The 115,343-nt window shown below is 42.6% G+C and carries 106 protein-coding genes, 1 tRNA gene and 4 pseudogenes (2 of these 111 only partly in view); 98 read left to right on the forward strand and 13 right to left on the reverse strand.

Annotated features, from left to right (window positions below; all coding sequences use genetic code 11):
* From J1C81_RS01525 to J1C81_RS01585, 13 genes are all read left to right on the forward strand, one after another.
* Positions 1-407 carry the 3' portion of a PTS sugar transporter subunit IIA gene (locus tag J1C81_RS01525; protein ID WP_032909924.1) on the forward strand. Its footprint begins 79 nt before the window's first position, so 407 of the gene's 486 nt are visible here — the last part of the coding sequence; the start codon falls outside the window, past its left edge; the stop codon is at positions 405-407.
* A 53-nt stretch (positions 408-460) separates the two neighbouring features.
* Positions 461-1,126, forward strand: coding sequence for a 3-keto-L-gulonate-6-phosphate decarboxylase UlaD (locus J1C81_RS01530; RefSeq protein ID WP_032909969.1), 666 nt, complete (start codon positions 461-463; stop codon positions 1,124-1,126).
* A gap of 3 nt (positions 1,127-1,129) precedes the next feature.
* Positions 1,130-1,993 (forward strand): L-ribulose-5-phosphate 3-epimerase, encoded by an 864-nt coding sequence (locus J1C81_RS01535; protein WP_002916530.1) that lies wholly within the window; start codon positions 1,130-1,132, stop codon positions 1,991-1,993.
* Positions 1,993-2,694 carry an L-ribulose-5-phosphate 4-epimerase gene (locus J1C81_RS01540; protein WP_002916529.1) on the forward strand — a complete coding sequence of 234 codons (702 nt, stop codon included), beginning with the start codon at positions 1,993-1,995 and terminating at the stop codon, positions 2,692-2,694. The genes J1C81_RS01535 and J1C81_RS01540 overlap by 1 nt, the downstream gene beginning before the upstream one ends.
* Before the next feature lie 172 nt (positions 2,695-2,866).
* Positions 2,867-4,558, forward strand: a complete 1,692-nt coding sequence (locus J1C81_RS01545; protein WP_002916527.1) for a BglG family transcription antiterminator — start codon at positions 2,867-2,869, stop codon at positions 4,556-4,558.
* A 182-nt stretch (positions 4,559-4,740) separates the two neighbouring features.
* Positions 4,741-5,832 carry an L-ascorbate 6-phosphate lactonase gene (ulaG, locus tag J1C81_RS01550; RefSeq protein ID WP_002899062.1) on the forward strand — a complete coding sequence of 364 codons (1,092 nt, stop codon included), beginning with the start codon at positions 4,741-4,743 and terminating at the stop codon, positions 5,830-5,832.
* Between the two features lie 298 nt (positions 5,833-6,130).
* On the forward strand, positions 6,131-8,107 hold the full coding sequence (gene tkt / locus J1C81_RS01555) for a transketolase (protein WP_002916525.1): 1,977 nt from the start codon (positions 6,131-6,133) through the stop codon (positions 8,105-8,107).
* Between the two features lie 177 nt (positions 8,108-8,284).
* Positions 8,285-8,620 (forward strand): preprotein translocase subunit YajC, encoded by a 336-nt coding sequence (yajC, locus tag J1C81_RS01560; RefSeq protein WP_002893835.1) that lies wholly within the window; start codon positions 8,285-8,287, stop codon positions 8,618-8,620.
* 228 nt (positions 8,621-8,848) lie between these two features.
* On the forward strand, positions 8,849-9,598 hold the full coding sequence (locus tag J1C81_RS01565) for an isoprenyl transferase (RefSeq protein WP_002917758.1): 750 nt from the start codon (positions 8,849-8,851) through the stop codon (positions 9,596-9,598).
* A gap of 20 nt (positions 9,599-9,618) precedes the next feature.
* Entirely contained in the window at positions 9,619-10,422 is an 804-nt protein-coding gene (locus J1C81_RS01570; protein ID WP_002916523.1) for a phosphatidate cytidylyltransferase, read from the forward strand.
* Between the two features lie 226 nt (positions 10,423-10,648).
* On the forward strand, positions 10,649-11,905 hold the full coding sequence (gene rseP, locus J1C81_RS01575) for an RIP metalloprotease RseP (RefSeq protein WP_002916522.1): 1,257 nt from the start codon (positions 10,649-10,651) through the stop codon (positions 11,903-11,905).
* A gap of 65 nt (positions 11,906-11,970) precedes the next feature.
* Positions 11,971-13,821 carry a proline--tRNA ligase gene (locus J1C81_RS01580; protein WP_002916520.1) on the forward strand — a complete coding sequence of 617 codons (1,851 nt, stop codon included), beginning with the start codon at positions 11,971-11,973 and terminating at the stop codon, positions 13,819-13,821.
* 90 nt (positions 13,822-13,911) lie between these two features.
* Complete coding sequence (locus J1C81_RS01585) at positions 13,912-14,292, forward strand: PH domain-containing protein (RefSeq protein ID WP_032905620.1); 381 nt, start codon at positions 13,912-13,914, stop codon at positions 14,290-14,292.
* A gap of 55 nt (positions 14,293-14,347) precedes the next feature.
* On the opposite strand, the gene J1C81_RS01590 is transcribed toward J1C81_RS01585, so the two are convergent.
* Positions 14,348-14,890: a hypothetical protein gene (locus J1C81_RS01590; protein ID WP_002911644.1), complete on the reverse strand. Its 543-nt coding sequence runs from the start codon at positions 14,888-14,890 to the stop codon at positions 14,348-14,350.
* Positions 14,891-15,055: 165 nt separating this feature from the next.
* Here J1C81_RS01590 and J1C81_RS01595 point away from each other — a divergent pair, with 165 nt between their 5' ends.
* From J1C81_RS01595 to J1C81_RS01645, 11 genes are all read left to right on the forward strand, one after another.
* The gene (locus tag J1C81_RS01595; RefSeq protein WP_002916516.1) at positions 15,056-19,444 is read left to right on the forward strand and encodes a PolC-type DNA polymerase III; all 4,389 of its coding nucleotides are present in this window, start codon (positions 15,056-15,058) and stop codon (positions 19,442-19,444) included.
* Positions 19,445-19,531: 87 nt separating this feature from the next.
* On the forward strand, positions 19,532-21,430 hold the full coding sequence (locus J1C81_RS01600; protein ID WP_235787749.1) for an AAA family ATPase: 1,899 nt from the start codon (positions 19,532-19,534) through the stop codon (positions 21,428-21,430).
* A 37-nt stretch (positions 21,431-21,467) separates the two neighbouring features.
* A complete protein-coding gene (locus J1C81_RS01605; protein ID WP_002893826.1) occupies positions 21,468-22,415 on the forward strand; it encodes a helix-turn-helix transcriptional regulator in 948 nt (315 codons plus the stop codon).
* 86 nt (positions 22,416-22,501) lie between these two features.
* Positions 22,502-22,624: a hypothetical protein gene (locus J1C81_RS01610; RefSeq protein ID WP_002893824.1), complete on the forward strand. Its 123-nt coding sequence runs from the start codon at positions 22,502-22,504 to the stop codon at positions 22,622-22,624.
* A 40-nt stretch (positions 22,625-22,664) separates the two neighbouring features.
* The gene (locus J1C81_RS01615) at positions 22,665-23,993 is read left to right on the forward strand and encodes a DUF262 domain-containing protein (protein WP_002916510.1); all 1,329 of its coding nucleotides are present in this window, start codon (positions 22,665-22,667) and stop codon (positions 23,991-23,993) included.
* A complete protein-coding gene (locus tag J1C81_RS01620) occupies positions 23,987-25,843 on the forward strand; it encodes a DUF262 domain-containing protein (RefSeq protein WP_002916509.1) in 1,857 nt (618 codons plus the stop codon). Before J1C81_RS01615 ends, J1C81_RS01620 begins: the two co-directional genes overlap by 7 nt.
* A 108-nt stretch (positions 25,844-25,951) precedes the next feature.
* Positions 25,952-26,215: a type II toxin-antitoxin system RelB/DinJ family antitoxin gene (locus J1C81_RS01625; RefSeq protein WP_002908676.1), complete on the forward strand. Its 264-nt coding sequence runs from the start codon at positions 25,952-25,954 to the stop codon at positions 26,213-26,215.
* Positions 26,208-26,486: a type II toxin-antitoxin system YafQ family toxin gene (locus J1C81_RS01630; protein ID WP_002916507.1), complete on the forward strand. Its 279-nt coding sequence runs from the start codon at positions 26,208-26,210 to the stop codon at positions 26,484-26,486. Before J1C81_RS01625 ends, J1C81_RS01630 begins: the two co-directional genes overlap by 8 nt.
* Positions 26,487-26,573: 87 nt before the next feature.
* Positions 26,574-26,726 (forward strand): hypothetical protein, encoded by a 153-nt coding sequence (locus J1C81_RS01635; RefSeq protein WP_002893811.1) that lies wholly within the window; start codon positions 26,574-26,576, stop codon positions 26,724-26,726.
* A 21-nt stretch (positions 26,727-26,747) separates the two neighbouring features.
* Positions 26,748-27,989, forward strand: coding sequence for an aminopeptidase (locus J1C81_RS01640; RefSeq protein ID WP_002916506.1), 1,242 nt, complete (start codon positions 26,748-26,750; stop codon positions 27,987-27,989).
* Between the two features lie 94 nt (positions 27,990-28,083).
* On the forward strand, positions 28,084-28,314 hold the full coding sequence (locus J1C81_RS01645) for a GlsB/YeaQ/YmgE family stress response membrane protein (RefSeq protein ID WP_002893807.1): 231 nt from the start codon (positions 28,084-28,086) through the stop codon (positions 28,312-28,314).
* A 61-nt stretch (positions 28,315-28,375) separates the two neighbouring features.
* On the opposite strand, the gene def is transcribed toward J1C81_RS01645, so the two are convergent.
* A complete protein-coding gene (gene def / locus J1C81_RS01650) occupies positions 28,376-29,008 on the reverse strand; it encodes a peptide deformylase (RefSeq protein WP_002899043.1) in 633 nt (210 codons plus the stop codon).
* A 193-nt stretch (positions 29,009-29,201) separates the two neighbouring features.
* Between def and J1C81_RS01655 the strand changes: the two genes are divergently transcribed.
* From J1C81_RS01655 to rpsO, 8 genes are all read left to right on the forward strand, one after another.
* Positions 29,202-30,371, forward strand: coding sequence for an MFS transporter (locus tag J1C81_RS01655; RefSeq protein WP_002899041.1), 1,170 nt, complete (start codon positions 29,202-29,204; stop codon positions 30,369-30,371).
* A gap of 11 nt (positions 30,372-30,382) precedes the next feature.
* Positions 30,383-31,111: a pseudouridine synthase gene (locus J1C81_RS01660; protein ID WP_002916503.1), complete on the forward strand. Its 729-nt coding sequence runs from the start codon at positions 30,383-30,385 to the stop codon at positions 31,109-31,111.
* 179 nt (positions 31,112-31,290) lie between these two features.
* Complete coding sequence (locus J1C81_RS01665; RefSeq protein WP_032909918.1) at positions 31,291-33,342, forward strand: BglG family transcription antiterminator; 2,052 nt, start codon at positions 31,291-31,293, stop codon at positions 33,340-33,342.
* Entirely contained in the window at positions 33,335-33,616 is a 282-nt protein-coding gene (locus tag J1C81_RS01670; protein WP_032908242.1) for a PTS sugar transporter subunit IIB, read from the forward strand. The genes J1C81_RS01665 and J1C81_RS01670 overlap by 8 nt, the downstream gene beginning before the upstream one ends.
* Before the next feature lie 23 nt (positions 33,617-33,639).
* The gene (locus J1C81_RS01675) at positions 33,640-35,022 is read left to right on the forward strand and encodes a PTS ascorbate transporter subunit IIC (RefSeq protein ID WP_002916500.1); all 1,383 of its coding nucleotides are present in this window, start codon (positions 33,640-33,642) and stop codon (positions 35,020-35,022) included.
* An 8-nt stretch (positions 35,023-35,030) separates the two neighbouring features.
* Positions 35,031-35,753, forward strand: coding sequence for a transaldolase (locus tag J1C81_RS01680; protein WP_002899036.1), 723 nt, complete (start codon positions 35,031-35,033; stop codon positions 35,751-35,753).
* Between the two features lie 320 nt (positions 35,754-36,073).
* Positions 36,074-37,069, forward strand: a complete 996-nt coding sequence (locus J1C81_RS01685) for a hypothetical protein (protein ID WP_002916496.1) — start codon at positions 36,074-36,076, stop codon at positions 37,067-37,069.
* 275 nt (positions 37,070-37,344) lie between these two features.
* On the forward strand, positions 37,345-37,614 hold the full coding sequence (rpsO, locus tag J1C81_RS01690; RefSeq protein ID WP_004193424.1) for a 30S ribosomal protein S15: 270 nt from the start codon (positions 37,345-37,347) through the stop codon (positions 37,612-37,614).
* Positions 37,615-38,087: 473 nt separating this feature from the next.
* Here the strand turns inward: rpsO and J1C81_RS01695 are convergent, their stop codons facing one another.
* Complete coding sequence (locus J1C81_RS01695) at positions 38,088-39,014, reverse strand: alpha/beta hydrolase family protein (RefSeq protein WP_002916494.1); 927 nt, start codon at positions 39,012-39,014, stop codon at positions 38,088-38,090.
* 289 nt (positions 39,015-39,303) lie between these two features.
* Here J1C81_RS01695 and J1C81_RS01700 point away from each other — a divergent pair, with 289 nt between their 5' ends.
* The 4 genes from J1C81_RS01700 to J1C81_RS01715 all read left to right on the forward strand — a co-directional run bounded on the left by J1C81_RS01700 (position 39,304) and on the right by J1C81_RS01715 (position 41,028).
* Positions 39,304-39,717 carry a YjdF family protein gene (locus J1C81_RS01700; protein ID WP_002916492.1) on the forward strand — a complete coding sequence of 138 codons (414 nt, stop codon included), beginning with the start codon at positions 39,304-39,306 and terminating at the stop codon, positions 39,715-39,717.
* Positions 39,718-39,905: 188 nt separating this feature from the next.
* Complete coding sequence (locus tag J1C81_RS01705) at positions 39,906-40,127, forward strand: DUF4649 family protein (protein ID WP_002899027.1); 222 nt, start codon at positions 39,906-39,908, stop codon at positions 40,125-40,127.
* A gap of 18 nt (positions 40,128-40,145) precedes the next feature.
* Positions 40,146-40,460, forward strand: a complete 315-nt coding sequence (trxA, locus tag J1C81_RS01710; protein WP_002916491.1) for a thioredoxin — start codon at positions 40,146-40,148, stop codon at positions 40,458-40,460.
* A gap of 157 nt (positions 40,461-40,617) precedes the next feature.
* Positions 40,618-41,028 (forward strand): hypothetical protein, encoded by a 411-nt coding sequence (locus J1C81_RS01715; RefSeq protein ID WP_002902270.1) that lies wholly within the window; start codon positions 40,618-40,620, stop codon positions 41,026-41,028.
* A gap of 52 nt (positions 41,029-41,080) precedes the next feature.
* Here the strand turns inward: J1C81_RS01715 and pepF are convergent, their stop codons facing one another.
* Both pepF and J1C81_RS01725 read right to left on the reverse strand, forming a co-directional pair.
* Positions 41,081-42,877 (reverse strand): oligoendopeptidase F, encoded by a 1,797-nt coding sequence (gene pepF / locus J1C81_RS01720; RefSeq protein WP_002916489.1) that lies wholly within the window; start codon positions 42,875-42,877, stop codon positions 41,081-41,083.
* A gap of 115 nt (positions 42,878-42,992) precedes the next feature.
* A complete protein-coding gene (locus tag J1C81_RS01725) occupies positions 42,993-44,354 on the reverse strand; it encodes an MFS transporter (RefSeq protein WP_002916487.1) in 1,362 nt (453 codons plus the stop codon).
* 521 nt (positions 44,355-44,875) lie between these two features.
* On the opposite strand from J1C81_RS01725, the gene pnp reads away from it, so the two are divergent.
* The 12 genes and pseudogenes from pnp to J1C81_RS01785 all read left to right on the forward strand — a co-directional run bounded on the left by pnp (position 44,876) and on the right by J1C81_RS01785 (position 55,393).
* Positions 44,876-47,077 carry a polyribonucleotide nucleotidyltransferase gene (gene pnp, locus J1C81_RS01730; RefSeq protein WP_002916485.1) on the forward strand — a complete coding sequence of 734 codons (2,202 nt, stop codon included), beginning with the start codon at positions 44,876-44,878 and terminating at the stop codon, positions 47,075-47,077.
* Positions 47,078-47,168: 91 nt separating this feature from the next.
* Positions 47,169-47,786, forward strand: a complete 618-nt coding sequence (cysE, locus tag J1C81_RS01735) for a serine O-acetyltransferase (RefSeq protein ID WP_002911670.1) — start codon at positions 47,169-47,171, stop codon at positions 47,784-47,786.
* A gap of 30 nt (positions 47,787-47,816) precedes the next feature.
* Entirely contained in the window at positions 47,817-48,035 is a 219-nt protein-coding gene (locus tag J1C81_RS01740; protein ID WP_002911671.1) for a YdeI/OmpD-associated family protein, read from the forward strand.
* 13 nt (positions 48,036-48,048) lie between these two features.
* A complete protein-coding gene (locus tag J1C81_RS01745; protein ID WP_002911672.1) occupies positions 48,049-48,813 on the forward strand; it encodes a nucleoside phosphorylase in 765 nt (254 codons plus the stop codon).
* Positions 48,814-48,821: 8 nt separating this feature from the next.
* Complete coding sequence (locus J1C81_RS01750) at positions 48,822-49,343, forward strand: dihydrofolate reductase family protein (RefSeq protein ID WP_000301974.1); 522 nt, start codon at positions 48,822-48,824, stop codon at positions 49,341-49,343.
* 17 nt (positions 49,344-49,360) lie between these two features.
* Positions 49,361-50,704 carry a cysteine--tRNA ligase gene (cysS, locus tag J1C81_RS01755; protein WP_002916477.1) on the forward strand — a complete coding sequence of 448 codons (1,344 nt, stop codon included), beginning with the start codon at positions 49,361-49,363 and terminating at the stop codon, positions 50,702-50,704.
* A complete protein-coding gene (locus J1C81_RS01760; RefSeq protein ID WP_002916476.1) occupies positions 50,697-51,089 on the forward strand; it encodes a Mini-ribonuclease 3 in 393 nt (130 codons plus the stop codon). The genes cysS and J1C81_RS01760 overlap by 8 nt, the downstream gene beginning before the upstream one ends.
* Positions 51,090-51,108: 19 nt before the next feature.
* A pseudogene (locus J1C81_RS01765) lies at positions 51,109-51,540 on the forward strand (DUF6892 domain-containing protein).
* A gap of 138 nt (positions 51,541-51,678) precedes the next feature.
* Complete coding sequence (locus J1C81_RS01770) at positions 51,679-52,272, forward strand: hypothetical protein (RefSeq protein ID WP_002916471.1); 594 nt, start codon at positions 51,679-51,681, stop codon at positions 52,270-52,272.
* 13 nt (positions 52,273-52,285) lie between these two features.
* The gene (locus J1C81_RS01775) at positions 52,286-52,618 is read left to right on the forward strand and encodes a hypothetical protein (protein WP_002916470.1); all 333 of its coding nucleotides are present in this window, start codon (positions 52,286-52,288) and stop codon (positions 52,616-52,618) included.
* Positions 52,619-52,642: 24 nt separating this feature from the next.
* The gene (locus J1C81_RS01780) at positions 52,643-53,020 is read left to right on the forward strand and encodes a protein-export chaperone SecB (RefSeq protein ID WP_223323578.1); all 378 of its coding nucleotides are present in this window, start codon (positions 52,643-52,645) and stop codon (positions 53,018-53,020) included.
* 525 nt (positions 53,021-53,545) lie between these two features.
* The gene (locus J1C81_RS01785) at positions 53,546-55,393 is read left to right on the forward strand and encodes an APC family permease (protein WP_032909914.1); all 1,848 of its coding nucleotides are present in this window, start codon (positions 53,546-53,548) and stop codon (positions 55,391-55,393) included.
* A 78-nt stretch (positions 55,394-55,471) separates the two neighbouring features.
* On the opposite strand, the gene J1C81_RS01790 is transcribed toward J1C81_RS01785, so the two are convergent.
* The gene (locus J1C81_RS01790; RefSeq protein ID WP_002916465.1) at positions 55,472-56,437 is read right to left on the reverse strand and encodes an aromatic acid exporter family protein; all 966 of its coding nucleotides are present in this window, start codon (positions 56,435-56,437) and stop codon (positions 55,472-55,474) included.
* A gap of 152 nt (positions 56,438-56,589) precedes the next feature.
* Here J1C81_RS01790 and rlmB point away from each other — a divergent pair, with 152 nt between their 5' ends.
* From rlmB to rpsI, 5 genes are all read left to right on the forward strand, one after another.
* Entirely contained in the window at positions 56,590-57,318 is a 729-nt protein-coding gene (rlmB, locus tag J1C81_RS01795) for a 23S rRNA (guanosine(2251)-2'-O)-methyltransferase RlmB (protein ID WP_002916464.1), read from the forward strand.
* Complete coding sequence (locus J1C81_RS01800; RefSeq protein WP_002916463.1) at positions 57,315-57,836, forward strand: NYN domain-containing protein; 522 nt, start codon at positions 57,315-57,317, stop codon at positions 57,834-57,836. Before rlmB ends, J1C81_RS01800 begins: the two co-directional genes overlap by 4 nt.
* Entirely contained in the window at positions 57,826-58,689 is an 864-nt protein-coding gene (locus tag J1C81_RS01805) for a DegV family protein (RefSeq protein WP_002916462.1), read from the forward strand. Before J1C81_RS01800 ends, J1C81_RS01805 begins: the two co-directional genes overlap by 11 nt.
* Before the next feature lie 180 nt (positions 58,690-58,869).
* Positions 58,870-59,316, forward strand: a complete 447-nt coding sequence (gene rplM, locus J1C81_RS01810) for a 50S ribosomal protein L13 (RefSeq protein WP_002893769.1) — start codon at positions 58,870-58,872, stop codon at positions 59,314-59,316.
* An 18-nt stretch (positions 59,317-59,334) separates the two neighbouring features.
* Positions 59,335-59,727 carry a 30S ribosomal protein S9 gene (gene rpsI / locus J1C81_RS01815; RefSeq protein WP_002893764.1) on the forward strand — a complete coding sequence of 131 codons (393 nt, stop codon included), beginning with the start codon at positions 59,335-59,337 and terminating at the stop codon, positions 59,725-59,727.
* A gap of 109 nt (positions 59,728-59,836) precedes the next feature.
* Here the strand turns inward: rpsI and J1C81_RS01820 are convergent, their stop codons facing one another.
* The 3 genes from J1C81_RS01820 to J1C81_RS01830 all read right to left on the reverse strand — a co-directional run bounded on the left by J1C81_RS01820 (position 59,837) and on the right by J1C81_RS01830 (position 61,268).
* Positions 59,837-60,058: a tyrosine-type recombinase/integrase gene (locus tag J1C81_RS01820; RefSeq protein WP_002893762.1), complete on the reverse strand. Its 222-nt coding sequence runs from the start codon at positions 60,056-60,058 to the stop codon at positions 59,837-59,839.
* Between the two features lie 244 nt (positions 60,059-60,302).
* Positions 60,303-60,911: a DUF1269 domain-containing protein gene (locus J1C81_RS01825; protein WP_002893760.1), complete on the reverse strand. Its 609-nt coding sequence runs from the start codon at positions 60,909-60,911 to the stop codon at positions 60,303-60,305.
* Between the two features lie 66 nt (positions 60,912-60,977).
* Positions 60,978-61,268, reverse strand: coding sequence for a hypothetical protein (locus J1C81_RS01830; RefSeq protein ID WP_037614148.1), 291 nt, complete (start codon positions 61,266-61,268; stop codon positions 60,978-60,980).
* Between J1C81_RS01830 and J1C81_RS01835 the strand changes: the two are divergent.
* From J1C81_RS01835 to J1C81_RS01890, 12 genes and pseudogenes are all read left to right on the forward strand, one after another.
* Positions 61,262-61,405, forward strand: a pseudogene (locus tag J1C81_RS01835) (IS982 family transposase); the annotation flags it as partial. The gene J1C81_RS01830 and the pseudogene J1C81_RS01835 overlap by 7 nt on opposite strands.
* Positions 61,406-61,408: 3 nt before the next feature.
* Positions 61,409-61,742: pseudogene (locus tag J1C81_RS01840) on the forward strand (diacylglycerol/lipid kinase family protein); the annotation flags it as partial.
* A gap of 148 nt (positions 61,743-61,890) precedes the next feature.
* A pseudogene (locus J1C81_RS01845) lies at positions 61,891-62,481 on the forward strand (IS256 family transposase); the annotation flags it as partial.
* Positions 62,482-62,661: 180 nt separating this feature from the next.
* On the forward strand, positions 62,662-62,940 hold the full coding sequence (locus J1C81_RS01850; RefSeq protein WP_002893755.1) for a DUF6110 family protein: 279 nt from the start codon (positions 62,662-62,664) through the stop codon (positions 62,938-62,940).
* 1 nt (position 62,941) lies between these two features.
* Complete coding sequence (locus J1C81_RS01855; protein WP_002893754.1) at positions 62,942-65,005, forward strand: heavy metal translocating P-type ATPase; 2,064 nt, start codon at positions 62,942-62,944, stop codon at positions 65,003-65,005.
* 299 nt (positions 65,006-65,304) lie between these two features.
* Positions 65,305-65,919 carry a CadD family cadmium resistance transporter gene (locus J1C81_RS01860; protein WP_002908712.1) on the forward strand — a complete coding sequence of 205 codons (615 nt, stop codon included), beginning with the start codon at positions 65,305-65,307 and terminating at the stop codon, positions 65,917-65,919.
* A gap of 11 nt (positions 65,920-65,930) precedes the next feature.
* Positions 65,931-66,269: a Cd(II)/Zn(II)-sensing metalloregulatory transcriptional regulator CadX gene (gene cadX, locus J1C81_RS01865; RefSeq protein WP_002908713.1), complete on the forward strand. Its 339-nt coding sequence runs from the start codon at positions 65,931-65,933 to the stop codon at positions 66,267-66,269.
* A 449-nt stretch (positions 66,270-66,718) separates the two neighbouring features.
* Entirely contained in the window at positions 66,719-66,970 is a 252-nt protein-coding gene (locus tag J1C81_RS01870) for a TMEM175 family protein (protein ID WP_231082612.1), read from the forward strand.
* The gene (locus J1C81_RS01875) at positions 66,895-67,254 is read left to right on the forward strand and encodes a hypothetical protein (protein WP_000397555.1); all 360 of its coding nucleotides are present in this window, start codon (positions 66,895-66,897) and stop codon (positions 67,252-67,254) included. Before J1C81_RS01870 ends, J1C81_RS01875 begins: the two co-directional genes overlap by 76 nt.
* Positions 67,251-67,574 (forward strand): potassium channel family protein, encoded by a 324-nt coding sequence (locus J1C81_RS01880; RefSeq protein WP_000825751.1) that lies wholly within the window; start codon positions 67,251-67,253, stop codon positions 67,572-67,574. The genes J1C81_RS01875 and J1C81_RS01880 overlap by 4 nt, the downstream gene beginning before the upstream one ends.
* Positions 67,571-68,620: a DUF389 domain-containing protein gene (locus tag J1C81_RS01885; protein ID WP_000126416.1), complete on the forward strand. Its 1,050-nt coding sequence runs from the start codon at positions 67,571-67,573 to the stop codon at positions 68,618-68,620. The genes J1C81_RS01880 and J1C81_RS01885 overlap by 4 nt, the downstream gene beginning before the upstream one ends.
* A 623-nt stretch (positions 68,621-69,243) precedes the next feature.
* Positions 69,244-69,756 carry a GNAT family N-acetyltransferase gene (locus J1C81_RS01890; RefSeq protein WP_002916458.1) on the forward strand — a complete coding sequence of 171 codons (513 nt, stop codon included), beginning with the start codon at positions 69,244-69,246 and terminating at the stop codon, positions 69,754-69,756.
* A gap of 140 nt (positions 69,757-69,896) precedes the next feature.
* Here J1C81_RS01890 and J1C81_RS01895 read toward each other — a convergent pair whose 3' ends face one another.
* Together J1C81_RS01895 and J1C81_RS01900 are read right to left on the reverse strand one after the other, a co-directional pair.
* Entirely contained in the window at positions 69,897-71,033 is a 1,137-nt protein-coding gene (locus tag J1C81_RS01895) for a YcjF family protein (RefSeq protein WP_002920214.1), read from the reverse strand.
* Positions 71,033-71,260 (reverse strand): hypothetical protein, encoded by a 228-nt coding sequence (locus J1C81_RS01900; RefSeq protein ID WP_002916454.1) that lies wholly within the window; start codon positions 71,258-71,260, stop codon positions 71,033-71,035. The genes J1C81_RS01895 and J1C81_RS01900 overlap by 1 nt, the downstream gene beginning before the upstream one ends.
* A 459-nt stretch (positions 71,261-71,719) precedes the next feature.
* On the opposite strand from J1C81_RS01900, the gene J1C81_RS01905 reads away from it, so the two are divergent.
* The 4 genes from J1C81_RS01905 to J1C81_RS01920 all read left to right on the forward strand — a co-directional run bounded on the left by J1C81_RS01905 (position 71,720) and on the right by J1C81_RS01920 (position 79,179).
* Positions 71,720-72,163, forward strand: a complete 444-nt coding sequence (locus J1C81_RS01905) for a hypothetical protein (RefSeq protein WP_002916453.1) — start codon at positions 71,720-71,722, stop codon at positions 72,161-72,163.
* Positions 72,164-72,470: 307 nt separating this feature from the next.
* Complete coding sequence (locus J1C81_RS01910) at positions 72,471-73,721, forward strand: dicarboxylate/amino acid:cation symporter (RefSeq protein WP_002916452.1); 1,251 nt, start codon at positions 72,471-72,473, stop codon at positions 73,719-73,721.
* Positions 73,722-73,735: 14 nt separating this feature from the next.
* Positions 73,736-74,674 (forward strand): ATP-grasp domain-containing protein, encoded by a 939-nt coding sequence (locus J1C81_RS01915; protein WP_002916451.1) that lies wholly within the window; start codon positions 73,736-73,738, stop codon positions 74,672-74,674.
* A gap of 278 nt (positions 74,675-74,952) precedes the next feature.
* Positions 74,953-79,179: a GH32 C-terminal domain-containing protein gene (locus tag J1C81_RS01920; protein WP_002916450.1), complete on the forward strand. Its 4,227-nt coding sequence runs from the start codon at positions 74,953-74,955 to the stop codon at positions 79,177-79,179.
* Between the two features lie 148 nt (positions 79,180-79,327).
* Here J1C81_RS01920 and J1C81_RS01925 read toward each other — a convergent pair whose 3' ends face one another.
* Complete coding sequence (locus tag J1C81_RS01925; protein ID WP_002916449.1) at positions 79,328-80,164, reverse strand: MerR family transcriptional regulator; 837 nt, start codon at positions 80,162-80,164, stop codon at positions 79,328-79,330.
* A gap of 86 nt (positions 80,165-80,250) precedes the next feature.
* On the opposite strand from J1C81_RS01925, the gene J1C81_RS01930 reads away from it, so the two are divergent.
* Positions 80,251-81,285 carry an NAD(P)H-dependent amine dehydrogenase family protein gene (locus J1C81_RS01930; RefSeq protein ID WP_032909911.1) on the forward strand — a complete coding sequence of 345 codons (1,035 nt, stop codon included), beginning with the start codon at positions 80,251-80,253 and terminating at the stop codon, positions 81,283-81,285.
* Between the two features lie 58 nt (positions 81,286-81,343).
* Here J1C81_RS01930 and J1C81_RS01935 read toward each other — a convergent pair whose 3' ends face one another.
* Positions 81,344-84,442 (reverse strand): LPXTG-anchored zinc carboxypeptidase, encoded by a 3,099-nt coding sequence (locus tag J1C81_RS01935; RefSeq protein WP_002916447.1) that lies wholly within the window; start codon positions 84,440-84,442, stop codon positions 81,344-81,346.
* Positions 84,443-84,696: 254 nt separating this feature from the next.
* Between J1C81_RS01935 and J1C81_RS01940 the strand changes: the two genes are divergently transcribed.
* From J1C81_RS01940 to J1C81_RS02075, 28 genes are all read left to right on the forward strand, one after another.
* The gene (locus J1C81_RS01940) at positions 84,697-84,963 is read left to right on the forward strand and encodes an ACT domain-containing protein (protein ID WP_002911697.1); all 267 of its coding nucleotides are present in this window, start codon (positions 84,697-84,699) and stop codon (positions 84,961-84,963) included.
* A 10-nt stretch (positions 84,964-84,973) separates the two neighbouring features.
* The gene (locus J1C81_RS01945; protein WP_002916446.1) at positions 84,974-86,311 is read left to right on the forward strand and encodes a PFL family protein; all 1,338 of its coding nucleotides are present in this window, start codon (positions 84,974-84,976) and stop codon (positions 86,309-86,311) included.
* A 132-nt stretch (positions 86,312-86,443) separates the two neighbouring features.
* The gene (locus tag J1C81_RS01950; protein ID WP_002916445.1) at positions 86,444-87,340 is read left to right on the forward strand and encodes a hypothetical protein; all 897 of its coding nucleotides are present in this window, start codon (positions 86,444-86,446) and stop codon (positions 87,338-87,340) included.
* A gap of 136 nt (positions 87,341-87,476) precedes the next feature.
* On the forward strand, positions 87,477-88,178 hold the full coding sequence (locus J1C81_RS01955; protein WP_002916443.1) for a histidine phosphatase family protein: 702 nt from the start codon (positions 87,477-87,479) through the stop codon (positions 88,176-88,178).
* Positions 88,179-88,277: 99 nt separating this feature from the next.
* Entirely contained in the window at positions 88,278-88,976 is a 699-nt protein-coding gene (locus J1C81_RS01960; protein ID WP_002916442.1) for a histidine phosphatase family protein, read from the forward strand.
* A complete protein-coding gene (locus J1C81_RS01965) occupies positions 88,963-89,751 on the forward strand; it encodes a M15 family metallopeptidase (RefSeq protein WP_002916441.1) in 789 nt (262 codons plus the stop codon). Before J1C81_RS01960 ends, J1C81_RS01965 begins: the two co-directional genes overlap by 14 nt.
* 218 nt (positions 89,752-89,969) lie before the next feature.
* Positions 89,970-90,293 (forward strand): PadR family transcriptional regulator, encoded by a 324-nt coding sequence (locus J1C81_RS01970; protein ID WP_002916440.1) that lies wholly within the window; start codon positions 89,970-89,972, stop codon positions 90,291-90,293.
* Positions 90,293-90,865 carry a DUF2812 domain-containing protein gene (locus tag J1C81_RS01975; RefSeq protein ID WP_002916439.1) on the forward strand — a complete coding sequence of 191 codons (573 nt, stop codon included), beginning with the start codon at positions 90,293-90,295 and terminating at the stop codon, positions 90,863-90,865. The genes J1C81_RS01970 and J1C81_RS01975 overlap by 1 nt, the downstream gene beginning before the upstream one ends.
* 23 nt (positions 90,866-90,888) lie before the next feature.
* Positions 90,889-91,746, forward strand: a complete 858-nt coding sequence (locus J1C81_RS01980; RefSeq protein WP_032909908.1) for an ABC transporter ATP-binding protein — start codon at positions 90,889-90,891, stop codon at positions 91,744-91,746.
* Positions 91,739-92,467, forward strand: a complete 729-nt coding sequence (locus tag J1C81_RS01985) for an ABC transporter permease (RefSeq protein ID WP_002916437.1) — start codon at positions 91,739-91,741, stop codon at positions 92,465-92,467. The genes J1C81_RS01980 and J1C81_RS01985 overlap by 8 nt, the downstream gene beginning before the upstream one ends.
* Positions 92,468-92,630: 163 nt before the next feature.
* A complete protein-coding gene (hrcA, locus tag J1C81_RS01990; RefSeq protein WP_011837494.1) occupies positions 92,631-93,665 on the forward strand; it encodes a heat-inducible transcriptional repressor HrcA in 1,035 nt (344 codons plus the stop codon).
* 35 nt (positions 93,666-93,700) lie between these two features.
* On the forward strand, positions 93,701-94,237 hold the full coding sequence (gene grpE, locus J1C81_RS01995) for a nucleotide exchange factor GrpE (protein WP_002916436.1): 537 nt from the start codon (positions 93,701-93,703) through the stop codon (positions 94,235-94,237).
* 147 nt (positions 94,238-94,384) lie between these two features.
* On the forward strand, positions 94,385-96,214 hold the full coding sequence (gene dnaK, locus J1C81_RS02000; RefSeq protein ID WP_002905346.1) for a molecular chaperone DnaK: 1,830 nt from the start codon (positions 94,385-94,387) through the stop codon (positions 96,212-96,214).
* A 227-nt stretch (positions 96,215-96,441) separates the two neighbouring features.
* The gene (locus J1C81_RS02005) at positions 96,442-97,074 is read left to right on the forward strand and encodes a DJ-1/PfpI family protein (protein ID WP_002916435.1); all 633 of its coding nucleotides are present in this window, start codon (positions 96,442-96,444) and stop codon (positions 97,072-97,074) included.
* Positions 97,075-97,272: 198 nt separating this feature from the next.
* Positions 97,273-98,406, forward strand: coding sequence for a molecular chaperone DnaJ (gene dnaJ, locus J1C81_RS02010; protein WP_002916434.1), 1,134 nt, complete (start codon positions 97,273-97,275; stop codon positions 98,404-98,406).
* A 317-nt stretch (positions 98,407-98,723) separates the two neighbouring features.
* Positions 98,724-104,426, forward strand: coding sequence for a ZmpA/ZmpB/ZmpC family metallo-endopeptidase (locus J1C81_RS02015; RefSeq protein ID WP_032909906.1), 5,703 nt, complete (start codon positions 98,724-98,726; stop codon positions 104,424-104,426).
* A 255-nt stretch (positions 104,427-104,681) separates the two neighbouring features.
* Positions 104,682-105,431, forward strand: a complete 750-nt coding sequence (gene truA / locus J1C81_RS02020) for a tRNA pseudouridine(38-40) synthase TruA (protein WP_002916432.1) — start codon at positions 104,682-104,684, stop codon at positions 105,429-105,431.
* Positions 105,421-106,182, forward strand: a complete 762-nt coding sequence (locus J1C81_RS02025; RefSeq protein ID WP_002916431.1) for a bifunctional hydroxymethylpyrimidine kinase/phosphomethylpyrimidine kinase — start codon at positions 105,421-105,423, stop codon at positions 106,180-106,182. The genes truA and J1C81_RS02025 overlap by 11 nt, the downstream gene beginning before the upstream one ends.
* Entirely contained in the window at positions 106,172-106,654 is a 483-nt protein-coding gene (locus tag J1C81_RS02030) for an ECF transporter S component (protein WP_032909904.1), read from the forward strand. The genes J1C81_RS02025 and J1C81_RS02030 overlap by 11 nt, the downstream gene beginning before the upstream one ends.
* A 12-nt stretch (positions 106,655-106,666) precedes the next feature.
* Positions 106,667-107,230, forward strand: a complete 564-nt coding sequence (locus tag J1C81_RS02035; RefSeq protein WP_032909903.1) for a TIGR01440 family protein — start codon at positions 106,667-106,669, stop codon at positions 107,228-107,230.
* Between the two features lie 79 nt (positions 107,231-107,309).
* Positions 107,310-108,593, forward strand: a complete 1,284-nt coding sequence (gene tig / locus J1C81_RS02040; RefSeq protein ID WP_002916428.1) for a trigger factor — start codon at positions 107,310-107,312, stop codon at positions 108,591-108,593.
* Positions 108,594-108,779: 186 nt separating this feature from the next.
* The gene (gene rpoE, locus J1C81_RS02045; protein WP_002898937.1) at positions 108,780-109,370 is read left to right on the forward strand and encodes a DNA-directed RNA polymerase subunit delta; all 591 of its coding nucleotides are present in this window, start codon (positions 108,780-108,782) and stop codon (positions 109,368-109,370) included.
* A 120-nt stretch (positions 109,371-109,490) separates the two neighbouring features.
* Entirely contained in the window at positions 109,491-110,177 is a 687-nt protein-coding gene (locus J1C81_RS02050; protein ID WP_002916427.1) for a B3/B4 domain-containing protein, read from the forward strand.
* A gap of 197 nt (positions 110,178-110,374) precedes the next feature.
* Entirely contained in the window at positions 110,375-111,988 is a 1,614-nt protein-coding gene (locus J1C81_RS02055) for a CTP synthase (protein ID WP_002916425.1), read from the forward strand.
* Between the two features lie 70 nt (positions 111,989-112,058).
* Positions 112,059-112,469 carry a GyrI-like domain-containing protein gene (locus J1C81_RS02060; RefSeq protein ID WP_002916424.1) on the forward strand — a complete coding sequence of 137 codons (411 nt, stop codon included), beginning with the start codon at positions 112,059-112,061 and terminating at the stop codon, positions 112,467-112,469.
* Between the two features lie 144 nt (positions 112,470-112,613).
* Positions 112,614-112,699: transfer RNA gene (locus J1C81_RS02065), tRNA-Leu, on the forward strand.
* Positions 112,700-112,876: 177 nt separating this feature from the next.
* Positions 112,877-113,758, forward strand: coding sequence for a class II fructose-bisphosphate aldolase (locus J1C81_RS02070; protein WP_002902377.1), 882 nt, complete (start codon positions 112,877-112,879; stop codon positions 113,756-113,758).
* A 318-nt stretch (positions 113,759-114,076) separates the two neighbouring features.
* A protein-coding gene (locus J1C81_RS02075) for a pneumococcal-type histidine triad protein (protein WP_002916421.1) crosses the window boundary here: on the forward strand, positions 114,077-115,343 show its 5' portion. Its footprint extends 1,166 nt past the window's final position; only the first 1,267 of its 2,433 coding nucleotides appear in the window; its start codon is at positions 114,077-114,079; its stop codon lies off the right edge, out of view.

The following is a 115,343-nucleotide window of genomic DNA, read 5'->3' on the forward strand; positions in this document are numbered from 1 at the left end:
AACTGGCTGTAGATCCCTTGATTGAGAGCGGTGCTGTTCAGCCTCAGTACTACGATGCCATCGTCGAGTCGACAGAAGAATATGGCCCCTATTACATTCTCATGCCGGGCATGGCGATGCCTCATGCCAGACCAGAAGCTGGGGTTAATCGCGACGCTTTCTCCCTGATTACGCTGACAGAACCAGTCACTTTTTCAGATGGTAAGGAGGTCAGTGTTCTGCTTTCTTTGGCGGCTACCAGCTCCAAGATTCATACCAGCGTAGCCATTCCGCAGATTATTGCACTTTTTGAGCTGGAAAATTCCATTGAGCGGATTAAGGCTTGCAAGAGTGACGAAGAAGTGCTGGCTCTGATAGAGGAATCAAAGGACAGTCCTTACTTGCAGGGCTTGGATCTGGATTCCTGATGGATGCTTAGAAAGATTAGAATATGATTGAAACTAAGAAGAGAGGTAAAAAGATGTCAAAACAGATTCCAAATTTACAGGTAGCATTGGATCATTCGGACTTGCAGGGAGCCATCAAGGCGACTGTCTCTGTCGGCCATGAAGTAGATGTCATTGAGGCAGGAACGGTCTGTCTCTTGCAGGTGGGAAGCGAGCTTGTTGAAGTGCTCCGCAGCCTTTTCCCAGAGAAAATCATCGTGGCTGATACCAAGTGTGCGGATGCCGGCGGAACCGTAGCTAAAAACAATGCAGTGCGTGGTGCAGACTGGATGACCTGTATTTGCTCAGCCACCATTCCAACCATGAAGGCAGCCTTGAAAGCTATTCAGGAAGAGCGCGGCCAACGTGGGGAAATTCAGGTTGAACTCTACGGAGACTGGACTTATGAACAGGCTCAGACTTGGCTGGATGCAGGTATTTCTCAGGCTATTTACCACCAATCCCGTGATGCTCTTTTGGCTGGGGAAACTTGGGGAGAAAAGGATCTTAATAAGGTCAAGAAGCTGATTGAAATGGGCTTCCGTGTATCAGTGACAGGCGGTCTGAATATTGATACGCTCAAACTCTTTGAAGGAGTTGATGTCTTCACCTTCATTGCTGGACGCGGTATTACTGAGGCTGAAGATCCGGCTGCTGCTGCGCGGGCCTTTAAAGATGAAATCAAGCGAATTTGGGGGTAAGCCATGGCACGTCCAATTGGAATTTATGAAAAGGCGACACCCAAGCATTTTTCCTGGCCTGAGCGTTTAGCTTTTGCCAAAGAACTAGGCTTTGACTTTGTCGAAATGTCGGTGGATGAGTCGGACGAACGTCTAGCTCGCCTTTCCTGGTCTAAGGAGCAGAGGCTGGAGTTAGTAAAGGCCATTTATGAAAGCAGCGTCCGCATTCCGACCATATGCTTTAGCGGCCATCGCCGCTACCCGCTGGGCTCCAATGATCCAGAGCTGGAAGCTAAGTCACTGGAAACTATGAAGCAGTGTATCGAGCTAGCTCAGGACTTGGGAGTACGGGTCATTCAGCTAGCAGGCTACGATGTTTATTATGAGGAGAAATCTCCTGAAACTCGTGCTCGTTTCCTGAAAAATCTCCGCCAGGCTTGTGATTGGGCGGAGCAGACTCAGGTCATGCTGGCGATTGAGATTATGGATGATCCTTTTATCAACAGCATTGAGAAATATCTGGCTGTCGCGAAAGAAATCAATTCGCCTTATCTCTTTGTCTATCCGGATACAGGCAATGTCTCTGCCTGGCACAATGACCTTTACAGTGAGTTTCTGCTGGGGCATCAAGCTATTGCAGCCCTGCATTTGAAAGATACCTATGCCGTGACCGAGCAGTCCAAAGGCCAGTTTCGAGATGTGCCTTTTGGCAAGGGTTGCGTTGACTGGGAAGAAATGTTTGCTGTCCTCAAGCAGACCAACTATCAGGGGCCATTCCTTATTGAAATGTGGTCTGAAAACTGCGAGACAGTAGAAGAAACCAAAGCAGCCATTCAGGAAGCCAAAGACTTCCTCTATCCACTCATTGAGAAAGCGGGGTTGATGTAATGCTCTTACCAGAATTGAGAAAACGTGTCTATGATGCCAATGTAGCCTTGCCCCAGCACGGTTTGGTCAAATTTACCTGGGGCAATGTCTCTGCAATTGACCGAGAGGTTGGCTACATCGTGATTAAACCTAGCGGAGTCCCTTATGAAAAGCTGTCGCCAGAAAATATGGTAGTTACAGATCTGGACGGCCGGTTTGTAGAAGGAGAGCTCAATCCTTCCTCTGATCTTCCAACCCATGTGGAACTCTATAAGGCCTTCCCTAAGATTGGCGGTGTTGTTCATACGCACTCGACAGAGGCTGTTGGCTGGGCTCAGGCTGGTCGGGATATTCCTTTCTACGGGACGACTCATGCAGACTATTTCTATGGTCCCATTCCAGCAGCTCGTTCTCTGACTGAGGATGAAATCAACCGCGCCTATGAGTTGGAAACAGGCAGTGTGATTATTGAGACCTTCCGCGAGCGTGACATTGATCCAATGGCAGTACCTGGCGTCACCGTGCGCAACCACGGTCCTTTCACTTGGGGTAAGTCGCCGGAAGAAGCAGTCTATCATAGCGTTGTGCTGGAAGAAGTGGCTAAGATGGCGCGCTTTACAGAGCAGATTAATCCACGCGTCAAGCCAGCACCTAAATATCTGATGGACAAGCACTATTTGCGCAAACACGGTCCTAACGCCTATTATGGACAGAGAGGTTAAGCAAAGTTTACTAGAAATGCTTTGCAAGTTGGAGAGACAGATGCTCTCTCCTTTTGTCGTTTGAGCAGTAGGTCGGCTGGGAAGGGATTAGGAGTTGTCGTCACGTCTCGTTCATCATATTGTAATATCCTAATGTTATAATGTCCTGTAAATATTTTTTAAAGGAGGAATCATGATTTTATTGGATAAAACAAGTTGTGAACTCTTGCGCTACCTGATTGGGCTGCAAGAAGCAGCTACTATTATGACTATTTCCCGAGAGCTGGGCCAATCGCGCAGAAAAGTTTATTATCATTTGGAAAAAATCAATGATGCTCTGGCGGACTATGAAGAAGAGATTGTTAGCCAGCCGCGGGTGGGGATTTTACTGACAGAGCAGCAGAAGAATTTGTGCCGAGAGTTGTTGCTTCATGTGGATACCCACAGCTACATCCTGAGTGCAAATGAGCGCATGCAGCTCGTATCCCTCTATATCTGTACGGCCAAGGAGCGGGTGACCATCGAAAAGCTGATGGATTTGACAGATGTCTCGCGCAATACCGTGCTTAATGACCTAAACGATATCCGCAATCAACTGACGACAGAGCAGTATTTAGTTAACTTATATTCTACCAAGGCCAGAGGCTATTATCTGGACTGCCATCCTCTTAATAAGATTCAATATGTGCACTCCCTGCTCTATCATATTTTTATTGAGGGCAGCCAAGCTTTCGTAGATGTTTTGGTGAAGAAGTTCAAGGAACTCTTTGATGGAGAAGTGCTCCTATCTCATCAACTACAGAGCTTTCTCAGTCAGCAAGTTCCCTTAGTAGAGCAGGACTTGGGCAAAAAAATCAACAGTCATGAGATTGGCTTTATGCTGGAAGTACTGCCTTATCTGCTACTCAGCTGTCGCAATATGGAGCTGGAAGCGAAAGAAGAGAACAGTATCTCTCAGGAATTTAGTCTCATTCGCAAGCGGATCGAGTATCGGGTGGCCAAGCTCTTGAGTGAGCGCATGGAGCATGAGCTAGACATTCGACTGAATGATATTGAAATCTCGCTTCTGGCCGTGCTTTTACTGTCTTATCGTAAGGATAAGGATATTCATGCGACTAGTCAGGATTTTGCCCAACTGCAGGAGGCTCTGGAGGCCTTTCTCTGGCGTTTTGAAGCTTCTTCCTATGAGATTGAGAATAGGGATGACTTGCTGCGTAATCTCCTAACCCACTGTAAGGCGCTGCTCTTTCGCAAGACCTACGGCATTATGTCCAAAAATCCGCTCACGCGTCTCATAAAGTCCAAGTATGCTGATTTATTTACTTTTACAAAATCCTCTGCTGTGATTTTAGAAGAAGCGTGGTTTGTGGCGCTGACAGATGACGATATTGCTTATCTGACTATCCATATCGGAGGCTCTTTGAAAAATAGTCAAGCAGAGCAGCAGGATAATCGACAAATCTATCTGGTCTGTGATGAAGGAGTGGGCCTTTCAAAGCTACTGCTGAAACAATGCCGTTATTACTTGCCTAATGAGCGTTTGGAAGCTGTCTTTACAACCGAGCAGTTCAAAAGTGTCGAAGATGTGCTCACTGCTGATCTGTTAATCACTACCAATGAAGATTTGGAGACAGATCTGCCAGTCATTCAGGTTCATCCGATTTTGGATCATGAGGATATTCTCAATATCAGTCATTTTGTCATGACTCAGAGTCCTGAACAGGCCAACACTTTTAATCATGATTTGGAAAAACTGCTATCATGCTATGTAAAAGATGTCAGCCGCACTCAGGAATTAAAAGAAAAAATTCAAAAATTAGTCCACGAGAAACTGCTGACTGGCTCCGCTGAAGACACAGAAGACTGGATGAAAAATATTAGCTAGGAAATAGTTCCTAGCTTTTTAGCTGAAAAAGGAGTATTTTCTTAAAAAAGGGATAAGAGCAAGTCTTGCTTCATAGTCCAGCTTTGAACACAGACCTGTGTTTTATTTGGTCTTTTTTTATCCCCTGAAGCAGACTATACTAGAAGCATAGAAATCAATCATTTTTTGAGGAGGAATGGACTATGCCAAACGTGAAAGACATTACCAGAGAATCTTGGATTTTGTCAACTTTTCCAGAATGGGGCACTTGGCTCAATGAAGAAATTGAAGAAGAAGTGGTGCCAGAAGGCAACTTTGCTATGTGGTGGCTGGGCAACTGCGGTGTATGGATTAAGACGCCGGGCGGTGCTAATGTAGTCATGGACCTGTGGTCTAATCGCGGAAAATCAACCAAAAAGGTCAAAGATATGGTCAGAGGGCACCAAATGGCTAATATGGCCGGTGTTCGCAAGCTGCAGCCGAATCTGCGTGTGCAGCCTATGGTGATTGACCCTTTTGCTATTAATGAACTGGATTATTATTTGGTTTCTCATTTCCATAGCGATCACATTGACATCAATACCGCAGCGGCTATTGTCAACAATCCTAACTTGGACCATGTTAAGTTTGTCGGACCTTATGAGTGTGGCGAAATTTGGAAAAAATGGGGTGTGCCTGAAGAACGCATCATGGTAATCAAGCCAGGTGAAAGCTTTGAGTTTAAGGACATCAAGGTGACAGCTGTTGAATCATTTGACCGTACCTGTCTGGTGACTCTGCCAGTCGAAGGTGCTGAAGCTCAAGATGGGGAACTGGCGGGACTGGCTGTGACCGATGAAGAAATGGCACGCAAGGCAGTTAACTATGTCTTTGAAACACCAGGCGGAACCATCTATCACGGTGCAGACTCTCACTTCTCTAACTACTTTGCCAAGCACGGTAAGGACTTCCAGATTGATGTAGCTATCAATAACTATGGTGACAATCCTGTCGGTATTCAGGACAAGATGACGTCTATCGACTTACTGCGTATGGCTGAAAACCTGCGGGCCAAGGTCATCATCCCAGTTCACTATGATATCTGGTCCAACTTTATGGCTTCAACGGATGAGATTTTAGCCTTGTGGAAGATGCGCAAAGAGCGCCTTCAATATCAGTTCCATCCATTCATCTGGGAAGTGGGCGGCAAGTATACCTATCCTCTGGACAAAGATAGAATCGAATACCACCATCCTCGTGGCTTTGATGACTGTTTCGAGCAAGAGTCCAATATTCAATTTAAAGCCCTCCTTTAATATTCTTTGAAAATCTTTAAACCTTGTCAGCCCTGCCATGCTGTTTTCAAATTCAGTCCTTGGCTAGCTTTCAAGTTTGCCCTTAGATTTTCATTGATTATAAAATGTTTTTCTACTTGATGAAGCAAAAGTTCAAATGGATAAAGGCTTCAGAAAGTATCCGATGAGATTATCCCTATCTTGCGATATAGGGATAATTTTCTTATAATAGATATGAGACAATTTTTATCGTTTCTACGACCATTGTTTATCCTGTTCTGATGTCAGGACAGATTTTAGTAAAAATAAGGAGAATCCAATGTCACAATTATCAGTTAATGCCATTCGCTTTTTAGGGATTGACGCGATTGAAAAGTCTAAGTCAGGTCACCCTGGCGTAGTCATGGGTGCTGCACCGATGGCTTATGACTTGTTTACTAAACAACTTCGTATCAATCCAGAACAGCCAAACTGGATTAACCGCGATCGCTTCGTCCTATCTGCAGGACATGGCTCTATGTTGCTTTATGCCTTGCTTCATCTGTCTGGCTTTAAAGATGTCAGCATGGAGGAAATCAAAAACTTCCGCCAATGGGGTTCTAAGACACCAGGTCACCCAGAGTTTGGCCACACAGCTGGTGTCGATGCCACTACTGGTCCACTGGGACAGGGTATTTCTACAGCTACTGGATTTGCTCAGGCAGAACGTTTCTTAGCTGCTAAGTATAATCGTGAAGGCTATCCAATTTTCGACCATTACACTTATGTCATCTGTGGTGATGGTGATTTGATGGAGGGGGTTTCAGCTGAAGCTGCTTCTTATGCTGGGCTGCAAAAGCTGGACAAGCTGGTTGTTCTCTATGATTCAAATGATATCAACCTAGATGGAGAGACTAAGGATTCCTTTACAGAAGATGTTCGTGCCCGCTATGAAGCATATGGTTGGCATACTGCCTTGGTAGAAGATGGAACAGACCTTGCAGCGATTGATGCAGCCATCAATGAAGCTAAAGCTTCCGGCAAACCATCTTTGATTGAAGTCAAGACGGTTATCGGTTACGGTTCTCCAAACAAGCAAGGAACGAATGCAGTGCACGGTGCGCCTCTGGGAGCAGAAGAAGCGGCAGCTACTCGTAAAGCCTTGGGCTGGGACTATGCGCCATTTGAGATTCCTGAGGAAGTCTATGCAGATTACCGTACAAATGTGGCAGAGCGTGGTGCAGCGGCATACGATGCTTGGAAACAGCTGGTAGAGGACTACAAGCAAGCCCATCCAGAGTTGGCAGAAGAAGTAGCAGCTATCATTGCTGGTCAAGATCCAGTAGAGATTAAGCCAGAAGACTTCCCAGTGCTTGAAAATGGCTTCTCTCAAGCGACCCGTAATTCTAGTCAGGATGCTCTCAATGCAGCAGCTAAGGTGCTTCCAACTTTCCTCGGCGGTTCTGCTGACTTGGCTCATTCCAATATGACCTACATCAAGGAAGACGGTCTGCAGGATGATGCCCACCGTCTCAACCGCAACATCCAATTTGGTGTGCGCGAGTTTGCCATGGGAACAATTCTTAACGGTATGGCGCTTCATGGTGGGCTTCGCGTTTACGGTGGAACCTTCTTCGTCTTTTCAGACTATGTTAAGGCAGCTGTTCGTTTGTCTGCTTTGCAAGGCTTGCCAGTGACTTATGTCTTCACACACGACTCTATTGCAGTTGGTGAAGACGGTCCGACACATGAGCCGATTGAGCATTTGGCTGGTCTGCGTGCCATTCCAAACCTGACTGTTTTCCGCCCAGCAGATGCGCGTGAAACTCAGGCAGCTTGGTACCTGGCCCTTAAGAGTCAATCCACTCCGACTGCTCTGATCTTGACCCGTCAAAATCTGACAGTCGAAGAAGGAACAAACTTTGACAAGGTAGCTAAAGGCGCTTATGTCGTTTACGAAACAGGAGCAGATTTTGATACCATCTTGCTGGCTTCTGGTTCTGAGGTTAATTTGGCAGTTGCAGCTGCTAAAGCACTTGCAGCAGAAGGCGCTAAAATCCGCGTTGTCAGCGTGCCATCAACAGAGCTTTTTGATGCTCAAGATGCAGCCTACAAAGAAGAAATTCTGCCAAATGCAGTTCGTCGCCGCGTAGCGATCGAGATGGCAGCCAGCCAGCCTTGGTACAAGTATGTCGGTCTGGACGGTGCAGTTATCGGAATCGACCAGTTCGGTGCATCTGCTCCAGCAGGCAAGGTTCTGGAAGAATATGGCTTTACAGTTGAGCATGTAGCAGAAGTTGTTAAAAATCTTAAATAAAAAGACATAAAATCAGGGTGTTAGTCATCCTGATTTTTACTTTTTAAAAAATGTGGTTAGGCCAGTCATGCTTCATCCGACTTGAGACGGACTTTGCCTGAAAAGTCAGAATCGTCTTGTAAAAATAAGGGAAATCTGCTATAGTAGTTCATATATGACATTCGAAGGAGAAAAGATATGAATCCAATTATGCTTATTGTATTTGCGGTTGTACTGGTAGGGATGACTTATTTCCAGATGCGTGCCCAAAAGAAACAGGCTCAGCAGCGTATGGAAAGCCTTAACAAGCTGCAAAAGGGTTATGAAGTCATTACCATCGGCGGTTTGTATGGAACGGTAGATGAAGTGGACACAGACAAGAAAACAGTTGTTCTGGATGTGGACGGTGTTTACCTGACCTTTGAACTGACAGCAATTAAGACCGTACTGCCATTAACGGAGGGGATTCCTGCTGTTGCTGGTGGTGAAGGAAGCGTTGACGTTCCTGAGGAAGAATCAGCGATTGAAGAGTAAAGAAATAAACAGCTTGCGGGCTGTTTTTTGTTTTGACTCATACGTTTAGAAGGTGTCTGGTTTCAAGCTTATTGGCCTCGCAGTTTGGACAGGCTGGGTGAGTTTGGATTTTTAGTTGACATTCTGTCCTTATTTTATGCCCTCAGGCTTGAAAAAGCGGATGAATTGCCCACATTCCAAGGATTTATGATATAATGAACTGACAAAACTTTAAATAGGATAAAAAGTATGTTTAGTTTTAAGAAAAAAGAAAAGCTGAACGCACCGCTGAATGTTCCCAAACACATTGCTGTTATTATGGACGGCAACGGCCGCTGGGCCAAAAAAAGGATGCAGCCGCGCGTGTTCGGTCATAAGGCTGGCATGGAAACCTTGCAAAGGGTGACGATTGCCGCCAAGGAAATGGGTGTTCAGGTCTTGACTGTCTATGCCTTTTCAACGGAAAATTGGTCTCGGCCGGAAAAGGAAGTTTCCTTTATCATGAATCTGCCGGTTGAATTTTACGACCGCTATGTGCCGGAGCTGCACAAGAACAATGTAAAAATCCAGATGATTGGTGATACGGCTAAGCTTCCTGAGGCGACATTTGAAGCTTTGGAAAAGGCTGAAAGCCTGACTAAGCTCAATACAGGTTTGATTCTCAATTTTGCCCTGAACTACGGTGGCCGATATGAAATCAATCAGGCGGTTAAACTGATTGCTCAGGATGTTTTGGATGCCAAACTCAGTCCTGGTGACATTACTGAGGAAGTCATTGGCAACTACCTCTATACCAGCAATTTGCCCAAGATGCTGCGCGATCCGGATCTGGTGATTCGGACCAGTGGAGAGCTGCGCCTCAGCAATTTTCTGCCTTGGCAGTCAGCCTACAGTGAGCTGTATTTTACGGATATTCTCTGGCCTGACTTTGATGAGAAGGCTTTGAAGGCTGCAATTGCAGAATACAGCCGTCGGAATCGACGCTTTGGCGGTGTTTAAGGGAGAAAGTAAAAAAGAGTATGAGTAAAAATTTACAAAAACGTCTAATCTTTGGAGGAATCGCTCTTGCTATTTTTATTCCTCTGGTATTGACAGGAGGAGTCGTCTTTCAGATTTTTGTGGGCCTGCTGGCCATGCTTGCGGTGCATGAATTTCTCCAAATGAAAGGTCTGCCGACAGCGACCATCGAAGGTGTCTTAGCCATGCTGGCAGCCTTTGTTCTAACCCTGCCCCTGGAGAACTATCTGAAGTTTCTGCCGGTCGATGGCAATGTCGTGGCCTATGGCTTGGTCGTCTTCCTTCTGCTGATCTCGACTGTTTTAGGTTCCAACTACACCTTTGAAGATGCGGCCTATCCGATTGCAGCGAGTTTTTATGTCGGTTTTGGTTTTAATGCCTTAATTGATGCCCGCTTGATGAATATTGACAAGGTCCTGCTAGCTCTCTTTATCGTCTGGGCTACTGACAGCGGAGCTTATCTGGTCGGGGTGCGTTTTGGTAAAAGAAAGCTGGCGCCGAGAGTTTCTCCTAATAAGACTATTGAAGGAAGCCTGGGCGGTATTCTATCAGTCGTTCTAGTGACTGGAATCTTTATGTTGGTTCGACCGCAAGTGTACGCACCTTACAATGCCTCTGTCTTTTTAATTCTGGCAGTGCTCTTTAGTATTGCAGGCCAGCTAGGTGATTTGGTCGAAAGCTCAGTCAAGCGTCATTTCGGGGTCAAGGATTCTGGTAAATTCATTCCTGGCCACGGCGGTGTTTTGGACCGTTTTGACAGCCTTCTCTTCGTCTTTCCGCTGATGCATTTCTTCGGCTTGTTCTAAGACAGTCGAGCGTAGCTGAAAGCAAGGGATGGCAAGCTTGTCTAACGACCGCACAATCTGAGAAGGAACTGGGATTTGGAGCTCAAAATTTTGAGAGGAGCTTCTACCCTATTTTCAAGAGTGTCAGCTATGCAGGGGCGGGAAGCTCGGTATTTGGCCGTTTTCTGCTCCTTCTTTGATTTAAAGAAAAAACAAGATTTCTAGGAAAGGTAAAATATAGAAGTCCATGCAGTTTATAACCTTTATTATTATTTTTGGGATCATTGTGGTGGTCCATGAGTTCGGACACTTCTACTTTGCGAAGAAGTCCGGCATTTTGGTCAGAGAGTTCGCTATCGGTATGGGACCCAAGATTTTCTCCCATATTGGTAAGGATGGGACGGCCTACACGATTCGGATTTTACCCTTAGGAGGCTATGTGCGTATGGCCGGCTGGGGGGAAGATTCCACCGACATTAAGGTGGGGACACCGGCTAGTCTGACCTTGGATGCAGAGGGCAAGGTGGTTCGCATCAATCTCTCTGGCAAAAAGGTTGACCAGACAGCTCTGCCCATGAATGTGACCGGCTTTGACTTTGAGGAAAAGCTGGAAATCACTGGTCTTGTTCTTGATGAGCTCAAGACTTATGCAGTAGATCATGATGCAACGATTGTAGAAGAAGATGGGACTGAGGTGCGGATTGCACCGCTGGATGTTCAGTATCAGAATGCTAGTATCTGGGGCCGCCTCATCACCAACTTTGCTGGGCCTATGAATAACTTCATCCTGAGCGTGCTGGTATTTATGCTGCTGGCCTTTGTTCAGGGTGGCGTTCGCGATGAGAACAGCAATCATTTTCAAGTCATGGATGGTAGTGCCATAGCAGCTGCTGGGGTTCAAAATAACGACCAAATCCTTAAAATTAACGACTATGAGATTAGCAACTGGGCGGATCTAACCAGTGCTCTGGCAAAAATCACTGCCAAGAGCAAGGAAGCACCGACCTTGTCTGTTACCTACAAACACGGCAGCGAAACGAAAGAGATTACCGTACAGCCTAAAAAAGACGGCAATCGCTATCTGCTGGGTGTATCCCCAACAGTCAAGACAGGTTTCTGGGACAAGGTCATTGGCGGCTTTACTGCAGCTTGGTCTACCACGGTTCGCATCTTGTCCGCTCTGAAAGATATCATCTTCAACTTCAATATCAATAAGCTGGGCGGTCCGGTCGCTATTTACAATTTCAGCAGTCAGGCTGCAGAGCAAGGCTTGCCAGCAGTCCTTAGCCTTTTGGCCATGCTGTCGCTCAATATCGGCATTTTCAACCTGATTCCCATTCCAGCCTTGGACGGCGGAAAAATCGTCCTCAATATTCTGGAGGCTATCCGCAGAAAACCTCTGAAAAGAGAAACGGAGACCTATATCACTCTGTCTGGAGTGGCGATTATGGTCATCCTGATGATAGCCGTTACCTGGAACGATATTATGAAATTATTCTTCTAAGAAACTAAAGTTCTTAGAACTATGAAAAAGAAATTATTCAATGAGAGTCAAGGAGTTTTGTTTTTATGAAACAAAGTAAAATGTTAATTCCAACCCTGCGTGAGATGCCTAGTGATGCTCAAGTTATCAGCCACGCTCTTATGCTGCGGGCTGGCTATGTCCGTCAGGTTTCAGCTGGGGTCTATTCTTATCTGCCGCTGGCTAATCGCGTGATTGAAAAAGCCAAAAAAATCATGCGAGAAGAGTTTGACAAGATTGGTGCAGTAGAGATGCTGGCGCCAGCCCTGCTCAGTGCAGACCTCTGGCGCGAGTCTGGCCGTTATGAGACCTACGGTGAAGACCTCTACAAACTGAAAAATCGTGAGAAATCCGACTTTATCTTGGGGCCAACCCATGAGGAAACCTTTACGGCTATTGTCCGTGATTCGGTTAAATCTTACAAACAGCTGCCGCTCAATCTCTATCAGATTCAGCCTAAATACCGCGATGAAAAGCGTCCTCGTAACGGACTCTTGCGGACGCGTGAGTTTATCATGAAAGATGCCTACAGTTTCCACGCTAACTATGACAGCTTGGATGCGGCTTATGATGAATACAAGTCTGCCTATGAAAAAATCTTTACCCGCAGCGAGCTAGATTTCAAAGCCATTATCGGTGATGGCGGTGCTATGGGGGGCAAGGACAGTCAGGAATTCATGGCCATTACGCCAGACCGGACGGATTTGAATCGCTGGGTTGTCTTGGACAAGTCTGTAGCCAGCTTTGATGAAATTCCTGAGGATGTTCAGGAAGCTATTCGGACAGAATTGACCAGCTGGATGGTATCTGGTGAGGATACCATTGCCTACTCCAGTGAGTCCAGCTATGCTGCCAACCTTGAAATGGCGACAGATGAATACAAGCCTGCAGGACGTGTCGTGACTGAGGAAGAAGTAGCCCGCGTTTCAACGCCTGACTGCAAGACTATTGACGAAGTTGCTGCCTTCCTTGGGCTGGATGAAAGCCAGACAATCAAGACCTTGGTTTACATGGCTGACGAAGCTCCTGTCGTAGCACTTTTGGTCGGCAATGACCAGCTTAATGAAGTCAAGCTGAAAAATCATTTGGCAGCGGATTTCTTTGACGTAGCTAGTGAAGATGAAGTCCGTCAGCTCTTGGGTGCGGGATTTGGCTCACTAGGGCCAGTCAATCTGCCAGAAGGCGTGAGAATCATCGCTGACCGCAAGGTGCAAGACCTGGCTAACGCTGTGGTTGGCGCTAACGAAGATGGTTACCACCTGACTGGTGTCAATCCAGGCCGTGACTTTACCGCTGAGTATGTAGATATCCGTGAGGTTCGTGAAGGTGAAATTTCACCGGACGGCCAAGGTGTCCTTAAGTTTGCTCGTGGGATTGAGATTGGACATATCTTTAAGTTGGGAACTCGCTACTCTGACAGCATGAACGCCAATGTCTTGGACGAAAATGGCCGAGCAGTACCAATGATTATGGGTTGTTACGGTATCGGCGTCAGCCGTCTCCTGTCTGCTGTTATGGAGCAGCATGCCCGTCTCTTTGTCAATAAAACTCCTAAGGGTGAATTCCGCTATGCTTGGGGCATCAACTTCCCGAAAGAGCTGGCCCCATTTGATGTGCACATGATTCCGGTCAATGTCAAGGACGAGGAAGCACTGGCTCTAACTGACCAAATCGAGGCTAACTTGCTAAGTGCTGGTTATGAGGTCTTGGTGGATGATCGTAATGAGCGAGCTGGTGTTAAGTTCAGTGACAGCGATTTGATTGGTCTCCCAATCCGTGTGACAGTCGGTAAGAAAGCTGCAGAAGGCATTGTCGAAGTCAAGATCAAAGCTACTGGCGATACCATTGAAGTCCACGCTGATAATTTGCTAGAAACCTTGTCTATTTTGACAAAATAAAACAAACTGCCAGTTTTGTCTGGCAGTTTTCTTTTGCTTATTGGTCTTGAAAATGCTATAGTAGGAAAAAATAGATTGGAGGACCGAATGATGGGATTATTCAGCGGTTTATTAGGTAATGCCTCTCAGAAAGATATTGAAAAAACAGAAAGACAGTTAGAGGATATTCTGACAACAACAGAGAATGTAGAACTGGCTTTTAGCCTCATTCGCGACTTGATTGTCTTTACAGATAAGCGATTAATCTTGGTCGACAAGCAGGGAATGACTGGCAAAAAGACTTCTTATAAGTCCTTTCCTTATCGTTCTATCAGTCGTTTTTCAGTAGAAACAGCCGGCCATTTCGACTTAGATGCTGAGCTGAAAATCTGGGTTTCCAGCGCTCAAGAGCCAGCAGAAGTTCTTCAATTTACCAGCGATCGCAGCGTCATAGCCATTCAAAAGGCCTTGGCAGAAGCGGTGCTAAGATAGACAGAAAAAGCCTTCTGAGCATTAACTGTAAAGTTAAATCACTCAGAAAGCTTTTTTATTCTTCTTTAAGTCCTTGCCCCTTCAAATAATCAAAGACAACTTCTGGTTTATCTTGAAGTTTCCTGAAGAAAGTCTGACTACTTTCAGAGTCACTTGCTGATTGAATCAACTGTTCTTGATCTATTTTACTGAGATCAAAGTCAAAAATGGCTATAGCGTTTTTCTTGTCTTCAGAAATTTTAAGATGAATTTTAAGTCCTTTTAGCTTTTCTTGATTTTCAATCATGGGACTTTTCTTAAGATCTTCTCTATAGGATTTCGTTAATTCTTCAACGCTCATTTTTTGATTTTCTTCAGGGATGGCTTGGCTGGAAATGAGCTGGAAAGATAGGATCTTGTCTTTAGTATAGAAAAGTTTGACTGAATTAGTATAATACTCATCAATTTTATTAGAAAAAGTTTTCGTCTGTGTCTTTTCTTCTTTGGTTTTACTTTGACTCTGACTTTGCTTGGGTGTATTTTCTTGCTTATTCTGACTGGTCGTGCTACAAGCAGTTAGGGTCAGTAGACAGATGCTAGCTAGTAAGATTTTCTTCACAGTTAAGACTCCTTTAGGTAAATGTTTTTTCTATTATATCATAACTTAGGACCAAGAAAAAAGTCTTGATAATTATATGGGGAGCTGAGCATTGCCTGTCCTTTTTCTGTCGAAAAAAGTGCTGATTTATGGTAAAATAGGGTCACTACTGTACGAGGAAATATCATGTCAAACAAGTTTGAAATTTTAATGCATCAGCTGGATATGCCACTGGAAATGAGAAATTCAGAGGCCTTTTTGAATGCAGAAATTGAGAAGGTTCTGGTCCACAAGGTCAGTCGGGTCTGGGAGTTTCATTTTTCTTTTGCGAATATCCTGCCCATTGAGATTTTTCGAGAATTGCAGAAGCGCCTAGCTCAAGAGTTTTCAAAGACAGGCAATCAGGCCATTTTTGAAATTCACTGTCAGGCTCCTCAGGTATCGGATGAGCTCTTGCAGGCTTATTACCAGCTGGCTTTTGAGGAAGGGCCTTGTTCCAGTCATGGATTCAAGAGTCTGTATCAGGATTTGCGGGTCCATTTGGATGGTGATAAGCTGCTGATTGAGGGGGCTTCGACCATTGATACGGAGCATTTCCGTAAGAATCACCTGCCCAATCTTAGCCAGCAGCTGGTCAAGTACGGCTTTCCTCAGCTGACCTGTCAGGTTCAGCACAGCGATGAGCTGACCCAGCAGCAAGCGGAGAATTTCCAGGCTGAGAATGACAAGATTGTTCAGGCGGCCAATGAAGAAGCGCTCAAAGCCATGGAATCCCTGCAGCAGATGGCACCACCGCCAGAGGAAAAGCCAGCCTATGACTTCCAAGCTCGTAAGGCTGCGGCTAAACCAAAGCTGGACAAGGCAGAGATTACCCCGATGATTGAAGTTCAGACTGAGGAAAATCGTCTGGTCTTTGAGGGAATGGTCTTTGACCTAGAGCAGAAAGTTACTCGGACCGGCCGGGTCTTGCTCAATTTCAAGATGACAGACTATACTTCCAGCTTCTCCTTGCAGAAATGGATGAAAAACGAAGAAGAAGCCAAGAAGTTTGACATGATTAAGAAAGGTGCCTGGCTGCGCGTGCGCGGAAATGTGGAGATGAACAATTTCACTCGCGACCTGACCATGAATGTACAGGATGTGCAGGCCGTCACCCACTATGAGCGCAAGGATTTGATGCCTGAGGGCCAGAAGCGGGTTGAGTTTCACGCTCATACCAATATGTCTACTATGGATGCCCTGCCTGAGGTAGAGGAAATCGTTGCAACGGCAGCCAAGTGGGGCCACAAGGCTGTCGCCATTACCGACCATGGCAATGTGCAGAGCTTTCCCCATGGCTACAAGGCAGCCAAGAAAGCTGGTATTCAGCTGATTTACGGTATGGAGGCCAATATAGTAGAGGACCGAGTGCCCATCGTCTACAATGAAGTGGACATGGAGCTGAGTGATGCGACCTATGTAGTCTTTGACGTGGAAACAACAGGGCTTTCAGCGGTCTACAATGACTTGATTCAAGTTGCGGCCAGCAAGATGCACAAGGGCAATATCATCGCTGAGTTTGATGAGTTTATCAATCCTGGGCATCCTCTGTCAGCATTTACGACGGATCTGACCGGGATTACCGATGAGCATGTCCGCAATGCCAAACCGCTAGAGCAGGTGCTGAAAGAGTTTCAGGAATTTTGCCAGGACAGCGTCCTCGTTGCCCATAATGCTACCTTTGACGTGGGTTTTATGAATGTCAACTATGAGCGGCATGGCCTGCCGAAAATCACTCAGCCAGTCATTGACACGCTGGAATTTGCCCGCAACCTCTATCCAGAATACAAGCGTCATGGTTTGGGGCCTTTGACCAAGCGTTTCCAGATTGCTCTGGAGCATCATCACATGGCCAATTATGACGCGGAAGCGACGGGCCGCCTCCTCTTTATCTTTATCAAGGATGTGGCTGAAAAGCATGGTGTGACCAACCTTAAGGATTTGAATACGGATCTGGTCGATGAGAATTCTTACAAGAAGGCTCGGGTCAAGCATGCGACCATTTATGTGAAAAATCAGACGGGGCTCAAGAATATTTTCAAGTTAGTCAGTCTGTCCAATACCAAGTATTTCGAAGGTGTCCCTCGGATTCCACGGACCGTGCTGGATGCCCATCGAGAAGGCCTGATTTTAGGCTCAGCCTGTTCAGAAGGCGAAGTCTATGATGCTGTTGTCTCTCAGGGGGTGGATGCGGCTGTCGAAGTAGCCAAGTATTATGACTTTATCGAGGTTATGCCGCCGGCTATATATGAGCCACTGATTGCCAAGGAGCAAATCAAGGACCAGGAAGAACTGCAGACTATTATTCGCAATCTGATTGAAGTCGGAGATCGCTTATGCAAGCCCGTCCTTGCGACGGGGAACGTCCACTATATCGAGCCGGAAGAAGAAATCTATCGAGAGATTATCGTCCGCAGTCTGGGTCAGGGAGCCATGATTAACCGGACCATTGGTCACGGTGAAAATGCCCAGCCGGCTCCGCTTCCTAAGGCTCACTTCCGAACCACCAATGAGATGCTGGACGAATTTACCTTTCTGGGCGAGGACTTGGCTAAGAAGCTGGTCATCACCAATCCAAATCAGCTGGCGGAGACCTTTGAGCCGGTCGAGGTGGTCAAGGGCGACCTCTATACGCCTTTCATTGACAAGGCTGAGGAGACAGTTGCCGAGCTGACTTATCAAAAGGCCTTTGAGATTTATGGCAATCCGCTGCCAGATATCGTGGACTTACGAATTGAAAAAGAGCTGACTTCCATCTTGGGGAATGGTTTTGCCGTGATTTATCTGGCTTCGCAGATGCTGGTGCAGCGCTCCAATGAGCGGGGCTATCTGGTAGGTTCACGGGGGTCTGTCGGATCCAGTTTTGTCGCGACCATGATTGGGATTACCGAGGTTAATCCTCTGTCACCCCACTATGTCTGTGGCAAATGCCAATACAGCGAGTTTATCACGGATGGATCCTATGGTTCTGGCTTCGATATGTCGGATAAGGACTGTCCAGAGTGCGGCCACAAGCTGAGCAAGAACGGTCAGGATATTCCATTTGAGACCTTCCTTGGATTTGACGGGGACAAGGTACCCGATATTGACTTGAACTTCTCTGGAGAGGACCAGCCAAGCGCCCATTTGGACGTGCGGGATATCTTTGGTTCAGAATACGCCTTTCGGGCTGGAACCGTTGGTACCGTTGCGGCTAAGACGGCTTATGGATTTGTCAAGGGCTACGAGCGCGACTACGGGAAGTTCTACCGGGACGCCGAAGTTGAGCGTCTGGCACAGGGAGCGGCCGGAGTCAAGAGGACGACTGGACAACACCCGGGCGGAATCGTTGTTATTCCTAACTACATGGATGTTTATGACTTTACACCGGTCCAATATCCAGCTGACGATGTGACGGCCGAGTGGCAGACCACCCACTTTAACTTCCATGATATCGATGAAAATGTCCTCAAGCTAGACGTTCTGGGCCACGATGATCCGACCATGATTCGGAAGCTTCAGGACTTATCTGGTATTGATCCAAATGACATTCCTATGGATGATACCGGTGTCATGGCCCTCTTTTCTGGAACAGATATCCTGGGTGTGACTCAGGAGCAAATCGGTACGCCGACTGGTATGCTGGGGATTCCGGAGTTTGGGACCAATTTTGTACGGGGCATGGTTGATGAGACCCATCCGACAACTTTTGCCGAGCTCTTACAGCTATCTGGTCTCTCTCATGGTACGGACGTTTGGCTGGGCAATGCTCAAGACTTGATCAAGCAAGGGATTGCTGACCTGTCCACCGTTATCGGCTGTCGGGATGATATCATGGTTTACCTCATGCACAAGGGCTTGGATCCTAAGATGGCCTTTACGATTATGGAGCGCGTGCGGAAGGGCCTTTGGCTGAAAATTTCTGAAGAAGAGCGCAATGGCTATATCGCAGCCATGAAGGAAAACAATGTGCCAGAGTGGTACATCGAGTCCTGTGGAAAGATCAAGTACATGTTCCCCAAGGCCCATGCGGCAGCCTACGTTATGATGGCCCTGCGGGTAGCCTATTTCAAGGTGCATCATCCGATTTATTACTACTGTGCTTATTTCTCCATCCGAGCCAAGGCCTTTGATATCAAGACCATGAGTGGTGGTCTTGATGCCGTCAAGCGCCGGATGAACGAAATCGCTGAGAAGCGTAAGAACAACGAAGCCTCCAATGTAGAAATTGACCTTTATACGACTCTAGAAATCGTCAATGAAATGCTGGAGCGGGGCTTCAAATTCGGAAAGCTGGATCTCTACAAGAGCCATGCGACTGAGTTTCTCATCGAAGAGGATACCCTTATCCCACCATTCTCCGCTATGGACGGTCTGGGTGACAACGTTGCCCGCCAAGTAGTCAGAGCGCGCGAAGAAGGCGAATTCCTTTCTAAGACGGAGCTCCGCAAGCGCGGCGGTCTCTCTAGCACCCTAGTCGAAAAAATGGACGATATGGGTATTCTAGGCAATATGCCTGAGGATAACCAGTTGAGTTTGTTTGATGAGTTTTTCTAAAATAATTCAAAAAAAGTTAAAAGATGGACGAATTTTGTCCATCTTTTTTGCTATCTTTATTTTAGTAAATAGTAGATGGGGGAAGAAATGTTTTTTAATCAAATAGAATTTAGAAAAATGAATAAAAATATTAAAGAAGCAGATGAGGATTTTATCAAGGAGAATCAATGGTTTTATTATTTCAAAAACCAAACATGTCTTTACGTTGTTGGAGTAACAGAACATACCAAAGAGGATTTGTTTGATAAGCTAAAAACTTTGGGGTTTAATGATGAAGAACGCACTGATTTTAAAGTTAAATCTATCAGTAAAAGTGAATATTTAAAGGAGGTGGGGAACAAGTATTCAGCTCAAATAGGTCAGCTTTTTCTTTATTCAGATGAAAGAGAGCTTTCAAATTCTGGTGGCTTTGCTATTACTGATTTAGAATGCGAAGGCTTAAATATTATAGGTTTGAATGACTTTCAAGAGTATGTTTTAAAACTAAAAATGTTTTTAAATAATCAAAAGGAAAGAAGGCGGAAGAAAGAAAAGGTCCTTGTTGAAAATCAGTTTTTAATTTTCAAAGGTTCTTTAGGAACTGGTAAAAAATTTGCTATCAAATATTTGATGAGGTTGTTAAATGTCAAGTGTAAGACTATTTTGAAAGATGGGTTTTCAGTTAATTTTGAGTCAGAACAGCGTTTAGTGATAATAAAGGACTATTCAACTATGCAACCTAGAAAAAAAGAGGAATTAAAAAATAATATTGTGGAAGCAACGGGGGGAAGAGTATATATTTTTTTGGCGGAGTCAGATAGTATAGCTTATGAAATATCTCAAGAATTTCTTCCTCTATTTCATGTTGTTTATGAATTAAATTTTCCTCCCTACTCATATAACGAACTTGTTAATATTATAAAATTTCGCTTAGGGGCTTATGGCTTTCATTTAGAAGAAGATCTAATAAAACTACTTTCAAATCATAATTGTCTTACAAATAGTTACGATAGCTGTTATTTTACTCAAAAAATTATTGAATATAATGTAATAGAAAGTAATTTGAGTAATGGAAAACAAAGTTTTTCTTTGCCGTCGGATCTGTTTTGTATGAAAGGTTGCAACAATCCATTAGCCACAAATTCTGATGCATTAAAGGAGCTAGACCGTTTGGTTGGCTTATCTACTGTTAAAAATCTGATTCATAGAATTTTAGCTTATTTTTCTATATCTCAAAGAAGGCATGAAATAAATTCTTCACTCGTTCGGCCGTCTATGCACTTTATGTTTTCTGGAGCATCTGGCACTGGAAAAACAATCGTTGCTAGATTGTTGACAAAAATTTTTTATGAACATGGTATTATTAAATCAAACGTTTTGATTGAAGTAGGTCGCTCAGATTTAATTGGTGAATATGTTGGCCAAACAGCTCCAAAGGTTAAAAGATTATTTGATAATGCAAAAGGCGGTATTTTGTTTATTGATGAGGCATATAGTCTAATTCCACAAGGTGAGCGTGATTTTGCTAATGAAGCTATTCCTACAATTATTCAGGAAATGGAAAATAATAGAAATGATGTCATTGTGATTTTCGCTGGTTATACAGAAATGATGGAGGAATTTTTAAACACCAATCCAGGTTTAGCTTCTAGAATTAGTAGAAAAATTCATTTTGAAAATTATAACAAGTATGAACTGTATGACATACTGATTCTAATGGCTGCTCAACAAGGTTATCTAATTGATAAGAAATGCAAAGCTATCCTCCTGACTCATTTTGAAAAATGTCTTTGCTCAGAAAGTTTTGGTAATGCTCGTTATGTCAGAAAACTATTTGAGTTAGTTTTATATATTCAGGCGGAGCGACTGATGAAAGAAGAGATAGTATCAGATCTAACTGATGCAGAGTTGAGCTATTTGTCTTACATAGATTTTGAAAAAGCAATACACGATTTAGAGAAAAAAGAAAATAACTCAAAAATAATAGGATTCAGGGCAGATATATAGAATGTTCATGTTATAATATAGGGAAAGGGGAGGTTTTATGAACGATCAAGAACGTATTTTATCCATTTTGTTACGTTTGCAATCAGGAGCTCATCTATCAAAAAATCAATTAAGTGATGAGTTTGAGGTTAGTGCAAAAACGATTCAGAGAGATTTTTCATTATTAGGTGATTTTTTAATGACTCAGCCCATGATAGCAGCAGAGTTGGCATACGATTCAAAATATCATACAAGATATTTAAAAGGAAAATTACTTTTTAATAAAAAAGATATTTTAATAATTTCTAAGATTTTATTAGAAAATAGAGCTTTAAATAAAGTAGAAAATGAGGATTTATTAAAAAGCTTGTTGGGGCTTGTTTCAAAAGAGGAACAAAAAGAAATAGAAATGATTATCAACAGCGAAAGACTGAACTATGCCCCAATTACAGACGAGCAAAATCGTATTCAAAAGATTTGGGAATGGTCAGAGATGATTCGCAAGGAGAAGGTTCTAGAAATTGTCTACAAGAGTCCATATCAAGATAAAAAAGAACATTTAATTTTTCCAGTTTCTCTGTACTATGATATTCATTATTTTTACATTGTAGCTTACAATATTAAGAATGAGCATTATATGACCTTGCGTTTGGACAGAATCCAGACTTGGAAGTCCACAAAGGAATCTAAACCCAACATCTCTTATGGCAGAAAATTCAGGGATGGAGATATTCGTAATCAGCGAGTAGACGCTTTTTTAGGAAGAAAGATCACAGTTGAATTGGAATTCTGTTATGATCCAACTATTGTTTTAGACCAATTTCCTAATGCACAGTGTTTATCTGCCGACGAAGGATGGACACGGTTTAAATTTGAAAGTCAATATACACCTGGTCTTAAACGTTGGCTACTCAGTCAAGGAGAAGCAGTGAGAATTTTGTCGCCACAGTCTTTAGTTGATGATATTCGGAAAACGATGAAAGAAATTTTAGGCTACTATCAATAAATATTTTTGATATTTGAACTTAAGTGGACATAAAATGTCCACCTAAAGATGTAGAATTTATCCATTAAGAAATAAAGGAGGCAAAAATGATTGAATGGATTGTAGTTGATAGGTTTGGCAATCAAATCGCAGGACCATTTTTTGATAAAATAGCAGCAGAAAACGTTGCAAAAGCAATTCCTAATGCTACTATTATTCCAAAGCATTAATGGACCAAAGATTCTATGCTGATAAGATTTTTAGGAGATAATGATGAATGCCAATGAAAAAGAAATAGGGTTTGAAAGTAAAAAAGTATCAGAAACATTGAAATGGGATAGGCTAACAATACCAAGTTATCAAAGACCTTATAAATGGAACAGAAAGCATATCCGTAATCTTTTTTATGATTTACGAGATGCTATGGAGAAAAAGGAATATCAAGTTGGCTCTGTTATTTTGCATGAGAATGACGGACACTTAGATATTGTAGATGGCCAGCAACGATTGGTTTCCATTTCGTTATTTCTTTATGCTTTAAATAGATATGATGAATTTAAAGGAGCAAAAAACTTACTTGAAGCTGACTTTGGAGAACTATCTTGCTATAATGCTTACGAAAATTTTAATGAATGGAAGAATTTAATCCAACTTGTAGGCGAGAAAGAAGCTGAACAGGTGTGTAGTTTTCTACTTGAAAATTGTTCTGTCTCGGTGATTACTATGCCACAGGAACGATTATCAGAGGCTTTTCAATTGTTTGATTCACAAAATAATCGTGGAAAATCTCTAGAACCTCACGATTTACTCAAAGCTTATCATCTTCGTAAGCAAGATTCAGAAGATGAAAAGATTGTTGAAAAGTGGGAACAGTTTGTGGAAGACAAAGATTTAAGCCTCAAAGAGTTATTTGATAAACATCTTTTTCGTATGAGACGTTGGTCTCGGGGAGAGACAGGACTAACAAATAAGCGTTATGGTTCTTATCTGCGTTTTACAGAGGATTTTATCGATGATTTTAAAGGCGTTGATTTAAATCAGAACTTTCCATACCTAGAATTGTATCGTCATGTTGAAGAGTTCCCTATGTCAATTACCATGCCTATCATTGATGGAAGTGAATTTTTTAAGTATATTGAATCTGCTCATGAAACTATTAAAAATCATAAAGATTTTTTAAATGAACAGTTAGGAATTTCTAATGAGTCAGAGGAGGAAGAAAAAAATTTAACTTACCCAGAAGGTATGTTGAAAATTTACAATAGCTCAAAGGGACGCTATCTCAAGTGCCAAAATATGTTCCTAAATATTTGTTCGCTTTTCGCAGAGAGATTTGGAAAAGAAGAGCTATCAAAGGAAATAGTAGAGACTTTGTTTATTTGGTCTTATTACCCCCGTGTTAAATCTCGAGCTATATATGATGCAACGGTAGGAAAATATGCTGCTGGGGGAAGTTTCAGACAAAAAGAGGTTCAAAAACTATTCCAACTTTTAGCCCATGCTGTAACTCCAAATGATTTCATGATCAAGATAGATCGAGAATTATTTGAAAATTATACAGTGGAGCATATTATAGAGGAGGAAAAAGAGAAATGGTAGAAACACATATAAGCTTATCAGTTAATCGTTTGTTAAATGAAGATAGCTATGCTATTCCTCTTTATCAGAGAAATTTTGCCTGGACTTATGATGAAATAGAGCAATTATTGAACGATGTAGCAGATGCTTTTCAAGAACAAAGAGAAAATTACTATATTGGAACATTAGTCGTTAATGAAGAGAATGGTATTTTCAAAATCATAGACGGGCAACAGCGGACAACAGCCCTTAATTTGATTGCCTTAGCTTTAAAACATGAGTTTGGTTTTGATAGATTGAAAGCTGTCAATCTTACTTTCCCAGCTCGGAAGAAGTCAAATGAGAATATTCAAAAATTATTTACCAAGCAAAAAATCTCTGAGAATGATGAAAATGAACTAACTAGAGGTTACCGACATGCTCATGACGCACTGAAAAAAGTGCTAGAGGAGCGCCAATTTGAATCTCAATCGTTCTTTAATTATCTTTTTGATAAAGTCATTATTTTTCGTAGTATTCTTCCTAATGATTTAGATTTAAATCTCTATTTCGAACGTTTCAACTCTCGAGGAGAACAACTAGAGGCCCATGAAATTCTTAAAGCACAAATGATGGCTAAGTTTGGTGAAGATCAAGAAATGTCGCAAAAATTCGCAAGAATTTGGGATGCCTGCGCAGAGTTTGATAAGCCGGTATTAAAAGCTTTTCAAATCCGAAGTAGACCAAACAATCCTGATGAAGAGGGGGAGAAAATTTTTGGGAAAGAATATGCTAATTTCAAATTACAAGAAGTATTTGATGAGATGGGAGTTGACAAGTTAGAGACAAAAAGTCTAATAGAGGTTATTTCTGGGGACAAATCTGAGAGGGGGAGAGCAGAAAGTAAAGAGTCAGATATTTCAAACTATACAACTGTAATTGATTTTCCAACGTTTTTGCTTCAAGTGTTTTTCATTATGGAAGGAAGTAATGAAACTACATTTGATGATAAAAAATTATTGAAAATTTTTGAAATTGAACAACGAGATAGAGAATGGGTCCAACAATTTGGTCAACTACTTCTGACTATGAAGCATATATTTGATACGTTTATCGTAAAAAATGTCCAATTAGAAAATGAAACCGAATGGCAAATCAAACGAGCTCAGTATGAGACATATCAACGAAATGAAAATAGAGGATGGAAATATGTTCTAATTAATTTTCAAAAAAATACTTTTGACAATTTAAACAAAAACATCATTCTCCTCCAATCCATGTTTGCTGTCACCTTCACCGCTAATCGTGATAGTCGTTGGTTATATGAGATCTTACAATTTCTCTACAAACATATTGAAGAGCTAAATGATCAAGAATTTGTTGCTCGGTTTAAGGAGTTTCTTGAAAAAATGGCAGTGAGATATGCAGAAGAGAGATTATTTACTGAGGATAGAAGTATAAAGAAATATGGGGATATTCCTGTTTATGCATTTAACTTTGTTGATTATATTTTATGGAAACATCGCTCTGGTTTGAAAGAAAAATATTCGAGTGTTGAATTTGAAGCTTTCAAATTTACATATCGCCGTTCCATAGAGCATTGGTATCCTCAGAATCCAAATAGTGATGAAAGAATTGAGAAAATGGATGATAAATTTTTGCACTCCTTTGGGAACCTTTGCATCATTACCGATAGCCAGAATTCCAAGTTTGGAAATTTAGATCCGAGTGCAAAATATAAACAGTGGGAAGGAATTTTTAGTCGTCAGAGTCTAAAATTACAAATAATGGCTGCCATAACGGAAAAGACTAAATGGAAATCAGATCAGGTTCTAGGACTGGAAAAAGAGATTTTACCTATGGTTAACGAATTTATAAGAAGTAAAAAGTAAGTTATCAGATTTATCGTAAGTAGAGAATTTACGAAGCTAATGTATATCTAATAGATTTACATTGGCTTTCTTTTTTGTTAAAATAGTCTATAGAAAGAAGGTGAGAGTATGTCAAAGACTAGTATGAGCATCCGCTTGGACAGTGAGGTCAAGGAGCAGGCTCAGCAGGTTTTCAATAGCTTGGGCATGGATATGACAACGGCTATCAATATTTTTCTTCGTCAGGCTATTCAGTACCAAGGGCTGCCCTTTGATGTTAGACTAGATGAAAATAGGAAGCTAATGGAAGTATTGGCAGATTTAGATCAAAATCGGAATATGAGTCAGTCTTTTGTGAGTGTCTCAGACTTGATGGAGGATTTACGTGCTTAAGATTCGTTATCATAAACAGTTTAAAAAAGATTTTAAGTTGGCTATGAAGCGTGGACTTAAGGCAGAATGGTTAGAAGAAGTCTTAGAGTTTTTGATTCAGGAAAAGGAACTTCCTGCCAAATATCGAGATCATCAACTGACAGCATCCAAGCACTTTAAAGGAGTGCGAGAATGCCATATCCAGCCAGATTGGCTCTTGGTTTATAAAGTGGATAAGGAAGAATTGATTTTAAACTTGCTTAGGACAGGCAGTCATAGTGATTTATTTTAATCTATTAAAAGATAATTGAGGATTCTGAAGACGCTAGTACAAGTAAGAGTTCATACCTTAGAATTATGATTTAGAAAGGACTCTCTCATGAAACTTAGAATAAATGCTGAAGATAAGCCAGCGCAAAAAGTTTTTGATTACCAGCTGGATCTTGACCCAGATACGATTTTGAAAATGACTGCCTTGATTTGCGGCACAGTGGCAGCGGTTAGCCTACTGTCCCTGTTTAAAGAGAAATAACAAAAGAAAAGGAGAAGCAGCATGGTTCTGCCAAATTTTAAAGAAAACTTAGAAAAATACGCTAAACTATTGGTTGCCAATGGTATCAATGTGCAGCCGGGTCACACGGTGGCGCTCAATATTGATGTGGAGCAGCGTGAGCTGGCTCACTTGATTGTCAAGGAAGCCTATGCTCTGGGGGCTCACGAGGTCATCGTCCAGTGGGCGGATGATTTGACTACGCGGGAGAAATTCCTCCATGCGCCGATGGAGCGCTTGGACAATGTTCCAGACTATAAGGTGGCTGAGATGAACTATCTCCTCGAAAAGAAAGCCAGCCGCTTGGGCGTTCGTTCATCTGATCCGGGGGCTTTGAATGGCGTGGATGCTGAGAAATTATCGGCTTCTGCTAAAGCTATGGGGATAGCTATGAAGCCGATGAGAATCGCAACCCAATCCAATAAAGTCAGCTGGACAGTCGCAGCAGCAGCGGGTACAGAGTGGGCTAAGAAGGTCTTTCCAAACGCAGCCAGTGATGAGGAAGCGGTAGATTTGCTTTGGGATCAGATTTTCAAAACCTGCCGTGTCTATGAGGATGATCCAGTAGCTGCGTGGCAGGCGCATGAAGAAAAACTCAGCTCAAAAGCTAAGGTTTTAAATGAAGAGCAATTCACTGCTCTGCACTACACAGCTCCGGGAACAGACCTGACATTGGGCTTGCCCAAGAACCATCACTGGGAGTCAGCTGGCAGTCTTAATGCCCAAGGCGAGTATTTCATTGCTAACATGCCAACAGAAGAGGTCTTTACAGCACCGGACTTCCGTCGGGCCGATGGTTATGTGACCAGCACCAAGCCTCTCAGCTACAATGGCAACATCATCGAAGGCATCAAGGTGACCTTCAAGGATGGCCAGATTGTGGATATTACTGCAGAAAAGGGTGACCAGGTTATGAAAGATCTTGTCTTTGAAAATGCTGGCGCGCGTGCTTTAGGTGAGTGTGCCTTGGTTCCAGATCCGAGTCCGATTTCTCAGTCAGGTATTACTTTCTTCAATACCCTCTTTGATGAAAATGCCTCTAACCACTTGGCTATCGGTGCAGCCTATGCGACTAGTGTAGTTGGTGGAGAGAATTTATCTGAGGAAGAGCTGGAAGCAGCGGGTCTCAACCGCTCGGATGTCCATGTGGACTTTATGATTGGCTCAAATCAGATGGATATTGACGGTATCCGAGAAGACGGTAGCCGTGTAGCAATCTTCCGTAATGGAGACTGGGCAATTTAAGATTTTGAGCTGCCCTAAATGGCTCATTCCATAATGACAGCTTCCACTTGCTTCTTGAGAAGCCTTGCTAGAAATATAGAAAGAAGGGGAATATATGATTGGTAGTATGTTTGTCGGTTTTATCATCGGCCTTATCGCCGGGGCTATTACCAGCCGTGGGGAGCGCATGGGCTGTATCGGAAAGATCCTCTTGGGTTGGTTTGGTTCCTTGATAGGTCAATTTCTCTTTGGCCATTGGGGGCCAATGCTTGCTGATACAGCTATTGTTCCATCAGTGCTAGGAGCAGTTATCCTCTTGGCTATTTTCTGGAGACGGGATAGTTAGAATAGAAAAAATACCTAGATAGAAACTATCTAGGTATTTTTGATAATGATCTTCAAATTGTTTACTCAATCACCAACATGCCGTCTTTGACTGCAAATGGGTCTTTTTCATTAATACGGTCGTAGAACATGATGCCGTTGATATGGTCGATTTCATGCTGAACGACAATGGCATTATAACCCTTGAGTTTGATACGATGCTTTTGACCGTCCTTGTCAAAGTAATCCACGGTGACTCGCGCATGCCGAACCACGTAGCCAGGTACTTCTCGATCGACTGACAGGCAGCCTTCACCATCAGCTAAAGCTGCATCCTGAACGGAATGGGCTACAATTTTAGGATTGTACATCAGCGTTTGCAGGCTATAAGCTTCCTTAGGCGGATTGCCCTCTTCGTCCTCAGGGTTGGGAACTAAAACAGCGATGAGCCGTTTGGAAATATCCAGCTGGGGAGCAGCTAGACCAACACCGCCGCGAAGCCCCATTTTTTCTGCCATGATTGGATCCTGGGAATGCTTGAGAAATTGCATCATCTTCTCGCCCAGAATGATTTCCTGGTCTGATAGAGGGAAGCTGACTTCCTCAGCGATAGCGCGCAGGGTCGGATTGCCCTCGCGGATAATGTCCTTCATATCAATTAAATGGGCTGGTTTGGTTAATCGTTCAATAACAGATGTTTTTTCACTCACAGACATGATTCTCTCCTTTTTCTACCCTTCATCATAACATAAAACCTGCAAGAAATAAAGGCGGGAGCGGTTTTGACTGGCTGGGGGTGCCTGCTTTTGAATGGAGCAACAGCGACCCATAATATTCCTGACAAAGAAATTGCGTCTTGGCCCAAAAAACTGTATGATAGAGGTAGTGTGAATTTTAAAGGAAAATAGAATGAAAAAATTGATGGAAAAGGTGAGTATCCTCTCGCTTTCTTTGATTCTGACTACGGCTTTTTCGATTTCCAGTGCCCAGTCGGCCATGTTTGCTTTTTATAAAGGGATTCCAGAAAGTTGGGTAGAACTTCTGGTTTCTTTGCCTTCGGCTGGGATTATGCTGATGTTGCTGTTTAATAGAGTCATTGAGAAATACCTGACAGAGCGTCAGATGATTGTGAGTGGGCTTCTGATTTTTTCACTTTGCGGGCTTCTTCCTCTACTTAGTCAGTCTTACTGGCTTATGTTTGCCTCTCGGATTGTATTTGGGATGGGAATCGGTCTGCTCAATGCCAAGGCTATCTCGATTGTTAGCGAGCGCTACAAGGGACAGGAACGCGTTCGGCTTTTAGGACTGAGGGGATCAGCAGAAGTAGTCGGGACAGCTTTCTTGACTTTTGGCGTCAGTCTACTTCTTCCTCTCGGCTGGCAGGCTGCCTTTCTCGTCTATACCTTTGGACTGGTGGTTTTAGCGCTTTATCTGCTTTTTGTCCCTTATGACAAGGTCTCTGAAAAGCAGCAAGAGCAGTCTGAATTGACTCCTAAGCTAAGCCAGCAGGATTGGCAACTGAGTTTGGTTTTTGCCTTTGTAGCGGGGGTTATTGTACTGACTTATATTGCCATCAATGTGCGGGTGCCGGGGATTGTAGAGAAGTCTGGCATGGGGACAGCCCAAACTGCAGGCGTGATTCTTTCCTTGATGCAGTTGATTGGGATTGCAGCGGGTATCAGCTTTGCTAGTTTGACCCGTCTTTTTAGAGATAAATTGCTGATGCTTTCTGGTCTGGTTTTTGGACTGACACAGATTGTTATTGGCTTCTCACCAAATCTCTTGTCACTCAGCATGGCTACTATTAGCGCCGGTTTTGTCTATAGTGTCGGTCTGACGACCATTTTTTACACCCTGTCCGAGCGCATTTCCTCCCACCTCCTCAATCAAGCCACTTCTATCGTGATTTTAGGCTGCAGTATCGGAGCAACGGCCACTACATTTGTCCTCAGCTTCATTGGGAGATTCTCTAACGCTCCATCCTTTATCTTCAGCGTTTTGGGTCTGACTATGATCCTGACCTCTCTCTTTGTTCTACGATTTAGCAAAGAAAAGAGCGGACTAGCTCCAAGAATCTAGGAGGTTATACCATGCGTCTGGATAAATTTTTAGCAGAAAATGGTCTGGGCTCACGCGCCCAGGTTAAGCAGCTCCTAAAGAAAGGGCTGGTTTTGGTCAATGGCAGAGCAGAGAAATCACCTAAGACCCAGATTGATGAGGCAGCAGATGACATTGTTGTTTCTGGCCAAAGGCTGATCTATGAAAAATTCGTCTACTACCTTCTCAACAAGCCGCAGGGAGTTATTTCGGCTACAGAAGATGACCATCATAAGACAGTTCTGGACTTGCTGGACGAGACTGCCCGTCAGAAAGAAGTTTTTCCTGTCGGCCGTTTGGATATTGATACCCACGGCCTGCTCCTTCTGACCAATAATGGCAAGTTAGCCCATGCCATGCTGTCACCCAAAAAGCACGTAGAGAAAATCTACCGAGCTCAAGTGGCAGGTCTAATGAACCAAGCAGATGTAGAGCGATTTGCTGCAGGAATAGAACTGAAAGACTTCACCTGTCAGCCAGCTCATCTCAAGATTTTAGAGCTGGACGAAGAAAAAGAGGCTTCTCTCGTAGAAATTACCCTAGCTGAAGGCAAGTTCCACCAGGTAAAGCGCATGGTGGCTGCCTGCGGAAAAGAAGTCACGGATCTTCAGCGCCTCACGATGGGACCCCTACAGTTGGATCCTGCACTGGCACTTGGAGAATGGCGGAGGCTGACTGCTGATGAATTAGAACGTTTAACAATTTTTAAAGCCGAGCTTTAAAACCCAGCACCTGATGAATAGGTGCTGGGTTTTAATTTACGACGTTTTTGGGATGTATTCAAAAATTACTATATATCTTAGGCACAATTCTTTTGATAATTTCCTGATGATAATTGGACTGAATTTTGATTGAAAACGCTAACTATTTTGTTTATACTAATAATATAGGAGGGCTAGAAGTGTTATCAAATGAGCTCATTGAAAAATTTCAGCTTTTATCCAAATATTCAGATTCTTCTCTTGAGGAAATGGAAAAACTTCTAAAAATTAATCGTAAATATCTTATTCTGCAAATTGAAAAAATTAACGATGTTTTAGAATCTTTTCATTTTCCAGTTATTGAGGTGAAAGGAGGACGAATTAGAACTCCGGCAGTATCCTTGAATAGCATTTTTGAAAAGATATCTCATCATACAGGTGACTATCTTTTTCATGAAGAGCGCTTAGAAATGATTGTGCTTTATATTCTGTTGGCTCAGCACTTTGTATCCAATCAGCATTTACAGAATCTATTGCAGATGAGCAGAAATTCAGTCCTGTCGGATATAAAAAGGCTTAAGCAATATTTACTTTCTTATCAGGTAGAGCTGTCTTATAATCGTAAACAGGGATATTTTTTAGCAGGAAAAACAAAAAAGCTCATTTATCTATTAGAGAAGACATTGAGTGAGCTTTTGTCAATAGCGAGTGGTCGCTGGGTACTTCGATATTTGCTTGAAGATTGCGGTCTAGAGCTTAATGATGGGGAAGTTGTAAACAGACTCGTTTTACTCGGAAAAAAGTATAACATTCATTTTTTGTCCGAAAAAACGAAAGAAGTAAGCTGTCTTATCGCTATTTTAAAGGCGGGGAGTTTAAAAATATGTCCTAACGATGATATTGCCTTAGGAGATATATATACAAATTCTTTGTTTGATCTATGTGAAGAACTATTACAAACTTACCCAGAGTTGGCAGACAAAAAGAATTTTATCTTTTCTCGCCTATTAGGTTGTACAGAAGGAAATCTTCAAGTTTTTTCTGACCAAAGGGTATTTGAGTTGATGGAAGATATAATAGAACAGGTCAAAGCTCATACAGGAGCAGATTTTTCTCAATCTCCTCAATTTCGTCAAAATTTATACTCGCATCTTTATCCAGCGTATTATCGCCTGTTATTTGATATTCCTTTAATAAATCCATTGAAAGAACAGATTAAAGCAGATTTTGGCTCACTCTATTATTTGGTAAAACGAAGTCTTATTCCTTTAGAAGAATACGTAGGTAAACTATTAAGTGATGATGAGGTAGCTTACTTCACGATTCATTTTGGTGGATACATAGAGGGAGAGTATAAGAAAGATAGTATACAAACTTTAAGGGCTTTGAGCATCTGTCCAAATGGAGTGAGTTCTTCCCTGATCCTTCAGGCGGAATTAAAGCATCTTTTTCCAAATATGATGTTTAAGCCTGTTCACCAGCTTGATGAAGCTAAAAAGATAGACATTGAAGAATATGACCTTGCTTTTTCAACAGTTCCGTTTGAATCAGAAAGACCAGTCTATTTACTGCAGCCTGTTATGAAGGCTGTTGAAAAGACCATGTTAAAACGCAGAGTCATCAGTCAATTTTCTTGGATTGAAACTCAAGGAATTTCCTTAGACGGGTTGATAGAAATTATAGAGCGACATACAACGATTCATCACTATCCTGAGCTAATGAGAGAACTATCGAATTACTTGATAGGCTGGCAACAAGGTCAGACGAGAGGAGGATATGGTTTGACAGAATTATTAAAAAAAGAATTTATTCAACAGACTAATCAGGTCAAGGATTGGAAAGAAGCTATTTCTTTGGCAGCCGCACCTTTGCTGAGGGGAAATTATATTGAGCAGTCTTATATTGAAGGAATGATTGCTTCTGTGGAGAAGTTAGGAGCCTATATTGTACTAGCACCGAAAGTCGCTGTTCCTCACGCTGCTCCTGATTTGGGGGTAAACAAGGTAGGAATGAGTTTGCTGCAGGTGGCAGAGCCAGTTGATTTTGATGTAAAAGGAGATGAGGAAAAACAAGTTCAGTTGATTTTTGTACTTGCCGCCATTGATTCAACTGCGCATTTGAAAGCTTTACAAGAGCTTGCTATGATTTTAGATGACGATGAGTCCATAGAACAGTTAATTGCAGCAGAAAATTCAGATGAAATAATGGAAATCATTACCGAAACAATAAAGAATGGAGAAAAAGATGATTAAAATTGTCACAGTTTGTGGAAATGGTATTGGTAGCAGCTTACTTCTTCGAATGAAAGTAGAAGCCATTGCCAAAGATTTAGGAATAGAAGTAGAAGCAGAATCTTGTGATTCTAATGCAGCGGTCGGAAAGGGAGCGGACCTATATGTGACAGTGAAAGAATTTCAAGATATCTTTCCTGAAGGAACAAAGGTTTGTATCGTTAAGAGCTATACTAATCGCAAAAAAATCGAAGCAGATCTTGTTCCTGTATTAGAAGAAATGAGAAATCAATAAGAAGAAAGAATGGAGGTTCAGCCATGAATGGTATACTCACGCTGTTTCAAAATATCTTAAGTGAACCAGCCTTTTTAATGGGACTGATAGCTTTTGTTGGTTTAGTAGCTCTTCGAACTCCAAGTCATAAAGTTTTGACTGGAACACTAGGGCCGATTCTAGGGTATTTAATGTTAGCCGCTGGAGCAGGAGTTATTCAAAATAATTTATCTCCTTTAGCTAGTTTGATTGAAAAAGGGTTTGGTATTACAGGTGTTGTTCCCAATAATGAAGCTGTAACATCAGTTGCTCAGAAAATACTGGGTGTTGAGACGATGACAATTCTCATTGTTGGCTTATTGCTAAATTTATTATTTGCTCGTTTTACTCGCTTTAAATACATCTTTTTAACAGGGCATCATAGTTTCTTTATGGCTTGTTTATTGTCAGCCGTTTTAGGAGCAATTGGCTTTAAAGGAGCTGCCATGATTGCAGTAGGAGGATTTATATTAGGTGCTTGGTCAGCTATTTCTCCAGCTATTGGACAGAAATATACTCTTCAGGTAACGGACGGAGACGAGATTGCAATGGGACATTTTGGCAGTCTGGGTTACTATCTCTCAGCCTGGATTGGATCTAAGGTAGGAAAAGGCAGCACCAGTACAGAGGAGTTGAAAATTTCAGAAAAATGGAGTTTTCTTCGCAATACTACAATATCAACAGGTATTGTCATGGTTGTCTTTTATCTAATAGCAACAATTGCTTGTCTGATTCGTAGTCCTAAAACAGTTGAAGAGTTAGCAGCTGGTAAGAATCCTTTTATATTTGCTATCGTCAGTGGTCTAACTTTTGCGGTTGGTGTCGCTATTGTATATGCAGGTGTGCGGATGATACTTGCTGATTTGATTCCTGCTTTTCAAGGTATCGCCACTAAGCTTATTCCGAATGCTGTACCAGCTGTGGACTGTGCTGTATTCTTCCCTTATGCGCCTACAGCAGTTATTATTGGTTTTGCCTTTAGCTTTTTAGGTGGACTGATTGGTATGTTCATTCTGGGAGCAATAGGTGGTGTGCTGATTATTCCCGGTATGGTTCCTCACTTTTTCTGTGGTGCAACAGCGGGAATCTACGGCAATGCAACTGGAGGACGCAAGGGAGCTGTTTTAGGTTCTTTTGTAAACGGCTTATTCTTAGCCTTTTTACCTGCAGCAGTTTTGCCAGTATTAGGTGAACTAGGTTTTGCAAATACGACCTTTGGTGATTTTGACTTTGGTGTATTTGGTATTTTGTTAGGTCGCATAGGAGATTCTGTTGGTCAAGTTGGTATTTATGTGATAGTAGCAGTTCTAGCAGTTATATTGCTTTTACCAAATTTCCTCAGCAAATCAGATACAGCACTGAATAATGTTTGCGACGAAGAAGAATAAGAGGGCGAATGATGGCACGAAAATTATCTATTAAAGTTTATTCAGATGGCGCAGTTTTGGAAACTATGCTAAAGGATCTAAATTCTGGTTTGGTATCGGGATTTACCACTAATCCTAGCTTAATGAAGAAAGCAGGTATCACCAGCTATATAGGATTTGCTAAAGAAGTATTAAAGGATATTAAGGAATTTCCCGTTTCTTTTGAGGTGTTTGCTGATGACATTGAAACAATGGAAAAAGAAGCAGAAAAAATAGCCTCACTGGGAGAGAATGTTTATGTAAAAATACCTGTGACAAATTCTAAAGGGGAATCAACTGTTGATTTAATGAAACGTCTAGCTGCAAAAGGTGTTAAAATCAATGCTACGGCTATTTTCACTCTTGAACAAGTCCGCGAGGTAGTTGGAGCATTGAAGGCAGGGACTCCAGGGATAGTGTCAGTTTTTGCTGGACGTATCGCAGATACGGGTGTAGATCCTGTGCCGATTATGAAAGAAGCACTGTCTATTTGTCGTCAAAAAGACGGAGTAGAGTTGTTGTGGGCTAGTCCGCGCGAAACCTATAATATTTATCAAGCGGATGAGTTAGGGGTTGATATTATTACCTGTACCTCAGATTTGATTCAAAAATTATCGTTAAATGGTAAAGATTTGACAGAATATTCCCTAGAAACAGTTCAGATGTTTTTGAAAGATAGTACTAGTCTTGGTTTTAAAATCTTAGATGACTGATTAAATATTTTAAAATCCTAATCTTAAACCCCAGTTCTTAATGAAGTAGTGCTGGGGTTTTAATTTGTTTCCTTGACCGAGGCAGAAATACTTTCTTTAGAAATCTTTGGGGTTGAATTGTAAATAACTTAGTACTTCACAGTTATTTTTTTGCATCTCATATGGTTGTAATCTACCAGATGCTAGCCCAAGTCATAAATTTTTTCACTAGTGAATGTTTTTCTAGTTAGTATATATGGTATAATAAATTTCAAGATAGTAAATAGTTAGTTTGCTAGCAATGAGAATTCACTGTTAGAATCATTATAGAGGAGGATGTTATGAATCAGAATGAGTGGGTTGCGCAGTTTGAAGCTACTTATCATCGAAAACCAACAGCTCAAGAGTTTCAAGCGGCAAAGACAAGTGGGCAGTTTGTAACTCAAGAAATTCCTAAAGCAACAACGATGCTTCAAGCTAAGAACAAGCGCCGTAACCTTATAGTGGGGATTTCAATCGCTGTTACAGTCTTAGGAATTTTGGTGTTTGTCCTATTTGGCATGGGACCGAAAATTTCAGATCTTGATGGCGTCTGGATTAATCCAGCTGACTCTATTTCTTTTGTTTATGAACTGAATGATAAGAAAAAACTACTTAATGGTAAAAAAGATATTGAAAAATTAGCTGAGGGAGACAAAGCTAAGGCTGATTTTGAAAAATTTATTAAGGCAGAAAACGATCCAAAAATTAAGACCTTAGCTGATTTTGATAAGCATTTCAAACTCAATACCAAGGCTATCTTTTCTGCTTATATTGACGAAAACAAGATTTACCACCTTCTGCAAAATGATGGAAGTATGATTATTTATGATAGTCGTTCAGGTATCAATAGTTCAAATGACTCACAGTATATCAAGCGTCTTCGATTTTATAAAGTTCAGTATCCTAAGGCATTTGTTGGTGAGTGGAAAATTCGTTATAAAAATAGTGAAGATCCAAAGAACGTAAGTATCTCTGATGTTGGAATTGTAAATATAAAATCCGATAGTGATGAAGAATATAATTCTAGTGATTCGAGTAGATTGGGGCTCTATCCCTTTGTAGAATATACGAAATTGATTGCTGATAATCCTGAAGAGAAACTGAGTGAAAAAGAAGTCGGGGAAAAGATTGCCATGATTAAAGAATCAGTCGGAGAGGAAGGCTATCAAGTCAAAAGTAATAAGGATATCTACATTGAAATCAATTCTAATAATTATTTCGTAGTAGTTCAAAATGGTAAGGAAATACTTATTCTTGATACTGGCGGTACAATCAGAGCAAGTTTAGAAAGATAGATGAACTAAAGTTTTTTAACCAGTCCTAGGAGGCTGGTTTTTTATGACTATCCTGAGCAGATTATCTTTTTATTTGCTTGCTGGGGAATAACTGCTTATGCTTGGCTATCTCGAAAAAATTACAATTTAGATGGGAAGAAGATGGAGTAGAATCATTTGACAAAGGTAGACCTTCTTGGTAGAATAAGTATGTCGTAAAGACAAATAACTTCTTCTTGGTTGCAGGCCATGCCAAACCTGTCACTCGGATGAAGCGTAAAGAAAAGGAGTATATCATGGCAATCTCAAAAGAGAAAAAAAATGAAATCATTGCACAATACGCACGTCACGAAGGTGACACTGGTTCAGTAGAGGTACAAGTTGCTGTCCTTACTTGGGAAATCAACCACCTCAACGACCACATCAAACAACATAAAAAAGACCACGCTACTTACCGTGGCTTGATGAAGAAAATCGGTCGCCGTCGTAACCTCTTGGCTTACCTTCGTAAGAACGACGTTAACCGTTACCGTGAGTTGATCAACTCTCTTGGACTTCGTCGCTAATCTTGCGTCTAAAACGTTTCTATACTTCGTTGACTTCGCCTCGTCGCCTAGTTTATAAACGTTTTATCCAGTAAGAATCATGATGCTAAGGGCGTCAAAAATCCGTATGAAAATAGGAAAACGACACCGTGTTCGATGAACACAAGGAGTTTCATCTTTTTCATTAGGAATTTTAGCCCGAGCTCAAATTAGTTCTCTGATTTCAGAGGGCTTTTTTGTTTTATTATCTCGCTTAAGCCATGTTCAATTGAATACACAAAGTTGAAACTACTCCACTAAAGAGTAGTTTTTCTTTTTCACTAGGATTTTAGCCTGAGCTCAAGTTAGCTCTCTGGTTTTGGAGGCATTTTTATTCATCGCTCCTCTTATTATATTTCAAGATATTCAAATATCGTTTCCTAGTCTAATTCTTCTAATTTTTCCAAATAAAAAGTCCTCCTATTTCTTTAGAAGAACTTTTTCTATCAGAGGCTTTACTCTTTCAAGAATTTTTGGATGGCAGGAGTGGCAGTGATAGCAAATCTTTCGTCAATACGATGCTCCCCGCCTTCTACAGTGACCAGCTCTGCATTTGGAATAGTCTGACTCGCTTGAACAGCATACTGGTAGGGAACGACTGCATCATCAGTGCCGTGGATAATGAGGGTCGGAGCTGTGATTTTGGTCTGTTCTGCTTGGATATCAATGTCTAAGGCATCGATTAGATAAATCTTGCCCAGAGTAGTATTGTGGTGTGTCAGGCTATCAGGAAGTTGGTCGAAGTCAGGGCTCCCTAGCTCATGATAAGTCGCTTTGGCATCGTCGAAAAGAACGAAAGCTGGAAAGATAAGCAGGAGTTTGTGTACGCGGTCTGGATAAGCAGCAGCATAGAGACTGGCAACGACACCGCCTTGGCTGGCACCGAATAAGCTCATCTTGGTCTTATTTACAAAGGCCTCGGAACTCAGCTTTTCCATGACTTGGGTCAAGTCTGCGAGTTCGGTCTTGACTGACATATTCAGCATATCTTGTCCACCGCTTTTCGATTGGCGACTGCCACCGTAGAAATCAAAGCTGTAAACCAGATAACCTTGCTTTGCCAACAGCTGGCTATACATTTCATATTGCTCAAGGGTGTTATTCAATCCATGTGCGATAACAATAGTCGGCAATTTTTTACTCTTGTAGTCACGAGGAGCAGTAATCTTTCCGTAGAGCTGCTTGTCGTCGTATGAAACACTGTATTCTTCAGACACGATGTCTTCTGTCGGAGTCGGTTGATTGTCGATTTTCTCGCTAGATGCTGTCTGTGTAGTTCCTAGCTTAGGAGGAGTAGAGTTCAGTTTGGTCTGGGAATGCCAGAAGAGCAGAGCCAGTCCAGCCAAGCTCAAGGTTGCTAAGAAAGCCCAAATATACTTCATAGTTCTCTCCTTTCAGTATTTGTAGTATTATAGCGGAAATGAATGTATTTTACAAGAAGAGAGCTTTCTTGTTTTTTGATTTTTCTACCTTTCATACAAGAAAATCCAATTCACTTATCTAAGCGAGATTCTGATAATCTTGAATTTTTTAGAAAATCTTGCTAGACTGTAGCTACTAAGATAAAAACACAGTTCTGGTTGGTAGTCCAGACGCAAAAAATCCATTTTTTGTCAGTAACCTTCCTCCTTGGTTGTCCATTCTTAGGGATTTTTTAAAGGAGGTGCTGTCATGGATAAGATTTCAATGACGCTGACAGTTTATTTTGAAGAGGGATTTTGGCACGGTCTTTTCGAGCAGGAACATGCTCAATCTTATAGAGTTTGCCGAGTCACCTTTGGTGCAGAGCCTAGCACGCAGGAATTGTTGGATTTTCTAAACCGTTATTATCATCGGCTGCAGTTTAGTCCTAGCATCAGAGTGAAGGAGAAGACTAAGTCGGTCAGTCCTAAACGCCTGCAGAGACAGGCTAAAAAGGAGCAGATGGCTTCACGTTCTTCAAAGTCTCAGGAAGCGCTGAGTCTGCAATTAGAAGAGCAAAAGAAAATTGCTCGAGTCAAGCGCAAGCAGCAGAAAGAACTGGATAAGCAAAGGAAATTCGAACTCAAACAGCAAAAACGATTGGAAAAGCACAAGGGGCATTGAGCCTAGTTTTTCTTATTTATATGGGAAAGTCTTCCGATGGGAGGCTTTTTTGTTTGTCAGGAAATTGGTGAGTTGCTTGAAAAGTGAAGTGATTTCTCCAAGTCGTTTTATTTGACAGATGTAACAAAAGAGATTACAATATAATCATAAAATAAAAATTACAAGAGTAGTTTTGAAAAGGAGAAGTTATGATTGAAATCACATATTTGGATGCTGTCAAGCAGGAGCGCAAGATGACCTTTGAGTCTTATCAAGAGTTTGAGCAGTCCCAGCAGGCCTGCTTGATTGGAGTGGCAGATTATTACCCAGTTAAAAAATTGACTTATAAAGGTCATGATTTGAACTACCAGGGCACTTATGGAGATGTCTTCTTTTTCCTGATGAAGCAGGATTTGACAAAGTTTGACTAAGAATAAAGGAGAAAAATAATGGTAAAAGCAATCACAGATGCGACATTTGAGCAAGAAACAAAAGATGGATTAGTTTTAGTTGATTTTTGGGCGACATGGTGCGGACCTTGTCGAATGCAAGGGCCAATCCTTGACAAGCTCTCAGAGGAACTTTCCGAAGATGAGCTCAAGATTGTCAAGATGGATGTGGACGAAAATCCAGCTACAGCACGAGACTTTGGCATCATGTCAATCCCGACCTTACTCTTTAAAAAAGACGGTCAAGTCGTCAAGAAGGTAGCGGGTGTTCATACTGCCCAGCAGATTAAAGCCATTGTGGCGGAGTTGGGATAAAGTAAGATTACGGGTATATAGGCCTGTTTTAAAATGAGACTGTTCTTGTTTGGAGCGGTCTTTTTTATTTCGATTATAACAATAATGAGTCAATTTAAAATTTTTGTTTGAAAATGCATATTTTAAGGTATAATAAGTAGAGGTAAATTTTTTTCCAATGGGTCGCGCTAGAGATCTAGGTTATTTAAAACACGATGGGAATGTGGTGATGATTATTATTGAGTTTTTAAAATATATTTTATTTATCTTTATGATTTTTACACCATTTGTTGCTCCAGCGGTTTTCTGTTTTTTTGTAGGCTGGATGATTCCTAGAGAGCAGATAACGCAAAAAAGAATCATACTAGTATTAGCTTTCTTGATCCCTGTTTTGCTTTTAATTTCGTATTTTGCCCCTCAGATATTAGGCCTAGTGTTTTGGAGTCTAATCTGGTTTTTCATCGGGCTGTTGCGAATGAAGAATTATACTAAATCACAGTACTGGACAAGATGGCTTATATTTATCGCTTGTTTTAGTGCCTATATTTTACTTTATCTCCGCTTTTTTGGGTCGCTTTATTTTTATTAAACTATTTAAAAATCAGCTTGAAGCAAATCTTCAAGCTGATTTTGTTTATTCCTTACTCCCCCAACTCTTCGCTGTAGGCAATAATCTGATCAACTGTGTCTGACAAGAACTGAATGGTGTCGCGAAGTGGTTTGTCTGTCGAAATATCTGCTCCGATAATCATAGCTGACTCAAGCGGAGTCTTGCTGCCGCCAGATTTGAGCAGCTCAAGCCAGTCACGGGCACCATTTTCGTCATTTTTCAGATGTAGGTAGCCAGCGGTAGAGATGACCAAGCCTGCGGAGTAAGTATAGCTGTAGAGTCCCATGTAGTAGTGGGCTTGGCGCATCCAAGTTAAGGCAGCATCGTCGTCGATTTCAACGGCATCTCCCCAGAAGTCCGTCAAGACTTCTTTCATGATAGCGTTGAGTTTGCTTGCGCCGAAGGTTCCGCCTTCTTCAATCAAAGTATAGACCTTGCGTTGGAAAGCAGCTTCCAGCAAGTGAGTAATGAAGTTATGGAAGTAAGTATCCGTCAGACGGTGAGCCAGGGCAAAGCGTTTCTGGCGAGGGTTATCAAACTGGCGTTCCAGATAATCACTGAGCAGGAGCTCATTAAAGGTAGATGGCGCTTCCACATAGTAGGTGGACATGTGGGCGTTGAAATAGCTTTGGTGATTGTCAGAGAAGATAAACTGACCGGAGTGGCCAATCTCGTGAATCAGAGTATAGACATCACTCATACGGCCAGTCCAGCTCATGAGGACATAAGGGTGAACCCGATAAGGATCCGCAGCATAGCCTCCAGAGTCCTTTCCGGCATTGGCCGCAAAGTCAACCCAGCGTTCTTCCTTGTAGCGGGCAACTTCTTGACAATACTCTTGTCCGAGCGGCTCGACTGACTTCATGACGAGGTCATAGGCGTCATCAATGCTGACTTCGGGATTGAGCTCGCTGTCCAAGTCCAGCTTCCAGTCGGCAAAAGTCATTTTTTCAAGTCCGTTTACCTTAGCGACATGCTTGAGGTATTTCTGAGCTACTGGGGCAAATTCGCTCATAATCAAGTCAATCTGCCGGTCAAACATAGAGCGATCAACTTCCTGCTCTGCCAGCAAGTAGTCAAAGACAGACTCATAGCCCTTCATGTCAGCCAGTAATTTTTCAGACTTGACCTGAGCCAGATAGGCAGCTGCAGCGGCATTTTGGTGCTGACGAAGGCCTTCAGAGAAAGAGCGGAAAGCTTTTTCGCGGATTTCTGCATTTTCATGGTTTTGGTAGAAATTCTCATAGGTGACAAAGCTGTTTTTGTATACTTTGCCGTCCACTTCAAAGTCAGCCATAGCAAAGTCGCCAGCCCGCATCTTAGTGTAAATATCCTGTGGACTGTAGAAGACTTCGCCCAGATTAGTCAGAGCTTTTTCGACATCTGCTCCCAGATAGTGGGATTTTTTGATTTTAGCCTGGCGAATGGCTGAGGTCAAATGGGGTTCTTGGCCTAGTTTCTCCAAGACAGCCTCGTCTGCACCGACCAGGGCGTCGTCAAAGAAGCTGAGTGCGACATTGGCCTCGGTCTCAAACTCCATAGCTGCTTGGGCAATCTGCGCAAAGCTCTCGTCGCCAAAGTCAGTGGTCTGTGGCATAAAACCGTAGTTGCCAATGTGGCTAATTTGGATATAAATCTGCTCTAGCTCAGCAAATGCCCGCTCAAAATCTTCGAAAGTGCTGAGCTTGCCTTGGTAATCACGGACGAATTTCTGGATGTCCTCTCTGGCCTTCTCAATAGCTCGCAGGAAGTCCTCCTGGTCTTGGTAAAGGGCCGTTAGGTCCCAGAGTTCATTTTCCGGAAATTCAGAACGATGTTTTTGTTCCATAGTCTACTCCTTTTGTCGTATATAGAAATAGTATAGCAAAAAATCCCCCAAAATGTCTTTGGGGGAGAAGGATAAGTCAGTAATTTTTAGCTGTTTATCAGATCGAGGATAAAAGTCAATGTTTCTTTGCTGCAATCCTTTTAAAAAGCAGTAGATAAGACAAGAATACGAAGATAACCAGGCTTAATAGCAGGGTGAAGACGTTTTGAGTTCCTTTTGTCATATTGGGAGCTTGATTAGCGATGACGGCCGTTACTGCGGTACCTATTGCGCCCGCAAAGGTCTGGGCCAGCTGAAAGAGCGCAGTCGTATCTGCAGTCTTTCCTTTATCAACTTGAGTCGTCGCTAGGGCTAGTGTGTTATTAAAGGCCATATTTCGTCCCAAGGTAAAGCAAATATAAATCGCAATAACAGCTGTTAAGGTGAGTTCTTTTGTAAAGATAAGGAGTAAGAGTACAGCAAGGAAAAGAAGAGAATTTCCTGTAAAAAGGGTTGGTTTAGGACCATTTCTATCATAGAGTTTACCAAAGACAGGAGAGAGGAAGGCTCCGAGCATGGTTCCTGGAAGAAGTGCGAAGCCTGCCTGAGCAGTTGAAATGTTTTTTTCTATGACTAGGAAGTTGGGAATCAGAAAATTAGCCGATAGGTTGATAAACTGAAAAATGAAGAAAGGTAAAATAGCCAATAAGACCGTTGGTTGCTTTAAAATCCGAATATCTAGGAATGGATGATCGATTTTCAAGCTCCGATAGATAAAGCAAGCTAGTGGCAGTAGACAGAGAACAAGATAGAGCCAATCAATATGTCCTTCTTCTAAGCTGGAGATAGCTACAATGGCAAAGACGAGTGAGCTTGCTAAGAGGAGAAATGAGAGGAGATCAAAGGCGCGTTTCCTAGACTTTTCGGAATTTCTTAAAAAGAAAAAGCCAAGAATAAAGGAAATGATTGGGACAGGAAGAATAAAGGTATAAATCATATGCCAGTCAAAACGACTAATCATAAAACCACCGTAAGTCGGCCCAATTGCTGGTGCTAGGCTGACCACCATCCCAGATAAGCCCATGTAGGTTCCGATTTTTTGCTTAGGAACACGCTCAACAATTAAGTTAAAGAGCAAAGGAATGGCTAATCCAGTAGCTCCTCCTTGCAGGATTCTCCCTATCATCAAGATGGGAAAGCTTGAAGACAACATGGCAATCAGTGTGCCCAAGCAAAAGTTGGCCAAAGCAGTAAAGAGGATGGTTCTCTCTTTCCAATTGTGGGCTAAGGTCGCTCCTAAAGTAATTGTAATGGCTACCGCTAGCAAATACCCTGTTGTAATCCATTGCAGCGTTCCCAATCCTAAGCCAAAGACCTTACTTAGATGCGGAAAGGTTACATTCATACTGGTTTCAGATAAGATGCCTGCAAAGCTGACTAAGGCTGTCGCAAGGAGTGAGAAAAAATCTTTCTTTTCAACTGTTTGATGATCTGGCACGATTGTCTCCTTTACATGTTTGAAATGAGTCACTGTATTTATTATAAAGCAAGAAATCCTCTTTGAAAAGTGAATAGTGGCTATACCGCCATCTTATTTGACGAATCGAAAGGGAAAAAACGAACTCCGATAGTCAACTATAATCAGCTATAGAAAAGAAAAATAGATTTTCAGTACTTTTTAAGAAAAAAGCCATTTCCAGCCTTTTTCTTTTGTCTGAAATTGTGGTAAAATAAGGTCTATACGTGCTTGATACAAAGATGAGGATATAATAAGCTACTAAGACCATGAAATTAAAGTCACAGTGCTAACTGAACACGTCCTATAGGTTGCTTAAGGGCTTAATATCTTGATGAACTGAATACGACCTAAAAGCTGTGTAAAAAAGATAAACTGTCTTGTCTTCATCGAAGACTTCATCAGTTTCCAATTTTTACTTTGCTTTTGACGGGCTTAATATCTTGATCTTTGTAGCCAAGGCGTATGAAAAAATTTGAGCATGTGCTCGGCAAGGAGTCTTTATGACAAAACAAGTTTTTAAAACCGTTTTTGCAGGCCGTGAGCTGGTAGTTGAAACTGGTCAGGTTGCAAAACAGGCAAATGGCAGCGCCGTTGTTCGATATGGAGAAAGTACCGTTTTAACTGCGGCAACCATGTCCAAAAAGATGGCTACTGGTGACTTTTTCCCATTGCAGGTCAACTATGAGGAAAAAATGTATGCAGCTGGGAAATATCCTGGTGGCTTTAACAAGCGCGAAGGTCGTCCATCAACGGATGCGACTTTGACCGCTCGCTTGATTGACCGTCCGATTCGCCCTATGTTTGCAGAAGGTTTCCGCAATGAAGTTCAGGTTATCAATACTGTTCTTTCTTATGATGAAGATGCTTCGCCTCAAATGGCTGCTATGTTCGGTAGCTCTCTGGCTCTTTCTATCTCAGATATTCCTTTTAACGGCCCTATCGCAGGAGTTCAAGTCGGCTATGTAGATGGTGAATTTATCATCAACCCTAGCAAGGAACAAAAAGAAGTTTCGCTTTTGGAACTGACAGTGGCTGGTACCAAAGAGGCTATCAACATGGTAGAATCTGGAGCCAAGGAGCTGTCTGAAGATGTCATGCTGGAAGCTCTTCTCAAAGGGCACGAAGCGGTAAAAGAATTGATTGCCTTCCAAGAAGAAATCGTAGCGACAGTCGGCAAGGAAAAAGCAGAAGTAGAATTGCTGCATGTTGATGAAGAGCTGCAGGCAGAGATTATCGCAGTTTATAACAGCGATTTGCAAAAGGCTGTTCAGGTAGAAGAAAAGCTGGCGCGTGAAGCCGCAACTCAGGCTGTCAAAGACCAAGTCACAGCGGTTTATGAAGAGAAATACGCAGACCACGAAGAATTCGACCGTATCATGCGTGATGTGGCTGAAATCTTGGAGCAAATGGAGCACGCGGAAGTGCGCCGTTTGATTACCGAAGATAAGATCCGTCCTGACGGCCGTAAGGTTGATGAAATCCGTCCGCTGGATGCGGAAGTGGATTACCTGCCGCGCGTGCATGGCTCTGGTCTCTTTACTCGCGGGCAAACCCAAGCCTTGTCTGTTCTGACTTTGGCACCAATGGGCGAAACGCAAATTGTTGACGGCTTGGATCCAGAATACAAGAAACGCTTCATGCACCACTATAATTTCCCGCAATACTCTGTCGGTGAGACAGGCCGTTATGGGGCTCCTGGCCGTCGTGAAATTGGACACGGTGCTCTTGGGGAACGTGCCTTGGAGCAAGTCTTGCCTAGTCTGGAAGAGTTTCCGTACGCAATTCGTCTGGTAGCAGAAGTCTTGGAATCAAACGGTTCTTCCTCACAAGCATCTATCTGTGCGGGTACTCTGGCCTTGATGGCCGGCGGTGTGCCGATCAAGGCACCGGTTGCCGGAATTGCTATGGGCTTGATTTCAGATGGCAGCAACTACACAGTTCTGACCGATATTCAAGGTTTGGAAGACCATTTTGGTGATATGGACTTTAAGGTAGCTGGTACTCGCGAAGGGATTACCGCCCTGCAAATGGATATCAAGATTGAAGGAATTACAGCAGAGATCTTGACAGAAGCTCTGGCTCAGGCTAAGAAAGCCCGCTTTGAAATCCTAGATTTGATTGAAGCGACGATTCCTGCTCCACGTCCAGAGTTGGCTCCAACTGCTCCGAAAATCGACACCATCAAGATTGATGTGGACAAGATTAAGATTGTCATCGGTAAAGGTGGAGAAACCATTGATAAGATCATCGCTGAGACCGGTGTTAAGATTGACATTGATGAAGAAGGAAATGTGTCCATCTACTCTAGCGACCAAGACGCCATCAATCGTGCTAAGGAAATCATTGCTGGATTGGTCCGCGAAGCAAAAGTGGACGAAGTTTACCATGCCAAGGTTGTTCGGATTGAGAAATTCGGTGCCTTTGTCAATCTCTTTGACAAGACGGATGCCCTGGTTCACATCTCAGAGCTGGCTTGGACTCGGACCAACAATGTCGAAGATGTCGTACAAATCGGTGATGAAGTGGATGTCAAGGTGATCAAGATTGATGCCAAAGGTCGGGTAGATGCTTCCATGAAAGTATTGCTGCCGCGTCCACCAAAGTCTGATAAGCCAAAACATCATCATGACAAGGGACATCATCCACACAAGGAGCACAAGGGTCATAAGGACCATCAAGAAAGCCCTAAAACAGAAGAATAAGAGGTCGCTTATCCCTGTAGACCTCATCAAAAATCGGCAGAGGCGAGCCTTGTTCTCGTCTCTCCTTGTTTAGAGAAGGAAGGAGGCTAGCATGGGTTGGTGGAAGGAATCCATTGATATTGTAAAGGAAAATGATCCGGCGGCACGAACGTCGCTGGAAGTCTTGCTAACCTATCCAGGCATCAAAGCTTTGGCGGCCCACCGCCTCTCGCATTTTTTGTGGCGGCATGGCTTCAAGCTGTTGGCGCGTATGCACAGTCAATTCTGGCGTTTCTGGACCCAGATTGAGATTCATCCCGGCGCTCAGATTGAGTCGGGTGTCTTCATCGACCATGGCAGTGGCCTGGTGATTGGTGAAACAGCCATTGTGGAGAAGGGGGCCATGCTTTACCACGGCGTGACCCTAGGCGGTACGGGCAAGGATGCAGGCAAACGCCATCCGACCGTGCGTCGAGGTGCCTTGGTCTCTGCCCATGCCCAAGTCATTGGACCAATTGAGATTGGCGAGAAAGCCAAGGTCGGAGCCGGTGCAGTTGTAGTGGCGGATGTGCCAAGTGATGTGACGGTGGTCGGAGTTCCGGCGAAGATTGTCCGTGTTCACGGTGAGAAAGACGAGCCAACCATTCACGAGGTAGAGGAGAAACGGGAATACTATCTAGACAAGTTAGAGCATGCCCGTGAAGCCAGCCACCATTCATCAAGTCTGTAGAAAAGATTGGCAAAGCTATCGAAGTGAAATATGACAGGAGGAACCGACATGTCAGATTTATCAGATGCTATTTTGAACCAGGTAGTCCTTGAGCTGAAAGAAGGCTTAGAAGGTCCCGCCAAGGAGCGTTTTACAAAACTGCCACCTAGCCACCAGCGCGAATGGGCTCGCTATATCAGTGAAGCCAAAAAAGATGAGACCAAGCTGCGCCGCATAGAAAAGATGAAGGTGAATTTGCTGGAGCCTTAAAGAAAGAGAAGTTATGCTATTAGAGGAATTTGAAGATGTAGCTGGAGTTATTGAGCCAACAGATAGGCAGATTATTGATAAGGGTGAAGTGTGTGAAACCATCATCCTATCCTTTAACGGGGAAATTCTGAAACGTTTGATTGAGTCAGAAGAAGTCTATACAGGAGGCTATTTGAAAAGCATAAACGGACAGCATCCATGGTATATTTATGACCAAGGAACTAGCAAGCTAGCAGTTATGTTGGCTCCAATTGGGGCTCCCATGATAGTCGGCCAGCTGGAGGAGTTAGCGGCCAGAGGCTTCACGAATTTCATCATTTTAGGTTCCTGTGGCGTTTTGGATCACTCAATTGAGGCGGATAAAATCATCCTGCCTGCGGCTGCATTGCGAGATGAAGGAACTAGCTATCACTATGCCCCACCGGGTGACGAAGTAGCCTATGACGAGTCTCTGCTGATCGAGCTGGAAGCCATCTTTGACAAGCACAATATCGAGCATATCCGCACCAAGTCTTGGACGACTGATGCCTTTTATCGAGAAACGCCTGATAAGGTCAAGCGTCGCTTGGCTGCTGGAGCCAAAGTGGTGGACATGGAAGCTTCGGCTATCATGGCTTGGAGTCAATTTCGCAAGAGTAAAGTCTATCAATTCTTCTACACAGCTGACTATGTGGATCACCATAACCGAACCTGGGATGCCCGCCATGAAGAGCGGACAGCTGATGCCATGACTTTTTTCACTATCGCTTTGACAATAGCAAAGGAACTAGAAAGGTAACTACAAGAATGGCAGTATATTTTTACGGCTGTATCACCATGGATGGCTACTTGGCAGACAGCCAGCACAGGATAGACTGGCTGCATCAGCTTGGTTCTGTAGAGGATACAGGCTATGATGACTTTTACAGGCAAATGGATATCACCATCATGGGCAAGCGGACCTTTGAGGAAATCCAAGATTTGCAAGATGTAGAAAGTTTTTATCAAGCTACGGAAAACTATGTCTTTACGCATGATAGGCACCTGCCTGTCAGCAATTACCAGCCAGTAGCTGGGGATGTGGTGGACTTTGTTCACCAGATTGACAAAGGCAAAAATGTCTTTGTGATTGGTGGTAATTCCTTGGTAGGACCGCTCTTGGATGCGGATCTTTTCGACCACCTCATTATTCAGATAGCACCCCTTATCCTAGGAAAGGGGGTTCCCCTCTTTACCCAAGAGGAAGGGCAGCGCTTTTACCAACTGGATAGCCTCAGACAATTTGGCCCTTTTGCAGAGCTGGTTTTCAGCCGAAAAAGTCAGAAATAGAGAAGGGAGTGGACCGCATGATTAAAATTTACGACACCATGACCCGCAGCCTACGTGAATTTGTGCCCATTGAAGAGGGCAAGGTTCGCATGTATGTCTGCGGTCCGACGGTTTATAACTATATCCATGTCGGCAATGCTCGCTCAACAGTAGCTTTTGACACAGTTCGTCGCTATTTTGAGTATCGGGGATTTGAGGTCAATTATATTTCCAATTTTACAGATGTAGATGATAAGATTATCCATCGCGCCAAGGAAGAAGGCATCACACCAAAAGAAGTGGCGGACAAGTATATCGCGGCTTTTCGTGAGGATGTATCAGCTTTGGGTGTTAAGCCGGCTACTCAGCATCCGCGCGTGATTGACTTTATGGAGGCAATCATTGACTTTGTGCAGACTTTGGTAGACAAGGGCTATGCCTATGAGTCAGAGGGCGATGTCTACTTCCGCGTCGAAAAGTCTCACAATTATGCCAAACTAGCCAACAAAACCTTGGCAGACTTGGAGTTAGGTGCTTCTGGTCGGACAGATGAGGAGACCGCTCGCAAGGAAAATCCAGTTGACTTTGCTCTCTGGAAGGCAGCTAAGCCGGGCGAGATTTCCTGGGACAGTCCTTGGGGAGCAGGTCGCCCAGGCTGGCACATCGAGTGTTCGGTTATGTCGACGGAGATTTTGGGTGATACTATTGATATCCACGGTGGTGGGGCAGACCTAGAGTTTCCTCACCATACCAATGAAATCGCCCAGTCAGAGGCCAAGACTGGTCAGACTTTTGCCAATTACTGGATGCACAATGGCTTTGTCAACATTGACGACGTCAAAATGTCCAAGTCTCTAGGTAATTTTATCACCGTTCATGATGCCCTCAAGACCATTGATGGTCAGGTGCTGCGTTTCTTCTTTGCTACCCAGCATTATCGCAAGCCGATTAATTTCACGGAAAAAGCAGTTCATGATGCAGCGACCAATCTTAAGTATTTGAAGAATACCTATGAGCAGCCTTTCACTGGTCAAGCAGACTCTGCTCAGCTTCAGGTCTTTCTAGACAAGTTCACCGCTGCAATGGACGAAGATTTCAATGCGGCCAATGGTATCACGGTTGTCTTCGAGTTAGCCAAGTGGATCAACTCTGGCAACTACACCTCTGATATTAAGGCAGCCTTTGCCGAGCTCTTAGAAGTTTTTGGTATCGTCTTTGTGGAAGAAGTCTTGGACGCGGACATTGAGCGCTTGATTGAGGAACGCCAAGTGGCGCGGGGTAATCGAGACTTTGCGACTGCAGACCGTATTCGGGATGAGTTGGCCGCTCAGGGCATCAAGCTTTTAGATACCAAGGACGGAGTGAGGTGGACCCGTGACTGATGTCAACCTGATTAACGGCATTGCCCTCGCCTTTGAGGGTGATGCTGTCTACTCCATGTATATCCGGCGTCACCTGATTTTTCAGGGGCTCACTAAGCCCAATCAGCTGCACAGGGAAGCGACCAAGTATGTTTCTGCCAAGGCTCAGGCCAATCTCATCTCTCTCATGCTGGAAGAGGGGATTCTGACGGATAAGGAAGAGGATATCTACAAGCGCGGCCGCAATGCCAACAGCCACACCAAGGCTAAGAATACAGATATCGTCACCTATCGGATGTCTACCGGCTTTGAAGCTGTCATGGGCTACCTGCATATGACCGAATCCATTGAGCGACTGGAAGAGTTGATTGGTTGGTGTATTCGGAAGATAGAGGCTTCGTTCTGATTCTGAAAGGAACTAATTTATGAGTGATTTCTTACAATTTGATAATTTTAATTTCAAGTTGGCTATTATTCAGGAGTTAATGTATGAACAAAACGTGCTTGAGCCACGATTTAACGTTTACAGTTTTTGTTAATCTGAGAAATTATCTGTAGATCCAGAAGACTTTGATGAGACACCAATTCCTGAAGTAGAGACTTATTTCAAACAGTTGGAAATACCTAAAGAGTATGCGCAGAATGTGGAAAGTCTCTTCTTTGATGGAGGCAATGATATCTATGCGCAATTAATCCCTTTATGGGATGGTGAAGATGATCAATTTGATTTGGAAAATGTGAGTGAAAAAGAGCTATCACAGTTTTCGAATTTAAAAACCATCGACGGAACGATCTTTCCATTTTCTAAAGAAGTACGTGATTTATTTGAATCCAAAGGAATTGGGATTGAAGAATAATTTCTAAATTTTCCTATGCTAAATTTTTTAAAAATTACTATGAAAGTTTTAATATTTAGCAAATTTTTAAATCTTAACGGTGTACTACTTGTAAAAAAAGTTTTTTTACGCTAAAATTATATTTAGCTAGGAGTATATATGAAGTATCTTTTGTATCATGCAACAAATAAAGTGAATGCTGATAAAATAAAGGATGAAGGATTTTGTCCTAAGCCAGAAATTCGATTTCCATTGGTAAAAAGAGAAGGTGCAAACCCAAGAATGGTTTCTAGGGTTAAAAAGAAGCCCGGAAGCTTAGGCTATGGTTCCTATTTTTTTTCTTCAAAAGTTCTTACAGAATTATATAGAAAAGAAAAAATATTGGTAGAGGGTTCTTGTATATTGACCGTTTCTTTGGTATTGGATGATAATCAGGAAAAGTGCGTTCTTGATTTAACTGATGAAGAAACACTTGACTATTTTTTAGAATATAAGGAGAGAATAGTTTCTCAGCCTAATTATCAAGATTTAGAAAAAGTTTTTCGTAATGATAATCAGTCTTCCTTAGAAGGGGCGCTTGTTGAACATTTTATTAAGGATGTTATCAATGCGCAAAGCACTTCGCAACATGCTATATTGGTTAAAGCAATGACTGTTTCGCAAATAAAAGGATCAAATCGTTCATATGTTGCAAATGGTTTTGAATATTGTATTAGAGACAATCAGGTATTAAAGACGGTCTCGTTGATGTAGTGGAGAGGTAAAGATGATAAAATTGAGTAAAATTATAGATAAAGAGGCTTATAAAAGCTTCTTGGATGACTTAATAACGGAAGAGTACGTTGATGGCCTTATTAAGGAATACTCTGAGGAGCAGTATGAAGAAATTGAATGTTTTGAAAAAAATCTTACATTTAAAACATCCACTGGTCAAGATTATACTTTTGATAAATCATTTGTTGAGCTTGGGGGTTCTGTTCTGGAGTACGAAAATTCTATCCAAATTAATCATCGTAAATTAGAAGCGGAATTTGTTCAAGTTACTGAATTTGAGACACATTGTGAAATGAGAGATCATAATACTGGTTTGGCCGCATAGTAATAGAAAATGAAGGGATTAATAATGGAACGGGTACCTATCGAATTTGAAGGATATAGAATTAATAGTATTGATTATTCTGTATATGAAGAAGGGTTAAGTGAAGACAAAGATAAGGGGAAGTTACAAGTTAAGTCTTTGTTGACAGAAGATAGAAAAAATGCACAATTAATTATAAAAACAACAGTAAATGATGAGAATAATAACAGGAAATTGATAATAGAATTGTCAGGATTTTTTACTGTTCATGATATAGAACGTGCCGAAGAGTTCTTGAGCGTAAATGGAGTAGCTATTCTTTTTCCTTATGTACGAAGCGTTGTATCTATAATCACATCATTGGATAATGAAAATGCGGTTGTTTTACCTACTATAAATTTCACGAAACCATCATCTGAGTAAAGTTTCCTTATAAATATATAAATTACAGATAGTAAGAAGGGCTCTATAATTTCTGTAGTGGGTAAAACCATTGTAGGAATTATAGAGCCGTTTTTTGATACGTATATTGGCTTGGTAATTCCCATATACACAAGCACGATGTCTCCAGAAAACAGGTAAATTTTGTAGAAGAGTGTGTTTAAAACTTTAAATATATTGTTTGAGTTCTTTCCAGCTACCTTGCTCGGGATTAGCTCATCTCCGTTTTCGTGGTTCCTGACCTGCTAGTTAAATCATGCATGGTATTCTGCTCGATTGTGGGAAAGCATTCAATAGATGCTTGAGTTAAGGCTATGAGCACCCAGACTTCAACTTAATTTTTGCTAGTAAGATTGGGGAATGAAGTTGATATCTACTGAGATAGCGTTCGTCAAACATTTTAGTAAAAAGCGGGAGATTGAAATTTCTAAAAACTTATTTTCAGAAAAGTGTTGACATGTTTTCTGAAAAGGAGTAGAATGGCTCATGTTTTTAAAGGAGGAACTTATGTTTTCCAAGTTAAAAGGATTTTTTATTGGGCGCCCATTAAAATCCGGTAAAGAAGGAGAGGATGGTCATTTATTGACCAAGATGCAAGCCTTGGCTATGCTCTCCAGTGACGCCTTATCTTCTATTGCTTATGGACCAGAACAGGTTGTTTTGGTCTTAACTTCTGTTTCTATTGGCGCCATTTGGTGGTCGCTTCCCATAGGAATTGTCGTATTGGTGCTACTAGCGAGCTTAACGGTTTCCTATCGTCAGGTTATCCATGCTTACCCTCAAGGAGGTGGAGCCTATATGGTGACGACAGAAAATCTATCTCCAACGGCAGGTTTGATTGCCGGCGGAAGTTTATTGGTAGACTACATGTTGACAGTGGCTGTTTCGGTCGCTTCTGGAGCGGATGCGATTACCTCTGCAATTCCCATTTTACATCCTTACAATTTACATATTTCCATTTTCTTAGTTCTCTTGTTGATGCTAATGAATCTTCGAGGACTAAAAGAGTCGGCTACTTCCTTGATGATTCCTGTCTATCTTTTTATTGTCAGCACCTTGCTATTGATTGCTTTTGGTTTTGTGCAAATCCTGACAGGAAACCTAGACTATCATGCAACCGCGCAGATTGGTACGCCGATTACTGGAGTGAGTTTGATCTTATTGCTCCGTGCCTTCACCAGCGGCTCTGCTTCCTTGACAGGAGTGGAAGCTATTTCCAATTCGGTCCCCTTTTTCAAGAAACCGAAGGCTCATAATGCTGCAACCACCTTATCGATTATGGCTTTAATCCTAGGAATCATGTTTGCGGGCATTACCTTCTTGAATTATTGGATTGGCATCGTGCCTGTCAAAGGTGTAACGATATTGGCTCAGATGGCACAAGCGATTTTGGGAAACTCTCCCCTTGGTCGCATCTTGTTCTATGCTTTCCAATTGTCAACAGCTTTGATCTTAGCAGTGGCAGCCAATACAGGCTTCTCAGCCTTTCCTATGCTCTCCTATAATATGGCTAAGAACAAATATATGCCACATATGTACATGGAAAAAGGAGATCGTCTGAGCTATTCTAATGGCATTTTCACTTTGGCGTTTGGAGCGATTGCTCTTTTGTGTATCTTTGAGGGAAATACAGAGCGCTTGATTCCCCTGTACACCATTGGTGTATTCGTACCCTTTGCTCTCTCACAGACTGGTATGGTTGTCCATTGGAAGAAAAAATATGGAAATAATTTCTTGGGTCATTCGATTGCAAATATCCTTGGTGCGATCATTTGCTACGGGATTGTTCTTATTTTGCTCTTATTTCGTCTCAGAGATATCTGGCCCTTCTTCCCTATTATCATCGTCTTGACTTGGCTGTTCTTATCTATTAAACAGCACTATAATAGAGTTGCAAAACAGCTGAGATTGCAGGATCACATCGAGCGTCAGAACTACACTGGCAATACAGTAATTGTCCTAGTCGGGAATGTCACCCGAGTCAGTGTTGGTGCGATGAGCTATGCTCGCAGTATCGGGGATGAAGTCGTAGCAATGCACGTTTCAACAGCGGAGACTGCTGAAAAGGATGCCGAAGTCGCCAAGGAGTTTGCTGACTACTTCCCAGATATTCGCTTTGAGACAGTCACGACTAGCTACCGCAATATCATCAGTCCCACAGTCCAGTATGTGATTAAGGTGGCCAAGCGAGCCAAAAAAGAAGGCCAAACAGTGACGGTCCTAGTACCTCAGTTTATACCTAAAAAGAGATGGCAAAATGTCCTGCATAACCAGATGAGCTTGAAATTGAAATACTATCTGAAATGGTATGAGGATGTTGTGGTTGCAAGCTATTCTTATCACTTAAAAGAATGAGCGATCGCTTTTGATTAATGAGAAAAAGAGTTGAAGATTTTTCAACTCCTTTTATTATTTATTGGAAATAGCGCAGAGCTAATTTGCTTGCACCTTTTGATAATTTTCGTAAAATTCCACCTTAATCCTAATAAAGGTTTCCAAGTCTCGCAGGAGCTGCAGGAGCATGGCGCGGGTTTCAAATTCTTGGCGGGTCTTAGGGAGTGGCCTCTCGCGAAATACGGTTAAATAGTTGTCAATCTCGTCCAAGAGGTCTCGGGCGGGATTTTCTTGGCTCAGTTGCTTAGCGGTCTGGGAGAAGAGGCGGGCTAAAATCAAGCTTTCACTGGCTGCTAGATGGCAGTTGTTGATATTGCTAGCCATGTCTTGCAGGATACGGTTTTGGGCCTGCCGCATTTCAAAATAGTGGATATGGTAGTTGGTCTGGTGAAAGAGGTGGTTGGAGTGGTCCAGATAGACCAGCTGCAAGGCCTGTTGCAAAATCTTGTCCAGCTCCTTGATCAGAGCTGCATCATTTCGGCCGTCTCCAGATTTTAAGAAATATTCAAAGCGCAGCAAAATCTTTTTCAGCTGTTCTTCCACTTGCTCATGGTAGCTGTCAATCTCTTGCTGGCGCGAGGGCATATAGAGATTGGCTAGCAGAGCAAAGCCAGTTCCAATAAGAAATAGAGCTAGCTCATTTCCAAGCAGAGACCAGGAGGTGGATTTTTCTAAGAGCAGATGGGTGACCAGGACGGTGCTGGGTGTAATGCCGATTTCCCAGCCAAGGCGAAAGGCCAGAGGCACATAGATTGCGATATAGATGGCCAATGCTCCTAGATTGAAACCTAGAAAGTGAAAGGCCAGGCTTCCGATAGCCAGAGCCAGCAGGGTAGATAAAAAGCGATTGCCAGCTAGCTTTGCAGTGCTACGGCGGGTATCGGTCACGCTGAGGATAGCAATAATTCCGGCTGAAGTTGAGTAGGCCAGACCTAAAAAGTCAGCCAGCCAAGCAGCGAGACAGGTAGCTAGTACTAGCTTGATGGTGCGTTGTAGGAGAGACATGAGTAAGAGTTTCCTTTTTTAGACTTCTTTCTATTATAGCACGACTGGTAGGGAATCTTGGAAGCTGCTGATTGCTTTTTATCAGAGCAGAATTCTGTCTCGCCCGAGTAAATCCCGCCGCCATTTTTTCGCCTTTGTGTTATACTAGTCCTATGGAAAAAAACGATATTGTCTACGGTGTGCATGCGGTGACAGAGGCTCTCGCAGCTAACACTGGAAATAAACTCTACATTCAAGACGACCTGCGTGGCAAAAAGGTCGATAAAATCAAAGATTTAGCTGCAGAAAAAAAGGTTTCGATCTCCTGGACGCCTAAGAAAACCTTGCAGGAAATGACTGACGGAGCTGTTCACCAGGGCTTTGTTCTGCGAGTCGCAGAGTTCGCCTATACTGACTTCGAGGTGCTGTTGAAAAAAGCAGAGCAGAAAGACAATCCTCTCCTATTGATTTTGGACGGGCTGACTGACCCGCACAATCTGGGCTCTATCTTGCGGACAGCTGACGCGACCAATGTGGCTGGAGTCATCATTCCCAAGCACCGGGCAGTCGGTGTGACACCAGTTGTGGCCAAGACTTCAACGGGTGCCATTGAGCATATTCCCATTGCCCGTGTGACCAATCTTAGCCAGACTCTGGACAAGCTCAAGGAAGCTGGTTTCTGGATTTTCGGGACGGATATGCAGGGGACGCCTTCTCATAAGTGGAATACAGCAGGCAAGCTGGCCCTCATTATCGGCAACGAAGGTAAGGGAATCTCCAGCAATATTAAAAAACAGGTGGACGAGATGATTTCCATTCCCATGAATGGCCATGTCCAGAGCCTTAATGCCAGTGTCGCAGCGGCTATTCTCATGTATGAAGTCTTTCGCAATCGCCTATGAAAAGAAAAATCTTACTGGTGGACGGCTACAATATGACAGCCTTTTGGCGGGAAACTCGTCCTTACTTTAACCGCGGAGAACTAGATGCCGCACGAACGATTCTGCTTCAGAAACTCAGCAATTATGCCAGTTTTGAAGGACTAGAAGTTATCTGCGTCTTTGATGCCCAGTATATGCCGGGAGTTCGGCAGGCCTACGAGGAGTTTAATGTAACGGTCGTTTTCACTGAAGAGGAGGAAACGGCAGATGACTATATCGAGCGCTTGGCAGCTGAACTTAACACACCCAAAAATCAGGTGTCGGTTGCGACCAGTGATCTCAATGAGCAGTGGACTGTCTTCGCCCAAGGAGCTTTGAGAGTGTCTGCTAGAGAGCTAGAGAAGCGAGTGGCTGTTACCAAATCAGACCTTAATAAACTGAGCGGACAAATCAACCTGCAAAGACCGCCCTTGCGACCGATGGACAGCCAATCTTTGCGCGATTTACAAAAAATGATGGAGAAAAAAGATGACTTTTAAAATTTTAACCGATTCAACAGCAGATTTGCCAGAAAACTGGACTCAGGAAAATGATGTGCATGTCCTAGGCCTGACCATTCAGCTAGATGGAGAAACCCATGAGACAGTTGGTGCGGGCAAGCTGACCAGCCAAGAACTTCTGGACAAGATGGAGTCCGGCAGCAAGCCGACTACCAGCCAGATTAATGTCGGCCAGTTTGAAGATGTCTTTCGTAGCTATGCTAAGAAAGAGACACCAGTTCTCTATGTAGCCTTTGCTTCGGCCCTATCGGGTACTTATCAGAGTGCAGTCATGGCACGGGAGATAGTCTTGGAAGATTTTCCAGATGCACTGATTCGTATCATTGATACCAAGGCGGCTTCCATGGGTGAAGGACTTTTAGTCATGAAGGCGGCAGAGGCTAGAGCGGCTGGCCAGACCTTGGAGCAGACAGCAGACTTGATTGAGAGCTTGGTGCCTAAGGTCAAGACATATTTTCTGGTTGATGACCTCAATCACCTCATGCGGGGCGGTCGGATTTCCAAAACTGCTGCGCTTATGGGGAGCTTGGTCAATATCAAGCCGATTATCGCTGTCAAGGGAGATGGGACTCTGGACTCAGTCGCTAAGGTTCGCGGCAAGAAAAAGGCGCAGGCAGAAGTAGTCCGTATGACTTTGGAGGGAGTTGCTGACCCGCGGGTGGTTATCGCCTATGCAGGAGCTGAAGAAGTGGCTGAGAGTCTAAAAGCCCAGCTACTGGAAAGCGACCAAGTGGAGGAAGTTCTCCTCATGCCTCTGGGGCCTGTCATTTCTACCCATACTGGTCCTGGAACTTTGGGACTCTTTAGTATTGCTCAAGACATTCAAGACTAAGAAAACATGAAATCGCTATTTCATAAATAATTGCTTCAAATCTATTGCTTTTGCCTACTATTTTTGATATGATAGTAGGCGGTATTGTTTACCCCATTTGTAAGGCCCCGGAACCTTTCAAATAACTCGCGGACCGGAACATCCGCCCTGTAAACAAAAACGATATTCATAGGAGAAATCATGAACAAAACAACATACATGGCTAAGCCAGGTGAAGTTGAACGCAAATGGTATGTAGTGGATGCTACTGATGTCCCTCTTGGACGCCTTTCTGCTGTTGTAGCAAGCGTACTTCGCGGAAAAAACAAACCAACCTTTACACCACACACTGATACAGGTGACTTCGTAATCGTTATCAACGCTGAAAAAGTAAAATTGACTGGTAAAAAAGCGACTGATAAGATCTACTACACTCACTCTATGTACCCAGGTGGATTGAAACAAATCTCAGCAGGTGAGCTTCGCTCTAAGAATGCTGTTCGTTTGATCGAAAAATCTGTTAAAGGTATGCTTCCGCACAATACTCTTGGCCGCGCTCAAGGTATGAAGCTGAAAGTATTTGTAGGCGCTGAGCACACTCACGCTGCACAACAACCAGAAGTTCTTGATATTTCAGGACTTATCTAAGGAAAGGAACAATAAAGTATGTCACAAGCACAATATGCAGGTACTGGACGTCGTAAAAACGCTGTTGCACGCGTTCGCCTTGTTCCAGGAACTGGTAAAATCACTGTTAACAAAAAAGATGTTGAAGAGTACATCCCACACGCTGACCTTCGTTTGGTCATCAACCAACCATTCGCAGTTACTTCAACTGCAGGTTCATACGACGTTTTCGTTAACGTTGTAGGTGGTGGTTACGCTGGTCAAGCAGGAGCTATCCGTCACGGTATCGCTCGTGCTCTTCTTCAAGTAGACCCAGACTTCCGCGATTCATTGAAACGCGCAGGACTTCTTACACGTGACTCACGTAAAGTTGAGCGTAAGAAACCAGGTCTTAAGAAAGCTCGTAAAGCATCACAATTCTCAAAACGTTAATCAATACGATTATATCAACGTTTACAGACATTCAAGAATTATTTCTTGGATGTCTTTTTTGTTTCAAAAAATCAAAGTTCACCCCAAAATTCACCCCATATTCACCCCATCAATTTTTTAAACTACGAAAAGCAATATCACCTACAGTCTGATTGACTTTATCTTTGATATTAACGTAAGTTTTTGTAATCTCTTTATCACTATGAGTAAGAGCTTCTGAGAAGGCTTCAAGAGAAACACCTGCTTGTTTAGCAAGAGTAGCACCAGTATGTCTTAGTTTGTGTGGTGATGCTGGTGCTAATTCGGGATGTCTTCGTCTGACTGATTTCATCTTGATAAAACTTAAAATTTTTCTAATTATAACGAAGCATAGTCAAAAAGCTATGACCTCTATATTCACAAAAAAATCCAGACCAATACTAGTCCAGATTTCTTGTCTATTAAACATTCTTTTCAAAGAATGGAAGAACGGCTGTAACGGCTTTGTCAACGCAATTATTTAACTGTGAGAATCCGACGCACATAAATTTTAAATGGCGTCTCAGTCACATTTAAATTTATGAGACGCTTAGACGTTAGGCTTTCAATTTGTCAAATTTTGCTTTGACATTTGCCTTGAATTCTTCAAGTTTAGCCTTGCGTTCGGCTTTACGTTCAGCCTTCATTTGTGCACGTGCCTGGTTGTAGAGGTCTTCTTGGACTTGCAGAGCTGCTTCGATTTCGGCTACGACGGTTGCTACATCCCAACGCACGATTTGGGTGTCGTACTTGGTGAAGTAAGCATCGATGACTGCTTCGTTGTTTTCTTGCACCAAGGCGACAACGGCTGTTTCGCCGTCGATCAATTTTTGAGACACAACGTCAATCAAGCCAGCTTCTGCCGTATCAACGGTATCACCAGCAGCCAAACCATAGAGGCTGCCAATACCATAACCAAACAAGACGCCGATAGGACCACCCAAAAGCCCGATAACTGCACCGAGCAAGCCACCTTCTAGGGTTGCATCCGTCGTTGAATCTTCAAAGTCATAGCGTTCTTTTTCAACGATATGACCGTTTTCATTTTTGACCAAGGCGATTTGAGCAACCTTGGTCGTCTGAGTTTGGCGGAAAGCCTTCAAATCCGCAAAGGACTGATAAGCTTCGCTTTCAGTGTTAAAGACTGAAACTACTAGGTTTTCCATAGTTAGTACCTCTTTTCTAAATATATACGTTCATTATAATACAGTTTCAATCACTTTTCAATCATTTTAGTGCGACATTTTAATTGATATGTCGCGTTTATCAGCGTCAAAGAACAGTTTCAGGCAGCGGTATATCTTTGCCATATCCCAGCCCAGACACTCTGGCGACTCTGAGTGATTATCAAGAAAGGCGTCCAGCAACATCTTAAAGCCTCCCGTGCAAAAAGTAAATAAATAGTGTTTTTCCTGTATGCCTGTCACACGGCTAAAAGACCGCTTGACCAAATCTTCCAGAAAATTATAGCAGATATTATGTACCAGCTCTGTGTAGCGAGTCTGATGAGCGTGCCGAATCACATCGACACTTTTATAGAATCTGCCAACTGTTTCCTTATGGTCGAATCCTTGAAAGAAGTCGCTTTATTCGTCGGTCAAGACAATTAATTTGGCTGGTGCAACTGATTCGCCAAGCTATGAACAAGCAATTATTACCTTTTGAAAGCAAAAATGGCAATTATGAAGGTGAAGCTACTCAGGTCTTAGTTCTTCTATCCAATTACTATGCAGACAAAAAACTATTTGATGAAAATACAGATGAATATGGAAATATCTTGATTTTAAAGGATTCATCCATCATTTCTAAATTATCGGCTATCCCAGATTTATTAAAAAGGGGATCTAGTAGGTAACAATAATATCGAATATATCAAAGTACGCAATATTAGGATTTCTTCAGAGGTTGAGTTAGAGTCAGATGTTGATGGGGATAAGTCGGATAATCTGCCAATAGATATAAAAATACTAGAAAACAGGCTTGAAAAAGGCTCGTAAAGCTAGCCAGTTCTCTAAACGTTAATTCGTTGCTGGACAGCAGAATACAAACGAAAACACTTTGCATCTTGCAAGGTGTTTTTTTCTATGAGAACTGGCGGTGCGCAATTAGGATAGCTCTAGCGACTTTAGTCGCATAGAGATATGCTATGCACAGTTGCCTCAAGAAAACAATGCTTCTTGGTCCACCCTGTTAGACAAGCTTCAAAACCAAGGAATCCAACAGATTTCTCTTGTAGTTACAGATGGCTTTAAGGGGCTTGAGCAGATTATCAGTCAGGCTCACCCATTAGCTAAACAACAATGTTGCTTCATTCATATTAGTCGAAATCTGGCTAGTAAAGTGAAACGAGCAGATAGAGCGGTTATTCTGGGGCAATTTATAATGATTTATCGTGCTGAAAATTTAGAAATGGCAGGACAAGCTTTAGAGGACTTTCTCGCCGAATGGAAACCAAAGTATAGGAAAGTCATGGAAAGTCTGGAGAAGACGGATAATCTTTTAACTTTTTATCAGTTTCCCTACCAGATTTGGCACAGCATGTATTCGACAAACCTCATTGAGTCTCTTAACAAAGAAATCAAACATCAAACGAAAAAGAAGGTTCTTTTTCCTAATGAGGAGGCTCTGGAACGTTACTTAGTTACGTTGTTTGAAGATTATAATTTCAAGCAAAGTCAACGAATCCATAAAGGGTTTGGTCAATGTTCTGATACACTTGAAAGCTTATTTAATTAACACTCCGTAACTCTACTTAAGTGTTTACACATAATTATTTACAGTATCAAAAAATAAAGTATATTGTTTTCATCATAATATAATTAAATATCAGTATAGAGAATTTTATCTATATATCAGATATCAGCAATTGCTTTTGCTGTCATTTTTCGCTACAATAGTTACAAGGAGGAAATAAACATGTTAAAAGAAGTATTAAACGTCGCAAAAGTTGCGAAAAAATCATCTCTCTTCTTAGGAGGGGTAGCATTTGGGACGCTTGGCTTGAAAGTCTTAGCAAGTAAAGAAGCTAAGAAAGGCTATTCTAAGGCCTTGGCTAAAGCTTACAAATTGAAAGATGGACTGGATGCATCTGTTTCTGTTGTAAAACAACACGGTGATGATGTTTTACAAGACGCTAAATATTTATACGAACAGGAAAAGAAAGAAGAACAATTAGATAGCCTGACAGGTGAATAATATGTCTTTTAAAGTGCTACACAGAGGATATCAACATATCCGATTATCGTCCTCGTTTTCACTGACCTTGGATATTCAAGATTATCTTCGTTCCTTGGCTAAAGATGAAAAAGGGATCGACTCTATTCAGTTTTATATGGATCAGCAGCACTTTACTCTACGTATGAAAGAAGGCTTCTCTGTATTAGAAAATGCAGAGGCCTTTTTAAAAAAAATTGACAAGGGGAAAGTTTCGGACTTGATGACTCTTCCCATTCGTAGAGAAGAGAGTGCTTATTCAATTGTATCGGGTGCAGCGATTAAGCGTTTGCTGTTTCGAAGTTTTGTACCCTACCCTATTCGTTATATTTGGACTTGTTATCAGGCTTTGGGTTATGTCAAAGAAGCCTATCAAACTTTAGCGCGCAAGGAACTAACCATGGAGGTCTTGGACTGTTCGGCCATTTTGTTGTCCTTGTTTATGAACCAATCCAAGACAGCTAGCAACATCATGTTTATGCTTGATTTGGGTAATCATCTGGATCAGTGGTCTTTAAAAAAAACAGCAACAGATTTGGAACAAAGCCTTCTTGCTAAAGAAAGTGATGTTTTCTTAGTGCGGGGAGACATGGTCATCAGCATCAAGAGTTCTGATGTTCAAGTAGGTGATGTATTAGTTGTCTCCCAAGGTAATGAAATCTTGTTTGACGGCCAAGTGGTTTCAGGATTAGGCATGGTCAATGAGAGTTCCTTGACTGGAGAGAGCTTCCCTGTTGAAAAGAAAGAGGGAGATTCTGTATGTGCGAATACTGTTTTGGAAACAGGAGAGTTAAGAATTCGTGTGACTGATAATCAGATAAACAGTCGTATTTTGCAACTCATCAATCTGATGAAAAAATCTGAAGAGAGTAAGAAGACAAAACAACGTCATTTTATTAGGATGGCAGACAAGGTTGTAAAATATAACTTCTTAGGTGCTGGTTTGACTTATCTGTTAACAGGTTCGTTTTCAAAAGCCATTTCCTTTTTATTGGTGGATTTTTCATGTGCTCTAAAAATATCCACACCTGTAGCCTACCTTACGGCCATAAAGGAAGGTCTAAATCGAGAAATGGTTATTAAAGATGGTGATGTATTAGAAAAATATCTGGAAGTGGATACTTTCTTGTTTGATAAAACGGGTACCATCACGACGAGTTATCCTTTGGTTGAAAAGGTTCTTCCTTTCGGAGATTATACTGAGAAAGATATTTTAAGAATAAGTGCATGTTTGGAGGAACATATCTATCATCCTATTGCCAATGCAATTGTTAAACAAGCTGAAATTGAAGGCATTGAACACGAAGAAATGCATGGCAAGCTTCAGTATGTTGCAAGCAAAGGGATTAAATCGCAAATTGATGGTCAATCGGTTGTCATTGGAAATTATGTACTAATGCAAGACGAACAGGTAAGAATTAGTTCTGAGCAGCTGGCCTTGATTGAGCAATATAAGACTCATTACAATTTATTGTTTTTGGCTTATAAGAAAGAATTAATTGGGATGTTTTGTATCCACACTCCCTTGAGAAGCGAGGCGAAAGTTGCATTGAAAAAGCTAAAGCGCCAAGGGAAAAAACTGATTCTGGCAACTGGTGATACGTTGGCTAGAACAGAAGAGTTGGTTAAAGATCTGCCATTTGACAACGTTTATACTGATTTAAAACCAGATGGTAAGTTTCAGTTGGTTCAGGAATTACAGAAAGCTGGCCGAACTATTTTGATGGTTGGAGACGGGTTAAACGACTCTGCTGCCTTGACGCTTGCAGATATTGGGGTTGTGATGAATGAAAGTGCTGATATTTCTAAGCAGATGAGTGATATTTTATTATTAGATAATCGTTTAGATTTCTTCGAGGAATTGAATTCTTTATCTGAATCGTTGCAGAAATTAATTCAAAGAAATATTCAAGAAACAGTTGTAATAAATGGAAGTTTAATTGGATTTGGGTTGTTAAATTGGTTAAGCCCATCTAATCTTTCGATATTGCACAATCTGACTACTTTAAGAATCGTCCTTCGTAGTCTTTCTATTAAAAGTAGGTAAGAGACCGAGAAGCTGAGGTTATAAAAACTAAAAGGAGTTGTCTCATTTGAGAATAACGGCTCTTTGTCAACTGTAGTGGGTTGGTGGAAAATTATACCCTGGAGAGGACCAAATTGGTTCTCTCCTTTTAAATATTGAAAAAACCATTGGCAGTGGACATACTTTAAGACTATATATTTCTGAAACTAGTTTCACAATACAAATATTGACATGCAATTATTAATTGGTGGATTTTAAGTTGACATCTACAAAGGTTAATGTTAAAATACATTCAAAAATATATTTGAATGAGGTGCTTTATGGTTCAAAATGTTGTTACTTCAATAATCCTGTATTCTGGGACAGCCGTAGACTTACTTATTATCCTAATGTTATTTTTTGCCAAAAGAAAAAGCAGAAAGGACATCATTAACATCTATTTAGGACAATTTCTAGGCTCTGTTAGTCTAATATTGCTAAGTTTACTTTTTGCATTTGTCTTAAATTATATTCCTAGTAAAGAGATTTTAGGTTTGCTCGGTTTGATTCCAATTTTCCTAGGACTCAAAGTTTTGCTTTTAGGAGATTCTGATGGAGAAGCTATTGCAAAAGATGGTTTGCGCAAAGATAATAAAAACCTGATTTTTCTAGTCGCTATGATTACTTTTGCAAGTTGTGGTGCTGACAATATTGGTGTTTTTGTCCCATATTTTATTACCTTAAATTTAGCGAATTTGATAGTGGCTTTACTTACCTTTCTAGTCATGATTTATCTCTTGGTTTTTTCTGCCCAAAAATTGGCACAAGTCCCTTCTGTTGGAGAAACTTTGGAAAAATATAGCAGATGGTTTATTGCCGTTGTCTATTTAGGATTGGGGATGTATATCCTGATTGAAAACAACAGCTTTGACATGCTAAGGGCTGTGTTAGGCTAGGAGAAAAAATTATGAAAAAAGATAGTATCTGTCAAGTGGATGTTATAAATCAACAAAATGTTACAACCGCAACGAACTACCTTGAAAAGGAAAAAGTCCAAAAATCACTTCGCATTTTATCAAAATTTACCGATAATAAACAGATAAATATCATCTTTTATCTCCTTGCTGTTGAAGAACTCTGTGTCTGTGATATAGCCTATTTACTAAATCTCAGTATGGCATCTGCCTCCCACCATCTTCGTAAACTAGCCAATCAAAACATCTTGGATACTAGAAGAGAGGGGAAAATTATATATTATTTTATAAAAGATGAGGAAATCAAAGACTTTTTTAATCAACTAGGATAACAACTATTTTTACTACTTTATCATGATTATATATAGGACTTATCTATGAAATTTTTTGATGAAAATTACTCACAAAAAAGACTACTCGTAGCAAATGTTTAAGAAAAAAGTATAATTTAAAGCAAAGCGACCTAGGTAATGCAGGTCAAGTTAGCCAAGTTGAAAAGGGAGAAATCTGAAAGAAAATGTATCTTTGATAGTAGTCATTTATTGTGAAATATGATATATTTATTGATTAGATGGATGAATATTTCTAAAGTTAAATAAAATATGACAGATACATGCTTTTTAGTGTATCTTGTTTGTACTCAAAATATGAAGTGACTATCCAATATTTAAGATTAATAAATATTATACGATGAGATAGAATACTACAAAATGAAAGGCAATGTAATCCGATGAAGAAAGATAGATTAATTGCATTGACAGATGCTGTTCTAGCAATTATTATGACCATTTTGATTTTAGAGTTAGAAAAACCAACGACACCAAGTCTTCAAGCTTTTTGGGATTTACGGCAAAATTTCTTTGCTTGTTTTCTTTCCTTTTTCTGGTTGGGATCGTTATGGATGGCACTAAACACATTATGGGAAAAGGTTGAGAAAATTTCCTCAGAAATTATTTGGTGGAATTTGTTTCTACTCTTGGAGCGGCAGGAGTTCTCTTTGGAGAATTTCATGCCATCCAAGATACCAGTCTGAATGATGTGGTGGACCGGATCTATATAAATGTCAAGGATTTACCGTTTCAGTCCTTGGGAGCTTTAGCTAATATCCTGTCTGATATTAAGAAGGGACTGATTCAAGACAGTCATATCTGGTCTTTCTTCCAGTCATTTTTCAAACAATATCAGTTGATAATCAGCTTAAATCAGATCTATCAGTTTGTCTATCTTTCTCTGATGGAGATCATGTCCTATCTTCACTTTGATTATTGGAAAAAAACGGCTCGGTCAGGAGCTAGTATGAATAAGGAGAACAAATGAAACGTTTAAAAATGTTATGGCATATTATGCAGGTTACGGGTTTTACTCGGTTTGCTCTGAGTTTTGTGACCTTTGTTTTTGGGTCAGGAGGCGTGCTTTTCCTAGTTGAACCTGCTATCACAAATTACGGAGACGGTCTTTGGTATGCTTTTGTGACTTCGACGACTGTCGGCTACGGGGATCTCCTAGCTGTGACCTTGATTGGAAGGATTACCAGTGTCTTCTTGACGATTTATGGGCTCATATTTTTTGGCTGTTTATCAGCTGTTATTTTTAATTATTATACCAATTTAAATAAGGAAAGAGGAGAGGACAAATGACTGCCAATTATTCAACACGGGAATACCGTGAGAAATTATACGATGACCTTCATGTTCGATTGAGAGATACAGCGATTTTGATGTGTGCAATTTTTATTGCCTCTATCGGACTAAATATGAATTCAACAGCTGTCATTATAGGAGCCATGTTGATTTCACCTCTCATGACACCGATTGTTGGACTGGGATTCGGTTTAGCTATTTTTGATACGCGTTTAATCAAGCAATCTCTAGAGGTTTTATTGACTCAAGTGTTGGTCAGTTTGCTTGTCTCGACTCTGTATTTCTGGATTTCTCCCTTGTCTTATGCAAGTAGCGAGTTGATTGCACGAACCTCTCCAACCATTTGGGATGTCCTCATTGCTATTGCTGGTGGGATTGCTGGTGTGATCGGTTCAAGGAAAAAAGAAGCAAACAATATCGTGCCAGGAGTAGCCATTGCTACAGCTCTGATGCCGCCTATCTGTACTGCTGGCTATGGTTTAGCTAATGGGAATGTACGATTTTTATTGGGGGCTCTCTATCTTTTCTTGATCAACTGTGTCTTTATCATGCTAGCCAACATTGTTGGAACAAGAATTTTGATGAGAAAATCTCCTTTAACTTCATTTAAAGAGCTGAGCATTAAAATGAGAATTGGCTTGATATCTTTGATTGTATTGTTGATTCTTCCAGCTAGCTATTCGGCAGTTACTCTGACAATAGAACAAGCGCGCAAAGAAGGGATCAAACAGTTTGTAGGAAAAGAGTTCGCCAATTATACGGTTATTAATCAAGTCTACAAGTCAAGTAACAATGAATTGGTCTTGACGGTTGTTGGAGATCCGATTTCAGAAGAAGAATTAGAAACACTCCACCAAAAACAAGCCTCTTACGGTATTCAATCTGTTCAATTGAAAGTGAATCAAGTTCAGAACTCGCCAACATTAGATAGTGAAGCGACCAAGGAATTTTATGAAAACATTGACAAGTATATTGATCAAAAACTCTCTGAAAAAGATTCACAAAACGATCTCGTAAAAGAAAATGAAGCAGACAAGGATTGAGGACAATGAACTGAATCGGTTTTTACGCCGTGTTTTTCTTGTATCTTCCTCTTTCTTACTTATAGCAGGTTGTTTTTGCTTGAATAAGAAATAAATTAGAAGTTCTATCATCTAAGAAAAATGATGAACAAAAAATCATTTAACTAATGGTGTGAACGTTTAGTGTTTATCAGCTCCATTCTCTGTAATTTTGGGGGTAAAATCCACACCATTCGGATAAAATTAGTTGAATTTGATTGGAAAAAAGCTTTTATAAAAGCGGAGAAAAGTCTTGATATTACGCTGTTTTTAGTCCAACTGAAATTCATACTTTCCAAACCAGGTCTTAAGAAAGCTCGTAAAGCGTCACAATTCTCAAAACGTTAATCAATACGATTATATCGATATTTCAAAGCACTCAAGAGTTTACCTCATGGGTGCTTTTTTCGTGTTTTTTGAAAAAGTTCACCTCAAAATCCACCTTAGTTTTACCTTAATCTTGAATATTCTTTTGTTAATATTCTTTTGTGTTATAATGTAGAAAAGATATGACAAAACAAAAGTATTGGTTTAAATTCTGTAAATTTCACTTTGTGTAAAGATGAGAAAATTTGAATGTAGATAATGATGGGAGATGTTTTGCAATGATAAGTTTAGAGTTGATGTCTGAAGAAAATAGTATAGATGTATATACTTTTGAAAAAGAAAATCAAGAGTATTTTGAGCAGAATTTACCTCCTAGACCAGGTAACTATTTTGATCCAGAAAGTTTTAAGGAAATTACAAGGGAATTGTTAACGGAACAAGCAAATCATGACATCTACATGCATCTTATTAGAGATTCGCAAGGTGCTATGGTCGGAAGAATCAATTTAAGTGTTTTAGGGAATGATAGAAAAACAGTAGAACTTGGATATAGGATTGGAGAAAATTACACCAATTTAGGCTATGCAAGCGAAGCGGTTAAACTCGTTTTAGAAAGGGCGTTTCATACTTATGGTTTAAATAGAATCATTGCGGGAACAGCAACGGATAATCTGGCCTCTAAGAGAGTGCTTTTGAAAAATGGTTTCACTTTTATTAGGATCATAGAAAATGATTTACAGATTAATAATGAGTGGGTGCATACAGCAGTATTTGAGATAACGAATCAATAACATCATCATTCCCAGTTTGTTGATAGGACTGATGGAGTTATCAACCTTTACAGACATTCAAGAATTTTCTCTTGGATGTCTTTTTTGATGTAAAAAGTCATTTAATCTAAAAATACACCAAGATTCAAAATCTTGGTGTATTATCTTTTTTTAGACAATTGTTCTCTAAAAAGTTTTGTCATTTGTTTTTGTCCGGCAGCAGTACCTAGAGCTTCTTTGCTTATTTCTCCTTTAAATATTTGTTCCATTAAAAATAGGTAAGCCTCGCCTAAAGCAGTTGTAATTAATCCAGCAGTAGTTCCAGAAATCGTTCCGCCAACTGCTGTTCCTACTCCGGGAATAAATTTGAGTATATTGGAGACAATTGTTTTTCCAAGGAATGTTGCTCCCCCAGATCCTAAAGTTGAGGATACAAAGGCGGTTAGAAAAGTTTTATTTATATCAAGCCCAAATATTACAGTAATGCCAGTAATCATGCTTATCTGGGTCGGCACAAGCATGAAGGCATCCGCAAATGGAACTGGTGCGAAACCTTCACCAAAACTTGCTGCTACTGCAGTTGCAATGACTGCCCTAGCATGTTTTTTTTTAGATTCCAGAGATACTTTTTGGATATTTTGCAGTGTATCCTGTAGTTCAGTTGGCAAGACTTCAGACATAACATCAATCAGAGTATCTAATCCAAAAGCTTTAGCGACATATTCCTCATCAAAATCCATATCTTGAGCTAAAATTGGCACAACTTTACAAACATCTAAGTTTTCCTGCTCAACATGAGCTTTCATTTCTAGTGCTTTCTTCTTAGGTACAGATTGAGTAAGGACAACGATGATTGGGACCTTAGACTGTTTATTCTTCTCAGAAAACTCTCTGAGCCATTCCACTTCCGAACTATCGAAAGTACGGTTTGAACCGACGTTAATACAATACCAAATGCAGTGAATGGCCTCATTGATATCATTAGAAGAGTAACCGTTGTTAATTAGTTTAATGACTTCATCTTTGACACCCTCCTGTTGGGTATATGACAATTCAAAGCCAGGTGTATCGTAAATAGCCAAAGGATATCCGGTTTTTTCAATTTTGCGAATTTCCTGAGTTACTGGTCGGCCTAGTCCAGTATCAGCAAAATTCCCTCTAAACAAACTGTTAATTAGTGTGCTTTTGCCAACACCTGATTTGCCAATGACGATGATGTTTAATCTTTTTAAATTATTAATTTTATCATTAATCGCGTTGAGACATTGCTGCGCAATATTATCTGTATTGATTTGCATTATCTTCTACCTTTGTTATAGTCAGATTTTTTAACTAACGTGTCCTTCCCATCAAAACTAGTTTTTAGATGATTGGTTAGTGTTACTTGTTTTTTATATACATAATTCCTAGTTTTTTTCAATACTCTAGGCAGAAGAACTGTAGAGGCTAAAATTAAAGCTCCGCTTACGAAGATGTATTTTACTTTAGAAGAATTTCTTTTTTTGTTACCTTTTGTCTTTGACATAATATTCTCACTAATATGATATTTTAAATAATTATATCATATTAGAAATTAAAAGAGTCAATTTAATGATTTTGCTTATCTCTTTGTTTTAAAGATTTTAGAACAACTTCTCCGATAGAAATTGAAGTAATGTTAGCAGAGATCTATTAGTTGTAATGAAGAGGGGGCAAAGATATTGAAGATAGAAAAGTAGTTATGTGGCTTTCAGCTTGTCTCACTCTCCAAGGTACAAGAAAAATAAACCACCTGCCTTGCGTGTGTGGTCCCTAGATGGGTGGCTATGATTTGTAAAATAAGTCTAAGTAAATAGCTTGATAAGATTTAGTAATTTATGGATTTTTAAAAATTGTTATAGTAAACTAGATGTGTAATATTGAACTGTTGCTGCTTATAAAATAATGTGAATCTCTCAGTGGCATTAGAAAGCAAGTAGGGGATCAAAAAAATCAAGGAGGAGCTATGAAAAAACGAACGAAAAGCATAATTGCAACAATTGCATCAATAGTGGCGCTAGTAAGCCTAGGAGGATGCGCTGTAACTCAAAAAGAAAACAATAATCAAGATAAGAAAGTCACTTCTTCAAAAAAGCATATCACAGACGACAAGGAAGCTATCAAGCAAAAACAGCTCGCTTATCTCAAACAGCATGAACAAGAAATTATAGATTATGTGAAAGCTCAAAATCCAAAAGTTGAATCAGTTCAGATTGATTGGGAAGAGACGCAATGGAGTGATGGCGGTCTTACAAATCCCGAGTATTACATTAATGTTTTTGGGCGTATCAATAATATTGAAGAATCGGGTTGGGGAGTGGATATACCGATTGATGATGATAATACAGTAAATATAGATGATATGTATTTAGGATCCGATATTAGAATTGGAGGTAGATTAATGTTTTAAGGGGAAATGGTTACAGACATTCAAGAGTTATTTCTTGGATGTCTTTTTTCTTAAAGTTAATATGTTCTCTAAAAATTATCGGTTATTCCAGGATTCATTTTTCTGGGTTTCTAAAAGTGATTTTAGTGATGATTAGATTTACCAGATTAGTTCTATCTGCAGAATTTGCAAATCTAGGAATGGAGTGTTTTTTACATTATTCAACTCACCTATAAAATTCTTCTATTGCTTTCATAGAAAATGTATATTAGCCAGATAGGGGCAATCATAGTAAAATAGCTATCAAAATAGACTAAAGGAGTTTGGAATGAAAATCGTTTCTTTATGGTCAAAGGTTTCTCTGGGCTTGCAACTCTTGATTGCTTTAATTTTGGGTGTTCTTGTTGCTCTTATCTGGCCACAGTTTTCGGCTTTTTACCAGTTTTTGGGTCAAGCTTTTATCAGTTTGATTAATATGGTGATTATTCCGCTGGTCTTTCCGGTTGTGGTCGTAGCTGTGGCTGGTGTGATTGGTAAGAAATCTTTTGGGAAGCTCTTGTCAAAGAGTCTGCTCTATTTCTTTGGGGTCACGACGGCGATTACCTTTATTTTTGTCTTTGCAGCTTATTATCTAGGCTTTGGTCAGGGAGTCAATATCGGTCAGGCGGGAGCCAGTATTGACGGGATTGCCAAAAGTATTCAGCTGGATGAGTTCTTGCTTAGCTTCATTCCCTCCAATATCATCAAGTCGCTTTCAGAAGGAGCTCTGCTTCCTATTATTGTTTTTGCTCTATTTTTAGGATTTGGGCTTGGAAGCCTCAAGGAAGAAAAGACTCAGAAAGCTGTTGAGCTGCTGCAGATTTGGATTGAGGCTATTTATAAAATTGTCGGTGTGATTGTGAAGCTGTCTCCGATTGGTATTTTTGGTTTTATTGCTAAGGATGTGGCTACGACAGGAGTTGACAAGTTGGTCGGTTTGGGGCAATTTGTAGCAGGGACTTATCTGGCTTATGCAGTGCTAGCTTTAGTGATTTTTCCTTTGATTGCTTTTGCTTTCAGAATTCCTTATCTAACAAGCTTGCAACGGATTTGGAGCCTTTTGACTTTGGCTTTTGTCTCTGGCAGTTCCAGTGTTGTCCTGCCACCTCTATTAAAAGATTTAAAGAAGCAGGGCTATGATGAGCATGTCATAGATTTAGTTGTGCCTTTGGGTTACACTTTTAATCTTGAGGGGGCCGCTGTGTATTTCTCTGTAGCAACTATTTTTATTGCGCATGCTTATGGGATTGCTTTTTCTGTATCAGGGCTTTTCTTTACTGTTTTGCTTTTGACTTTGATTGGTAAAACAGCTGCGACTGTACCTTCAGGAGCGATTGTTGTCTTGCTGGCAGCTGCGCCTCAGCTAGGCCTGCCGGTAGAAGGCGTTGCCCTGATTTTTGCGGTTGATTTCTTTGTTAATGCTGGTCGCACTGCCCTCAATGTTCTAGGTCAGGTCTTGGCCGTCAGTGTTATTGAAAAGACGGAAGACAATGTAGTAGAAGAATCGAAAAGCAGCAAGCTGGCTGTTCGGTATTCCTAAAGGAGAGAAGACTTATGAGCCAAGCAAAAGTATACGTTATTCATGAAAATTTGGAGTGGACGCAGCACTTGGTCAAGTGGCTGGAGGAAAAAGATGTGCCCTATGAACTGTGGGATTTGTCAAGTGGGGTCCTAGATCTGCAGAGTCCGCCCCCAACAGGAATTTTCTACAATCGGATGTCTGCTTCTTCTCATACGCGTGGACACCGCTATGCACCGGAATTTACTGAGCAAGTTCTAGCTTGGCTGGAAGCTCACAGCCGTAAAGTCATCAACGGCAGCGGAGCTATTAATCTGGAAATTAGCAAAATTAAACAGTATTTGAAGCTTTCTGAGGTTGGAATTGCTTATCCAGAGACAGTAGCCGTTTTGGGACAGGAGAATATTCTTGAGGCAGCTAGAAAGCTTAATATTTATCCCCTGATTACCAAGCATAATCGGGCTGGGAAAGGTTTGGGAGTGCAGCTCTTCAATAGTGAGGAAGAGTTGGAAGCATATGTAGACAGTCCTGCTTTTGAGCCTTCTGTGGATGGGATTACCCTGCTTCAGGCTTATATCAAGCCTACGGATGGTCGCATTCGTCGTTCGGAGTTTATCAACCAGAAGTTTCTTTATACGGTGTCCATTGATTCATCAGATGGCTTTCAGCTTTGCCCGGCGGATGGATGTCAGATTGGACAAAGGCCTGCTCAGTTGGAAACATCGGATAAGTTTCAAATCACAGATTCTCTCCCTACTAGTCAAAGACAGGCTTACGAGACCTTTCTAGCTAAGGCTGGTATTGATGTGGCGGCTATTGAGTGGGTAGAGTCGGAGGCAGGTCAGATCTATGTCTATGATGTGAACACCAATACCAACTATAATCCGACAGCAGAAGAAAAAGCAGGAATTTTTGCCCATCAGCACTTGGCAGAATATCTAAAGAACGAGCTGGCAGCATCCTATCCAGAATAAATTTAAAACAAACAAAAGCTTTCCGTTTAGGAGGCTTTTTGTTTTTACTTCGTTTCCAAAATATGACATCTGTCATTTTGTTTTTGTGACAAACGTTAGGTGAAGCGCTTACAAAAATTTGTTATATTTAGATTATTGAGATTGCTTCTTTTTTATAAAGGAGTTAGGTGCTAAACGAGGTGTTCATTTTGAACAAGAAAAGGTGAAAGGAGTGCGTTATGTAGCAGTAATTTGGTTGTGAGGAGTCTGATTTTATTTTTAGAATATTGAGGTGTGTCATGAACAATCATCAGGAAAAAGTGTGTAAAAATTGGTTTATGAGAAAAAGTGGCAAGCGTTGGGTTTTTGGGTGTGCTCTGCTTGCTTTTGGGGCTTTCTTGTTAGATGGCGGCGGAGTGGTTTATGCGGATGAGGGTAAGGCTAATCCAGCTCCTGCTCAGGTCTTGCAGACTGACTCATCAGCTGTCTCGGAGCCTGAGAGTGGGCAAACAGCTGCTCTTACAATGAATGCTGATAAGACAGAAAACCTTGTAGCTGGGGAGACTGCTGCAACTGTAGCGACGGAAGCGGGTGGTCAGGATGCAGTAGTAGAGTCAGCCAATCAAAAGGCTGATAAGGAAGATCAAGTCACAGCAAATGCTAGAGAGACCAAGCAGGAAGAAGACGAACAGCCAGCAGTGAAGGAAGTTGCTTCGGAAAAACTCCCTGCCTTAGAGACTGTAGATAAGCAGTCAGTCTTCAATACTAATTTGGCAGAAGCCAAGGGAGACAAAAATGGAGTTTGGGAAGTCCGGGAGCAAGGACTTTATAGTGATGCTAGAGGCAAAGGTGATAGTTTCCTTTACTCTCAAAGTCAGGGCAAGGATTTTGTTTACTCAACGGATGTAACTTTCATCAGTAAGGAAGGGGCGGCAGCCCTCATTTTCCGCAGTAATAATAATCCGGATGACAAGAGCAGCTATGCAGTTAATATTGATGGTAGTAGCAACAATGTGAAGTTTTGGCGTTGGCAAGGCGGGCGTGACTATCAGTTTATCAATGAAAAACATATTGAGCCAACGGATGATAATAAATATCGGCTCAAGGTTGTTTTTATCGGCTCTTGGGTATCCTACTATGTCAATGATATCCTAGTGGCCAGCTCAGGGGATTACACGCTTCAGAGAGATGATAAGGGGCAGAATACTTATCTGTCAGAAGGTTATTTTGGCTTACTAAACTGGAACAGTGAGCTGCTTTTTCAAAATACCTTTTATAAAGAAATCACTCCTCAGGTTAATCCCGAGTTGGAGGATATGAGGGTGACTTCTTCGGTTGGGAAAGTAGAGCAGAAAGGTCAGTTTAGTGCTCCTATTACCATCCAGTATGTCAAACATGATGCTGAGACTGTAGACTTGACCGTCGTAGCAAAAAATCCCGCTGCCAAGGTAAGCGTGACCGATGCTGCAGGTAGGGTTTATAGTGATTTGAAGAATATTCCGCTGGCAGTGGGGGCAAACTATCTGACTGCAACCAGCACTGTGACCGATGCGGATGGGCAGGAGGTCAGCCTGACTTACCGGCTCAATGTCCATCGTCGGCAGGCAGATGAGGTATACTACAATGAGCTTTATCGCGGTCAGTATCATTATTCGGTCAAGGACGGATGGGCCAATGATCCCAACGGGCTTGTTTATTACAAGGGAGTCTATCATTTCTTCTATCAGTTTTACGACGATACCAAGTGGGGGCCTATGCACTGGGGTCATGCGACCAGCAAGGATTTGATTCATTGGGAAGAACAGCCGGTTGCCTTTTATCCGGATGCTAATGGGGCTATGTTCTCAGGATCAATAGTAGCAGATACCACCAATTCCTCTGGTTTATTTGACAATGACCAGGGCGGTTTAGTCGCACTGATTACTGCTGACGGAAACGGTCAGCGCATCAAGTTGGCCTATAGTAAAGATGAGGGCCGGACTTGGACGAAGCTTGATCAAATTGCAGCTGACTGGACGGACGATCCACTGCAATCTCAGGATTTCCGTGATCCCAAGGTCTTCCGTTGGGAGGGTAAATGGTTTATGGTTGTCGCAGGCGGACCGCTGAGAATTTATTCGTCTGATAATCTGCGTAATTGGAAGGTCGAGTCAACTTATGCGGATCTCCATACGGAGTGCCCAGATCTCTATCCTCTACTGGCAGACGATGGTAGCCTAAAATGGGTCCTGTCTCGTGGCGGGCGCTCCTATAAGGTCGGTGATTTTAGACAGGTGGAGGGCAAGTGGACCTTCGTCCCAGATGCTGAGTTTGTTCAGGCTGATCAGGTCATGAACTTTGGTAAAGACTCTTATGCGGCCATGACTTACTACGTTCAGGACTTTGGCAGCAAGGCTAATCCAACCCTGTCCGACATTATTGAGTCTAACTGGACGAATACCTGGGAAGACTACTGCAATCTGGTAGCCGATACCGTCGGTCAGAAGTTCAACGGCACCTTCAATCTTAACCTCAAACTAGGCCTTATCAAGCAAGACGGCAGCTATCGGCTGACTCAGACGCCAATTACAGCTTATCAGTCTCTGCGTCAGGAAGACAAGGTTGTGTTGTATAAAGACGTGGAAGTTAGTGAGAAGAATGAGCTGTTGAAAGATTTTTCCGGTGATCAGTATGAAATTGTCTCTACTTTCCATCCAAGTGAAACGACCAAGAAAGTCGGTTTTAACCTGCGGGTTGGAGATGGAGAAGTGACTAGAGTTACCTATGATTTAGAAAAGGAAACTCTCTCTATTGACCGCAGCCAGTCCGGCATTCTTCTCAGTAATAAATTTGCTCAGGTGGATAGTCAGTCCGTCAAGCGCAATGCGGATGGCAGCATAGATCTGCATCTCTATGTGGATCGCTCCAGCCTAGAAGTCTTTGCCAAAGGGTATACTGTAGCGGGTGTCAATCAGATTTTCCCTGCACCAAATAGCCTTGCGGCTAGAGTGTTTGTAGAAGGTGGTGCAGCTAAGGCTGACATTGCTCTTTATCCGCTGAAGGGCATCTGGAAAGACAAGCAGGCAGTGACCAAACCACTGGAACTAGTGCAGGCTTCTCCTGTAACAAATAATATTTATGTCGGCGATACTTTGGATTTGAAAGCATATGTCATGCCAGCAAGTGTCTCTCAAGCGGTCAGCTGGAGTGTTGATCAGCCAGATCTGGTCTCTGTCGCGGAAGATGGCAACAAGCTGCGAGTGACTGCTCTGCAAAGGGGTGTGGTCAAGGTAAGGGCGACCTCTAAGGAAAATCCAAGCCTTTCCAAGGCCTTCACCATCAATATCAGCCGTAATGACTTTAAGACCAATGTTCCAGACTTAAAAGCTGTCTCTGGTAAGTGGTATGTCGACGGTGAAAGCCTCTATAATCAGAATACCAGTGCCAATGATTATTATATGGGAGGTCAGAAGATTCCTTTCTCTGAGTATAACTTGGATGTGGATCTCAAGTATCAAAAAGGCTTGATTAACATTTTCTATGCGTCTGAAAATGTTGATCCTCGCAATGCTTATTCTATTCAATTTGGCGATAATGATAAGATTCGACTTTACCGCTTTATGGGAGAGACGATTGCAGAAAGTAGCATGAATGGCAAGCATCTTAATGACGGGCAGTTCCACCATGTTAAGCTAGTGAAAACTAAAAATGGTGTCAGTGTATCTGTGGACGGTGTAGAATACCTGAACCACCAATTTGATACGGTTGAGCCTTATTATAATGATGCCTACGTCGGTCTGGGACTCTGGGATGGGGACTTGGAAGCGCGTAATTTCTTTGTGACCAATCTTCATGCGCCGGCAGTTAATAAGGCTTCTCTGCAGAAAGTGGTAGACAGTACGGCTAGTCTAGATCCGAGCCTCTACACTGATGAGACAGTTCAGGCTTATCAGGCAGCCATGGCTCGAGCCCAGTCTCTCTTGGCAGATGAAAAAGCGGAGCAGACGAATTTAGATAAAGCAGAGCAAGATCTGAAGGCAGCTCTTGCTGCCCTGGCTCTGAAACCAAGTCATCAGGTCACTCCGGAAGAAGGGATAAAGGAACTAGTGGAAGAAAAGCCGTTCTTAGAAATCGTAATGGAAGAAATTGCATATCAGACTCGAGAACAGGAAAATCCAGAACTGGAACAAGGGCAGCGGCGGATACTTGTAACTGGCCAAAAGGGACAAAAGCGAGTCTTTGTAGAAGTCTTGAACGGTCAGCCAACCATCCTCGGTCAGGAAGTGCTTTCTCTAGCAGTTGACGAACTAGTAGAAGTTGGCAGCAAGGTGGTGGCTGAAAGTGCTAAACAGCCTTTGACAATAGCCCAGCCTCAAGCTCTGAAACAAGGTGAGGAAGGGAAAGTTATTTCGTCGCCAAGATTGCAGCCAGCTCCCGACTCAGCTCTACCTAAGACTGCCACTCAAGAAGATAACTTTCTGCCTCTGGCTGGTTTAGCTTTTCTGGGAATGGGTCTTCTAGCTGGAAGGAAGAAACAAGAAGACTAAGGTGCTAAGCAATGGTTAGTTGCACATAAAAAGGATGGGGTTTTCCCGTCCTTTTTTGATATAGATACGGCTTGTGAAATGATTAGTTTTTGGCTGGGCATGCTCTAGTATCTGGCAAGAAATTCCGCTACATCCATCTACTTGCTTTTTATCCCTCTATCCGAACTTGCATCCGGATGAACATATCGCGGTGCTGCTCCTGGAGTTGTGGCTGTTCATGGATGACCTCGCAGATATAATCACCCACAGGAGTATATCCAGCTTGGGACAGATCCTGGTAAAAATGCGGCAGAGCTTTAAGTTCATCTGCAAAGGAAGAGCAGTAAGCAACAGCATAATTTCCTGCCGGCAGCAACATTCGATTTAAGTGAGGAAGTTCATTGGGAGTATGATGGAAGAGACAGAGTTGCTTGGAAATACATCTTTCTTTTTGGAAATCTTCTTGTTTCATAATGGAGCCAACGCGGCTGAAATGAGTGAAAAAAGGACTGTAAAGTAGAATTTCTTGCTTGAAGCAGCGGAGAGCAAGTTCGTATTCTTCACTTTTCATTTGATAAATATTTTGATCAATTTCAAAAGTAAGCAGCTGCCGCTCAGGAAAAGTTAGGATTTCCAGTTCTTGCTCGCTCTGCTTTTCGCCATAGATACGGGCACCAGACCGAAAGATTTCGATTTCTTGGATTTGTTTTTCTAAATCCTCTTTTTCCTCTAGAAGGCGCTGATAGCGTTCCTCGATAAGCTGGTGCAGTTGAAAATGGTCCTTATCAGATAGGATTTCTTTGATGTCTTCTAGAGAAAAATTCAGTTGACGCAGGTACTGAATGGAGTCAACCAGAGAAGATTGATTGATGTGATAGTAGCGATAGTTGGTTTCTGGATCGACTTTATAGGGTTTTAAAAGACCGATTTGGTCATAGAATCGTAGAGTTTGGATGGAAATCTGATTTATTTGGGAAAATTCTCCGATACGCAAAATTTTTTTCATTTTTTAAAACCCTCTATTGACTCTCTAGTTACTAGAGATATTATACTATAATTGTGAAAATAATAACAATTAATGGAGGGTTTGCCATGAGAAATACAAAAATTCGTGCTGTTCAGTATGGCTGCGGCAAGATGTCTAAAGTGATTTTCAAGTATCTGCTGGATCACGGTGTAGAAATTGTCGGAGCTATTGATAACAATCCTGCTGTAGTAGGACAGGATGTTGGCGATTTTGCAGAGCTAGGCTATAAGACTGGTGTTCTGATTTCTGATAATGCCGAACATGTCTTTGGAGAGTGTGATGCTGACATTGCCATCGTCACTATTGCTTCCTATATGCCGGAAATGTATGATTTTTTTGAAACAGCCATCAAGCATGGAGTTAATATCATCACGACCTGTGAGGAAGCCATCTACCCTTGGACGACATCGCCATCTGAAACAAACCGCTTGGACAAGCTGGCCAAAGAATATGGTGTCACTGTAATGGGCTCTGGCATGCAGGATATTTACTGGATTAATATGCCTTGCTTGGCTATGTCTGGCCTTAATCGCATTCAAAAGGTGAAAGGGATTGTCAGCTATAATGTGGAAGATTATGGTCTGGCTTTGGCAGAAGCGCATGGTGCTGGTTACGATTCAGAGCGATTTGAAAAGGAAATTGCCAGTGCTGAGAGTCTGCCGTCCTATATGTGGAATGCTGCTGAAGCTATTTGCTCTAAGATGAACTGGACCATTCAGGATATTTCACAAAAGAGTGTTCCTTACATTTTGGATGAAGATGTTTATTCTGAAACGCTAGGTCGCACAGTTCCGGCGGGGCAAGTAACGGGTATGTCAGCTGTGACAACCATTCATACCCATCAGGGAATTGAGTTGGAAGTAGAGTGTATTGGCAAGGTCTATCGTGAAAATGACGGAGATATGTGTGATTGGGAAATTACTGGCGAGCCAAATCTAGTCTTCTCAGTCAGCAAGCCTGATACTGTAGCCTTGACCTGTGCCACTATCGTCAATCGTATCCCATCTGTGTTAGACGCACCGGCAGGTTATGTGACCTCTGAGTTGGCGCGTGACTTAGCCTATCCGACCTATCCACTTCATACCTATGTGGAAAAATAGCAGAGCTTATAACTAAAAATACACCTCCCACATCAATTGGGAGGTGTATTTTTAAGTATTAGTCTTCCTTTTTCTTTAAGAGGAAGAGTCCAGCTGCTCCTGCAACCAGAAGTCCAGCTAGCACGAAGCTAGCACGTGTTTCTTGGCTTCCGGTCTCTGGCAGAGTCTGATTGTTGTAGGTCAGGGCTACTGTCCGAGCCGGCGGATTGACAGTGGCAGGCTTCCAGTCAAGGACAGTCTGACTTGGAGCTTGGTAGGTTGGATCAGGTGTCGCAGGACTTGGGAGGTCTATCAGCTCGGCCAACTGGCTGCCAAAGATAGCATTGGAAATCCAGCGGTAGAAATGAACAGGGTGAAGGCGGTTAGTCGGATTGCCGGCGTAGACAAAGAGAGGCTTCTCGTTATAGGTACCAGCAATGGCTACGACTTTGTTGGCTAGTTGCTCATTGCCAGGCCACCAGCCAGCGATATAGAAGTCACTTCCGGCAATGCTGGCAAGAGTTCTAAAGTTGGCAGGAATCTTAGCAATCCAGTTACCAGAGTTGGAGTAAAAGAGTCCATCCTTCTTGTAGCCGCTGGTCAGCGGGTCTTGGTCTTGGATAATAGCCTTCATCAGTCCTTCATAGTCACTGCCGTTCTTGAAGCGTTCAGCGTCGAAGCCGTCTAGGATTCCTAATTTTTCCAAGCGCTGCATAGCAGAGCCTCCGACGACGATGGTTGGCTTGAGTCCGACAAGAGACTTGTCATAGTTGTTGCTTTCAAGGACGATGACATCCGCATCTTCTGGACGATCGACGATTTCAAAGCCCATATTCTTCAGAGCTAAGGCAGTATGAGCTGGTGCGTCCACGCCTGCCCATGAAAATTGATGCGGTGGTGCGTAGATCTTGAGAGGCTTCAGAGTTGGTCCCTGTGGAATCTTATAAAGGGCGTCGCCGTAAATAGCATAACGATCTAAGAGGCTGGTAAAGGTCGGCGTATCAACGATATAGGCGTCGTCTGTCAGATAAACCTTTTTGCCTTCTGCAAGAGCTTGATTGACGGCCTTAACGGCACTTTCAGACGTATTGGCAATGACGTAATAAGGCGCTTTCTCGTCAACCTGATTGGTACGTGCAGCACGGAGGGCTGTCACCTCTCCTAGCTTGCCTTCAAAGAGCTTATCGCCAAAGACTGGCTGGGCTTTGAAGCCTTTCATATCAGGAAAATTGACGACCAATTCCGCATACATAGCTGCCCACTTGGATTCATTTGAGCCTTTGTAGAGGACATGATTGGCATAGCCACGCTTAGCCTGCGCCATATCGACAACCAAATCGCCTTTTTTATAGTTGCCGCTGTCTTCCTTGAGTTCTTTGACCAGGACACCGTTGCGCTTGAAATAATCAATCATATTAAAGGCTTCTTGGGTATCGTTGTCCTTGTCCACTCCCATCGGGATGACATAGTAGTCTGGGAAGAATTTTTCCTGGCCTTTTTTAATCCGGCCTACGACCTGACCATCTGGTCCGACGAGTTCATTTTCTGCCTTAGGATCTTCGACTTTATTGATACCGCGCAGGTAGAAGTTGAGACGCATCTCCATGAGCTTGTCTGGGTTCTGAGCCAGATAGTCAAGGCCTCCTAGAACTGCATAATATCCAGCCTTGTAGGACTCTTGATTGCCCTCCGGAATTTCGATGGTATGTCCCAGAATGCCATGGTACATAGAATAAACCGCTGTGTAGCCGGAGAAGGAATCGTCCCATCCGTCTCCCCAGTCCAATTTTGGAATGATGTATTTGTCGTAGCCAGAGTTGGCAACGCCGGCCCGTCCCATATGATGGGCGTTGTCCAGCATGAGGTCAGCTAAAAGGTCATATTCAAAGTTAGGATCGTGAGGCGGGGTTGCCGGCTCAATCAGGAATTCCTTGACAAAGCCGTGGATATCATAGAGGGCAATCGGGTTCCATTTGTTGATCAATCCAGCAACGGTGCGGGTTTCAGGATTGGCTTGGTAGCCAGTATCACGGTTAGGGTCAAGGCCATTGGCCAGAGCCCGAGTGTTAAGGACATCGCCGTCAGGGTTTTCCGTAAAGTCAAAGAGGAAGATAAACTTCTTCAGTAAATCTTGGATTTTGAGAGTGACAAGTTTTTCAGAACCATCGGCAGCGGTTGTTTTGAAGCTGACTTGGTCTTTGGTGGCAAAGGTCTTAAAGAGACCTGTGATAATATCAATAGCAGGCTGTTCATCAGCGTGAGTGTTGTTAATGAGCACAGGCAGTTTATAGTCTAGGTTGCCATTTTTGAGAGCTGCCAGCATTTCTGCTGGTTTGGTCAAGGCCTGTGGATTAGTTGTGCTGAGGTAGTCGTCAATGCTCTTTTGGTCAGAACTGATAATACCCAGCTTGATATCACGACCCTGAGCACTCTTTCCGATATTCTCAATCTGTACCAAGCGATCAGTCTTGGCATCCTGTCTGCTCTTTTCGATGGATGCCAGCATCTCCTCATGGCTGTGGAAGTCTTCATAAGGGCGCAAGACGATATTTTTGCGAATGGTCAAGCTCAAGTCCTGGCTCGTACCAACCAGTTCATGCTTGCCAATAAATTTTCGATAGGTCCGGCGAATATTATGGGGAGAGCGCAGGCTGAGATCGTCTCCGAAAAGCTTTTGAAACTGCAGATTCAGATGAAGATCGTTCCCGTCGGCCTTTTCCTCAATTGTGACAAAGGGTTGGCCGGTAAAGGTGCCGCTGTCCATGTTCCAGGTTTTCCAGTCGGCAATCGGTTTATTGTCCAGAGTCCAGGTCAGCTTGCCCGCCTGAGAAGCCTGTCCTTGGACGGTTTCCTTGACCTCTGCAGGCTCGGACATATAGACAGTGCTGTCGGCCAGCTGGGTCTTGGCTTCTTCAGAAGCAGCTGTTCTTGTTTGAGCTGCTGCAGAGACAGCTGGATTGTCCGCTGCAGGAGCAGGAGTCTGTTCTTTTTCTCCTGTCTGATTTGGAGCAGCTTCTGTCGCTGGAGTTACAGCCTCTACCTGATTGGCGGTTGGCTGTGACTCAGTACTGTTCTGCTGGTCAGCCGCGGCCTTGCCCTGAGCTAAGACAGCCATCAATACAGCGGCTGATAAACTCAAGACCTGAGTATAGAGACGCTTCTTGTATGAATCGTTCATTAGGAAATCTCCTTTGTGTAAAATATTCTATATTTAGTATAACAAATATCGAAAGCGCTTTCAAACAAAAATAGAAAAACATACAAAGATGTTCAAAATAGTTTCTCAGATGAATTGCTGAGCGTAGGAGAATTTTCCTTGTTTCAAGTGCTATTTGCAATATCCGAACCTTCTGCCTTTATTTTCTGAAATAGTATACAAAATCCTCGAATTTATGCTACAATGAGACAAACTAAAAATGATTGGAGCCAAGCATGAAAGCAATTATTACCGTTGTCGGAAAAGATAAAACAGGGATTGTAGCCGGAGTTTCTACTAAGATTGCGGAGCTGGGGCTGAATATTGACGATATTTCCCAAACCGTTTTGGAGGAATATTTTACCATGATGGCCTTGGTGTCCAGTGATGAAAAGCAAGATTTTACGGTACTTCGCAATGAGTTTGAAGCTTTTGGCCAAGAGCTCAACGTCAAAATCAACATTCAAAGTGCAGCCATTTTTGATGCCATGTACACTATCTAAGGAGTGAAGGATGGATATTAGACAAGTAACAGAAACCATTGCCATGATTGAGGAGCAGAATTTTGATATTCGGACCATCACCATGGGCATTTCACTCTTGGACTGCATCGACACAGATATTAATCGGGCGGCGGAGAAGATTTACCAAAAAATCACGACCAAAGCGAAAGACCTGGTGGCAGTTGGGGATGAAATTGCTGCAGAGCTTGGGATTCCTATCGTCAACAAGCGGGTCTCCGTGACTCCGATTTCTCTGATTGGGGCAGCTACGGATGCTACAGATTATATTCCTTTGGCTAAGGCTCTGGATCGAGCGGCTAAGGAAATCGGCGTAGACTTCATTGGTGGTTTTTCTGCCTTGGTCCAAAAGGGCTATCAAAAAGGCGATGAAATTCTCATTAATTCTATTCCACGAGCTTTAGTGGAGACGGACAAGGTCTGTTCTTCTGTCAATATCGGTTCAACAAAAACTGGTATTAATATGACGGCAGTTGCGGATATGGGACGGATTATCAAGGAAACTGCCCAGCTTTCTGACATGGGGGCGGCCAAGCTAGTCGTCTTTGCCAATGCGGTAGAGGACAATCCCTTCATGGCGGGCGCCTTCCATGGTGTCGGTGAAGCAGATGTGGTCATCAATGTTGGTGTTTCTGGGCCAGGTGTTGTCAAGCGGGCCTTGGAAAAGGTCCGTGGCGAAAGCTTTGATGTGGTGGCTGAAACGGTCAAGAAAACAGCCTTCAAAATCACTCGTATCGGTCAGTTGGTCGGTCAGATGGCCAGCGAGCGTCTGGGCGTCAAGTTCGGGATTGTTGACTTGAGTCTGGCTCCAACACCGGCAGTCGGAGACTCAGTGGCTCGTGTCTTGGAAGAAATGGGCTTGGAAACAGTTGGCACTCATGGCACGACAGCAGCACTTGCCCTGCTCAATGACCAAGTCAAAAAAGGCGGTGTCATGGCCTGCAATCAGGTTGGCGGACTGTCTGGTGCTTTCATTCCTGTGTCAGAAGACGAGGGCATGATTGCGGCTGTGCAAAATGGCTCGCTCAATCTAGAAAAGTTAGAAGCTATGACAGCTATCTGCTCGGTAGGTTTGGATATGATTGCCATTCCAGAGGCGACACCGGCTGAAACCATCGCAGCCATGATTGCGGATGAAGCAGCGATTGGTGTCATCAATCAGAAGACAACAGCTGTGCGGATTATTCCGAAAGGCAAGGAAGGCGATATGATTGAATTTGGCGGGCTCTTGGGAACAGCTCCGGTCATGAAGGTCAATCAAGCTTCGTCAGCCGCCTTTATCGCGCGGGGCGGTCAGATTCCAGCGCCCATTCACAGCTTTAAAAACTAAAAAGCTAGATTTAAAACAGCTTTTAAGAAAGCATCATAAAGGACAGCTATTCAGTTTCCGATTAGGAGTTTGCGGGATTGAATCTAGCTGGATGCTTGAAAGATAGGGGATTATAAGGAGATTGTTTAGGTTATGAATAAAAGAGAGCTAGCTGAGCTGGCCCTTGATTTAGGTTTGGATTTTGATAAAGAGAGCGGCATTATATATGGCCGTAGAAGGGATTATGCTTTTTATCTAGAGACCATAACAGATGGCGATGAATTTGCGATTTTCTTTTCAGTCAGATGTGAGCTGGGTTATATTGGTCGAGATACCTTGGAAGCTCTGATCAACGTTTCTGAGGTCTTGATTGATTTTGAGAGAGCTGGCTATAGCCTAGCCTGTCAGATTTTGGCCAATCAGGATCGGGATCTGCTGCCGGATATTTTGGAGGAGGCTATCGAAGACTGCACCCGCTATTTTGAGGAGCAAGGGCTGGTTAGCGCCTGTGAGAAAACCGGTGAAACCGGAGATGTAGACTTGTATCAGTTCAAAGGAGACTGGCTCTTTCTCACGCCATCTAGCTATGAGCGAATGATTTCCATCTCACAGGATAAGGTGACAAAGCGCTCCCTTCCTCATCAAAGTCCGCAGAAAATACATTATTTCCTGGGGATTGTCGGGGCTTTCTTGACTAGCTTGCTTGGTGCATGCCTTGTCTTCTTCCTGACAGGTGCATCCTTGGCTATGGGCTTTATATCAGGTTTTACACTGCTATTTAGCATTGCTTGCTATGAAAAATTTGTCAAAGGGATTTCGGTTTTAGGAATTGTGGCAAGTTTCTTTTTTACTTTAACGATGAGCTTTTTAGCTATTCAAATCGGTTATGCCAATTCTTTTTACCAAGGGGAAGGCAATATTTTGCAAGCCGTTATCTCTATTAATAAAGCCGCTTTATCCGGACAGTTTGGTCTTAATTATTGGCTCCATTATCCGTTCATTGTTCTTGGATGTGTCAGTGCTGTAAAAGTTCATGTTAAGTCTCTATAGTTGATTAGATGCTGATTTCACGGTGAGCCGCTGTCTATCATAGCGGAGAACTGAGTTCTCCCTCTTCTTTATCCTAAAGAATTCGAAGGCCTTTTTCAAAATTTACTATAACAAACAAAAATAAAAGAGGTAAACTATGTCAAAAACGAGACTCTATGTTATCCGTCATGGCAAGACCATGTTTAATACTATCGGCCGGGCACAGGGCTGGTCTGATACGCCGCTGACTGCCGAAGGCGAGCTCGGTATTCGTGAGCTGGGTATCGGATTGCGAGAGTCTGGCTTGCCTTTTATCAAGGCTTTTTCCAGTGATAGCGGCAGGACCATTCAGACCATGGGGATTATCCTAGAGGAGCTGGGTCTGACTGGCCAGATTCCCTATCGCTATGACAAGCGCATCCGAGAGTGGTGTTTCGGAAGTTTTGATGGTGCTTATGGGGGTGAGCTTTTTCATGGCGTTATCCCACGTGTTCTTAAGACGGATAATTACAAAGAACTCAGTTGGCCCGATTTGGCGAATGGCCTGGTAGAAGTGGATTCGGCTGGCTGGGCTGAGCCTTGGGATAAGCTTAGCGGTCGGATTTTAGAAGGATTTGAAGCCATTGCTAGAGAGGTGGAGTCCTCAGGCGGTGGCAATGCTCTGGTCGTCAGCCACAGTATGACCATTGGTACTTTGGCTTATCTGGTTGATGAGAATATCACGAAAAATCCTAATGTCGAAAATGGCAGTGTCACAGTGCTGGAGTATGAAGATGGTCGCTTTAGCATCCAGGCCTTGGGTGATGTGTCTTACCGTCAGGTTGGTGCAGCTATATTGGACCGAGAAAATCAAGAATGAGCGGGAGTTTTGAGTCTCCTGCTTTTTGCTTTGAAAGCCAGATGGCGCCAATTTCTTCATAAAATGGTATAATATGAAAAGAACAACGGAGGAAATGAAATGGCAAAAACAAGATTATACTTGGTTCGTCATGGCAAAACCATGTTTAATACTATCGGCCGGGCTCAAGGCTGGTCTGATACCCCATTGACTGAAGTTGGGGAACGTGGCATTCATGAGTTGGGTATTGGCTTGAGAGAAGCTGGGCTTGATTTCGAATTGGCTCGCTCCAGCGACAGTGGTCGAACTATTCAGACCATGGGCATTATTCTAGAGGAACTGGGCCTGACAGATCAGATTCCTTATACCTTTGACAAACGGATTCGCGAATGGTGTTTTGGCAGTTTTGATGGTGGTTATGATGGAGAGCTCTTTATGGGTGTGATGCCTCGGGTTTTCAATATTGAGCATGTTCATCAGCTCAGCTATGCTGAGTTGGCAGAAGGCCTTGTAGAAGTCGATACAGCGGGCTGGGCAGAAAATTGGGAAAAGCTTAGCGGCCGAATTTGGGAAGGCTTTTCAGCCATAGCTGAGGAACTGGAAGCTGCTGGCGGTGGCAATGCCCTTGTAGTCAGCCACGGCATGACCATCGGAACCTTTGTCTATCTAATCAATCGAACTCGGCCTCATGGTTTGGACAATGGCAGTGTGACGGTTGTAGACTATGAAGACGGTAAATTCACAGTAGCTTGCGTCGGAGACATGTCTTATCGAGAGGCCGGTGCCAAAGTAATGGAGGAAGAAGTTGAAGCGCGCTAAACATCGCAAAGAAAAGAGAAAATCGAAGTCTAAAAAGATTGGGTTGACACTTTTGCTGTTAATCGTCTTGTGTCTGGCAGCTGGAGGAACGGCGATTTATTTCCGTCCGTCCTTGTTACAAGATCTGCTTGCAAAGATTCAGTTTTCGGGTTCGTCTAGCAGTTCTGCTAATAAGGGCTCTTCTAGCTCAGAGAGTTCACAGTCTGATTTGCCCAAGGTGTCTTCTACTGACTGGAATTTGATTTTGGTCAATCGTGACAACCAGCAAGAAGAAAAGACGCCTGATCTGACTCAGATTGGAGAAATTCAGGTGGACAGCCGCATTGCTGAAAATACTCGGCAATTCCTAGCTGCAGCCCAAGCGATAGCTCCTGAAGAAACTCTAATCTCTGGCTATCGCAGCCGAGCTGAGCAGGAGGAACTCTATAACGAAAAAGTTGCTGGGGAAGTCGCCAAAGGCTTGTCAAATGAAGAAGCAGTCAGCATCGTGCTGAAGCAGGTGCAGCTTCCAGGAGCCAGCGAGCATCAAACGGGCTTGGCTATTGATATGAGCGCTCCAGAAGGCCAAGAGGATGAATTGGCAGCCAAAATTGCCCAACTAGCTCCGCAGTATGGCTTTGTCCTTCGCTATCCGGATGGCAAGAGTGACATTACTGGAGTTGACTTTGAGAACTGGCATTACCGCTATGTCGGTGTGGAGAATGCCCAGTATATGCAGAAGCATAATCTGGTTCTGGAAGAATATATCGCCCTACTCAAAGCAGCGGGAAAATAAACAAGTAAGTCAGGTGTTCCTGGCTTTTTTTATGCAGATTTATCAGGATGTAGCTCTCTAATCCTTTTAGCTTCTGACTAAATCAACTATAAGTATTGAAAGATAAAAATGAATCACTTTCTGTAAAAATATTTATAAATCCTTGACAACTATATCGGACTGCGATATAATTTTGTATATCAAGGTTCGATATATCGAGGTGAAAGTGAGATGAAAAGATGAGTGGATTGACAGAAAAGCTTAGGAGAGTCTATGTGCCAATGACAGAGACAGGTTTCTATATCCTTTTCTGTCTTCAGAAAGAAAGGCATGGGTACAATATTACTCAAAAAGTCAAGCAATTGACAGAAGGACAGCTATCTATCAGCCCAGGCACCATGTACGGGACCTTGGCAAAGATGGAGAAAGATGGTCTGATTGCCTTTGTTCGTGAGGAAGAAAAGAGAAAACTCTATTCTATCACAGAGCTTGGAAGACAGATTTTAGAGTTGGAAATCCAGCGGATTGAGCGCCTTTACCGCAATAGTAAGGAGGAAGTTTGATGGAAAAGAAAATTGTCTATAAAATCTTTACCATTGCAGACTATGACAGAGAAGCAGCTTATTTTAAAAAAATGCACATCCAGGGCTGGAAATTGAAGAAAGTAAGTTATTCTCCCTTTCTTGTTGCAGTTCGTTATACTTTTGAAGCATGTCCGCCTCAGGAAGTGGCCTATCAATTGGATTTTCGCCCCATGAAGAAGGCGGAGCAAGAATCCTATTATCGACTGTTTGAGGATTGTGGCTGGGAGCATATTACAAACTTTAATCAATTTTCTTATTTCCGCAAGCCGGTTTCTCAGCTTGATGCAGACAGCGATCTTGAAATCTATAATGACGCATGGTCTAAGCTAGAAATGGTCAAGCGTTTGCTTGTATGGCGATTTTTGCCAGCCATCATGGTTTTGTGTGTCACTACTTATCTCATCCTAGATATTTTCCAGAAGAGTTTGAAAGCAAGTCTGTTATTCAAATCAATCTTAGCAATAGACTGTATTATATTGCTTATTCTGTTCTGTCAGCTGGTCCATATTGCCCTGCGTTTTTGGAAAATGAGGCAGGAGCTGAAAGACTGATTGCAGTTTTGTTAAATACTGTTATGAAAGCGAGGAAAACAATGAACAAGACCATTATTGAAGTGCAAGGCTTGAAAAAGAAGTTCAAGGAGCAAGAAGCCCTGGCAGGAATCGATTTTTCCATCCGAGAGGGAGAGATTTTTGGCTTTCTAGGGCCTTCTGGATCTGGTAAAACCACGACTATCAATATTTTGACTGGTCAGTTGTCTGCGGATGCTGGATCAGCTCATGTGCTGTCTGCACCGGTTGAGGATTTGAAGGCAGAAGTGCTGGAGCAGATTGGGATTGTCAGCGATGGCAGTGGTTTTTATGAAAAGATGTCACTTTATAAAAATCTCAAGGCATATGCTATGCTCTTTGGGGTTAAGATGACAGAAGTCGATGAACTTCTCCGAAAAGTGGGACTCTATGATAGCCGCAACAAGGTGGCTGAAAAACTATCTACGGGTATGAAGCAGCGCATGTTACTGGTGCGTGCCTTGATTAATCAACCTAAATTGCTCTTCTTGGATGAGCCAACCAGTGGTTTGGATCCGTCAACCTCTCGCACCATTCATGAACTACTGCTAGAACTAAAAGCTCAGGGGACAACTATTTTTCTGACGACTCATGATATGCAGGAAGCTACCCTCTTGTGTGATCGCTTGGCCTTGCTAAGTAAAGGAAAACTAGTCGAAGTAGGCAGTCCACATGAGATAATCCAAAAGTATAATACAGATAAGAAGGTTCGTTTAGAATATGAAGATTTGACGACTAAGACGGTGGCTTTTGAAGAACTGCAAGGAGGCATGGATTTGGCCAATGTTATCAGTATTCATTCCTGCGAACCAACTTTGGAAGATGTTTTCATCACGTTGACAGGAGGTACCTTAAATGTCTAATAAATTAAAAGGTATGATTTGGCTAAGAGGTCAAGTGACGCTAGCTAATAAAAGTATTCTGTTGCAAGTTTTCATGCCGATTTTCCTTATTTTTCTCTATAAATTTATTTTTTCTCTGAATGGAGCAGGTAAGGAAATTGGAGCGGATAAACTAGCTACTATGTTGCTTACGATCTCTCTGCCTTTCTCTCTAGCCATGTCTGTTGGGACACCTATCATCATCATCCTAGCTGAGGAAAGAGAAAAACGTAATTTGCAAAGTTTGCGCTTGGCTGGTGTGACAGCTGGTCAATACATTCTCTCTGCTTTAATCTGGCCAGCGATTATTGGGATTTTTTACATCGTCATTACCCCAATTTTGGTGGGAGCCAAGCTCTCTCATCATCTGTTCAGCTATAGTTTAGTTCTCTTATTGACCATGCTGGTCTTAATTTTCTTCTTTTTAATGGTTGGCTTGTTTTGTAAAAATCAGGTCATGGCACAATCCCTTAGTGTACCAGCCATGCTCTTGGCGGCATTTATTCCTATGTTTTCAAATATGAGCGAGGACTTGTCGAAGGTGCTGCGTTATAGTTTTATGGGCTTATTTACTAGCTACATGAGAGATTGGTCTCATTTCCATTTATGGAGCGGAGAATTTTTGGCTCTGCTACTTTGGCTGCTTCTTTTTGCAGGAATTTCTTTCTATTTGATGCGCCGTTTGCAAATCTTGGACGACTAATCTAGGTCGCTAGACTGATTTTTAGCACTCTTGAAAAAAGAGTGCTAATTTTTTGAGTTTTTGTCTTGACTTTGGTGTGGAAGAGTGTATAATAGAATCATGAGTTAGCACTCGAGGTGGTTGAGTGCTAATTGACAGCAGAATCTTGATTGGAGGTGATGCCGTGGTCACGGAGCGTCAAAATGAGATTTTGAATTTGATTATTGATATCTTTACCAAGACTCACGAGCCGGTCGGCTCCAAAGCCCTGCAGGATTCTATCAATTCCAGCAGCGCCACTATCCGCAACGATATGGCAGCTTTGGAAAAGCAGGGGCTTCTGGAAAAGGCGCATACGTCCAGCGGCCGTAAGCCTAGCGTGGCTGGTTTTCAGTACTTTGTCAAGCATTCTCTGTCCTTTGATCGTCTCGCTGAGAATGAACTTTATGAGGTTATCAAAGCCTTTGACCATGAGTTTTTCAACTTGGAGGACATTCTTCAACAGGCAGCAGACCTTTTGACCAAGCTCAGTGGATGCACGGTTGTTGCACTGGATGTAGAACCCAGTCGGCAGCGTTTGACAGCTTTTGACATCGTTGTGCTCAGTCAGCACACGGCTCTGGCGGTCTTCACCTTGGATGAGTCCAATACCATTACTAGTCAGTTTATGATTCCGCGCAACTTCTTAAAAGAAGACCTGGATAGGCTTAAAGGCCTAGTAAGGGAGCGGTTCTTGGGACAGACAGTGCTGGACATCCATTACAAGATTCGGACGGAAATTCCGCAGATTATCCAGCGCTATTTCACTACGACGGACAATGTCATTCAGCTTTTTGAGCATATCTTTGGTGATATTTTCAAGGAAAATGTGATTCTGTCTGGCAAGGTTCAGCTCTTGGAATTCTCAGACCTGACGGCTTATCAGTTTTTTGATGACCCGCAGAAAGTAGCTTTTGAAATTCGCGACAGTTTGGCCGAAGATCAGATGCAAAGCGTACGTGTAGCAGACAGTAGAGAAAGCTGTTTGGCTGATTTGACACTAATTTCCAGCAAATTCCTGATTCCTTATCGAGGATTTGGAGTGCTGGCAGTTGTCGGTCCGGTCAATCTTGACTACCAACGACTGGTCAGTCAGATGAATGTTGTCAACCGCGTGCTGACCATGAAACTGACCGACTTCTATCGCTATCTGAGCAGCAATCACTATGAAGTCCATTAAATATAGTATAAATATTCCTAAAGAGGAGGTGCCTTGTGGCAAAGCATAAACAAGAAGAACATCCAGAAGATGTAGAAGTTAAAGAGGAAGCTGTAGAAACAGCTGATCAAGCTGAATCAGCAAGCCCTAAAAAATCAGAGTTAGAACTAGCTAATGAGCGGGCAGAAGATTTTGAAAACAAATATCTTCGCGCTCATGCAGAAATGCAAAACATCCAGCGCCGAGCAAATGAAGAACGCCAGCAGCTGCAAAGATACCGCAGTCAGGACTTGGCGAAAGCTATCTTGCCTTCGATAGATAATCTGGAGCGCGCACTTGCCGTTGAAGGGTTGACAGATGATGTCAAAAAAGGACTGGAAATGGTGCAGGAAAGCTTGATTCATGCTCTCAAAGAAGAGGGTATCGAAGAAATCCCAGCTGACGGAGCTTTTGACCATAACTATCACATGGCCATTCAAACCGTTCCAGCTGACGATGAGCACCCAGCTGACACTATCGCGCAGGTCTTCCAAAAAGGCTACAAACTTCATGACCGTATCCTGCGCCCAGCAATGGTAGTGGTCTATAACTAGGCTAGAAAACTTGAAAAATCTTGTCCGAAACGACAATAAACTATGAAGGAAGATAAAAAAATGTTCAGCTTTGCTTTTAACGAGCTAAGCGAACCAAAGAAGAGTATCAAAAAGAAAATAGAATATAAAATTTAAGGAGCAAAACACATGTCTAAAATTATCGGTATTGACTTAGGTACAACAAACTCAGCAGTTGCAGTTCTTGAAGGAACTGAAAGCAAAATCATTGCAAACCCAGAAGGAAATCGTACAACACCATCTGTAGTGTCATTCAAAAATGGTGAAATCATTGTTGGTGATGCGGCAAAACGTCAAGCAGTAACAAATCCAGATACAATCATTTCCATCAAATCAAAAATGGGAACTTCTGAAAAAGTAGCTGCCAATGGCAAAGAATACACTCCGCAAGAAATCTCAGCTATGATTCTGCAATACTTGAAAGGCTATGCAGAAGAGTACCTTGGTGAAAAAGTAAGCAAAGCAGTTATCACAGTACCGGCATACTTTAACGATGCACAACGTCAAGCGACTAAAGATGCTGGTAAAATCGCTGGTCTTGAAGTAGAACGTATCGTCAATGAACCAACTGCCGCAGCCCTTGCTTACGGTCTTGACAAACAAGATAAAGAAGAAAAGATTTTGGTCTTTGACTTGGGTGGTGGTACCTTTGACGTTTCAATCCTTGAGTTGGGTGATGGCGTCTTTGATGTACTGGCAACTGCTGGTGACAACAAACTCGGTGGTGATGACTTTGACCAAAAGATTATCGACCACATGGTAGCTGAGTTCAAGAAAGAGAACGGTATCGACTTGTCAAATGACAAGATGGCGCTTCAGCGTTTGAAAGATGCAGCTGAAAAGGCTAAGAAAGACCTTTCAGGTGTGACATCTACTCAAATCAGCTTACCGTTTATCACAGCTGGCGACGCTGGACCTCTCCACTTGGAAATGACTCTGACTCGTGCCAAATTCGATGATTTAACTCGTGACTTGGTAGAGCGCACTAAAGAACCAGTTCGCCGTGCTCTTTCTGACGCAGGCTTGAGCTTGTCAGAAATTGACGAAGTAATCTTGGTTGGTGGTTCAACTCGTATCCCGGCTGTTGTAGAAGCTGTTAAGGCTGAAACTGGTAAGGAACCAAACAAATCAGTGAACCCTGACGAAGTAGTTGCTATGGGTGCTGCTATCCAAGGTGGTGTTATCACTGGTGATGTTAAAGACGTTGTCCTTCTTGACGTAACACCATTGTCACTTGGTATCGAAACAATGGGTGGTGTCTTCACTAAGCTGATTGACCGCAACACAACGATTCCAACTTCTAAATCACAAGTCTTCTCTACTGCAGCAGACAACCAACCAGCCGTTGATATCCACGTTCTTCAAGGTGAACGCCCAATGGCTGCGGATAACAAGACTCTGGGACGTTTCCAATTGACAGATATCCCAGCTGCTCCTCGTGGAATCCCTCAAATCGAAGTAACATTTGACATCGACAAGAACGGTATCGTATCTGTTAAGGCTAAAGACCTTGGAACTCAAAAAGAACAACACATTGTCATCCAATCTAACAGTGGCTTGACTGACGAAGAAATCGACCGCATGATGAAGGATGCAGAAGCGAACGCAGAAGCAGATAAGAAACGCAAAGAAGAAGTTGATCTTCGTAACGAAGTTGACCAAGCTATCTTTGCGACTGAAAAGACTATCAAGGAAACAGAAGGCAAAGGCTTTGACGCAGAGCGTGACGCTGCCCAAGCTGCTCTTGATGAACTTAAGAAAGCGCAAGAAGATAATAACTTGGACGACATGAAAGCTAAACTCGAAGCTCTCAACGAAAAAGCTCAAGCGCTGGCAGTGAAACTCTACGAACAAGCTGCAGCAGCTCAACAAGCCCAAGCAGGAGCAGAAGGAGCTGAAAACGCAGGCTCAACTAAAGCAGACGACGATGTCGTAGACGGAGAGTTTACTGAGAAATAGGCGGAGAGACAGAATTAAAAATTGAAAGTTTTTAGTTCGTAGTCGAACCCCCGCGAGGATGATTAGGATTTTTGGGAGTCTGAAAGACGAACCTAAAATCCAATCAGCTACCGCGTCAAAAATTTTTCGAAAAATATTGTTTTGAAAATTTCACGTCGTAATGATAGGAAGAAATCCAGAGGTTGCAACCCAGCCTCTGTTTTTCGCTAAACTAGAGGGTGACGCTTATGAAGAAAGTGCTCTGTTTAATTTATCCTAATTTTTCACTTTATGAAGTAGTTGGTCTGACCAGTACTTTAGCTCTATCTTTTGGTGTTGAGATTGATTATGCTGGTTCAGATAGAAATGTCATAACATCGGAAGATGGATTAGCCTGTCAACCTACTAGAACACTGGATGAAGTAGTTATCGAAGACTATTCTTGTGTGATTTTGCCAGGAATGATAACTATTGTCCCTGCTTTGCATGATGAAAAATTGATTTCTTTTTTAAAAAATCTTACTGAACAGGATGTCTTGATTGCAGCTATTTCATCAGCACCTATCTTGTTAGCGAAAGCGGGGCTATTGAAGGACACTAGATTTACTGGTGGGATTTGGCAAAACTTCTTTGACTATTTTGAATTTCTTCCGTGTGATAATTTCAAAGCTCAAGCTGTTCTGCAAGATAAGAACATCATTACAGCTGTTGGCTTTGCCCATCAAGCGTTTGCAAGAAAAGTTCTTCTTAGTCTAGGTTTGGTAGATAATGCTGACAACTATTTTAAAGAACGGAATCAGTATCCGGAAGAGGACTTGATATTCACTTTATCAGAAGAAGAGTTTGCTGAAATGAAGCATGAATTTGAAAATACCCTCTGATCAATATTTTCTAAAATTTAAAGAAAGGAACATAGGTGTTCGCAACTGAACACGGGTTCCAAAAATTCTGACTCAATATAAAAGAAAGGAACTGAACCCGACCTAAATTCTCGGAAAAAAGAGAAATCAGCCTAGGAGCATCGCTCCGTCGCCTGATTTTCTATTTTTCAGTCGAATTTTACGGTCTTGGTATCTTACATGAACAATACAGAATATTATGACCGTCTAGGTGTCTCTAAGAATGCTTCTCAGGATGAGATTAAGAGAGCCTATCGGAAATTATCTAAAAAGTACCACCCCGACATTAATAAGGAAGCTGGGGCGGAGGACAAATATAAAGAAGTCCAAGAGGCTTATGAAACGCTGAGCGACGAGCAAAAGCGGGCAGCCTATGATCAATACGGCGCAGCGGGAGCTAATGGTGGCTTTGGTGGCGGTGCAGGAGGCTTCGGTGGCTTTGATGGTTCCGGCTTTGGCGGCTTCGAAGATATCTTCTCTAGCTTCTTTGGTGGCGGTGCTTCGCGTAATCCTAATGCTCCTCGCCAAGGGGACGATCTTCAGTATCGTGTGAATCTCCGCTTTGAAGAAGCCATTTTCGGGGCTGAGAAGGAAATCAAGTATAACCGTGAAGCGACCTGTCATACCTGTTCTGGGTCTGGTGCCAAGCCAGGAACTAGCCCAGTTACTTGTGGTCGCTGTCATGGCTCAGGTGTCATCAATGTTGATACCCAGACACCGCTTGGCATGATGCGTCGGCAAGTGACCTGTGATGTCTGTCACGGCCGAGGAAAAGAAATCAAAAGTCCTTGTGAAACCTGTCACGGAACGGGTCATGAAAAACAGGCTCACAGCGTCAAGGTGAAAATCCCTGCTGGTGTGGAAACTGGTCAGCAGGTCCGTCTGTCTGGTCAAGGTGAAGCAGGCTTTAATGGCGGTCCTTATGGTGACCTTTATGTCGTGGTCCAAGTTGAGCCGAGTGATAAGTTTGAGCGAGATGGGTCTACCATTTACTACAAGCTCAATCTCAACTTTGTCCAAGCAGCTCTTGGTGACAGCGTGGATATTCCAACTGTTCACGGGGATGTCGAACTGAATATTCCAGAAGGAACACAGACTGGCAAGCGTTTCCGCCTACGTGGCAAGGGAGCACCGAGTCTGCGTGGTGGAAGCATGGGTGACCAGTATGTTACTGTCAATGTTGTGACTCCGACCGGCCTCAATGATCGTCAAAAAGCTGCCCTCAAAGAATTTGCGGATGCTGGTAATATCTCAGTCAATCCTAAGAAAAAAGGCTTCTTCGACAAAATGAAAGATGCCTTGGAAGATTTGTAATTATATAAAAAGGAGCAGCCTAATGCTGTTCTTTTTATGTTTACTCGGATAAAAAACATAATTTAGCTGAAGAAGCCAGTTCGTCTAAACGCCTTTTCTTTAAAATAAATTCGCTAGAAAAGGTGAAGCGATTTTTTAATCTCTTCTTTTACAAAAATTAATTGTTTTTTTTAAGCAAAATCTATTGTAAAAATTTCCTAAAAGATATATGATAATACTATATGTATAAAACGCATCTTTTTAGCCTGCTGGGGAGTTGGCTAGGGAGGTATTGGGAGATTAGCTTTATACATTTTAGGAAAAAGGGGATTTATAAAGTGAAACGTTTTGAAAAAGTGCAGGAGCGAATTCAGAAATATTCGATTCGCAAATTGTCTGTCGGTGTGGGTTCAGTTGCCATTGCAGCTCTGATTTTTGGGAGCTCTTTGTCCAGTTCGACAGTTGCTGCAGATGAAGTAGGAGGCGGTGGGACTGCTCACTATACTTATGTTGAAGAGCAAGAGCTAACAGATCAGGAAAAAGGGCTGATTAAGAAAGGTCTGCCTGAAAATCTGCAAACGGGGGAAAACTATTACCTGATTTATCGGAAGCAAGATGGGCAAACTGTCTTGCCGCGTACAGGAAATAATGGACAGCCGCTTCTCGGCTTATTTGCGGGAACGGCTATTTTGGTTGTCTTGGTATTCTCACGAAAGAAATCTGGCAAATTACTAGGAGTGCTTTTGCTAGGCAGCTTGGGACAGACTGTATTACAGTCTCCTCAAGCGTTTGCGCTAGAAAATCGGGCATTGCTTTCATATAACCGTCAAGTTGCGGTTTCGTCAACAGTTTCTGAAGCGGATGTGACCATTGCTGGCTATAACTATATCGGTTACTTTACCGCTTCTGATTTGCTGGCTTTGACAGGAACCAAGCCGGCCTCCTTATCAGCTGGCCAAGAAGCTCGAGGACAAGCAGAATTATCAGAAGCTGCAAAAGAGGATTCTGATTCTATTGATCGAGCTGCTCAGGGAGGGTTGCTGTATCAGCTGAACCCTGCTGCAAATAATTCAGGACAGTCAGGGAAGCTTCCAGCTCCTCAGCCATCCAATCCAACTATAGAGACGGCAAAAGGGGAAAGCTTACAAGAGCCAGCTTTGCCAGAGTACACGGGCGTCGTTAATGGCGAATCGCTAGTTCAAGCGGACAATCCTAGCTATACAATTTCGGAAGGCACGGCAGGAGATACAGCCCCGGTTGAGCCAGCTTTGCCAGAATACACGGGCGGCGTTAACGGCGAATCGCTAGTTCAAGTGGAGAATCCAGTCTATGATGCTCAAGTAGGTACAGCTGGCGACACAGCTCCAGTTGAGCCAGCTTTGCCAGAATATACAGGCGGTGTTAACGGCGAGTCGACAGTTCAAGCAGACAATCCAGTCTATGATGCTCAAGTAGGCACGGCAGGAGACATAGCTCCGGTCCAGCCCGCCCTCCCAGAATACACAGGTGGGGTTAATGGCGAATCGACAGTTCAACCAGAACAACCTAGTCTGCATACAGACATCAAGCTAGAAACGATTGAACCTCAAGTTGTCAACAAGACAGATGATAGCAAGTATCTTGATGAGGAGACCACTGTCGATGGAACTCCAGGACAAAAAGAAATTGTTACCAGCTATGAAGTCTTGGGTGGTAATCGCATATCAGAGCCGCAAATAACTGAAAGAATCTTGCATGAAGCAGTTGATACAGTGGTCACTCGGGGTAGCAAGGCTCGCATCAATAAAGAAGAATTGAGCAAGCAGCTAGCTTTAGCAGCGGCTGTAGATCCAGGAGTTTACACCAATCAATCCTATCAGCAGCTGCAAGCAATTAAGAATATGGCTGCGACGGTTTATCAAACTTCGTCAAGTCAAGATGAAATAGATGCGGGTGTCAACCAACTTAAGCAAGCTTTGTCCGACTTATTGGCCCTTAAAGCAGCACCAACTCTGACTGTTTCAGCGGTTAAGAAGGATGAATTGCAGAAATCAGTTCAGATTCAATACCAGCTGACGGACAGGGATCAAGCCTTTACTAGTGCTCATGTTCGTCTGAAGAAGGATGGCCAGCTGATAGCAGAGCAGAACTTGGCGGCAGGCCAGTTGACTGCTAGCTTCAGTGGTTTGGACTACTATACACCATATAAGATTGAGACGACTCTGTCTTATGACTTAGGAAATGGCTCTGAAAGTCAGGAATTAGCTCAAGAGACAGTCCAGCTTGACCTGAAGAAGGTAGAACTCAAGTCCATCACTAATGTCGCTTTGATGAAGGTTGAAAATGGCCAGACAAAATTGATGCCTACTCTGGCTGAAAAGCCAGCAAATCTGGACCAATATTATCTGCACTTTACATCCGACCAGTTCAAGGACACTGTCCTACCAGTTACCTCTATTGAGGAAGTGGTCGTTGATAACCAGCCTGTCTTCAAGATTCAGGCTCAGCTGCCAGACTTGCTGCAAAGAAGCGCAACTGGTCTTCAAAACAGCTTTGATTTCTATCTGGAAAAGGCTAAGAAGCGTGAAGGAAATGTCTACTATGACTTCCAAGATCTTTTGGACGGTATCAAGGAAGATCCTTCTGGAACCTTTATTTTGGGCCGCAGTATCAGTGCCAAGCTGATTGACAAACCTGCCAACAGCAAATCTTACTTGCCAGGTGAGTTCAAAGGTCAGCTGATTGGCGGTCAAAATGGCGAGCGCCATGCGATTTTAGACTTGGCGCATCCTTTATTTGATACGATTACTGGCGGAACGGTCAAGGATATTGACTTTAAGCGGGTCAATATGGTTTATCCAGATTCGCAAGCGGGCGATACAATTGCGACAATTGCTGCCCGCTTGAAGAATAAAGGAGTAATCGAAAACGTCAATGTACAAGGATACTTGGAAGGAAGAGACCATATAGCCGGTCTGGTTAACAATATAGAAGGCCAATCTCGAGTTGAAAATGTCTCCTTTAAGGGTCAGATTAAGTCTAAAGGCGGAAATTCTGTAACAGCTGGTATCGCTGGAACCAACGCCATGTCCTTGGTGAAACGTGCCTACGTTGAAGCGGATATTTGGGTTAAGAGTGGCCAAAATGCAGGTATGCTGGTCGCTCAAAACTTCACTGACTATTCAGGTTCAGGCTGGGGTAACTGGGGCAGATTGATGCAATCAGTTGCCAAAGGTAAGTTAGAGGATGCAGGCTCAAGAAATTCAGCTGGTATCGCTGCTTCCATTTGGCCGTATGGAACCATCAATGACACTGTCAGCTATGCAACGGTAGTGAACGGTAAAGAGCTCTTTAGCTCAGATAATGAGATTACCGATGCTTGGATGGGACAAAAACTCCAAAACCTCTTTGGTGTTCAGGGACAAAGCTCTGGAACCAAGACAGGTAAAGATGCTAAGTTCCGTCGCTTGACAGAAGCAGAAGCTGAGCAAAAAGTCAAGAGCTATCAGATTACGGCTCTTGAGCAAACCAGCGCAAATGAAGTAACAACTGAGAAGCTAAATGCTGCTATCCTGAGAACAAGTACTTATCAAGATAAGCCAGGTTACAAGGCAGAAAATGAACAGCTTTATCAGAACCTCGAGCGCTTTATGCCTTTCTACAACCAAGAGTTCTTGATTCATGAGGCCAATAAGCTGGTGGATGCTGGTAAGGCGGGCGACCTGTTGACTAAGAAAGTTCTATCTGTTCAAGCACTAAAGGGCAACCAGTTTGTTGCTGGAGGAACGGATGCAGATAAGATCTTAGTCCATTTTGCAGACGGAAGCAAGATCATCTACAATCTTCAAAATCAAGCACGATTTGAACAGACGACTCTGCCGGAATATCAGATTGCAGAGCTTGGTACGGTCTATACCCCAAATCACTCAACGGCTGTCAAAGATGACTTGCTGACCCAGCTGACTGAAAGCTTGAAGAGTTTTGAACTATACAGTGATGAAGTCTATCGTTCTGTTGGTCTTCCTAATGATAATGATAGGGTCAACAAAGTCAAGCGCCTCTTCTTGGATGAATCTCTGACTGAAGTGAAAGCCAATTTGCAGGATATGATTGGTAAGCTCTTGGCCAATGAATGGACAAGATTCCATGCTGACAATCCAGCAGCTAATGAAGCTCTGAAAGCTAAAATCGAAGAGAACAAGACCGCTATCATGCTCGGTCTGACCTACCTCAACCGTTATTACGATCTCAAGTTTAGTGACTACAACCTCAAAGAGCTGGTGCTCTTCAAACCAGACTTCTATGGTGAAAAAGTACCATTGCTAGATCGCTTGATTAAGATTGGAAGTTCGACAGAAAATCAACTGAAAGGGGCAGACAATGTCAATATGTTTGCACGTCAGTTGAAGGCTGAGTCCAAGTCTAGTGATTTGGTGGCTTACTTGGATTACAACCGTCGCCTGCTGACTGACTTTGCGGACATGGATTCTTGGTTCAAGGATGCAACTCGAGGCTTTATTCAGTTTGAAGAGCGCCAGTCAGAAGTCGAGGAGATTAAGTCTGCTAAGTATCGCGTCTTTGACAACCTCAACTCTGAGTACTTCAGCAACTATATCCTTCCGCTGCTAACCTTGAAGAATACGCGCTTAGCCATTCTGTCAAACTATAGTACCATGGCCTTTGTCAACAGAGACAAGCGCCGCTCATGGTCGGATGAACGCTTTAATGAGCGCATCAAGGAAGTAGCGACCCAGCATCGAAATCACGTAGATACTTGGTATAAACTTCTGTCAGATAATATCAAGCCAAGAATGGTCAAGGAAAATGTAACGGCTGTATGGGATGGTTTCGATGTAGAAGGACGTGGCTGGATTGATGTCAACGGAAATGATAATAAGGGCAATCCTTATGCACCATCCCGCGAGTTCTTTAACCTAGTTGGCGGCAGAGCTGGTGGCTGGTACAAGTCAAATGGCTACGGTGCCCATGCTGCTGGTTCAATCCGTGTGAACTTCGAGGCCTTTGACCTCTTGACGGAATACGGTGTGTCCGTCTTCACGCACGAGCTCACCCACGTCAACGATAGAGATATTTATCTGGGCGGCCATGGCAGACGACAAGGTATCGGACCAGAAGGCTATGCCCAAGGGATGCTCCAATCACCTGTTCCTGGTCAGCCAGGCTGGGGTGCTCTTGGTCTCAATATGGCCTTTGATCGTCCAAATGATGGCAGTCTCATTTTCAATAGCTCGCCAAGTCTCTTCAAGAACCGAGCAGACATCGACCATTACATGAAGGGATATAATGATACCCTCATGCTGCTGGATTACCTTGAAGGTCAAGCGGTAGTGGCTAAAGGAAATGAAGCTGCGGCTAAATGGTTCAAGAAAGTTGAACCGAAGGTTGTAGATGCTCGGACTCAATACGATGTCGTGAGAGAGTTGACAGCAGAGGAGAAAGCGGCCATGTCAGTCTCTTCTGTAGAGGACTTGGTTGACCAAGGCTTGCTGTCTAACCGTGCGGTGGACAATCGAACTTATAATCCTGCTGATTACGACTCTAGTTACATTGCGATCGACTTTATGACAGGTATCTATGGTGGCGGCCAAAACAATACTGGAGCGCCAGGTGCCTTGATGTTCAAGCATAATACCTTCAGAATCTGGGGTTACTATGGCTATGAAAAAGGCTTTGTAAGCTATGCTTCCAATAAACACCGTAAGACAGCCAATGAGCAAGGGGTGACTGGTTTGAGCGATAACTTTATCATCAAGCAAATTTCTGAAGGCGAATTTGAAACCATGGAAGCCTTCAAGAAAGCTTACTTCAGAAAAGTTGTGGATAAAGCACAAAGCTCAGGTATTAAGCCAGTGACGGTCAACGGAAAAGTCTATCACACTTATGAAGAGCTGAAAGCTGGCTTTGCAGAAGCTGTTGACAAAGATCTGAAGAAGGCTCGTGTCGATGAACGGGCAACCAAGGACTTCAAGTATGCTGTCTTTACACAATTACTCAAGAATACCAACAGCTTTATGGATGAAAACTCCATTTGGGGTTCCTAAGAAAAAGTGTTTAATTGCCTACATGAGTAGCTGCAAATAATGACCTTTAGCAATATGCAATCAATAACCCATTTGAATTTGTTCTGTTTGTGTCGTCACTGACAGTCTGATTCAGATGGGTTGTTTTGTTGTATAATGGCAAGTCAGAGTGCAAATTATCCCTATTTCTTATACAATATTTTTAAAAAATCTGTCCCCGGACAGTTCCTGCTTTTAGGGCTTGCTGGGGGCTTTTTTTCCTGCTAAAATAAACACATGACACGTTATAAAGCAATTATATCCTATGATGGTTATGGCTTTGCTGGCTTTCAGCGACAGCTCCATGCCAGAAGCGTTCAGGAAGAGATTGAAAAGACCCTGACCCGTATCAATAAAGGCCAGCCTGTGGTGATTCATGGAGCGGGCCGAACCGACAGCGGCGTCCATGCTCTGGGCCAGGTGCTGCATTTTGATTTACCAGAAGAGCGGGATGAAGAGAAATTGCGTTTTGCTTTGGATACACAGACGCCGGAAGATATTGATTTTATCAGGGTGGAGCAGGTGTCGGATGAATTTCATTCTCGCTACAATAAGCACAGCAAGACCTATGAATTTTTGGTGGACATCGGCCGGCCTAAAAATCCTATGATGCGCCATTATGCTACGCATTATCCTTATCCTTTGGAGCTGCGTCTGATAGAAGAAGCGATTGCTCAGCTAGAGGGGACGCATGATTTTACAGGCTTTACGGCTTCAGGGACCAGTGTGGAAGACAAGGTTCGGACTATTACCGAGGCTAAAGTTCGCTATGATGCAGAGCGGAATTTTCTGGTCTTTACTTTTTCGGGTAATGGCTTTCTCTATAAGCAGATTCGTAATATGGTAGGGACGCTGCTCAAGATTGGCAATAAGCGCATGCCGGTGGAGCAGATTCAGAGAATTTTAGCGGAGAAAGACCGCCATCTGGCAGGACCAACAGCCGGTCCAAACGGCCTTTATCTAAAGGAGATTCGTTATGAAGAATAAGTTGATTTTAGCCCTTTCGGGCAATGATATTTTCAGCGGCGGTGGGCTGCACGCTGATTTGGCTATCTATACGGTCAATGGCCTGCATGGTTTCGTAGCTGTGACTTGCCTGACGGCTATGACTGACAAGGGATTTGAGGTCATCCCAGTTGAAGAAGAGGTTTTTGCCCAGCAGTTAGCCAGTCTCAAGGATGTTCCTTTTTCTGCTATTAAGATAGGACTTTTGCCCAATCTGCAAATAGCAGAGCAGGCTTTGGCTTTTGTCAAGCAGCATGCGGATATACCAGTAGTCCTGGATCCTGTTCTGGTCTGCAAGGAAAATCATGACTTGGAAGTCAGTGCGCTGAGAGAGGAAATCATCAAGTTTTTCCCTTATGTCAGCATCATCACACCAAATCTAGCAGAAGCTCAGCTATTGACCCAAAAAGAAATCAAAACTCTGGAGGATATGCAGGCTGCAGCCAAGGAGCTCTATGATTTAGGGGCCAAGCATGTGGTGATTAAGGGCGGCAATCGCTTAAGCAAGGAGCGGGCAGTGGATGTTTACTATGACGGTCAAGATTTTGAGATCATGGAATCGCCAGTGCTGGCCAGCAACAATACCGGAGCGGGCTGCACATTTGCTTCCAGCATTGCCAGTCAGCTTCTTCTTGGTAAGTCTCCGCTTGCAGCAGTTCAATTTTCTAAAGATTTTGTCTACCGAGCGATTCAGCGCTCAGATCAATATGGGGTAGTTCAGTATGAGAAATAATCAAGTTAAAAAATTAGTGTTCTTAGCTTTCATCACAGCACTGTCTGTGGTTTTGGGGAATTTTATGAAAATCCCAACTCCGACAGGATTTTTGACACTATTGGATGCAGGGATTTATTTTACAGCCTTCTATTTTGGCCGCAAGGAAGCGGCTATTGTCGGAGGACTCTCAGGCTTTTTGATTGATATGATTGCGGGCTATCCTCAGTGGATGATTTTCAGTCTGATTTGCCATGGACTTCAAGGTTTCTTTGCTGGCTTTGAGGGTAAGAGTCGCTATCTTGGGCTGGTTTTGGCTGCAGTAGCTATGGTTGGTGGCTATGCCCTCTTTGGCAGTATCATGAATGGTGTCGGGGCTGCTCTAGCCGAAATCTTGGGCAATTTTATGCAGAATGCATTTGGTTTAGCAGTCGGTTTTGCCCTTTACAAAGCTTTCCCGGAGAGTTTGAAAAAGACAGTCACAGTGAAATAAGTGAGGTGGGACATGGACTTAGCTAAGATTGGAGCAGAAACTCGTCAGATTGTTCTAGATGTTTTGGACAAGGCTGCCTTGGTCGAGGGAGATATTTTTGTTCTGGGTCTATCCTCTAGTGAGGTTGTCGGAGGCCATATCGGTCAGAGTTCCAGTCTGGAAGTAGGACAGATCATTGTCAAAACCATACTGGATATCTTAGAAGAGAAAGGTATCTTTTTAGCGGTCCAGGGATGTGAGCATCTCAATCGCGCCCTCGTAGTCGAAAGAGCCTTGGCGGACAAGAAGGATTTGGAGATTGTCAATGTTCTGCCTACTCTTCATGCTGGAGGCAGCGGTCAGCTAGCAGCTTTCCAATACATGAAGGATCCTGTTGAGGTGGAGTTTATCGTTGCTCAGGCGGGGCTGGATATTGGCGATACTGCTATCGGCATGCATGTCAAGCATGTGCAGATTCCTATCCGACCGATTCTCAAGCAGCTAGGAGCTGCCCATGTCACGGCTTTAGCCAGCCGCCCCAAGCTGATTGGCGGCGTCAGAGCGGCCTATATAGAGGATAAAATCAGGAAGGGATAAAAGGAAAAATAATTTTGAAAAAAACTCTAATTATGCTATAATGGGTTGTATTCAATAAATTTTAAGGAGAAATGACAGAATGTCTGTATCATTTGAAAACAAAGAAACAAATCGCGGTCTTTTGACTTTTAGCATCAGTCAAGAGAAAATCAAGCCTGCCTTGGACCGTGTATTTAACTCAGTAAAAAAAGATATTGCTGTACCAGGTTTCCGTAAAGGTCGCCTTCCACGTGCTATCTTCAACCAACGTTTTGGTGAAGAAGCCCTCTACCAAGATGCTTTGAACGCTCTTCTTCCAGAAGCATACGAAGCTGCTGTCAAAGAAGCAGGTATCGAAGTAGTTGCTCAACCTCAGTTTGATGTCGAATCTATGGAAAAAGGCCAAGACTGGGTCATCAAAGCTGAAGTAGTCACTAAGCCAGAAGTTAAGCTGGGTGCTTACAAAGACTTGGAAGTAACTGTTGAAGCTACTAAAGAAGTGACTGACGCTGAAGTAGATGAGCGTATTGAGCGTGAGCGCAACAACTTGGCTGAGTTGGTTCTCAAAGAAGGTCCAGCAGCTGACGGTGATACAGTTGTGATTGACTTTGTTGGTTCTGTCGACGGCGTTGAATTTGACGGCGGCAAGGGTGATAACTTCTCACTTGGACTGGGCAGCGGTCAATTCATCCCAGGATTTGAAGAGCAGTTGGTTGGCCACAGTGCAGGTGAAACAGTGGACGTTGTCGTAACCTTCCCAGAAGACTACCAAGCAGAAGACTTGGCAGGCAAGGAAGCTAAGTTTGTGACAACTATTCACGAAGTTAAAGAAAAAGAAGTTCCAGCATTGGACGATGAACTTGCAAAAGATATCGACGAAGAAGTGGAAACGCTTGATGAGCTGAAAGAAAAGTACCGCAAAGAATTGTCAGAAGCTAAGGAAACAGCTTATAAGGATGCGGTAGAAGCTGCAGCTATTGATCAAGCAGTAGCAAATGCTGAAATCGTTGACTTGCCAGCAGAAATGGTCCACGAAGAAGTGCACCGCGCTGTTAATGAATTCTTGGGCAATATGCAACGCCAAGGAATCTCACCTGACATGTACTTCCAAATCACTGGCACTACTCAGGAAGACTTGCACAAGCAATACGAAGCAGATGCTGAGTCACGCACTAAGACAAACCTTGTCGTAGAAGCTGTTGCTAAGGCAGAAGGTTTTGAAGCTAGCGCAGAAGAAATCGAAGCAGAAGTAACTTCATTAGCTACAGACTACAACATGGAAGTAGACCGTGTTCGTCAATTGCTGTCAGAAGACATGCTGAAACACGACATTGCTATCAAGAAAGCTGTTGAAGTGATTACAAGCACTGCGAAAGTGAAATAAGCTTCATCATTCAAAATGAGATTATTTGAAACTAGTGTATAAATGCACTAGTTTCTTTTTTGTACTTGTTCCGTGATTTTTCCTGGATTTTCTTTTGACGAAAATAGAAATTTATCGTACAATAGAAAGTAGCGAAAAATTGCAAGAGGGCGACAAGCCTTTACTTAATCTTAAAGGAGATCAACTTTGGAATTAGAAGTATTTGCTGGACAGGAAAAAAGTGAGCTTTCTATGATTGAAGTGGCGCGTGCCATTTTGGAAGCCCGCGGCCGCGATCATGAGATGTATTTTAATGATCTGGTCAATGAAATTCAAAACTATCTGGAAAAATCAAACAGTGAGATTCGTGATGCTCTGCCATTGTTCTACACAGAACTCAATGTAGACGGCAGCTTTATTCCGCTGGGGGATAATAAATGGGGCCTGCGTTCATGGTATGCTATCGACGAAGTGGATGAAGAAATCATTGCTTTGGAAGAGACTGATGAGGACGACGCACCTAAGAAACGCAAGAAGAAACGCGTCAATGCCTTTATGGATGGCGACGAGGATGCCATTGACTACAGCGATGACGATCCAGAAGATGAGGACGGCTACGAAGCAGATCCAGCTCTCTCATACGATGAGGAAAATCCAGACGATGAGAAGAATGAAGTGGAAGCTTACGATGCTGAAATCAACGAAATCGCTCCAGATGATCTAGGTGAAGAAGTCGAACTCAACGAAGAAGATGACGACTACTCTGACGAAGACACGGAGACCGAAGAGGAAGAATAAATCAACCAAAAGAAACAAGGGACGAAATCCTTTGTTTCTTTTAATATTCCTTGAAATATAAGTTCGGAAGGTGTAGAATACTAATAAAATTTAACAAAGAAAAGATGGAGGTATGCTGCTATGAAATTTGTCATTGATAAGAGTCTGAGTGATTTAGGCATTAAGAGTGTCGTTATCGGGATTGCTAAGAATGTCAATCCGCAGGCAGAACTGTCTTCCTCATTTCTAAAAAAGAAAAAGGAAATGGAAGACTGGGCTCTGGCCTGCGACTTGGATGAGGTGCTTGAGTCGCCAGTGGTTCAAGGTTATATAGAAATACTGCAGCGCGTGGGTCGCAGTATCAAGAAAAATCCTCCGACGGTTCCCGCGCTGATTCGCAATATCCAGCACCGAGGCTCGCTCCCTCATATTAATAGCATTATTGATATTTATAATGTCGAAGCCCTGCATTCCCTACTGGCTATTGGAGGGCATGATTTTGATAAGATTGATGGTCAGATAGAATTCACTGTAAGCCAAAAGGAAGATGTTTTTCTGCCTATTTTGTCCAAGGAGAAGCATGTTGCCAAGACGGACTATGTCTATCGGGATGCCAAAGGCATTTTGGCTTGGCTGGATGTCCGTGACAGCGAGTATTATAAGTTTGATGAGGAGAGCAAGGATGCCATTTTCATCATTCAGGGGAATGCCAATACCTCTGTCGAAATGCGTCTGGAAGCCTTGAAACGAATCCGACACGATTTAGCAGAGTGCATGCCTGATTTAGAATTTGAAACACATGTCATTAGTATTGCTGAGAATGAATGAAAATCGACTGAAAATATTTGACAATTTTTTAGGTTTGCGATATCATACTGTTCGGGCACCTCTTTTAGAGGTCAGAGCTTCCTGTTTCCAGGGAGCTATTTTTCTTTTTCAGACAGATTATGGAAAATCCTCCTCTAGATAAGATTCCAGAAATGACGTGGTTGCTGGAGTGAATAGTTTTACGAAAAGGAGCACGTATGTCAACTAAATATATTTTTGTCACCGGCGGTGTAGTTTCTTCTATCGGGAAAGGGATTGTGGCAGCTAGCTTGGGCCGACTTTTGAAGAATCGTGGTCTCAAGGTTACAATTCAGAAATTTGACCCTTATATCAATATTGATCCCGGAACCATGAGCCCTTACCAGCATGGGGAAGTGTTTGTGACAGATGATGGAGCTGAGACGGATCTGGATTTGGGGCATTATGAGCGTTTTATTGACATCAATCTCAATAAATACTCCAATGTCACCACTGGTAAAATCTATAGCGAAGTCCTACGCAAGGAGCGTAAAGGCGAGTATCTGGGAGCGACGGTCCAAGTCATTCCACATATTACAGATGCTCTCAAGGACAAGATCAAGCGGGCAGCACGGACGACGGACTCGGATGTGATTATCACAGAGGTCGGTGGCACAGTGGGCGACATCGAGTCTCTTCCTTTTCTAGAAGCTTTGCGCCAGATGAAGGCGGATGTCGGAGCAGACAATGTCATGTATATCCATACGACCCTCCTGCCCTATCTCAAGGCAGCTGGCGAAATGAAGACCAAGCCGACTCAGCATTCTGTCAAAGAGCTGCGAGGTCTGGGGATTCAGCCTAATATGCTGGTCATCCGCACAGAGAAGCCAGCTGGGCAAAATATCAAAAACAAACTGGCTCAATTCTGTGATGTGGCGCCTGAGGCGGTTATTGAGTCACTGGATGTAGAGCATCTTTACCAAATTCCTCTCAATTTGCAGGCGCAAAAGATGGATCAAATCGTCTGTGACCATCTGAAGCTAGATGTGCCGGCAGCGGATATGACTGAATGGTCAGCCATGGTAGAGAAAGTGATGAGTCTGGAAAAGCAGGTCCGTATTGCTCTGGTCGGCAAGTATGTCGAGTTGCCAGATGCCTATATTTCAGTTGTCGAAGCGCTCAAGCATGCCGGCTATGCCAATGATGTGGAAGTTAAGATTGACTGGATTGATGCGAATCAGGTAACGGCCGAAAACGCAGCAGAGCTTCTTGGAAGTGCGGATGGGATTATCGTTCCGGGTGGCTTTGGTCAGAGAGGAACTGAGGGGAAGATTCAGGCAATCCGCTATGCGCGTGAGCAGGATGTGCCTATGTTGGGGATTTGCTTGGGCATGCAGTTAACCTGTGTCGAATTTGCCCGTCACGTCTTAGGTCTGTCAGATGCTAACTCAGCGGAGCTCAATCCAGACACACCGTATCCGATCATTGACCTCATGCGAGATCAGATTGATGTTGAAGACTTGGGAGGAACGCTGAGGTTGGGGCTCTATCCTTCTAAGCTTAAGCCTGGTTCTAAGGCAGCAGCAGCTTACGACTACCAAGAAGTCGTACAGCGCCGTCACCGTCATCGCTATGAGTTTAACAATGCTTTCCGCGAGCAGTTTGAGGCAGCGGGATTTGTATTTTCTGGAGTCTCACCAGACAATCGCTTGGTCGAAATAGTGGAAATCCCAGAAAATAAATTCTTCGTTGCTTGTCAGTATCACCCAGAGCTTTCCAGCCGACCGAACCGACCTGAAGGTCTTTATAGGGCTTTTGTCACAGCAGCGGTAGAAAAGAGCCAGGAGAGATAGACTTGCTTTTTCTAGGATAAGCGATTTTTCTAGAGAAATGTTATAATGAAAAATAAAAGGAGGGAAGAAGATGTTTCTAAACATTTTAGCTAGTATTCGTACTAATAATTTTCAAGATGAGCATTGTATAGAAAAAATCCAAGCTCTCTGGCAGGAACAAGAGGGAGCTGTGAAAGAAGCTTTTGCCCAAGGGGAGCCGGTTTATGCCGTCTATCATGACTATGCCAGTGATTACAAAGGAGACTACAGTCTCTCTATCTGCCGTTTGACAGATGGGGAAGTCTATGATTTTGACACATCCGAGCAGATCTATCAAGTGTTTGAAGCAGATAAGGAGGATCCTCAAGCGGTTCTTCATGCTTGGCAGAGGATTTGGCAGGCAGAAGAAACAGATGAGCTTCATCGGAGCTACACTTTTGACTTCGAAAAATACGATCCCGACCAAACGGTTGCTGTCTTTGTTGCGACTCAGCAGCACTGAGTTTTCTGTGTTCCTGTCTTAGCTTCATTTTCGTTTAAATTTCCCAGTCTTGCTGATTGAGTAGAAAGTTGATTTTTTGAAATAAACTAAAAAATATTCTTGACAAGCCTTAGCTGTCCTGTTATACTAATAAGGTACTCAATCGCGGGGATGGCGGAATTGGCAGACGCGCAGGACTAAGGATCCTGTGACCGCTTTAGGTCGTGAGGGTTCAAGTCCCTCTCTCCGCATCAAGTAAGCTGGCTTCGGTCAGCTTTTTCTTTTTGCAATAGAGACGCTTAAAAAGGCTGAGTGTCTCCCTGCAATTCTTTAAAATTTCAGGAAAAACTAGCAATTTTAGTGAAAAAGTGATAAAATAAACAATGTAAGTGGTTTAACCACAAAAAATAAGAGGAGGCCTGATAAGAATGGCAATCGTTTCAGCAGAAAAATTTGTCCAAGCAGCTCGTGACAATGGTTACGCAGTTGGTGGATTCAACACAAACAACCTTGAGTGGACTCAAGCTATCCTGCGTGCGGCAGAAGCTAAGAAAGCACCAGTGCTTATCCAAACTTCAATGGGTGCTGCTAAATACATGGGTGGCTACAAAGTTGCTCGCAACTTGATCGCTAACCTTGTAGAATCAATGGGCATCACTGTACCAGTTGCGATTCACTTGGACCATGGTCACTACGAAGATGCACTTGAGTGTATCGAAGTTGGTTACACTTCTATCATGTTTGATGGTTCACACCTTCCAGTAGAAGAAAACCTTAAATTGGCTAAGGAAGTCGTTGAAAAAGCACACGCTAAAGGTATCTCAGTAGAAGCTGAAGTTGGTACTATCGGTGGTGAAGAAGACGGTATCATCGGTAAAGGTGAATTGGCTCCAATCGAAGACGCTAAAGCAATGGTTGAAACTGGAATCGACTTCTTGGCAGCTGGTATCGGTAACATCCACGGTCCATACCCAGCAAACTGGGAAGGTCTTGATCTTGACCACTTGAAGAAATTGACAGAAGCTCTTCCAGGCTTCCCAATCGTATTGCACGGTGGTTCAGGTATTCCTGATGACCAAATCCAAGCAGCTATCAAACTTGGTGTTGCCAAAGTTAACGTTAACACTGAATGCCAAATCGCATTCGCTAATGCAACTCGTGCATTCGCTCGTGACTACGAAGCAAACGAAGCAGAATACGACAAGAAAAAACTCTTCGACCCACGTAAATTCTTGGCTGACGGTGTAAAAGCCATCCAAGCATCAGTTGAAGAACGTATCGACGTATTCGGTTCAGAAGGTAAAGCTTAAGAAGCTTAATATATTTTTAAAAAAGTTTATCCGAAAGGATAGGCTTTTTTGTATTATGATAATTGGACAAGTAAAGAATAAATAATATTTTTCTTACAATCTAATAAAAAAATCTTGACAGACTAGATGATGAGGAGTAAAATATTAACCAGTTAATTAACTGGTTAATTAGTTTAGTAAGTTGTTAAAAATTGAGTTTCTTCTATATTTTATAGAAAAAATATTTAGATGATTTCTTTGGGGGTATATTATGAGTTAATTGTAAATTGTGATAGGTTTTAGCGAATTCTATGTAATCAAAAAAGAAAGTGATATTCAATGGAAAAAAATAAGAAATACTTAACAGGAATTGTTGTCATTGCTACTGTGGGTCTTTTTGCTCATCAGTTAGGTTATTATCAGGCAAACAGTTCGATTAAAAAATCCAATCGAGTTAGCTATATTGATGGTAAGCAAGGTGTTCAAAAGTCTGAGGAGTTAACGCCTGACGAAGTAAGCAAAAAAGAGGGGATTAACGCGGAGCAGATTGTTATCAAGATTACTGATCAGGGTTATGTCACTTCTCATGGTGATCACTATCATTATTATAATGGGAAAGTTCCATATGATGCTATTTTCAGCGAAGATCTTTTGATGAAAGATCCCAACTATCAACTTAGGACTGAGGATATTGTCAATGAAGTCAAGGGTGGATATGTTATCAAGGTTAATGGACAATATTATGTTTATCTGAAAGATATAGCTCGTGCGGATAATATTCGCAGTAAGGAAGAGATTAATCGTCAAAAGCAGGAACATGGTCATAATGTTACGAAAATAAGCAATGAAGTAGCAACAGCTAGAGCTCAAGGCCGTTATACAACAGATGATGGCTATGTTTTTAATGCTTCAGACATTATTGAGGATACGGGAGATGCGTATATTGTACCTCATGGTGATCATTTTCACTATATCCCAAAGAGTGATTTGTCGCCTAGTGAGCTAGCTGCAGCTCAAGCTTACCTATCAGGTAGAGGAAAAGTAGCTAGTACTGTAGTCAGCCCTTCGTATAATAATGGAAACGGTGGCTGGATACAGACACAACCTACTTTTACTCAAATTTCAAACAACTATCAACCGAGTCAAGGAGAAGATGTTAAGGGTCTCCTTCAGCAACTTTATAATCTTCCACTTAGTCAGCGTCATGTTGAATCAGATGGCTTGATCTTTGATCCAGCACAAATTACTAGTCGAACACAAAATGGAGTAGCAGTGCCACATGGTAATCATTATCACTTTATTCCTTATACACAAATGTCGGCATTGGAAGAAAAGCTTGCTCGGACAATTCCTCTTATAAGTCAGCCTAATAAACCTATGTTAGGATTGACACCTTATAGACCTATACCAACTCCGATACTAACTCCATCTCAACCAGCTTTAAAACCGATTCTTCCTCCAAAGTTAAATTTGGAACATGCGGATTCATTGGATAAGGATTTAATCCAGCAGGTTGTTAGGAAAATAGCTGACGGTTATGTGCTAGAGGATAAAGGAGTGTCCCGCTATCTTTTAGCTAAAGACTTGCCTAAAGAGATTATTACAG

This window comes from Streptococcus sanguinis, assembly GCF_050225395.1.
Lineage (GTDB): Bacteria > Bacillota > Bacilli > Lactobacillales > Streptococcaceae > Streptococcus.

Bases quoted from the DNA above. Each gene is read 5' to 3' on its own strand.
- pepF (WP_002916489.1), bottom strand. From the start codon at position 42,877: ATGGAACAAAAACATCGTTCTGAATTTCCGGAAAATGAACTCTGGGAC.
- J1C81_RS01885 (WP_000126416.1), top strand. From the start codon at position 67,571: ATGACTGCCAATTATTCAACACGGGAATACCGTGAGAAATTATACGAT.
- cadX (WP_002908713.1), top strand. From the start codon at position 65,931: ATGAAAAAAGATAGTATCTGTCAAGTGGATGTTATAAATCAACAAAAT.
- J1C81_RS01750 (WP_000301974.1), top strand. From the start codon at position 48,822: ATGGCAGTATATTTTTACGGCTGTATCACCATGGATGGCTACTTGGCA.
- tkt (WP_002916525.1), top strand. From the start codon at position 6,131: ATGTCACAATTATCAGTTAATGCCATTCGCTTTTTAGGGATTGACGCG.
- J1C81_RS01770 (WP_002916471.1), top strand. From the start codon at position 51,679: ATGAAGTATCTTTTGTATCATGCAACAAATAAAGTGAATGCTGATAAA.
- J1C81_RS01955 (WP_002916443.1), top strand. From the start codon at position 87,477: ATGTCAAAAACGAGACTCTATGTTATCCGTCATGGCAAGACCATGTTT.
- J1C81_RS01870 (WP_231082612.1), top strand. From the start codon at position 66,719: ATGACCATTTTGATTTTAGAGTTAGAAAAACCAACGACACCAAGTCTT.
- J1C81_RS01975 (WP_002916439.1), top strand. From the start codon at position 90,293: ATGGAAAAGAAAATTGTCTATAAAATCTTTACCATTGCAGACTATGAC.
- J1C81_RS01620 (WP_002916509.1), top strand. From the start codon at position 23,987: ATGGTAGAAACACATATAAGCTTATCAGTTAATCGTTTGTTAAATGAA.
- J1C81_RS01675 (WP_002916500.1), top strand. From the start codon at position 33,640: ATGAATGGTATACTCACGCTGTTTCAAAATATCTTAAGTGAACCAGCC.
- J1C81_RS01780 (WP_223323578.1), top strand. From the start codon at position 52,643: ATGGAACGGGTACCTATCGAATTTGAAGGATATAGAATTAATAGTATT.
- J1C81_RS01900 (WP_002916454.1), bottom strand. From the start codon at position 71,260: ATGTCAAAGACAAAAGGTAACAAAAAAAGAAATTCTTCTAAAGTAAAA.
- cysS (WP_002916477.1), top strand. From the start codon at position 49,361: ATGATTAAAATTTACGACACCATGACCCGCAGCCTACGTGAATTTGTG.
- J1C81_RS01615 (WP_002916510.1), top strand. From the start codon at position 22,665: ATGATGAATGCCAATGAAAAAGAAATAGGGTTTGAAAGTAAAAAAGTA.
- J1C81_RS01635 (WP_002893811.1), top strand. From the start codon at position 26,574: ATGAAACTTAGAATAAATGCTGAAGATAAGCCAGCGCAAAAAGTTTTT.
- J1C81_RS01980 (WP_032909908.1), top strand. From the start codon at position 90,889: ATGAAAGCGAGGAAAACAATGAACAAGACCATTATTGAAGTGCAAGGC.
- J1C81_RS01545 (WP_002916527.1), top strand. From the start codon at position 2,867: ATGATTTTATTGGATAAAACAAGTTGTGAACTCTTGCGCTACCTGATT.
- def (WP_002899043.1), bottom strand. From the start codon at position 29,008: ATGTCTGTGAGTGAAAAAACATCTGTTATTGAACGATTAACCAAACCA.
- J1C81_RS01610 (WP_002893824.1), top strand. From the start codon at position 22,502: ATGATTGAATGGATTGTAGTTGATAGGTTTGGCAATCAAATCGCAGGA.
- J1C81_RS01950 (WP_002916445.1), top strand. From the start codon at position 86,444: ATGAATAAAAGAGAGCTAGCTGAGCTGGCCCTTGATTTAGGTTTGGAT.
- J1C81_RS01695 (WP_002916494.1), bottom strand. From the start codon at position 39,014: ATGAAGTATATTTGGGCTTTCTTAGCAACCTTGAGCTTGGCTGGACTG.
- J1C81_RS01880 (WP_000825751.1), top strand. From the start codon at position 67,251: ATGAAACGTTTAAAAATGTTATGGCATATTATGCAGGTTACGGGTTTT.
- J1C81_RS01655 (WP_002899041.1), top strand. From the start codon at position 29,202: ATGAAAAAATTGATGGAAAAGGTGAGTATCCTCTCGCTTTCTTTGATT.
- J1C81_RS01895 (WP_002920214.1), bottom strand. From the start codon at position 71,033: ATGCAAATCAATACAGATAATATTGCGCAGCAATGTCTCAACGCGATT.
- J1C81_RS01925 (WP_002916449.1), bottom strand. From the start codon at position 80,164: ATGAAAAAAATTTTGCGTATCGGAGAATTTTCCCAAATAAATCAGATT.
- J1C81_RS01825 (WP_002893760.1), bottom strand. From the start codon at position 60,911: ATGGAAAACCTAGTAGTTTCAGTCTTTAACACTGAAAGCGAAGCTTAT.
- J1C81_RS01540 (WP_002916529.1), top strand. From the start codon at position 1,993: ATGCTCTTACCAGAATTGAGAAAACGTGTCTATGATGCCAATGTAGCC.
- J1C81_RS01860 (WP_002908712.1), top strand. From the start codon at position 65,305: ATGGTTCAAAATGTTGTTACTTCAATAATCCTGTATTCTGGGACAGCC.
- J1C81_RS01855 (WP_002893754.1), top strand. From the start codon at position 62,942: ATGTCTTTTAAAGTGCTACACAGAGGATATCAACATATCCGATTATCG.
- J1C81_RS01775 (WP_002916470.1), top strand. From the start codon at position 52,286: ATGATAAAATTGAGTAAAATTATAGATAAAGAGGCTTATAAAAGCTTC.
- rpsI (WP_002893764.1), top strand. From the start codon at position 59,335: ATGTCACAAGCACAATATGCAGGTACTGGACGTCGTAAAAACGCTGTT.
- J1C81_RS01940 (WP_002911697.1), top strand. From the start codon at position 84,697: ATGAAAGCAATTATTACCGTTGTCGGAAAAGATAAAACAGGGATTGTA.
- J1C81_RS01580 (WP_002916520.1), top strand. From the start codon at position 11,971: ATGAAACAAAGTAAAATGTTAATTCCAACCCTGCGTGAGATGCCTAGT.
- J1C81_RS01715 (WP_002902270.1), top strand. From the start codon at position 40,618: ATGGGTCGCGCTAGAGATCTAGGTTATTTAAAACACGATGGGAATGTG.
- J1C81_RS01570 (WP_002916523.1), top strand. From the start codon at position 9,619: ATGAGTAAAAATTTACAAAAACGTCTAATCTTTGGAGGAATCGCTCTT.
- rlmB (WP_002916464.1), top strand. From the start codon at position 56,590: ATGGAAAAAAACGATATTGTCTACGGTGTGCATGCGGTGACAGAGGCT.
- J1C81_RS01905 (WP_002916453.1), top strand. From the start codon at position 71,720: ATGAAAAAACGAACGAAAAGCATAATTGCAACAATTGCATCAATAGTG.
- J1C81_RS01535 (WP_002916530.1), top strand. From the start codon at position 1,130: ATGGCACGTCCAATTGGAATTTATGAAAAGGCGACACCCAAGCATTTT.
- rpsO (WP_004193424.1), top strand. From the start codon at position 37,345: ATGGCAATCTCAAAAGAGAAAAAAAATGAAATCATTGCACAATACGCA.
- rseP (WP_002916522.1), top strand. From the start codon at position 10,649: ATGCAGTTTATAACCTTTATTATTATTTTTGGGATCATTGTGGTGGTC.
- J1C81_RS01660 (WP_002916503.1), top strand. From the start codon at position 30,383: ATGCGTCTGGATAAATTTTTAGCAGAAAATGGTCTGGGCTCACGCGCC.
- J1C81_RS02035 (WP_032909903.1), top strand. From the start codon at position 106,667: ATGGACTTAGCTAAGATTGGAGCAGAAACTCGTCAGATTGTTCTAGAT.
- pnp (WP_002916485.1), top strand. From the start codon at position 44,876: ATGACAAAACAAGTTTTTAAAACCGTTTTTGCAGGCCGTGAGCTGGTA.
- trxA (WP_002916491.1), top strand. From the start codon at position 40,146: ATGGTAAAAGCAATCACAGATGCGACATTTGAGCAAGAAACAAAAGAT.
- J1C81_RS02030 (WP_032909904.1), top strand. From the start codon at position 106,172: ATGAGAAATAATCAAGTTAAAAAATTAGTGTTCTTAGCTTTCATCACA.
- J1C81_RS01945 (WP_002916446.1), top strand. From the start codon at position 84,974: ATGGATATTAGACAAGTAACAGAAACCATTGCCATGATTGAGGAGCAG.
- J1C81_RS02070 (WP_002902377.1), top strand. From the start codon at position 112,877: ATGGCAATCGTTTCAGCAGAAAAATTTGTCCAAGCAGCTCGTGACAAT.
- J1C81_RS01670 (WP_032908242.1), top strand. From the start codon at position 33,335: ATGATTAAAATTGTCACAGTTTGTGGAAATGGTATTGGTAGCAGCTTA.
- J1C81_RS02060 (WP_002916424.1), top strand. From the start codon at position 112,059: ATGTTTCTAAACATTTTAGCTAGTATTCGTACTAATAATTTTCAAGAT.
- J1C81_RS01800 (WP_002916463.1), top strand. From the start codon at position 57,315: ATGAAAAGAAAAATCTTACTGGTGGACGGCTACAATATGACAGCCTTT.
- J1C81_RS01625 (WP_002908676.1), top strand. From the start codon at position 25,952: ATGTCAAAGACTAGTATGAGCATCCGCTTGGACAGTGAGGTCAAGGAG.
- J1C81_RS01600 (WP_235787749.1), top strand. From the start codon at position 19,532: ATGTTTTTTAATCAAATAGAATTTAGAAAAATGAATAAAAATATTAAA.
- J1C81_RS01585 (WP_032905620.1), top strand. From the start codon at position 13,912: ATGGGATTATTCAGCGGTTTATTAGGTAATGCCTCTCAGAAAGATATT.
- J1C81_RS01915 (WP_002916451.1), top strand. From the start codon at position 73,736: ATGAGCCAAGCAAAAGTATACGTTATTCATGAAAATTTGGAGTGGACG.
- J1C81_RS01595 (WP_002916516.1), top strand. From the start codon at position 15,056: ATGTCAAACAAGTTTGAAATTTTAATGCATCAGCTGGATATGCCACTG.
- J1C81_RS01920 (WP_002916450.1), top strand. From the start codon at position 74,953: ATGAACAATCATCAGGAAAAAGTGTGTAAAAATTGGTTTATGAGAAAA.
- J1C81_RS01685 (WP_002916496.1), top strand. From the start codon at position 36,074: ATGAATCAGAATGAGTGGGTTGCGCAGTTTGAAGCTACTTATCATCGA.
- J1C81_RS01530 (WP_032909969.1), top strand. From the start codon at position 461: ATGTCAAAACAGATTCCAAATTTACAGGTAGCATTGGATCATTCGGAC.
- J1C81_RS01745 (WP_002911672.1), top strand. From the start codon at position 48,049: ATGCTATTAGAGGAATTTGAAGATGTAGCTGGAGTTATTGAGCCAACA.
- J1C81_RS01935 (WP_002916447.1), bottom strand. From the start codon at position 84,442: ATGAACGATTCATACAAGAAGCGTCTCTATACTCAGGTCTTGAGTTTA.
- J1C81_RS01680 (WP_002899036.1), top strand. From the start codon at position 35,031: ATGATGGCACGAAAATTATCTATTAAAGTTTATTCAGATGGCGCAGTT.
- J1C81_RS01930 (WP_032909911.1), top strand. From the start codon at position 80,251: ATGAGAAATACAAAAATTCGTGCTGTTCAGTATGGCTGCGGCAAGATG.
- yajC (WP_002893835.1), top strand. From the start codon at position 8,285: ATGAATCCAATTATGCTTATTGTATTTGCGGTTGTACTGGTAGGGATG.
- J1C81_RS02005 (WP_002916435.1), top strand. From the start codon at position 96,442: ATGAAGAAAGTGCTCTGTTTAATTTATCCTAATTTTTCACTTTATGAA.
- cysE (WP_002911670.1), top strand. From the start codon at position 47,169: ATGGGTTGGTGGAAGGAATCCATTGATATTGTAAAGGAAAATGATCCG.
- ulaG (WP_002899062.1), top strand. From the start codon at position 4,741: ATGCCAAACGTGAAAGACATTACCAGAGAATCTTGGATTTTGTCAACT.
- rplM (WP_002893769.1), top strand. From the start codon at position 58,870: ATGAACAAAACAACATACATGGCTAAGCCAGGTGAAGTTGAACGCAAA.
- J1C81_RS01785 (WP_032909914.1), top strand. From the start codon at position 53,546: ATGTTTTCCAAGTTAAAAGGATTTTTTATTGGGCGCCCATTAAAATCC.
- J1C81_RS01805 (WP_002916462.1), top strand. From the start codon at position 57,826: ATGACTTTTAAAATTTTAACCGATTCAACAGCAGATTTGCCAGAAAAC.
- dnaJ (WP_002916434.1), top strand. From the start codon at position 97,273: ATGAACAATACAGAATATTATGACCGTCTAGGTGTCTCTAAGAATGCT.
- J1C81_RS01645 (WP_002893807.1), top strand. From the start codon at position 28,084: ATGATTGGTAGTATGTTTGTCGGTTTTATCATCGGCCTTATCGCCGGG.
- J1C81_RS01790 (WP_002916465.1), bottom strand. From the start codon at position 56,437: ATGTCTCTCCTACAACGCACCATCAAGCTAGTACTAGCTACCTGTCTC.
- J1C81_RS01640 (WP_002916506.1), top strand. From the start codon at position 26,748: ATGGTTCTGCCAAATTTTAAAGAAAACTTAGAAAAATACGCTAAACTA.
- J1C81_RS01820 (WP_002893762.1), bottom strand. From the start codon at position 60,058: ATGAAATCAGTCAGACGAAGACATCCCGAATTAGCACCAGCATCACCA.
- J1C81_RS01605 (WP_002893826.1), top strand. From the start codon at position 21,468: ATGAACGATCAAGAACGTATTTTATCCATTTTGTTACGTTTGCAATCA.
- J1C81_RS02050 (WP_002916427.1), top strand. From the start codon at position 109,491: ATGAAATTTGTCATTGATAAGAGTCTGAGTGATTTAGGCATTAAGAGT.
- J1C81_RS01985 (WP_002916437.1), top strand. From the start codon at position 91,739: ATGTCTAATAAATTAAAAGGTATGATTTGGCTAAGAGGTCAAGTGACG.
- dnaK (WP_002905346.1), top strand. From the start codon at position 94,385: ATGTCTAAAATTATCGGTATTGACTTAGGTACAACAAACTCAGCAGTT.
- J1C81_RS02025 (WP_002916431.1), top strand. From the start codon at position 105,421: ATGAAGAATAAGTTGATTTTAGCCCTTTCGGGCAATGATATTTTCAGC.
- J1C81_RS01970 (WP_002916440.1), top strand. From the start codon at position 89,970: ATGAGTGGATTGACAGAAAAGCTTAGGAGAGTCTATGTGCCAATGACA.
- truA (WP_002916432.1), top strand. From the start codon at position 104,682: ATGACACGTTATAAAGCAATTATATCCTATGATGGTTATGGCTTTGCT.
- tig (WP_002916428.1), top strand. From the start codon at position 107,310: ATGTCTGTATCATTTGAAAACAAAGAAACAAATCGCGGTCTTTTGACT.
- J1C81_RS01910 (WP_002916452.1), top strand. From the start codon at position 72,471: ATGAAAATCGTTTCTTTATGGTCAAAGGTTTCTCTGGGCTTGCAACTC.
- J1C81_RS02055 (WP_002916425.1), top strand. From the start codon at position 110,375: ATGTCAACTAAATATATTTTTGTCACCGGCGGTGTAGTTTCTTCTATC.
- J1C81_RS01705 (WP_002899027.1), top strand. From the start codon at position 39,906: ATGATTGAAATCACATATTTGGATGCTGTCAAGCAGGAGCGCAAGATG.
- J1C81_RS01740 (WP_002911671.1), top strand. From the start codon at position 47,817: ATGACAGGAGGAACCGACATGTCAGATTTATCAGATGCTATTTTGAAC.
- J1C81_RS01890 (WP_002916458.1), top strand. From the start codon at position 69,244: ATGATAAGTTTAGAGTTGATGTCTGAAGAAAATAGTATAGATGTATAT.
- J1C81_RS01850 (WP_002893755.1), top strand. From the start codon at position 62,662: ATGTTAAAAGAAGTATTAAACGTCGCAAAAGTTGCGAAAAAATCATCT.
- J1C81_RS01700 (WP_002916492.1), top strand. From the start codon at position 39,304: ATGGATAAGATTTCAATGACGCTGACAGTTTATTTTGAAGAGGGATTT.
- J1C81_RS01565 (WP_002917758.1), top strand. From the start codon at position 8,849: ATGTTTAGTTTTAAGAAAAAAGAAAAGCTGAACGCACCGCTGAATGTT.
- J1C81_RS01960 (WP_002916442.1), top strand. From the start codon at position 88,278: ATGGCAAAAACAAGATTATACTTGGTTCGTCATGGCAAAACCATGTTT.